General features: G+C 65.2%; 104 protein-coding genes and 2 pseudogenes (1 of these 106 running past the window's edge). 56 read left to right on the top strand and 50 right to left on the bottom strand.

The window, feature by feature from the left end:
• On the top strand, positions 1-1,274 hold the 3' portion of the coding sequence (locus CH276_RS03880; RefSeq protein WP_441344221.1) for a hypothetical protein. 463 nt of this gene lie to the left of the window's left edge; 1,274 of the gene's 1,737 nt are visible here — the last part of the coding sequence; its start codon lies off the left edge, out of view; the stop codon is at positions 1,272-1,274.
• Here the strand turns inward: CH276_RS03880 and CH276_RS03875 are convergent.
• Positions 1,221-2,441 (bottom strand): glycosyltransferase family 4 protein, encoded by a 1,221-nt coding sequence (locus CH276_RS03875; RefSeq protein ID WP_094630674.1) that lies wholly within the window; start codon positions 2,439-2,441, stop codon positions 1,221-1,223. The two genes, CH276_RS03880 and CH276_RS03875, sit on opposite strands and share 54 nt — an antisense overlap.
• Before the next feature lie 82 nt (positions 2,442-2,523).
• On the opposite strand from CH276_RS03875, the gene CH276_RS03870 reads away from it, so the two are divergent.
• Together CH276_RS03870 and CH276_RS03865 are read left to right on the top strand one after the other, a co-directional pair.
• The gene (locus CH276_RS03870) at positions 2,524-3,294 is read left to right on the top strand and encodes a class I SAM-dependent methyltransferase (RefSeq protein ID WP_254924204.1); all 771 of its coding nucleotides are present in this window, start codon (positions 2,524-2,526) and stop codon (positions 3,292-3,294) included.
• A gap of 9 nt (positions 3,295-3,303) precedes the next feature.
• Positions 3,304-4,182: an ROK family protein gene (locus tag CH276_RS03865; protein WP_094630549.1), complete on the top strand. Its 879-nt coding sequence runs from the start codon at positions 3,304-3,306 to the stop codon at positions 4,180-4,182.
• Positions 4,183-4,248: 66 nt separating this feature from the next.
• On the opposite strand, the gene CH276_RS03860 is transcribed toward CH276_RS03865, so the two are convergent.
• The 4 genes from CH276_RS03860 to CH276_RS03845 form a co-directional block, all read right to left on the bottom strand.
• Positions 4,249-6,078 (bottom strand): phosphoenolpyruvate carboxykinase (GTP), encoded by a 1,830-nt coding sequence (locus tag CH276_RS03860; RefSeq protein WP_032396654.1) that lies wholly within the window; start codon positions 6,076-6,078, stop codon positions 4,249-4,251.
• A gap of 310 nt (positions 6,079-6,388) precedes the next feature.
• Complete coding sequence (locus CH276_RS03855; RefSeq protein ID WP_045197272.1) at positions 6,389-6,694, bottom strand: DUF6802 family protein; 306 nt, start codon at positions 6,692-6,694, stop codon at positions 6,389-6,391.
• 38 nt (positions 6,695-6,732) lie between these two features.
• Positions 6,733-8,268, bottom strand: coding sequence for a hypothetical protein (locus tag CH276_RS03850; protein ID WP_094630550.1), 1,536 nt, complete (start codon positions 8,266-8,268; stop codon positions 6,733-6,735).
• Positions 8,265-9,293 (bottom strand): hypothetical protein, encoded by a 1,029-nt coding sequence (locus CH276_RS03845; protein WP_094630551.1) that lies wholly within the window; start codon positions 9,291-9,293, stop codon positions 8,265-8,267. Before CH276_RS03845 ends, CH276_RS03850 begins: the two co-directional genes overlap by 4 nt.
• Before the next feature lie 211 nt (positions 9,294-9,504).
• Here CH276_RS03845 and trmB point away from each other — a divergent pair, with 211 nt between their 5' ends.
• From trmB to CH276_RS03825, 4 genes are all read left to right on the top strand, one after another.
• On the top strand, positions 9,505-10,263 hold the full coding sequence (trmB, locus tag CH276_RS03840) for a tRNA (guanosine(46)-N7)-methyltransferase TrmB (RefSeq protein ID WP_094630552.1): 759 nt from the start codon (positions 9,505-9,507) through the stop codon (positions 10,261-10,263).
• Between the two features lie 14 nt (positions 10,264-10,277).
• Positions 10,278-10,964 (top strand): NYN domain-containing protein, encoded by a 687-nt coding sequence (locus CH276_RS03835; protein WP_230596976.1) that lies wholly within the window; start codon positions 10,278-10,280, stop codon positions 10,962-10,964.
• Entirely contained in the window at positions 10,965-14,120 is a 3,156-nt protein-coding gene (locus CH276_RS03830; RefSeq protein WP_094630553.1) for an MMPL family transporter, read from the top strand.
• Positions 14,121-14,204: 84 nt separating this feature from the next.
• Positions 14,205-16,358 (top strand): MMPL family transporter, encoded by a 2,154-nt coding sequence (locus tag CH276_RS03825; protein WP_094630554.1) that lies wholly within the window; start codon positions 14,205-14,207, stop codon positions 16,356-16,358.
• A gap of 158 nt (positions 16,359-16,516) precedes the next feature.
• On the opposite strand, the gene CH276_RS03820 is transcribed toward CH276_RS03825, so the two are convergent.
• The 3 genes from CH276_RS03820 to CH276_RS03810 form a co-directional block, all read right to left on the bottom strand.
• Positions 16,517-18,418 carry a DUF2339 domain-containing protein gene (locus tag CH276_RS03820; protein WP_176459092.1) on the bottom strand — a complete coding sequence of 634 codons (1,902 nt, stop codon included), beginning with the start codon at positions 18,416-18,418 and terminating at the stop codon, positions 16,517-16,519.
• A gap of 75 nt (positions 18,419-18,493) precedes the next feature.
• Positions 18,494-19,144, bottom strand: a complete 651-nt coding sequence (locus CH276_RS03815; RefSeq protein ID WP_094630555.1) for a DUF1707 SHOCT-like domain-containing protein — start codon at positions 19,142-19,144, stop codon at positions 18,494-18,496.
• A 21-nt stretch (positions 19,145-19,165) separates the two neighbouring features.
• Positions 19,166-20,278, bottom strand: coding sequence for a glycosyltransferase (locus CH276_RS03810; RefSeq protein WP_094630556.1), 1,113 nt, complete (start codon positions 20,276-20,278; stop codon positions 19,166-19,168).
• Positions 20,279-20,387: 109 nt separating this feature from the next.
• Between CH276_RS03810 and CH276_RS03805 the strand changes: the two genes are divergently transcribed.
• Positions 20,388-20,777 carry a hypothetical protein gene (locus CH276_RS03805; protein ID WP_032396662.1) on the top strand — a complete coding sequence of 130 codons (390 nt, stop codon included), beginning with the start codon at positions 20,388-20,390 and terminating at the stop codon, positions 20,775-20,777.
• 2 nt (positions 20,778-20,779) lie between these two features.
• Here the strand turns inward: CH276_RS03805 and CH276_RS03800 are convergent, their stop codons facing one another.
• Genes CH276_RS03800 through CH276_RS03785 form a run of 4 tightly spaced genes read right to left on the bottom strand, consistent with a single transcriptional unit; the run spans position 20,780 to position 24,059 of the window.
• Positions 20,780-21,001: a hypothetical protein gene (locus tag CH276_RS03800; protein WP_032396663.1), complete on the bottom strand. Its 222-nt coding sequence runs from the start codon at positions 20,999-21,001 to the stop codon at positions 20,780-20,782.
• Between the two features lie 37 nt (positions 21,002-21,038).
• Positions 21,039-21,698 carry a response regulator gene (locus tag CH276_RS03795; protein WP_032397249.1) on the bottom strand — a complete coding sequence of 220 codons (660 nt, stop codon included), beginning with the start codon at positions 21,696-21,698 and terminating at the stop codon, positions 21,039-21,041.
• Positions 21,695-22,864 (bottom strand): MacS family sensor histidine kinase, encoded by a 1,170-nt coding sequence (gene macS, locus CH276_RS03790; protein ID WP_094630557.1) that lies wholly within the window; start codon positions 22,862-22,864, stop codon positions 21,695-21,697. The genes CH276_RS03795 and macS overlap by 4 nt, the downstream gene beginning before the upstream one ends.
• Positions 22,851-24,059: an AI-2E family transporter gene (locus CH276_RS03785; protein WP_052683830.1), complete on the bottom strand. Its 1,209-nt coding sequence runs from the start codon at positions 24,057-24,059 to the stop codon at positions 22,851-22,853. The genes macS and CH276_RS03785 overlap by 14 nt, the downstream gene beginning before the upstream one ends.
• A 142-nt stretch (positions 24,060-24,201) precedes the next feature.
• Between CH276_RS03785 and CH276_RS03780 the strand changes: the two genes are divergently transcribed.
• From CH276_RS03780 to CH276_RS03720, 13 genes are all read left to right on the top strand, one after another.
• A complete protein-coding gene (locus CH276_RS03780; RefSeq protein WP_045200526.1) occupies positions 24,202-25,677 on the top strand; it encodes an adenylate/guanylate cyclase domain-containing protein in 1,476 nt (491 codons plus the stop codon).
• A gap of 9 nt (positions 25,678-25,686) precedes the next feature.
• Complete coding sequence (locus tag CH276_RS03775) at positions 25,687-26,817, top strand: lysylphosphatidylglycerol synthase transmembrane domain-containing protein (protein ID WP_094630558.1); 1,131 nt, start codon at positions 25,687-25,689, stop codon at positions 26,815-26,817.
• Between the two features lie 106 nt (positions 26,818-26,923).
• Entirely contained in the window at positions 26,924-27,475 is a 552-nt protein-coding gene (locus tag CH276_RS03770; protein WP_094630559.1) for a YceI family protein, read from the top strand.
• A 147-nt stretch (positions 27,476-27,622) separates the two neighbouring features.
• Complete coding sequence (locus CH276_RS03765) at positions 27,623-28,006, top strand: DUF3054 domain-containing protein (RefSeq protein ID WP_176459091.1); 384 nt, start codon at positions 27,623-27,625, stop codon at positions 28,004-28,006.
• A gap of 150 nt (positions 28,007-28,156) precedes the next feature.
• On the top strand, positions 28,157-29,473 hold the full coding sequence (gene nhaA / locus CH276_RS03760; protein ID WP_094630560.1) for a Na+/H+ antiporter NhaA: 1,317 nt from the start codon (positions 28,157-28,159) through the stop codon (positions 29,471-29,473).
• Between the two features lie 43 nt (positions 29,474-29,516).
• Entirely contained in the window at positions 29,517-30,614 is a 1,098-nt protein-coding gene (locus CH276_RS03755; protein WP_217901389.1) for a serine hydrolase domain-containing protein, read from the top strand.
• Between the two features lie 115 nt (positions 30,615-30,729).
• A complete protein-coding gene (locus tag CH276_RS03750; RefSeq protein WP_094630676.1) occupies positions 30,730-31,914 on the top strand; it encodes an APC family permease in 1,185 nt (394 codons plus the stop codon).
• Positions 31,915-31,945: 31 nt separating this feature from the next.
• On the top strand, positions 31,946-32,308 hold the full coding sequence (locus CH276_RS03745) for an ArsR/SmtB family transcription factor (protein WP_094630562.1): 363 nt from the start codon (positions 31,946-31,948) through the stop codon (positions 32,306-32,308).
• Entirely contained in the window at positions 32,305-33,393 is a 1,089-nt protein-coding gene (gene arsB, locus CH276_RS03740; RefSeq protein WP_094630563.1) for an ACR3 family arsenite efflux transporter, read from the top strand. The genes CH276_RS03745 and arsB overlap by 4 nt, the downstream gene beginning before the upstream one ends.
• Positions 33,393-33,815, top strand: a complete 423-nt coding sequence (locus CH276_RS03735; RefSeq protein ID WP_032396673.1) for an arsenate reductase ArsC — start codon at positions 33,393-33,395, stop codon at positions 33,813-33,815. Before arsB ends, CH276_RS03735 begins: the two co-directional genes overlap by 1 nt.
• Positions 33,812-34,228, top strand: coding sequence for an arsenate-mycothiol transferase ArsC (locus tag CH276_RS03730; protein ID WP_094630564.1), 417 nt, complete (start codon positions 33,812-33,814; stop codon positions 34,226-34,228). Before CH276_RS03735 ends, CH276_RS03730 begins: the two co-directional genes overlap by 4 nt.
• A gap of 5 nt (positions 34,229-34,233) precedes the next feature.
• The gene (locus tag CH276_RS03725; RefSeq protein WP_094630565.1) at positions 34,234-35,289 is read left to right on the top strand and encodes an ArsO family NAD(P)H-dependent flavin-containing monooxygenase; all 1,056 of its coding nucleotides are present in this window, start codon (positions 34,234-34,236) and stop codon (positions 35,287-35,289) included.
• A complete protein-coding gene (locus CH276_RS03720) occupies positions 35,286-36,602 on the top strand; it encodes an FAD-dependent oxidoreductase (protein ID WP_094630566.1) in 1,317 nt (438 codons plus the stop codon). Before CH276_RS03725 ends, CH276_RS03720 begins: the two co-directional genes overlap by 4 nt.
• 75 nt (positions 36,603-36,677) lie before the next feature.
• On the opposite strand, the gene CH276_RS03715 is transcribed toward CH276_RS03720, so the two are convergent.
• The 3 genes from CH276_RS03715 to CH276_RS03705 form a co-directional block, all read right to left on the bottom strand.
• Positions 36,678-37,424 carry a sulfite exporter TauE/SafE family protein gene (locus CH276_RS03715; RefSeq protein WP_032396677.1) on the bottom strand — a complete coding sequence of 249 codons (747 nt, stop codon included), beginning with the start codon at positions 37,422-37,424 and terminating at the stop codon, positions 36,678-36,680.
• A gap of 44 nt (positions 37,425-37,468) precedes the next feature.
• Positions 37,469-39,130 carry an NTF2-like N-terminal transpeptidase domain-containing protein gene (locus CH276_RS03710; protein ID WP_176459137.1) on the bottom strand — a complete coding sequence of 554 codons (1,662 nt, stop codon included), beginning with the start codon at positions 39,128-39,130 and terminating at the stop codon, positions 37,469-37,471.
• Positions 39,131-39,225: 95 nt separating this feature from the next.
• Complete coding sequence (locus tag CH276_RS03705; RefSeq protein WP_094630567.1) at positions 39,226-41,055, bottom strand: penicillin-binding transpeptidase domain-containing protein; 1,830 nt, start codon at positions 41,053-41,055, stop codon at positions 39,226-39,228.
• 91 nt (positions 41,056-41,146) lie between these two features.
• Between CH276_RS03705 and CH276_RS03700 the strand changes: the two genes are divergently transcribed.
• From CH276_RS03700 to CH276_RS03690, 3 genes are all read left to right on the top strand, one after another.
• On the top strand, positions 41,147-41,692 hold the full coding sequence (locus CH276_RS03700; protein WP_094630568.1) for a hypothetical protein: 546 nt from the start codon (positions 41,147-41,149) through the stop codon (positions 41,690-41,692).
• A gap of 133 nt (positions 41,693-41,825) precedes the next feature.
• On the top strand, positions 41,826-43,427 hold the full coding sequence (locus CH276_RS03695; protein WP_094689100.1) for an ABC-F family ATP-binding cassette domain-containing protein: 1,602 nt from the start codon (positions 41,826-41,828) through the stop codon (positions 43,425-43,427).
• Between the two features lie 95 nt (positions 43,428-43,522).
• Positions 43,523-44,308: an alpha/beta fold hydrolase gene (locus tag CH276_RS03690; RefSeq protein ID WP_094630678.1), complete on the top strand. Its 786-nt coding sequence runs from the start codon at positions 43,523-43,525 to the stop codon at positions 44,306-44,308.
• A gap of 68 nt (positions 44,309-44,376) precedes the next feature.
• Here CH276_RS03690 and CH276_RS03685 read toward each other — a convergent pair whose 3' ends face one another.
• Complete coding sequence (locus tag CH276_RS03685) at positions 44,377-46,092, bottom strand: AMP-binding protein (RefSeq protein WP_371828379.1); 1,716 nt, start codon at positions 46,090-46,092, stop codon at positions 44,377-44,379.
• Positions 46,093-46,142: 50 nt separating this feature from the next.
• Here CH276_RS03685 and CH276_RS03680 point away from each other — a divergent pair, with 50 nt between their 5' ends.
• Positions 46,143-46,643 carry a DUF3995 domain-containing protein gene (locus CH276_RS03680; protein WP_217901390.1) on the top strand — a complete coding sequence of 167 codons (501 nt, stop codon included), beginning with the start codon at positions 46,143-46,145 and terminating at the stop codon, positions 46,641-46,643.
• Here CH276_RS03680 and CH276_RS03675 read toward each other — a convergent pair.
• The 5 genes from CH276_RS03675 to CH276_RS03655 are packed head-to-tail and all read right to left on the bottom strand — an operon-like array spanning position 46,640 to position 51,969.
• Positions 46,640-47,746: an ABC transporter ATP-binding protein gene (locus tag CH276_RS03675; protein ID WP_094630570.1), complete on the bottom strand. Its 1,107-nt coding sequence runs from the start codon at positions 47,744-47,746 to the stop codon at positions 46,640-46,642. The two genes, CH276_RS03680 and CH276_RS03675, sit on opposite strands and share 4 nt — an antisense overlap.
• 11 nt (positions 47,747-47,757) lie before the next feature.
• Positions 47,758-48,642, bottom strand: a complete 885-nt coding sequence (locus CH276_RS03670; protein WP_094630571.1) for a carbohydrate ABC transporter permease — start codon at positions 48,640-48,642, stop codon at positions 47,758-47,760.
• Positions 48,642-49,592 (bottom strand): carbohydrate ABC transporter permease, encoded by a 951-nt coding sequence (locus tag CH276_RS03665; RefSeq protein WP_045197339.1) that lies wholly within the window; start codon positions 49,590-49,592, stop codon positions 48,642-48,644. The genes CH276_RS03670 and CH276_RS03665 overlap by 1 nt, the downstream gene beginning before the upstream one ends.
• The gene (locus CH276_RS03660; protein ID WP_441344222.1) at positions 49,589-50,941 is read right to left on the bottom strand and encodes an ABC transporter substrate-binding protein; all 1,353 of its coding nucleotides are present in this window, start codon (positions 50,939-50,941) and stop codon (positions 49,589-49,591) included. Before CH276_RS03660 ends, CH276_RS03665 begins: the two co-directional genes overlap by 4 nt.
• Positions 50,938-51,969, bottom strand: coding sequence for a sugar-binding transcriptional regulator (locus CH276_RS03655; RefSeq protein ID WP_045197341.1), 1,032 nt, complete (start codon positions 51,967-51,969; stop codon positions 50,938-50,940). Before CH276_RS03655 ends, CH276_RS03660 begins: the two co-directional genes overlap by 4 nt.
• A gap of 117 nt (positions 51,970-52,086) precedes the next feature.
• Between CH276_RS03655 and CH276_RS03650 the strand changes: the two genes are divergently transcribed.
• A complete protein-coding gene (locus CH276_RS03650) occupies positions 52,087-53,109 on the top strand; it encodes an NAD(P)-dependent alcohol dehydrogenase (RefSeq protein ID WP_094630573.1) in 1,023 nt (340 codons plus the stop codon).
• The gene (locus tag CH276_RS03645) at positions 53,106-54,569 is read left to right on the top strand and encodes a mannitol dehydrogenase family protein (RefSeq protein WP_094630574.1); all 1,464 of its coding nucleotides are present in this window, start codon (positions 53,106-53,108) and stop codon (positions 54,567-54,569) included. Before CH276_RS03650 ends, CH276_RS03645 begins: the two co-directional genes overlap by 4 nt.
• Here the strand turns inward: CH276_RS03645 and CH276_RS03640 are convergent.
• From CH276_RS03640 to CH276_RS03630, 3 genes and pseudogenes are all read right to left on the bottom strand, one after another.
• Positions 54,556-55,218, bottom strand: a pseudogene (locus tag CH276_RS03640) (potassium channel family protein); the annotation flags it as partial. The gene CH276_RS03645 and the pseudogene CH276_RS03640 overlap by 14 nt on opposite strands.
• Positions 55,211-56,524 carry a TrkH family potassium uptake protein gene (locus CH276_RS03635; protein WP_094630680.1) on the bottom strand — a complete coding sequence of 438 codons (1,314 nt, stop codon included), beginning with the start codon at positions 56,522-56,524 and terminating at the stop codon, positions 55,211-55,213. The gene CH276_RS03635 and the pseudogene CH276_RS03640, both read right to left, overlap by 8 nt.
• 175 nt (positions 56,525-56,699) lie before the next feature.
• The gene (locus CH276_RS03630; protein WP_094630681.1) at positions 56,700-57,779 is read right to left on the bottom strand and encodes an ABC transporter ATP-binding protein; all 1,080 of its coding nucleotides are present in this window, start codon (positions 57,777-57,779) and stop codon (positions 56,700-56,702) included.
• A gap of 148 nt (positions 57,780-57,927) precedes the next feature.
• Here CH276_RS03630 and CH276_RS03625 point away from each other — a divergent pair, with 148 nt between their 5' ends.
• Positions 57,928-58,752 (top strand): NAD-dependent epimerase/dehydratase family protein, encoded by an 825-nt coding sequence (locus CH276_RS03625; RefSeq protein WP_094630575.1) that lies wholly within the window; start codon positions 57,928-57,930, stop codon positions 58,750-58,752.
• Between the two features lie 81 nt (positions 58,753-58,833).
• Here the strand turns inward: CH276_RS03625 and CH276_RS03620 are convergent, their stop codons facing one another.
• Positions 58,834-60,003, bottom strand: a complete 1,170-nt coding sequence (locus CH276_RS03620; protein ID WP_254924206.1) for a hypothetical protein — start codon at positions 60,001-60,003, stop codon at positions 58,834-58,836.
• A 53-nt stretch (positions 60,004-60,056) separates the two neighbouring features.
• Between CH276_RS03620 and CH276_RS03615 the strand changes: the two genes are divergently transcribed.
• From CH276_RS03615 to CH276_RS03590, 6 genes are all read left to right on the top strand, one after another.
• Entirely contained in the window at positions 60,057-61,073 is a 1,017-nt protein-coding gene (locus CH276_RS03615; RefSeq protein ID WP_094630577.1) for a hypothetical protein, read from the top strand.
• Between the two features lie 180 nt (positions 61,074-61,253).
• Positions 61,254-62,204: a carbohydrate ABC transporter permease gene (locus CH276_RS03610; protein ID WP_094630578.1), complete on the top strand. Its 951-nt coding sequence runs from the start codon at positions 61,254-61,256 to the stop codon at positions 62,202-62,204.
• Between the two features lie 5 nt (positions 62,205-62,209).
• On the top strand, positions 62,210-63,091 hold the full coding sequence (locus CH276_RS03605) for a carbohydrate ABC transporter permease (RefSeq protein ID WP_094630579.1): 882 nt from the start codon (positions 62,210-62,212) through the stop codon (positions 63,089-63,091).
• 26 nt (positions 63,092-63,117) lie between these two features.
• Entirely contained in the window at positions 63,118-64,440 is a 1,323-nt protein-coding gene (locus CH276_RS03600) for an ABC transporter substrate-binding protein (protein ID WP_254924207.1), read from the top strand.
• 13 nt (positions 64,441-64,453) lie between these two features.
• Positions 64,454-65,614 carry an enolase C-terminal domain-like protein gene (locus CH276_RS03595; RefSeq protein WP_094630581.1) on the top strand — a complete coding sequence of 387 codons (1,161 nt, stop codon included), beginning with the start codon at positions 64,454-64,456 and terminating at the stop codon, positions 65,612-65,614.
• A 108-nt stretch (positions 65,615-65,722) separates the two neighbouring features.
• Entirely contained in the window at positions 65,723-66,475 is a 753-nt protein-coding gene (locus tag CH276_RS03590; RefSeq protein WP_254924208.1) for an IclR family transcriptional regulator, read from the top strand.
• 78 nt (positions 66,476-66,553) lie between these two features.
• Here the strand turns inward: CH276_RS03590 and CH276_RS03585 are convergent, their stop codons facing one another.
• The 4 genes from CH276_RS03585 to CH276_RS03570 all read right to left on the bottom strand — a co-directional run bounded on the left by CH276_RS03585 (position 66,554) and on the right by CH276_RS03570 (position 71,498).
• Positions 66,554-67,753, bottom strand: a complete 1,200-nt coding sequence (locus CH276_RS03585) for an L-talarate/galactarate dehydratase (RefSeq protein ID WP_094630583.1) — start codon at positions 67,751-67,753, stop codon at positions 66,554-66,556.
• Positions 67,754-67,825: 72 nt separating this feature from the next.
• Positions 67,826-68,779 (bottom strand): 2-hydroxyacid dehydrogenase, encoded by a 954-nt coding sequence (locus CH276_RS03580; protein ID WP_094630584.1) that lies wholly within the window; start codon positions 68,777-68,779, stop codon positions 67,826-67,828.
• Positions 68,776-70,122: an enolase C-terminal domain-like protein gene (locus tag CH276_RS03575; RefSeq protein ID WP_094630585.1), complete on the bottom strand. Its 1,347-nt coding sequence runs from the start codon at positions 70,120-70,122 to the stop codon at positions 68,776-68,778. Before CH276_RS03575 ends, CH276_RS03580 begins: the two co-directional genes overlap by 4 nt.
• A gap of 32 nt (positions 70,123-70,154) precedes the next feature.
• Positions 70,155-71,498 carry an MFS transporter gene (locus CH276_RS03570; protein WP_094630682.1) on the bottom strand — a complete coding sequence of 448 codons (1,344 nt, stop codon included), beginning with the start codon at positions 71,496-71,498 and terminating at the stop codon, positions 70,155-70,157.
• Positions 71,499-71,840: 342 nt separating this feature from the next.
• Between CH276_RS03570 and CH276_RS03565 the strand changes: the two genes are divergently transcribed.
• From CH276_RS03565 to CH276_RS03550, 4 genes are all read left to right on the top strand, one after another.
• Positions 71,841-73,439, top strand: coding sequence for an aldehyde dehydrogenase (NADP(+)) (locus tag CH276_RS03565; RefSeq protein ID WP_094630586.1), 1,599 nt, complete (start codon positions 71,841-71,843; stop codon positions 73,437-73,439).
• A 32-nt stretch (positions 73,440-73,471) separates the two neighbouring features.
• Entirely contained in the window at positions 73,472-74,398 is a 927-nt protein-coding gene (locus CH276_RS03560) for a 5-dehydro-4-deoxyglucarate dehydratase (RefSeq protein WP_032396701.1), read from the top strand.
• Entirely contained in the window at positions 74,398-75,666 is a 1,269-nt protein-coding gene (locus CH276_RS03555) for a glucarate dehydratase family protein (RefSeq protein WP_094630587.1), read from the top strand. The genes CH276_RS03560 and CH276_RS03555 overlap by 1 nt, the downstream gene beginning before the upstream one ends.
• Positions 75,667-75,770: 104 nt before the next feature.
• Entirely contained in the window at positions 75,771-76,685 is a 915-nt protein-coding gene (locus tag CH276_RS03550) for a GGDEF domain-containing protein (RefSeq protein ID WP_141214659.1), read from the top strand.
• Between the two features lies 1 nt (position 76,686).
• Here CH276_RS03550 and CH276_RS03545 read toward each other — a convergent pair whose 3' ends face one another.
• Complete coding sequence (locus CH276_RS03545) at positions 76,687-77,235, bottom strand: TetR/AcrR family transcriptional regulator (RefSeq protein WP_094630589.1); 549 nt, start codon at positions 77,233-77,235, stop codon at positions 76,687-76,689.
• Positions 77,236-77,318: 83 nt separating this feature from the next.
• Between CH276_RS03545 and CH276_RS03540 the strand changes: the two genes are divergently transcribed.
• The gene (locus CH276_RS03540) at positions 77,319-78,245 is read left to right on the top strand and encodes an alpha/beta hydrolase (protein WP_094630590.1); all 927 of its coding nucleotides are present in this window, start codon (positions 77,319-77,321) and stop codon (positions 78,243-78,245) included.
• Between the two features lie 2 nt (positions 78,246-78,247).
• Here the strand turns inward: CH276_RS03540 and CH276_RS03535 are convergent, their stop codons facing one another.
• The 4 genes from CH276_RS03535 to CH276_RS03520 all read right to left on the bottom strand — a co-directional run bounded on the left by CH276_RS03535 (position 78,248) and on the right by CH276_RS03520 (position 81,894).
• Complete coding sequence (locus CH276_RS03535) at positions 78,248-78,913, bottom strand: TetR/AcrR family transcriptional regulator (protein WP_094630591.1); 666 nt, start codon at positions 78,911-78,913, stop codon at positions 78,248-78,250.
• Complete coding sequence (locus CH276_RS03530; protein WP_094630592.1) at positions 78,910-79,755, bottom strand: SDR family NAD(P)-dependent oxidoreductase; 846 nt, start codon at positions 79,753-79,755, stop codon at positions 78,910-78,912. The genes CH276_RS03535 and CH276_RS03530 overlap by 4 nt, the downstream gene beginning before the upstream one ends.
• Positions 79,752-81,242 carry a flavin-containing monooxygenase gene (locus tag CH276_RS03525; protein WP_094630593.1) on the bottom strand — a complete coding sequence of 497 codons (1,491 nt, stop codon included), beginning with the start codon at positions 81,240-81,242 and terminating at the stop codon, positions 79,752-79,754. The genes CH276_RS03530 and CH276_RS03525 overlap by 4 nt, the downstream gene beginning before the upstream one ends.
• A gap of 103 nt (positions 81,243-81,345) precedes the next feature.
• Entirely contained in the window at positions 81,346-81,894 is a 549-nt protein-coding gene (locus CH276_RS03520; protein WP_032396707.1) for a dihydrofolate reductase family protein, read from the bottom strand.
• Positions 81,895-82,035: 141 nt separating this feature from the next.
• Between CH276_RS03520 and CH276_RS03515 the strand changes: the two genes are divergently transcribed.
• Positions 82,036-83,745, top strand: a complete 1,710-nt coding sequence (locus CH276_RS03515) for a ribonuclease J (RefSeq protein WP_045197367.1) — start codon at positions 82,036-82,038, stop codon at positions 83,743-83,745.
• A gap of 214 nt (positions 83,746-83,959) precedes the next feature.
• The gene (locus tag CH276_RS03510; protein ID WP_094630594.1) at positions 83,960-85,216 is read left to right on the top strand and encodes a lipase family protein; all 1,257 of its coding nucleotides are present in this window, start codon (positions 83,960-83,962) and stop codon (positions 85,214-85,216) included.
• 8 nt (positions 85,217-85,224) lie between these two features.
• Here the strand turns inward: CH276_RS03510 and CH276_RS03505 are convergent, their stop codons facing one another.
• Complete coding sequence (locus tag CH276_RS03505) at positions 85,225-85,632, bottom strand: MerR family transcriptional regulator (RefSeq protein WP_032396710.1); 408 nt, start codon at positions 85,630-85,632, stop codon at positions 85,225-85,227.
• Positions 85,633-85,666: 34 nt separating this feature from the next.
• On the bottom strand, positions 85,667-87,175 hold the full coding sequence (locus tag CH276_RS03500) for a SulP family inorganic anion transporter (protein WP_094657531.1): 1,509 nt from the start codon (positions 87,173-87,175) through the stop codon (positions 85,667-85,669).
• A gap of 172 nt (positions 87,176-87,347) precedes the next feature.
• Between CH276_RS03500 and CH276_RS03495 the strand changes: the two genes are divergently transcribed.
• A complete protein-coding gene (locus tag CH276_RS03495; RefSeq protein ID WP_032396712.1) occupies positions 87,348-88,241 on the top strand; it encodes a LysR substrate-binding domain-containing protein in 894 nt (297 codons plus the stop codon).
• A gap of 176 nt (positions 88,242-88,417) precedes the next feature.
• Here the strand turns inward: CH276_RS03495 and CH276_RS03490 are convergent, their stop codons facing one another.
• A complete protein-coding gene (locus CH276_RS03490; protein WP_094630595.1) occupies positions 88,418-88,813 on the bottom strand; it encodes a universal stress protein in 396 nt (131 codons plus the stop codon).
• Positions 88,810-89,805 (bottom strand): 2-hydroxyacid dehydrogenase, encoded by a 996-nt coding sequence (locus CH276_RS03485; RefSeq protein ID WP_094689099.1) that lies wholly within the window; start codon positions 89,803-89,805, stop codon positions 88,810-88,812. Before CH276_RS03485 ends, CH276_RS03490 begins: the two co-directional genes overlap by 4 nt.
• Before the next feature lie 339 nt (positions 89,806-90,144).
• On the opposite strand from CH276_RS03485, the gene CH276_RS03480 reads away from it, so the two are divergent.
• From CH276_RS03480 to CH276_RS03450, 7 genes are read left to right on the top strand one after another with little or no spacing between them, the layout of a single operon-like run.
• On the top strand, positions 90,145-91,722 hold the full coding sequence (locus tag CH276_RS03480) for an ABC transporter substrate-binding protein (RefSeq protein ID WP_094630685.1): 1,578 nt from the start codon (positions 90,145-90,147) through the stop codon (positions 91,720-91,722).
• Position 91,723: 1 nt separating this feature from the next.
• Positions 91,724-92,653 carry an ABC transporter permease gene (locus CH276_RS03475; protein ID WP_032396714.1) on the top strand — a complete coding sequence of 310 codons (930 nt, stop codon included), beginning with the start codon at positions 91,724-91,726 and terminating at the stop codon, positions 92,651-92,653.
• A gap of 9 nt (positions 92,654-92,662) precedes the next feature.
• On the top strand, positions 92,663-93,649 hold the full coding sequence (locus CH276_RS03470) for an ABC transporter permease (protein WP_094630596.1): 987 nt from the start codon (positions 92,663-92,665) through the stop codon (positions 93,647-93,649).
• On the top strand, positions 93,646-94,665 hold the full coding sequence (locus CH276_RS03465) for an ABC transporter ATP-binding protein (RefSeq protein WP_032396716.1): 1,020 nt from the start codon (positions 93,646-93,648) through the stop codon (positions 94,663-94,665). The genes CH276_RS03470 and CH276_RS03465 overlap by 4 nt, the downstream gene beginning before the upstream one ends.
• Positions 94,658-95,653 (top strand): ABC transporter ATP-binding protein, encoded by a 996-nt coding sequence (locus CH276_RS03460; RefSeq protein WP_094630597.1) that lies wholly within the window; start codon positions 94,658-94,660, stop codon positions 95,651-95,653. The genes CH276_RS03465 and CH276_RS03460 overlap by 8 nt, the downstream gene beginning before the upstream one ends.
• Complete coding sequence (locus tag CH276_RS03455; RefSeq protein WP_094630598.1) at positions 95,653-96,390, top strand: sulfite exporter TauE/SafE family protein; 738 nt, start codon at positions 95,653-95,655, stop codon at positions 96,388-96,390. The genes CH276_RS03460 and CH276_RS03455 overlap by 1 nt, the downstream gene beginning before the upstream one ends.
• A gap of 46 nt (positions 96,391-96,436) precedes the next feature.
• Entirely contained in the window at positions 96,437-97,510 is a 1,074-nt protein-coding gene (locus CH276_RS03450; RefSeq protein WP_094630599.1) for an SDR family oxidoreductase, read from the top strand.
• A gap of 62 nt (positions 97,511-97,572) precedes the next feature.
• Here the strand turns inward: CH276_RS03450 and CH276_RS03445 are convergent, their stop codons facing one another.
• The 3 genes from CH276_RS03445 to CH276_RS03435 all read right to left on the bottom strand — a co-directional run bounded on the left by CH276_RS03445 (position 97,573) and on the right by CH276_RS03435 (position 101,180).
• On the bottom strand, positions 97,573-98,991 hold the full coding sequence (locus CH276_RS03445) for a xylulokinase (RefSeq protein WP_094630600.1): 1,419 nt from the start codon (positions 98,989-98,991) through the stop codon (positions 97,573-97,575).
• A 38-nt stretch (positions 98,992-99,029) separates the two neighbouring features.
• Positions 99,030-100,727, bottom strand: a complete 1,698-nt coding sequence (locus CH276_RS03440) for a SulP family inorganic anion transporter (protein WP_094630601.1) — start codon at positions 100,725-100,727, stop codon at positions 99,030-99,032.
• 108 nt (positions 100,728-100,835) lie between these two features.
• Positions 100,836-101,180 (bottom strand): ArsR/SmtB family transcription factor, encoded by a 345-nt coding sequence (locus CH276_RS03435; RefSeq protein WP_032397267.1) that lies wholly within the window; start codon positions 101,178-101,180, stop codon positions 100,836-100,838.
• Between the two features lie 116 nt (positions 101,181-101,296).
• Between CH276_RS03435 and CH276_RS03430 the strand changes: the two genes are divergently transcribed.
• From CH276_RS03430 to CH276_RS03410, 5 genes are all read left to right on the top strand, one after another.
• On the top strand, positions 101,297-101,944 hold the full coding sequence (locus CH276_RS03430; RefSeq protein ID WP_032396721.1) for a TetR family transcriptional regulator: 648 nt from the start codon (positions 101,297-101,299) through the stop codon (positions 101,942-101,944).
• 149 nt (positions 101,945-102,093) lie between these two features.
• Positions 102,094-103,251 (top strand): acyl-CoA dehydrogenase, encoded by a 1,158-nt coding sequence (locus CH276_RS03425; RefSeq protein WP_032396722.1) that lies wholly within the window; start codon positions 102,094-102,096, stop codon positions 103,249-103,251.
• Between the two features lie 5 nt (positions 103,252-103,256).
• A complete protein-coding gene (locus CH276_RS03420) occupies positions 103,257-104,105 on the top strand; it encodes a 3-hydroxybutyryl-CoA dehydrogenase (protein WP_303396052.1) in 849 nt (282 codons plus the stop codon).
• 115 nt (positions 104,106-104,220) lie between these two features.
• Positions 104,221-105,015 carry an SDR family NAD(P)-dependent oxidoreductase gene (locus CH276_RS03415; RefSeq protein WP_094630603.1) on the top strand — a complete coding sequence of 265 codons (795 nt, stop codon included), beginning with the start codon at positions 104,221-104,223 and terminating at the stop codon, positions 105,013-105,015.
• Between the two features lie 137 nt (positions 105,016-105,152).
• The gene (locus CH276_RS03410) at positions 105,153-106,046 is read left to right on the top strand and encodes a glucose 1-dehydrogenase (protein WP_032397268.1); all 894 of its coding nucleotides are present in this window, start codon (positions 105,153-105,155) and stop codon (positions 106,044-106,046) included.
• A 77-nt stretch (positions 106,047-106,123) separates the two neighbouring features.
• Here CH276_RS03410 and CH276_RS03405 read toward each other — a convergent pair whose 3' ends face one another.
• The 5 genes from CH276_RS03405 to CH276_RS03385 form a co-directional block, all read right to left on the bottom strand.
• Positions 106,124-106,882, bottom strand: coding sequence for an SDR family oxidoreductase (locus tag CH276_RS03405; RefSeq protein ID WP_032396725.1), 759 nt, complete (start codon positions 106,880-106,882; stop codon positions 106,124-106,126).
• A 68-nt stretch (positions 106,883-106,950) separates the two neighbouring features.
• A complete protein-coding gene (locus CH276_RS03400; protein WP_032396726.1) occupies positions 106,951-107,688 on the bottom strand; it encodes a lysophospholipid acyltransferase family protein in 738 nt (245 codons plus the stop codon).
• Positions 107,689-107,703: 15 nt separating this feature from the next.
• Positions 107,704-108,459 (bottom strand): ABC transporter permease, encoded by a 756-nt coding sequence (locus CH276_RS03395; protein ID WP_094630604.1) that lies wholly within the window; start codon positions 108,457-108,459, stop codon positions 107,704-107,706.
• Positions 108,456-109,451 (bottom strand): ATP-binding cassette domain-containing protein, encoded by a 996-nt coding sequence (locus CH276_RS03390; RefSeq protein ID WP_094630605.1) that lies wholly within the window; start codon positions 109,449-109,451, stop codon positions 108,456-108,458. The genes CH276_RS03395 and CH276_RS03390 overlap by 4 nt, the downstream gene beginning before the upstream one ends.
• Before the next feature lie 96 nt (positions 109,452-109,547).
• The gene (locus tag CH276_RS03385) at positions 109,548-110,414 is read right to left on the bottom strand and encodes a lysophospholipid acyltransferase family protein (RefSeq protein ID WP_230596977.1); all 867 of its coding nucleotides are present in this window, start codon (positions 110,412-110,414) and stop codon (positions 109,548-109,550) included.
• Positions 110,415-110,642: 228 nt separating this feature from the next.
• Between CH276_RS03385 and CH276_RS03380 the strand changes: the two genes are divergently transcribed.
• Positions 110,643-112,046: a GntP family permease gene (locus CH276_RS03380; protein WP_032396729.1), complete on the top strand. Its 1,404-nt coding sequence runs from the start codon at positions 110,643-110,645 to the stop codon at positions 112,044-112,046.
• Positions 112,047-112,104: 58 nt separating this feature from the next.
• Here the strand turns inward: CH276_RS03380 and CH276_RS29250 are convergent.
• Positions 112,105-112,245: pseudogene (locus CH276_RS29250) on the bottom strand (YdeI/OmpD-associated family protein); the annotation flags it as partial.
• 15 nt (positions 112,246-112,260) lie between these two features.
• Complete coding sequence (locus CH276_RS03375) at positions 112,261-112,707, bottom strand: YdeI/OmpD-associated family protein (RefSeq protein ID WP_217901391.1); 447 nt, start codon at positions 112,705-112,707, stop codon at positions 112,261-112,263.
• Between the two features lie 119 nt (positions 112,708-112,826).
• Between CH276_RS03375 and CH276_RS03370 the strand changes: the two genes are divergently transcribed.
• Complete coding sequence (locus CH276_RS03370; RefSeq protein WP_176459088.1) at positions 112,827-113,297, top strand: YdeI/OmpD-associated family protein; 471 nt, start codon at positions 112,827-112,829, stop codon at positions 113,295-113,297.
• A 149-nt stretch (positions 113,298-113,446) separates the two neighbouring features.
• On the opposite strand, the gene CH276_RS03365 is transcribed toward CH276_RS03370, so the two are convergent.
• Positions 113,447-114,409: an SMI1/KNR4 family protein gene (locus CH276_RS03365; RefSeq protein WP_094630607.1), complete on the bottom strand. Its 963-nt coding sequence runs from the start codon at positions 114,407-114,409 to the stop codon at positions 113,447-113,449.
• Between the two features lie 20 nt (positions 114,410-114,429).
• Positions 114,430-115,134 (bottom strand): M50 family metallopeptidase, encoded by a 705-nt coding sequence (locus tag CH276_RS03360; RefSeq protein WP_094630608.1) that lies wholly within the window; start codon positions 115,132-115,134, stop codon positions 114,430-114,432.
• Positions 115,135-115,343 lie beyond the last annotated feature (209 nt).

Here is a 115,343-nt window from a genome sequence, read left to right as displayed (position 1 = left end):
CCTGGTGGGCGCTCGCAGCCTGTCTCGCCGCGGCCGGGCTCACCCCCACCGGCGCGTTGCTCGCCGCAACCATCGCCCTGGTGGTCCTCGCCCTCCCCGGGGGTGCCCGACGCGGCCTGCGCGTGGTCGGTGCCGTCGGGCTGGCGGCGGTGGCGTCGGCGCCGTGGCTGGTGGCGACGGCGGTGTCCGGCGGTGGCGTCGAGCAGGCGGATCCGGCGGGTTGGGCGGCGTTCGCAGCGCGGGCGGAGCCGGGTCTGGGCACCCTCGGCAGCCTCGCCGGTCTCGGTGGAATCTGGAACTCCGATGCTGTACCCGCTTCTCGCACAAGCCTTTTCGCGTTCGTGGGTACGGCGCTACTGCTGACCGTTGTCGCGTTCGGTGTGCGTCCGTTGCTCAGGCGTCGAAGAAATCCGGTGATCGTAGGGCTCGGTGTTGTTGCCGTGCTTGCCATCGCAGCCCCTGCGCTGGCAGCGACGGGACCCGGTCTGGCAGCGGCCAGGGCGCTCGGCGAGACGGTGCCCGGTGCCGGCCTGCTCCGCGACTCCCAGAAATGGGTGGCGCTGGCCGTGCCGATCTACGTGTTGGCCGCGGCGGCCGCATTCACTCCTCGGTATCGACCGAATCCGGTGCAACCAACCGCGCTGACCGCGGTCCAGCGCACCCGATTCGGCAGCGCCGTTGCAATCTCGGCCCTGCTGATCGCATTGCCCGACCTGGGCTGGGGCGTCGGGAACTCGATGCGACCCGTGGCGTATCCGGCGTCCTGGCAGGCGGTCGCAGCCGAATTGCAGGGCAGCGACGGCGATGTCGCGGTACTACCCGCCGGGATGTTCCGCCGCTTTCCCTACAGCGGGAGTGCACCCGTTCTCGATCCCGCGCCGCGCATGCTGCCACTGGACGTACTGCAGACCGGCGAGCTCATCGTCGCGGGCGGCACGGTGCGGGGCGAGGGGGCGCGCGCGACGGAGGTCCAGAATACCCTGCTCGCAGGTGAACCCACGAACGTGATCGCAGCGCTGGGCGTCGGCTGGGTACTGGTGGAGAACACCACCCCCGGCGAACTCGGCCGGTCCGAGCAAACACTGGATGCACTGGACGTCGTGTATTCCGACGACCAACTCACGCTCTATCGGGTACCCGATCCCGTGCCGACCGAGAGCCGGCAGGCAGCGGCCGTCGTCGTTGCCCACCTCGCCTGGGCAGTGCTGCTTCTCGGGGGCCTAGCGGTAGGACTGCTGCGCCGAATCCGAGTGCTGCGCACCCACCAGACCTGACGACCACGCCCCGCGCGTCGTCGCGTCGAGCACCGAGTAGACACCTTGCGCGCACTGCTCCCAGGAGAATTCGGCCGCGCGCACTCGGGCCTTCTCGCCCAGGCGAGTTCGGGCTTCGGTGTCCTGCAGCAGCTCCGACACGGCAGCGGTCAGGCCGGAGACGTCCCGGTCCCCCTCGGCATCGGAAAGCCCGCCCACCAGAACACCGGTGACGCCGTCGATGATGGAATCGGTGAGCCCCTTGGAACTTCGGTAGCCGACGGTCGGCACGCCGTGCTGGGCTGCCTCGACGACCGCGAGGCCCCAGCCCTCCTTGCGGGAGGGCATGACGTGCACCCAGGAGCGACCGAGCAGGGCGTGCTTGCGGTCCTCGTCGACGTGTCCGTGGAAGGTGACGTACTGCTCGATGCCCAGTTCTCCGACGTAGTCGCGGAGGTTCTGTTCCCACCAGCCGCCACCGATGACGTCGAGGTGGATGTCGGGGATGCGACCGCGCAGCGCGGCGACGACGTCGAGTGCGTCCTCGATCTGCTTGTGCGGAACCAAGCGGGACAGGACGGTCAGCGACGGATGTGCGGTGCGGGTGCTCTCGTCACCCTCGGGCACCGACTGCGGAATCTCGTCGGCTCCGTTGCGCACCACGGCGATGCGCTCGCGGTCGACGCCCAGTGCGACCAGTTCGTCCGCGGACGGCAACGACACCGTCAGGTACTGATTGCGGCGGTGGACCCTCGGCGACACCGTCGATTCGAGCCACCAGCCGAGCTTGGCCATCATCGGCCCCGCGACCGGCCACTGCTCGCGGTGGCAGTGGTGCACCAGCAACGTCACCGGAACGCCGAGCGCCGCCCGTGAGAAGAAGGGAATGCCGTTCTGGGTGTCGATCACCGCGTCGGGTGCGATGCCCTTGAGCGGGCCGAAACCGAGCCGTCCGGCTGCGATGGCGGCCAGTGCGCGGGGATACACCGACAGGCGTCCACCGCCGCGACTGATGCGGATGCCGTCGACGATTTCCTCGGCGGGAGCTCCGGGGTACGACGCAGTCCTCAGCGTGACGCGGACGCCGCGTCGAGCCAGACCCGCGCCCACCTGCTCGAGGTAACGCTCGCTGCCGCCGCCCTGCGGGTGCCCGGTATCGCGCCAGCACAGCAACAGAACCTCGCGCACAGCTCGCTTCACCCAATTTCCGCATGCTCGTCTCGACCGCAGTCGATTACCGCTGCCACAGTAACCGCTAGGGTTCGTTTTCGTGACTTCCGCCGTGACACGTCTGTTCGCCTCTCGCGCGACACTGCGCCGCTCGGTGAGTCTGCTGAAGGACTTCGGGCACGAGCAGAGTGCTCCCGACATCTTCTACGGCGCGCTCGCTCGCGATTCCGTGGAGCTGATCGGCGATCTGTATCGGGGCCTGACCGGCACCGACATGTCCGCGGCGACCGTACTGGACGTGGGCGGTGGACCCGGATACTTCGCCGAGGTCTTCGGTGCGAGCTGCGCGCGCTACCTGCCCGTCGAGCCCGACGCGTCCGAGATGCACGCAGCGGGACTGCAGATACCCGGCTCGGTACGCGGCTCCGGGATGGCGCTGCCGTTTCGTGACGACAGCGTCGACATCTGCTTCTCGTCCAACGTCGCCGAACACGTCCCCGAGCCGTGGACCATGGCCGAGGAAATGCTGCGAGTCACCAAGCCCGGCGGGTTGACCGTGCTCTCGTACACCATCTGGTTCGGTCCGTTCGGCGGCCACGAGACCCGACCCTGGCACTACCTCGGCGGCGAATACGCAGCCCGCCGCTATGCCCGCACCACCGGTCACGAACCGAAGAATCGATTCGGCGAATCACTGTTCGACATCAGTGCGGCAGACGGATTACGTTGGGCGCGAAGCACACCCAACGCAACACTGCTGGCCGCATTCCCGCGCTACCATCCCCGCTGGGCCTGGTGGATGATGCGAGTACCCGTACTCCGAGAGTTCCTGGGCAGCAACCTCGTCCTCGTCCTGACACCGAACACATAATCTGGACCGATGACGGCACTCGCGCTCGACATCGGCGGCACCAAGATGACAGCGGCACTCGTCGGCGACGACGGGCGGCCACAGAATCCGGTGACGGTGCCGACTCCCGAGTCCGGGGTGTGGAAGGCGTGCGCGTCGTTGCTTCGGAAGATGGCTCCCGGACAGCACATCGACCGCATCGGCGTCGCCTGCTCCGGTCCGGTGAACCTCGAGACCGGGTCGGTCGCACCGATCAACATCGACGAGTGGAAGAACGGTTTCGGTCTGCGCGATCACATCGCCGTGGTCTTCCCCGAGTCCGACATCCGCCTCGCGATGGACGGCAGCGCAGCGGCACTCGGCGAGCACCGCTACGGTGCGGCCGTAGGTGTGCCGGATGTGCTGAGTCTGGTGGTGTCGACCGGGATCGGCGGTGGGTTGGTGCTGGGCGGGAAGATCGTCGCCGGTGCCAGCGGCAACGCGGGCCACATCGGCCACATCGTCGTTCCCGGTTCGACGACGCCCTGCGCGTGCGGCGGAATCGGCTGCGTGGAAACCGTCGCGAGTGGGCCTTCGGCGGTGCGGTGGGCGCGTGAGCTGGGTTGGACCGGCAGCAGCGGAACCGAATTGGCCGCCGATGCCGCCGCCGGGGAGCCGATCGCCATCACCTCGTTGCAGCGCGCTGGGGTGGCGCTGGGCCAGGCGATCGCGTCGGCCGTCGCCCTGGTGGACGTTCGCATGGTGGTGATCGGTGGTGGCTTCGCCCAAGCCGGCCCGCCGCTGTGGAATCCGATTCAGGAGTCGATCGCGCTGCACGCACGCCTGAAGTTCCTCGATGGCCTGCAGGTGGTGCCTGCTGCGTTGGGTGGACTAGGCACCCTGGGCGGGGCGGCCGCGCTCACTGCCTGAGCGTCCATATCCACACAGCCAGAACGGGACCCACCCCTCGGTGAGTCCCGTTCTGTGTCGTGAATACTACGCGCCCAGGCGCTGCTTGAGGGCGTCGAATTCGTCCTGAATTCCGGTGGGCAGTTTCTCGCCGACGAAGTCGAACCACTCCTGGATCAGTGGGATTTCGGCCTTCCACTCGTCGGAGTTCACCGCGAGTGCCTCGGCCACGTCCTCGACGGTGGTGTCGAGTCCGTCGATGTCGAGTGCCTCGGCGGTGGGGACGACACCGATCGGCGTCTCGATTCCTGCGGCCTTGTGCTCGATGCGCTCGACGATCCACTTGAGCACGCGCGAGTTCTCACCGAATCCGGGCCACAGGAAGCGCTTGTCCTCGCCGCGGCGGAACCAGTTGACGTAGAACACCTTCGGCAGCTTGGACTCGTCGGCATTCTTGCCCAGGTCGATCCAGTGCTGGAAGTAGTCGCCCACGTTGTAGCCGAGGAACGGCAGCATGGCCATCGGGTCGCGGCGGACGGTTCCGACGGTGCCCTCGGCGGCAGCGGTCTGCTCGGAGCCGACGGTGGCTCCCATGAACACGCCGTGCTGCCAGTCGCGAGCCTCGGTCACCAACGGAACGGTGGTCTTGCGGCGTCCACCGAACAGGATCGCCGAGATCGGGACACCCTTGGGGTCGTCCCACTCGGGAGCCATCGACGGGCACTGCGCCATCGGCACGCAGTAGCGCGAGTTCGGGTGCGCGGCATCGGTTCCGGACTCGGGGGTCCAGTCGTTGCCCTTCCAGTCGATCAGGTGATCGGGCTTGCCTTCGAGGCCCTCCCACCACACGTCGCCGTCGTCGGTCATGCCGACGTTGGTGAACACCGAGTTGCCCTGATCGATGGTCTTCATCGCGTTGGGGTTGGAATCCCAGTTGGTACCCGGTGCCACACCGAAGAAGCCGTATTCGGGATTGACGGCGTAGAGGCGGCCGTCCTCACCGAAACGCATCCACGCGATGTCGTCACCGATGGTCTCGGCACGCCAGCCCGGGATGGTGGGCTGAATCATCGCCAGGTTGGTCTTGCCGCACGCGGACGGGAACGCCGCTGCGATGTAGTACGCCTTGTCCTCAGGGGAGATCAGCTTGAGGATCAGCATGTGCTCGGCGAGCCAGCCCTCGTCGTGGGCCATGGCCGAAGCGATGCGCAGCGAGTAGCACTTCTTGCCGAGCAGGGCGTTGCCGCCGTAGCCGGATCCGTAGCTCCAGATCTCGCGATCCTCGGGGAAATGCGTGATGTATTTGGTGTCGTTGCACGGCCACGGCACATCCGCCTGGCCCTCGGCGAGCGGAGCGCCGAGCGAGTGCAGCGCCTTGACGTAGAACCCGTCGTCACCGATCTTGTCGAGTGCGGCCTGGCCCATGCGGGTCATCACGCGCATCGAGACGACAACGTACTCCGAGTCGGTGAGCTCGACGCCCAGCTTGGGGTCGGCCGCGTCGAGAGGGCCCATGCAGAACGGCACCACGTACATGGTGCGTCCGCGCATGCAGCCGCGGTAGAGATCGGACATCAGCGTCCGCATCTCGGCGGGGTCCATCCAGTTGTTGGTGGGACCGGCGTCGATCTCCTCCTTGGAACAGATGTACGTACGCGACTCGACGCGAGCGACGTCCGACGGATCGGAGTTGCCGAGGAACGAGTTGGGCTTCTTCTCGTCGTTGAGACGAGTGAAGGTGCCTGCCTCGACCAGCTTGGTGGTCAGGCGCTCCCATTCGGCGTCGGATCCGTCAGCGAACACCACGGATTCCGGTTCGGTCAGTTCGGCTACCTGGGCAACCCAGGCGAGCAGTTCTTTGTGTCGAGTCGGCACGTTGTCGGTGCCGCTCAAACCGGGAATGGTGGCTGAGGTCATCTAACTCTCCTGGGGTGAGCCGGAACCGGGAAGTACTCGCACGATCACTGTTGGGCAAACATGCGCGAGCAGATCTCGGTTTTCCCCTCTCGGCGGGGCGCTGCTCGACCGTTCGAGCCGCAGTACACCATCGTAACGGGTACAGCAAGCCGAGCGTCGAGCGCCGGGTGTCCTGGTACTCAGGTTAACGCCGAGCGACGTAAATCCGGAAACAGGGTGTTGTCCGATTAGTCACAGGACCGATTCAGATAGGGAAAGATCCGCGCAAGAAGGCGTCTACCAGCACCGACGTCCGCTCGGGACGGACCGGCTACAGCTCGCCCGATTCGGTCATTTCGCCCCGGCCGATACCGTTCGCTTCTCGAAAAATTTCCCAGGATCGGTACTGCCCGTCACGTCCGAACGATGTGAACTTGTCGGTCACACCATCGCCGTCCACGTCGGTCGCCACGGTCATCCCGGCGTCGGTACGGCGTACGGTGGTCTCGAAGTGACCGTCTCCGTCGAGATCGAACAGGTCCGTCGAGACCGTGGGCTCACCCGAATCCCCGACGTCGTGAGGTTCGGCCTCCTCCGCGAGGAACCCACCTGCTGCGAAGCCATCCACCGCGATCATCGACGCTCCTCACCTCGCTCAACGAACCGACACTGCACCTACTGACTCCGACGCACCGGCTCGTCGAACGGTTCCACCTGCTTCGAAGAAAAATGGACGGGTTCACGGGCTAAGAACACACCGCGATCGAGTCCGCGGAATCGCTCCAGCCCCCGCTCGAGTGCGGACAGATCGCGATCGCAGGCAGACAGCAGTGCCGATCGGTGGTCGGCTAGCCGACGAAGCTCGGCGTCCACCTCGGCGAGTGCGACATCGATGCGGGCCACAGCACCGCGATCCGCAGTCGCGACGGCGGACGCGAGCATCGACTCGGCATCGAGAATCCGCGAGAGCACGTGCTGCTCCACCGACGATCTCACCCGGGCCAGGCTTTCCTGTGTCCAGCCGCGCAGTCGGGCCCGATCGGCCACCAGCGCCCGTGACCGCGTGATCCACCAGGCGAGCGCACCTCCGAGGACGAGTGCGATCACGGTGTTGGCGACTGCCCAGGCGGGCACCAGCGCCATCGGCGACACCACCAGCCGCCCGAGTCCTACCCCCGCCGACGCACCGACGACGATCATGACCGCATCCTCGATCCCCCGCCGCCGGGACGGCTCCCCGATGTCGAGCGGGGAGTCCTCGACATTCGATTCCGCCTGCGCCGGCGTGAGCCCGAGATCGGTCTCCACTGCCCGCAATCGCGCTGTGACCGCCGCGTCGGCCCGATTGCGGGCTTCGCGCGCGGACTCGGCGACATGTACGGGAAGGTGAGTGAGTTCGGCACGCCCCGACCCGTCTATCGTGCGCTTGAACTCGGCGAGCAGGGCGCGAAAATCTTCGGCGGCAGCATGGAGGGACTCCACCCGCACCCGTTGAATTCGATTGTGCAGCAATGCCCGTCGGTCGCCACCGAGATTGTCCCGTTCGCCGACGAGCTCGGCTCGCCGCGCACGGAGTTCGGCCGTGTCACCTCCCCCGGTCACCGCGCGCGCTCTCGCCACGATCGACGATTTGGCTCCGGCTGCGCAGTCCTGCACTGCCGCAACGTATTTGCGCTGGGATCCGATAGCTGCGGCCTGCAGCAGCAGCGCGCCGAGCCGGTCCGCCACCGCTCCGAGACCCGACTCCGCGGACATCGCGGCGTCACCGCTGTCTCGGCCCGTCCGCGCCGACCGAACCGAGATCGGGTGGAACGTGCACTCCACCGCCCGTGGGACACACTCGGCCACGACATCGCTGTCGGCGGAGACCACCTCACGCCAGTCTCGATGCACGTCGATCTTGTTCACCAGGAACAGGACCGGCGTGGATTCGAGGGCTGCTCGCCATTGCTCGACCTCGACGCGGCCCACCGGAGCCGACGCGTCGACGACGACCATCACGACCGCGGCATCGGACATCGAGTCCGTGAAGCCGACGGTGGAACCACCGAGTCGGGACAGCTCCCGGCGGAGTTCGGACTTGCCCGATCCGGGGGTCCCGGTGAGATGAACCCCGGCGGGTCGACTGACCCTTGCCCGTTCGATCTCGTCGAGTGCACCCGAATTCCAGCGTCGGAGAACGCTTTTCATGTCTTCCGACAGGGGCGTCATCGGCGCAGCATTCGTACGTGTCCTCGGCACAGCGCGAGTGCCGCGCGACGCACGTCGGGGTCCCCGGCAGCAGCCGCACGCTGTTTCCACAGCACCGCCTGTTCCAGCGCGACCTCCTCCGAACCGGTCTCGATCGGCACCCCGAGACGTAGAGCCGCGTGGCGCATCTCGGCAGCTACCGCCTCGTCCGAGGCCAGGTACGACTCGACGGCGGCACGAGCCCGCCGGTTCCGGGCGGAGATCCGGTGCAGTCTGCGATGCAGCTCGACGTCTCGAGCCGCCGCGGCCGCCGAGACGGCGGTGGAGACCGCGGCGATGACGGCGTCGGCACCGGTGGCATCGGCGAGCATCCGTACGGCATCACCGTCGGACACAGCCGTTGGTTGCCGCAGCAGGTCGACGAGCAGGGCGAGACCTCGAAGTTCGATGCATTCGATCAGCGCTTCTCTTCGAGACGTCGACACCGCGAGATCGGCGGCGCGAAACCGATCGACGGTCATCAGGTCGGTCGGACGCAGATCGGCCGCTGCGACGGCGCGCACGTCGGACATGTCCAGAGGCGCGCCGACTCGGCCCACTCCCCGCAATCCCGCCGCGGTGGTTCCCATCAACGGCAGAACCGTCCGCCCCAGCTGCTCCGCTGCCGCTGCGGCCGCGGCTGCGGGATCGTCGAGTGTGTCCGCCTTGGTCAGCACGACGACGGTCCCGTCCGGAGGATCGCTCGGCCGAGAACTCAGCAGTGCAGTGTCGACCGGCGACACCGCACCCGCGATCACGTGGACGAGCACCTCGCCCTCGCTGCTGTCCGCTCTGCCCTCGCGCCATCGGACATCGAGGCCGTCGACATCGAGCGGCGCCGCGTCGAGAACCGCGAGCACCGCGGATTTCCCGACGCCGGAGCGGCCGGTCACCCGTGCGGTCATCGGCCGTAGGCGATCGTGGACGGCGGTGTCGACGGACTCGCGTGCGTCGCTCGACGCAACGCGGTCACGCAACAGGCCAAGACCGACCTCGGCGACATCCATGATCGATTCCCCCACCGACGACCCGCCGCCCACGTCGAGAGGCGACGCACAGCCCCCTGCTGCGGCACCGATTCTGGCACATGTGGGCGCTCACGAGCCGACCGTCGGGAATTGCATCGTTGTAATTAGCCGGGCTCGTCCCACCGCTGATCAGCGGTGGGACGGTAAGTCTCAACTTCAACTCGAGACCCACCTGTCACACGCCCCGTCGATGCGCGACAATGGACCGGTGAACGAGCCCCAGGACCCCTCTGTCGACACCGAGGACAATGCCGTGAAGACCCAGGAACGGGGCTCACGGCTGTACCCCCGCGTGACGAGTTTCCGCTCTCGGCGCGGAGCGCTGACCGAAGCGCAGCAGACCACCTGGGACAACCTGTGGCCGCGCATCGGCCGCGACGTCGCCGACGAGCAGATCGACATCGACGCCTGGTTCGGCCGCAGCGGTCCGGCGATTCTCGAGATCGGCTCGGGTACAGGCACCGCGACCACGGCGATGGCCTCGGCCGAGCCGCACGTCAACCTGATGGCCGTCGAGGTCTACCGGCCCGGCCTGGCCCAGACACTGCAGCAGATCGAACGCGAAGGCATCGAGAACGTTCGGTTGCTGCGCGGTGACGCGATGGACGTGCTCGAGAACATGCTGACCTCGGAATCGTTGACCGGCGTGCGCGTCTTCTTCCCCGACCCGTGGCCCAAGGTTCGACACCACAAGCGTCGCCTGCTGCAGGGTCCGACGTTCGCGATGATCGCGGATCGGTTGAAGCCCGGCGGCGTTCTGCACGTGGCAACCGATCATGCCGAATACGCTGAGTGGATTGCCGAGGCCGGGAACGCCGAGCCCGGTCTGACCGTTCTCGATTGGGAGTCGCCCATGACACACGAGCGACCGGTGACCAAGTTCGAGGGCAAGGCACAGCTGGTCGGTAGCTCGGTGACGGAATTGATCTGGGGAAAGAAGACAGCATGAGCGTCAGTACGGACATGCCCGACACCGTGGTCGACCCCTCAGAACTCGGCGCACTCGGTGAATCGCGCCACAGCAAACGCGTCCTGCTGGTGTGGGACGCCCCGAACCTGGACATGGGACTCGGCGCAATTCTCGGTGGCCGACCCACCGCTGCGTACCGTCCGCGCTTCGATGCCCTGGGCCGATGGCTGCTCAGCCGCACTGCCGAGCTCTCCACCTCCGGCACCGCGACGCTCGAACCCGAGGCCACGGTGTTCACCAACATCGCCCCCGGCAGCGCAGATGTCGTCCGACCCTGGGTCGAAGCATTGCGTAACGTGGGTTTCGCGGTGTTCGCCAAGCCCAAGGTCGACGAAGACAGTGACGTCGACGCAGACATGCTCGACCACATCGACTTCCGCAACCGTGACGGCGGCCTCGCCGGTGTCATGGTCGCGTCCGCCGACGGTCAGGCGTTCAAGGGTCCACTGGAGGCCATCGCAGCAACCGGAGTGCCCGTGCAGGTGCTGGGCTTCCGGGAGCACGCAAGCTGGGCTGTCACGTCGGACATCCTGGAGTTCCTCGACCTCGAGGACATTCCGGGCGTCTTCCGTGAGCCACTGCCACGGGTGAGTCTCGATTCGCTTCCCGACGAAGGTGCGTGGCTGCAGCCCTTCCGACCGCTGTCCGCCCTGCTCGTCGGGCGCCAAGGAGTTTCTTAAGTGTTCGCCAGATGGGGAGACATCGTCTACCGCCTGCGGTACACCGTTATCGGTGTCATGGTGGCCGGACTGCTGGGCTTCGCTGCCTACGGTCTCGATCTCAACAGCCATCTCAGTCAGAGCGGTTGGGACGATCCGACGTCGGAATCGGCCCAGGCTGCCCGTCTGGCGGACACGACGTTCGGTCGCGACAAGCAGGGTGACGTCATCGTCCTCTACACCGCACCCGAGGGCTCGACGATCGACGATCCCGAGTTCCAATCCAAGATCGTCGCCAACCTCGATTCGCTCGCCGCCGACCACCCGAACGAGATCGAGAAGGTCAACGGCAGCTACTTCCGCACGGCAACTGCCCCGAACCTCGCCGCCCTCGGTACCACCGACAAGCAACACGCAATCGCCAGCATTGCGATCGCCGGTGCCAACGACACCGAGCTGACCAACAACTTCCAGGCCGTCAAGGACGTCTTCTACATCGACGGTGTGAACGTGCAGGTGACCGGCTTGCAGGCCGTCGCAGGCGCGTTGCAGTCGACGATGGCAGGCGACATCCACCGGATGGAATTGCTGGCCATCCCGGCAGTGGCCGTACTGCTGTTCTTCATCTTCGGTGGCGTCGTCGCGGCTGCCCTCCCGCTGATCATCGGTGGCCTGACGGTCGTCGGCGCCAACGGCATCGTGAAGGTGTTCACCAACTTCACCGAGGTCAACTCATTCGTCGCACCCGTAGTCTCACTCGTCGGCCTCGGGCTGGCCATCGACTACGGATTGTTCATCGTCTCGAGATTCCGAGAAGAACTGGGCGACGGCTACTCGACGCCACAGGCCGTGCGCCGCACCGTCATGACGGCCGGTCGCACCGTGGTGTTCTCCGCAACGATGATCGTCGCGTCCCTCGGTGGTCTGCTGCTGTTCCCGCAGGGCTTCCTCAAGTCGGTGGCCTACGGCTCCATCGCAACAGTGGCTCTCGCAGCTCTGACGGCCATCACGATCCTGCCCGCGATGCTCGCCATCCTGGGACCCCGCGTCGACGCCCTCGGCCTCAAGTTCATGCGCAAGACCAAGTCCAGCGAGGAGATCGAGAACGGCATGTGGGGCCGTCTCACTCGTTGGGTGATGCGCAACCCCGTCAAGGTCACCGTCCCGATCGTGCTCGGCCTGGTGCTCCTGACGCTGCCGGTCGGCAACATCAAGTTCGGCGGCATCAACGAGACCTACCTACCGCCCGACAACGTCACCCGCGAAGCGCAGGGCGAGTTCGATTCGCTCTTCCCCGGCCAACGGACCGAACCCATCAAGCTGGTGATCAGCAACGCGCAGGGTGCCAACCTCGCCGCGATCACCAACCAAGCGAACAATGCTCCCGGCCTGGTCGAGCAGTTCTCTCCGGTCGGTGCCAGCAAGGACGGGATCATCGTCTTCAAGGCAGGACTGGTCGATCGCAACGACTCCAAGCCCGCCATCGACTTCCTGCGCAGCATCGACGTGCCGGACGGAGCGTCGGTTCTCGTCGGCGGCACCCCTGCCATCGAGCAGGACTCCATCAGTGCGCTCATCGACAAACTTCCGCTGATGGCCGTGCTCGTGGTGTTCATCGTGACCCTGCTGATGTTCCTGACGTTCGGATCGTTGGTGCTGCCGATCAAGGCGGTGCTCATGACCGTCCTCGGTCTCGGAGCAACCATGGGCATCCTGACGTGGATATTCATCGACGGCAACGGTGCGGGGCTGATGAACTTCACTCCCGGGCCGATCATGGCTCCGGTTCTGGTGCTGATCATCTCGATCGTGTTCGGCTTGTCCACGGACTACGAGGTGTTCCTGCTCTCTCGTATGGTCGAAGCGCGCGAGAAGGGCGCGAGCACAAGCGAAGCCATCCGTATCGGAACCTCGCATACCGGACGCATCATCACCGCAGCGGCCCTGATCCTCATCGTCGTGACCGGGGCGTTCGCGTTCTCCGATCTGGTGATGATGAAGTACATCGCCTACGGCATGATCGCGGCCCTCATCATCGACGCCACCCTCATCCGCATGTTCCTCGTGCCCGCCACGATGAAACTGCTCGGCGACGACTGCTGGTGGGCCCCGCAGTGGATGAAGCGGATTCAGCAGAAGCTCGGACTCGGCGAGACCATCCTCGAGGACGAACTGCTTCCCATGGCGGACGTGCCCGAGCTCGCTCTCGCGGGCGGTGCACCGTCGAGTACGGTCGCGCCGCCGATGCGTCCGGCACCGCGCCGCAGCGAGCCGCTCACCGAACCCATTCCCGTGGTCGCACCGCACGGCGGGGGCCCGATCCGAGCGACCCACGCGGCGAAGGAAGAATCCCGACGCAGTGTGACGGGGCGTCCGGCAACCCCACCCGAGCCGACCCGTGCGGCTCCCGCCACGCCTGCGGCACCGGCTGCTCGACCTACCCCGACTCCCCCTCGGACCCAGGCCGCTCCGCAGGAACGACCGGCTCCCAGGCCTGCCCCGAGCCGGCCGGTTGCGCCGCGGCCGACCGTCGAACCGGAACCGACCCAGGCAGCGGAGGTCGTCCGGCCCGCACCGCCGGTCAACCCGGTGGCAGCTCCCCCGTCGGCGGAGCCGCCCCGCGCACCGAGCGCACCGCGTCCACCCGCAGCGCCGCCGAGCCGAACCCGGGCCGCACGCGCGCCTCGCGCCGAGGAACCGGATTCCCGTTCCATCGAGAGCTGGCTCGCCGACCTGCGAGCACCCAGCGCATCACCACCCCCGAGCACACCGCGCAACGGTTCGACCGCCAACGGGTCCGATCACAACGGATCGAACCACAGCGGTGCGAACCACGGCGCTTCGAACCACAGCGCTACGAACCACGGCGGTCGCGACGAGACCGGCTCCCCGCAGAACGGTTCCGATCGCAACGGCCACAGCAACGGGTCCGAACGAAACGGCACCGACCGAAACGGCACCAACGGGACGGATCGCAACGGCACCGAGCAGACCGGTACCGAACGCAACGGCAGCAACGGATCCGTGTCGAGCGAGCCACGGTCCGAGAAGCCGTCGGGCCGCCGATCCGCACCGACCACCGAGGGTGGCGACAGCGGTCGTCATCGCGGCGGCGAGAACGGACAGGTGCTCAGCGTCAGCGAATTGCTCGCACGCGAGCGCAACCGTTCACGTTGACGCTCGTGTGATCGGCTAACCTCCCTGAGCCGAGGTTCACTCACGTGGCGGCGGTAGTCGCGTGCATCCAGGGGGAGTACACACGTGTTCGTTCGATGGGGAAAGTTCGTCCACCGACTCCGGTACACCGTTCTCGGTGTCATGGTGGCCGGGCTGTCGCTCCTGGCCGCGTACGGCTGGGATCTCACCGACCACTTGAGCCAGAGCGGCTTCGACGATCCGACGTCGCAATCCGCGGCTGCGAACAACCTTGCCGAGGCGACGTTCGGCCGTAACACCGAGGGCGATGTGATCGTCCTGTACACCGCTCCGGAGGGGTCGACCATCGACGACCCGGCGTTCGACGCTGCGGTCGTCGGCAGTCTCGATTCGCTGGTGGCCGATCACCCGGACCGCATCGCGAAGATCAACGCCAGCTACTTCCGAACTGCCGAGGCCCCGGTGCTGGCGGCGCTCGGAACCACCGACAAGCAGCACGCCATCGCGAGCATCGCCATCGTCGGTACCGACGACACCGAGCTGACCGAGAACTTCCAGGCCGTCCAGAACGCGTTCTACATCGACGGCGTCGACGTACAGGTCGCCGGCCAACAGGCCGTGGCGGCCGCCCTGCAGTCGACGATGACCGACGACATCCATCGAATGGAAATCCTTGCCATCCCGGCGGTGGCAGTGCTGCTGTTCTTCGTGTTCGGCGGCGTCGTGGCCGCTGCGCTGCCGCTCATCGTCGGCGCGCTGACCGTCGTCGGCGCCAACGGCATCGTGAAGCTGTTCACCCACGTCACCGACGTGAACACCTTCGTTGCACCGGTGGTGTCGCTGGTCGGACTCGGCTTGGCGATCGATTACGGACTGTTCATCGTGTCGCGTTTCCGAGAGGAACTGGGCGACGGCCGGTCGACGCCTGATGCCGTCCGTCGATCGGTCATGACGGCCGGTCGGACGGTGGCGTTCTCGGCGACCATCATCGTCGCGTGCCTCGGTGGTCTGTTGCTGTTTCCGCACGGGTTCCTGCGGTCGGTCGCCCTGGGTTCGATCGCGACGGTCGCTCTCGCGGCACTGAACGCGATCACCATCCTGCCGGCCATTCTGTCGATTCTCGGCCCACGCGTCGATGCCCTCGGCCTGGCGTTCATGCGCAAGACCAAGTCGTCGGAGGAAATCGAGAACGGGATGTGGGGCAAGCTCACCACCTGGGTGATGCGCAACCCCATCAAGGTGGTCGTCACCATCGTGCTCGGGCTGCTGGCGTTGACGCTTCCGATCGGGAACCTCGCGTTCGGCGGCATCAACGAGACGTATCTGCCACCGGACAATCCGACGCGGGTGGCGCAGGAACGGTTCGACGAACTGTTCCCCGGCCAGCGCACCGAGCCGATCGAATTGGTCATCCAGAACGCCCAGGGGTCGAACCTGGCCGCCATCACCACCCAGGCGAACAACGCACCGGGCCTGGTCGAGCAGTTCACCCCGGTCGGTGCCAGCAAGGACGGGATCATCGTCTTCAAGGCCGGACTCGTCGATCGCAACGACGCAGCGCCCGCCATCGAGTTCCTGCGCAGCATCGACACTCCCGAGGGCACCTCGATGGAGGTGACGGGAACGCCTGCGATCGAACGGGATTCGATCGATGCGCTGGTCGATCGTCTACCCCTGATGGCGGTGCTGGTCGTCATCGTCGTGACCGTACTGATGTTCCTGACGTTCGGATCCTTGGTGTTGCCGATCAAGGCGGTGCTGATGACGACCCTCGGGCTCGGTGCCACGATGGGCATTCTGACGTGGATCTTCATCGACGGCCACGGCGCGGCGTGGCTGAATTTCACGCCCGGGCCGATCATGGCGATGATTCTGCTGTTGATCGCAGCCATCGTGTTCGGGCTGTCCACCGACTACGAGGTGTTCCTACTCTCTCGTATGGTCGAGGCACGTGAAAATGGTTCCAGCACAAGCGAAGCCATCCATATCGGCACTTCGCACACCGGCCGCATCATCACCGCGGCAGCATTGATCCTCATCGTCGTCACCGGAGCGTTCGCGTTCTCGGATCTGGTGATGATGAAGTACATCGCGTACGGCATGATCGCTGCCCTCATCATCGACGCCACCGTCATTCGCATGTTCCTGGTGCCCGCGACGATGAAATTGCTCGGCGACGCAAGCTGGTGGGCACCGGCGGGCATGAAGCGCATGCAACGCAGACTCGGACTGGGCGAAACGGCTCCGAAAGACGACTGACGCGCCGCCGCCCCCACAACGCGTCAATGGACCACTGCACCGCCGAGACGTATGCAATGGTCCATTGATGCGGTGTGGCCGGGCTCGGGTCGGACGCGTGAATGGACCACTGCACTCCTCAGACGTATGCAATGGTCCATTCACGCGGTGTGGGGAGGTCAGGAAGACACTGCCGCACTCTCTCGGTCCGCGAAAACCTTCGCGTAACGGGTGCCCGCGATCAGCAGCAGTAGTCCCACTGCGATGAAGGCGATGACTCGGAACAGTCCGTCCAGGGCGACGAGGTCGAACAGGAACAGTTTTGCGATGGCCGCCGCGGTCAAGGACAGTCCGGCCAGCAGTGCCAGATGCGCGTGGGTGACACTGCGCAGCCCGAATGCCAGGAGTGCGAAGGCTGCGATCATCCACTCGATGGTCGCCGCGGTGTGGCCTGCAGTGAATCCCGTTGTTTCGCCACCGATTCCGATGCCGAGGGTCACCGTTGCCGCCGTCAGGCCGTACAGCGCGAGTACGCCGGAGACGATGGCAAGGGTCCGCAGCCCGTCGTCGACCGGTTTCAGTTCGGCCAGCACGTACGCGAAGGCGAATGCCGTTGCAGCGAGCAGGATTCCGCCCAGGGCGATACCGACGCTGCCCACTGCGTGATCGGAGTCCAGCAGCGCCTGCGGCGGACTGACCGAGACGAACATCAGTGCGCCGATCACGCCGAATCCGCTGCCGATCGAGTATGCGAGTGTCGAGCGGGTGCTGTGGGCCACCGCGATCAGTGCCGACGCGACGGCGAACAGCACCACCGGGCGAATCTCGAGGGTCGTCGACTCGACTGCGGCCTGCAGCGTCGCCAGCGCTCCGATCACCGCGACGGCGATGCGAGCGTGCCCTGGCAACCACCTCACCAGAATTACGATCGCCACGGCTGCAGCAGCAAGAACCAGTTGGACAGAGACGGTCGCGGCGCGATCGAAAACGTCGGCAGAGACCAGCACCGGCACAGACGCGAGAGCGATCATGACGGTGGCGACCACATCGGAGACGTTGCGGCGCAGCAACTCCAGTGAGGTTCCGATCCCGAAGACGGCCACCGACACGACGGCCAGGAGCAGCCAGAGGTCGCCGGTGGATCCGGACAGATCGACACTCGCGATGGCAGCCAGCACCGCACCGACGAGGGGTACGGTCCGAACGACCTGCAGGAGTGGCCAATTGCGGCCGATCTGAGCCGGAAAGCTGGCGACGTACGTGGCGATGAGGAATGCGATCAGGGTCAGGGTGAGGCCGTCGGTCAGCACCGGTCCACACACCGCGACACCGGCGAGAATCAGCACCGCCATCGGCTGCGACGTCCACTGCACTGCGAGTGCCGTTCCGGCTGCGGCAATTCCGAATGCGGTGATCAGCCCGAGTACGGGATCGAGCCAGCCGTACAGGACGGACGTCGCGAGTACATCGAGGTACAGGCCCGCGATGCCGGTGGCGGCGAGGGCTATTCCGCCGATGCGTCCGCCGGAGCGGCCGAACACTCGGACACCTGCACCGATCAGCGCGAGTGAGAACACTGCGCCCGCGGCGACCCGCAGCGTAGGGCCGAACCACCCGGCCTGTGCGGCGAGGACGAGCAGCATCACGACACCGACGAGGGTGACGCCTGCGCCTGCGACAGCCAGCAGACGACTGATGACACCGTCACGCTGCCACCACGGTTCGCGCGGCGGAGCCGGCGGGCGAGGCGCGACGACCGGTCCACTGGGTGGTGCGGGGTAGGTCATGGTGGGCTGGGGCCGAGCTGCCTGCTGCCCCACCGGCTGACGGACGATGTGGCCGAACGGCTGACCGTAGGGCTGCGGAGGCAGCGGTGGTGACGCCACCGGAGGCGCAACGGCAGGAGCTGCCGGTGCCGACGCCTGCCGCGTGGGAGCGGGAGCCGTTGTGGCACCGAGCTGGGACTGCAGGTTCTGCAGGTCGACGGCCACCTGGCGCATGTGGTCGCCCAATGAATCGAAGCGGCTGGACAGTCGCGCGACGAGTTGCGGATCCAGCCCGGAGCTCTGGGGAGAAGTCATGGGTTAGATCCTGCGACCGTGGCGGCCGGAAAGCGTGAGTAGTGCTACTCGGATTGCTCGAGTAGAAGCGCCTCGCTAGCCGAACATACGACGGATCGAGCTACCGAAGGGATGCTTGGCGGTCACCGAACCCAAGCGAACCTTGCCCGAGACCACGAGATGCAGCGGCCCGTACGGAGGCCCGGTGCGGACCTTGTTGGTGGCGCTACCCGCCACCGTCTCGACGCGGTTGAGATCGACTGTCGCTTCGGTGGGCACGATCAGTGTCACGGTGCTGCAGTAGTCGTCGACGTGAATCTCGACCACCTGCGTGGACATGACCGCCTGGGTGAAGTCGAGTGTCACCGTCGACATGCGGGTGGAGACGCGCATGCTCGGCGGCACGTTCCACGGTCCCTTGCGGGTGATGGTGGACATGGTGCCGCGCAGTGTGTCCGACGCGCCGCTGCCGTGTCCCCAATGCTCGTGAACGACGCGGCGCGTCGTCGGTTGCGGGGTGGGCGCGGGAAAGGGCTTCGGTGCCGGGCGATGTTCCTCGGCGATCTGCATTCCGGGCAGGTCGGCGAGTACCGAGTTCAGTTCACCGCGGGTCTTCGACGCCAATGCGGTGTCCATTCGCTCGGTGAACTCACCGAGCGACAACATGCCCTGGCCCACCGCGCGCTGCAGCAGCTGCCCGACGTGTTCGCGTTCGGCATCGGACACTCTCAGATCCCTCGCCTCCATGGGTTCAGGGTAGCGAAGATCTCAGGCTGCGCGACCGCCGAGAACGGAGAGCATTCCGGACACCGACGCCGGCCATCCGAACTGTTCGGCGCGCAACCTGGCGGCGATGCGGCGGCCGTCGACCGGTAGTTCGAGTACTCGTTCGATCTCGGCGGCGAATCCGTCTGCGGTGTTCTCGGAGGATCCGCCGCAGTGTGGGGTGACGATCTGCGCCAACGCCGAGGTCTCGGAGACGACGACGGGGGTGCCTGCGGCGAGCGATTCCAAGGCAGCGAGGCCGAACGTCTCGTGTGGTCCCGGTGCGAGAGCGATGTCCGCAGAGGCCAGCAGGGCTGCGACGGCCGCTCTGCCGTCGACGAAGCCGAGGAAGTCGACGGGTAGGCCGCGGGCACGTCGTTCGAGGCCGGCTCGACGGGGGCCGTCGCCGGCGATGATCAGCCGCGCCCGCATTCCCGAATCACACAGCGCAGCAAGCGAATCGATACTTCTCTCGACGTGCTTCTCCACCGACAGCCGGCCGCAGTGCACCAGCAGGCGATCGGCGTCGCCCAACCAAGCCGACCGGTTGCCCACGTGCCGACGCCGCGGATGGAACAGGTCGAGGTCCACGCCGAGCGGCACTCGGTGCACGTTGCGCACTCCGATGCGCTCGAATTCCTGCTGCGCGAACTCCGTGGTGCACACGACGGCGTCGTACTGCTCGGCCGTACGCCGATTGGCCAGGTCCGCGATGGGGCGAGCACAGCGCATCGGCATCGTCTGCGCGAGCAGACGGTCCAGACGTTCGTGAGAGATCATCACGCTGCGCACGTCTCGGCGCGCGGCCCAGGCACCCATGCCGCGCAGTGTCAGTCGGTCCGATACCTCGATCACGTCGGGCCGCAATCCGGCCGCCACCGAGGACACTCGGCGCGGGTCGGCCACCCGATACCCACCGGTGAGCGGAATCCGCGGTGCCGGCACCTCGATGCGCACCACTCCCGACGGGAGCAGCGTCTCACTCCGTCGCTCGCCCGGCACGATCAGAGTCACCTCGTGGCCGCCGGCCACGTACCCCGATCCGAGCTGGTCGACGGCCGTCCGCAAGCCGCCGGACCTCGGTCCGTAGAAGTTGGCCACCTGCACGACGCGCACCCGACCAGTCTCCCCAGCCGAGAGTCCGCCCGACGGCGCGGTGATGGACAGTGGCCGAACCCTCACGTAATTCTGTGTGGGGATCGCTACCAACGGGTAGGTGAGGCAGATGCGAGTGACTCTGCAATCGACCGGTAACGCCCCCGCCCCCGAGGTCTGGGAACGCTACATGGAACCGACGGCCTGGAAGACCTGGGCTCCACAGATCATCGGCGTCGAGTACCGCGGTGAGCGCCTGGACGCCGACACCACCGGCCGAGTGCTGGGGCCGCTCGGGCTGCCGATCGACTTCCGGGTGCATTCGGTCGACGAGCGATCGTGGACGTGGGCATGGTCGGCCTGGTTCCAGAATCAGGCCATCGGGGTCGACCTGACGCACGGCGTCGTCTCACGACCCAACGGGACCAGGGCGTGGCTGACGATCGACGGCCCACTGCCACTGGTTCTGCCGTACGTGCCGATCGCCAAGTTCGCGCTCGGCAGGTTGTGCAGTCCGTAGCGCTACTCGGACCGTGTGACGGTCTTCTCCTCGGACTTGTCGGCCACGTCGGTCGGCTCGGGCGTCGGTAGCGAGGACTCCTCGCCCGACCCGTCCAGGTGGCCGTCGAACTCGTCGATCGCCTCGTCGCGCTCGGCACCGGTCTGATCGAGATCGGCGTCGACCCCCTTCGAGTGCTTCGCCGGGTCGACGGTGGTGTCCACTGCATTTTCGTTGTCGGTCATGGAATGCAGAGTGCCCCTCGGCTACCGACGCAAACCCTCACAGCCCTTTTTCGATGACGTATCGGGTCAGTTCGACGCGGTTGGCCAGCTGCAGTTTTCGCAAGGTCGCCTGGACGTGATTCTCGACGGTGCGATGGCTGAGCGTCAGTCGGGTCGCAATCTGCTTGGCGCTCAATCCTTTTGCGACCAGGCGCAGTACTTCGGTCTCGCGGTCGGTCAGCGTCGGGCGAGTGTCGGATGCAGGCTCGGGCGAGGACGACATCCGCCGGAACTCTCCGAGTACCAGGCCCGCGAGGCCGGGAGTGAACACCGCCTGCCCGGCCGACGTGGCACGGACCGCGTCGAACAGTTCTTCGGCCGATGCGCTCTTGACCAGGTAACCGGTCGCACCCGCCTTGATCGCGTCGAGCACGTCGCTGCGTTCGGCGGAGGCCGAGAGCACCAGGATCTTGGTCTCGGGCGAGGCGTCCAGGACGGCGACGGTGGCATCGGCTCCGTTGCCGTCGGGCAGATGCATGTCCATCAGCACCACATCGGGTGTGGTCGCTCGGGCGCGGCGCCCCGCAGCGGCAACGCCGTCCGCGGTGGCGACTACCCGGAATCCGGCGGCCTCGAGATCCCGGGCGACACCGTCGCGCCACATCGGGTGGTCGTCGACGACCATCACCGCGATGTCGGCATTCGCTTCCTCTGTCATTCCGGTCCCTTCGCTCGCGGAATGCGGATCTCCCATTCGGTTCCCTCACCCTCGTCGGTGTCGAGTATCGCAGTACCGCCGAGAGATTCGACGCGGCCGAGGATCGATTTCGAGACGCCCATCCGACCTTCGGCCTCGGCGGCGGCGAGCCGTCCGGCAGGGATTCCGCGGCCGTCGTCGCGGATACTGACGATCAATTCCCCGTCGACGTCCTCGAGCAACACGTAGGCCTTCGCATCGGCTCCCGCGTGGAGTTCGACGTTGGACAGTGCGGTGGCCACGACGGCGGCGAGTTCCTCGGCGACGTCGGATTCGACCAGCACGGGATCGGCGGGCGTCGAGACCGAGATCGATGTGCCCGCCTGAGTTCGCAGCAGCGCCCTGACGTCGACGATCGAGCCGGTATGGTCGTCCCGAGGAGCTGCCTGTTCCGAGATCAGCACACGCAGAGCCACTTCCTGCTCGCCGGCCAGCTCGGCGAGTTCGGCTGCCGGCCCGCCTATTTCGAGACCACGCCGTCGTACCAGGGCCAGGACCTGCAGCACTCCGTCGTGCACCTGCCGGGCCAGCCGCTCTCGCTCCTCGGTGATCGCGGCCGATAGTGCTGCGCGGCGCAATTCTTCGTGGGCGCGCCTGGCGGTGTTCGACGCCAGTCCCAGTGCCAGTCCGGCCGAGAGCAGGACCGGGGCGGTGGCATCGGACCAGAGATCGGAGTCGAAGCGGTCGCGGACGAGTGCGCTGACCACCGACATCGCCACCCCCGATGCAATTCCGCCCTTGGGGCCCAACAAGATTGCGGCAGAGATGACGGCGTTGGTGGCCCACAGCGTGGTCGGCAGAGTTTGGCGGGTGCTGTACCAATCGTAATCGGCCACCAACCTCGTCGACGCCATCAGCGCGATGACGATGACCTGATCGGCGAGCACCACCTGCCAGCGTGGCAGTGATGCGCGTGCGAGCATCAGCGCCGATGCCCCGGACCACACGGCCATCAGAGCGACGAGGAACCAGCTCAGCCGCGGGTTGGTGTAATTGTCCACGGTCGCGGCCTGATAACTGATCGCGTAGACCAGTGTGATCAGCCGGAAAGCCTGCGAGGCCCGCCAGAGCGGGGTGTCGGGATCGGACGAGGTGAGCGTGGTCCGTACCCGGTCAGCCGTCCGCATCGGTCTTCGGACCTGCTGTCTCGGTATCGGCAGCCTCGGTATCCGGGGTCGTCAACTCTCCCTTGGCAAGCCGCTCAGGCACGTCGCTTCCGGGCGGAGTGTCCGGATTGCTCGGCTCGGCGGAATACAGCGGGTCGGGCACCTCGAGTTCCTCGTAGACCTCGTCCGGGTCGTCGGCGAGCAGCGACCGCACGGCGGTGTTGAGGACGGCGACGATCGGCACCGCCAGCAGGCCTCCGACGATGCCCGCGAGCAGAATGCCGACGGTGATGGACAGGACCACCGCCAACGGGTGCAGTCGCACGGCGCGGCCCAGCAGGAGTGGTTGCAGCACATGGCCTTCGAGCTGCATGACGGCCACCACTATGCCGAGGGTGATCACCGCGGTGATCAGGCCCTTGGTGACCAGTGCGATGAACACCGCGACGAATCCGGTCAGCACCGCACCGATGATGGGGATGAATGCTCCGATGAACACCAACGAGGCCAATGGAAGCGCCAGTGGCACACCGAGAATGGCCAGACCGGCACCGATCCCGACGGCATCGGCGGCTGCGACGGCAACCGTCGCCCTGACGTATCCCACCAGGGACCCGAAGCCCTGGATGCCGGCGGTGCGGATTCTTCTGCGGGCCGCGGTCGGCGCCAGTCGGGTGACGAACTGCCAGATCTGATCGCCGCCGTACAGGAAGAAGATGAGGGTGAACAGTGTCAGCAGTGCGCCGGTGAGAATTTCACCGATCACCGCTGCGGTCGTCAGGGCTCCGCTCGTAACGGCTTCCTGATTGTCCTGAATGACCTTGACGAGGCTGTCGGTGGCCTGCCTGATCTGATCCTCGCTGATGTGCAAGGGACCGTTGCTGAGCCATTCTTCGATGCCGTTGATGGACTGGGTGAACTGGTCACCCACCTGCGGCAGGCCTTCGATGAACTGCTCGACGATGAAGGTCATGATCCCGGCGACTACGCCGATGCTGGCGATGATCACGACGATCACCGCGACGGCACGTGGCACTCCGCGTCGGTGCATCCAATCGACGACGGGAACGAGCATCGCCGACGCCAGGAGCGCCAGGCCCAACGGAATGACGACGGTGCTGAGCTTGGCCACCACCAGGCAGAACGTGATGAATCCGGCAAACAGGACAAGCAGTCGCCACGTCCATTCCGCGCCGACCCGCACCAGCGGATGCACCGAATCCGCAGCCGAAGTGGGGCCCGGGGACGCCCCCGTACCTTGCGCCCGCAACTCGTCGGTGCTCACCCGCTAAATTTAACCCGTGCTGGCATCTTTCCGAGCGGTCTCGCTCACCCTGAAGAGTCGCTGGCCGCTCTATATGCTCTCGATGCTCATCGCCAACGTCTTCGGCGCGGTCCTCGTGTTCGCCTTCGTGCGATACGGCCTGCCCATCCCCGAATCGCAATCGATCGTCGCCGACCGCGTGCGCAACGTGTACATCTTCGGGGCGTACCTACTGGTGGCCCTGGTCGTCAGCCTGATCTATGCGTACTTCCTCCTGCGGTCGGTGATCAGGTGGCAGCTCCGCGGCGGCCCACCCACCCGCAAGGAACAGATGACGACGCTGCACGCGCCGTTGCGTCAGGCGATCGTGCACCTCATCCTCTGGATCATCGGCGGCATCATCTTCGTGCTGCTGACCATCGCGGAGATGCCGTCGCTGTCCATCGCCGTCATCGTTACCGTCGGTATGGCCGCCACCGTGACGTTCGGATTCACGTACATGCTCGGCGAACGGATCCTGCGACCGGTCGCAGCACTGGCGTTGAGCGAGGGCCGATTCGACCGCACCATGACGCCCGGCGTCGGCACCCGCATGGCCATGACGTGGGGACTGGGCACCTTGATGCCCGTCATCGGCATCATCCTGCTGTGCGCCACGCAGATCACCACCGATCTGGTGTTCTCTCCCAACGCGCTCGCGGTGGCCATAATCCTGCTCAGCGTGCTGGCGATCGTGCAGGCGTTCGTGCTCTCGATGCTCACCGCGAGCCAGATCTCCGACCCGATCAGCCAGCTGCACCGCGCTATCGAGCGCGTTCAGCGCGGCGAGACCGACGTCGAGGTCGACGTGTTCGACGGCTCCGAGATCGGACGCCTACAGGTGGGCTTCAACCGAATGATGGAGGAATCGGCCGAACGACGCGTCCTGCGAGAGCTGTTCGGCCAACACGTCGGTGAGGACGTGGCGCGTCGGGCATTGCAGTTCGGAACCGAACTCGGCGGTGAGACACGATTCGTCGCAGTGCTGTTCGTCGACATGGTCGGCTCCACGGCCACCGCCTCCGAGCGCCCACCGGGCGAGGTCGTGGTGCTGCTCAACGAGTTCTTCCGAGTGGTCGTAGACGTCGTGGGACGTCATCACGGCTTCGTCAACAAATTCATGGGCGACGCGGCCCTCGCGATCTTCGGTGCCCCACTCGATCGTCCCGACGCCCCGACCGCCGCGCTCGCCGCCGCGCGCGAACTGAGATTCGCGCTCGACGAGATCACCGGCCTCGACATCGGCATCGGTGTATCCGCGGGTCTGGCCGTCGCCGGAAACATCGGTGCGTCGGAGCGCTTCGAGTACACGGTCATCGGAGACCCGGTCAACGAGGCCTCGCGACTCACCGAGCTCGCCAAACTGCGTCCCGGACGCGTCCTGGCGTCGACCTCGGCCCTGTACTTCGCCGACGACGAGGAACAGGAACAGTGGGAGCTGGGAGACCAGGTGCAACTGCGTGGTCGACGACGGGCCACCCACCTGGCCTGGCCGGTGGACTATCCCGATTCCTCCTCGCGCGACAGTTAGTCTGACAGGGTGCCCGACCCCAGCTCCACCCGCGGACCCGCAGTGCGGCGTCCGCGAAACCGACTGCGGTGGGTCAAGTGGATCGCCGGAATCGCCCTGGTGGCGCTCCTGGTCGGCGAGGCGATCTACCTGTGGCCGCGGCTGCACGAATCCTGGACAGCCGTCCGCGAGATCCACTGGGGTTGGCTGGCAGCCTGCATAGTCGCCCAAGCGGTGTCGCTGAGCGCTTTCGGCAGGGTGCAGAAGCAGTTGCTCGACGCAGGCGGAGTGAAGGTGCGTCAGCGCAAATCCGTGGCGGTCATCTACGGCAGTACCGCGATGGCGCTCACCCTGCCCGCAGGCCAGGTGTTCTCCACGGCGTTCACCTATCGCGAGACACGCCGCTGGGGAGCGAGCCCGGTCGTTGCGTCCTGGCAGTTGGCGATCTCCGGCGTCATCGCCGCGGCAGGACTGGCCGTGCTCGGCGTTGCGGGCGGACTGGTGGTCGGCAGCTCGTTCAACACGTTCACCGTGGTGCTTCCGATCGCAGGCGTCATCGCCATCGTCGCCGCCGTTCGCTACATCTCCGATCACCCCGAGTCGATCAAGACCGTCGCGCGCTGGGGACTGCGGAGATACAACGCGGTCCGCAACCACGAACTCGACGCGGGTGCCGAGGGGATCGACAAGATCATCGGCCAGATCCAGTCCGTTCAGCTCGGCAAACGCGACGGGGCGCTCACCCTCTCGTGGTCGGCCGTGCATCGACTCGGCGACGTCGCCTGCCTGGCGTTCGCGTGCTTCGCCGTCGGCGCAGATCCGCGACTGTCCGGTTTGCTCATCGCTTTCGCCGCGGGCAAAGCCGTCGGATCCGTTCCCCTCGCACCCGGTGGCCTCGTCGTCGTCGACGCCACCCTCATCGCGTTCCTCACCAGCGCTGCCTCGATCAGCGCATCGCAGGCCGTCGCCTCGGCCCTGGTGTACCGCGGCGTGAGTTTCATCCTCGTCGCCATCGTCGGGTGGATCGTGTTTCTCGTGCTGTTCCGCAAGCACCAGCACGCCGATCTCGAGTTCGACATCGCACTCGAGCAGCAGGAGACCGCCGAGCTGCGACGTACCGAGGACATCCGCGACGCCAAGGGCGATCCGGAGACCGCGTAGCGTCACGAGCTGTGTTGTCCGTCACCTTCTGTTCACTCGGAATATATACGGACCCTGGTCCGCTTGTGTACTATCAGCATTGAAACTTCAACCCCTAGGAGTCCCCATGACCACCGCGATCGCACTTCCCGAGCTCACCGCAGGCACCTGGGTCATCGACCCGGCGCACTCCACCGTCGGATTCACCGTCCGCCACCTGGTGGTCAGCAAGGTCCGTGGCCGTTTCCAGAACTTCAGCGGCACCATCACCGTTGCCGAGGACGGCACGCCGTCGGTCGACGCCGAAATCGACGTCGCGTCCATCACCACCGACAACGAGCAGCGCGACGGCCACCTCAAGACCGCCGACTTCTTCGAGGTCGAGAAGTTCCCCAACGCGACGTTCAAGTCCACCTCGGTCAAGGCCGACGGCGGAGACTTCGTCGTCACGGGCGACTTCACCCTCCACGGCGTCACCAACTCCATCGATCTCAAGCTCGAGTTCAACGGCGTCAACGCAGGCATGGGCAACGGACCGGTCGCCGGCTTCGAGGCCAGCACCGTCATCAACCGCAAGGACTTCGGCATCAGCATCGACATGCCCCTCGAAGGCGGTGGCGCTGTCGTCGGCGACAAGATCACGCTGAACCTCGAAATCGAGGCCGGACTGCAGGCGTAAGTCCGCCTCGCTTCGCAGCCTCTTCCGGATCAATGCGACTTCGTTGCAGTCCACGCGACTGACACCCACATCGATCCGCACCGAGTGGTCCCCCGAACGGCCCGCACCGCATTCGTCGGTGCGGGCCGTTCGCTGTCGGTGTCTACAGTGGTGCGCGTGAAGTTTCGTTCCCCAGTAGTTGCTGCCGTCATCGACCTGCTCATGGTCGTGCTGTTCGCCGCGATCGGTCGGCGCAGTCACGCCGAAGCCACCGCACTGTCCGGCCTGTTCCACACCGCCTGGCCGTTCGTCGTCGGTGCCGCCATCGGCTGGATCATCGCGTTCGCCTTGTACCGCAACAAGTTCGACGCTTTCCTCATCGTCCCGACGGGCATCGTCGTGTGGGTGATGACGGTCGCGGTGGGCATGGTGCTGCGTGCGGTGACCGGGCAGGGAACAGCCGGATCGTTCATCGTCGTCGCAACGCTGTCCACCGCAGTTCTGCTGCTGGGTTGGCGAGCGCTGGCGAAGTTCGTGCCGAGCGTTCGTTGACTGCAGAGTTCGTCGAGAACGGCCTCGGCGCGATAGGATGATCCACGGTGCGCCGGGAAGTCTGGTCGGCAACAACTCTGTGCTGCGTACCCACTGCCTGACATTCGGTCGGTTCGCAGCTCAACGAAGCTACCGAAAGGCGTTCTCACCGTGACAGATTCGTCGACTCCACCCACACGATTGCCGCTGTTCTCCCGCGGCTCCTGGTCCGAGGCCGACCGCGTCGCGCAGATCCTTCGCAAGGAGACCGTCGGTGGAGCACTGCTTCTCGTCGCCACCCTCGTCGCACTGATCTGGGCCAACTCACCCTGGTCCGCGGCATACGACTCGCTGATGAGCACCCGGGTCGGCCCCTCGGCGCTCCATCTCGATCTGACGCTCTCGACGTGGGCCGCGGACGGGCTGCTGGCCATCTTCTTCTTCGTCGTCGGACTCGAGCTCAAGCGAGAATTCGTCGCGGGTGACCTGCGTGATCCGGCACGCGCCGCGTTACCGGTGGCCGCGGCGGTCGGCGGAATGGCAGTTCCTGCAGTCATTTTCGTCCTGATCAACCTCGGCACCGGAGACGGAGCTCTGCTCGGCTGGGCCATCCCGACGGCAACCGACATCGCGTTCGCCGTCGCCGTTCTCGCCGTGATCAGCACCCACCTGCCGACTGCATTGCGAACCTTTCTGCTGACTCTGGCCGTGGTCGACGACCTGCTGGCCGTCAGCGTCATCGCAATCTTCTACACCGACGACATCAACTTCGTCGCGCTCGGCCTGACACTGATTCCGCTCGCGCTGTTCGCCGTGGCCGTACAGATGCGCGTTCGCTCCTGGTGGATCCTGATCCCACTGGCTGTCGTGACCTGGGTTCTGATGCACGAGTCCGGCGTTCACGCCACCGTCGCGGGCGTCCTCCTCGGCTTCGCCGTTCCGGTCATGCGCAGCAAGGCCAACGGCGGCCCCGAAGCAGGCCCCGGCCTCGCCGAACACTTCGAGCACAAGATCCGGCCCATCTCCGCGGGCATCGCGGTTCCCCTGTTCGCATTCTGTGCGGCCGGTGTGACCGTCGGCGGATTCTCCGGCCTGGCCAGCGCGCTGACCGATCCGATCGCCATCGGCATCATCGCCGGCCTCGTCATCGGCAAGGCCATCGGCATCTTCGGCACCACGTACCTCGTCTCTCGGTTCACTCGGGCCACGTTGGACGCCGGACTGAAGTGGCTCGACGTTCTCGGTGTCGCGATGCTCGCGGGTATCGGATTCACCGTCTCGCTGCTCATCGGCGACCTCGCGTTCGGCGAAGGAACCGAGCGCGACGACCACGTCAAGGTCGGCGTCCTGACCGGTTCGATCATCGCGGCATCGTTGGCCGCCATCATCCTGCGCAGCCGCAACAAGGCCTACCGGGACTTCCACATCGAAGAAACCCGCGACGACGACCACGACGGCATCCCGGACGTGTACCAGAACCGGAAGTAGCGACCGTTGGAATCCCGACCGCTCCGGTGACACGATGAGTTCCGTGAGCGGAACCGTGCGAGAGCTGTTGACCCGGCACATCGAGGACGGGCTGATGCCGGGGGCAACAGCGTTACTGGGTGGCCCTGATGCAGAACCCGTCGCGGTCGGGTCATCGGCGGTCGGCGGCCCACCGATGGCAGTCGACGCCATCGTCCGGATCCAGTCGATGACCAAGATCGTCACCAGCGTGGCCGCCCTGCGCCTCGTGGAGGCGGGCCGACTGACGCTGGACGACGATGTCGTGCCCTGGCTTCCCGAACTCGCCGGCCTGCCGGTGCTCACCCGCCCCGACGCTGCACTCGACGACACCGTCGCTCGAGAGGGACCGATCACGTTGCGGCACTTGCTGACCAACACCAGTGGGTACGGAATTCAGATGGGAGACACCCCGCTGGCCCGTGCCATGAGGGACAACGACACCGAAGCAGGCCCCGCGCCGTCTCCGCTCGGCGCGGACGAGTGGTTGGCACGCATGACCGAACTTCCTCTGGCGTTCCAGCCCGGTACCGGGTGGCGCTACCACCACGGCTTCGCGATCCTCGGCATCCTCGTCTCTCGCATCGTCGGCCGGTCTCTGCAGGACCACCTCCGCGACGACCTGTTCACGCCACTCGGGATGCCCGACACCGGGCTGTGGGTACCGACCGACCGATGCCACCGCCTGACGGCGGCCTACCGGTTGGAGAACGGGTCGTTGATCGAAACCGAACCCATCGCAGGCGGGCCCTACGCGGGACCGCCCCCTGTCGACGTCAGTCACGGCGAGCTGGTGTCGACGGCGACCGATTTTCACCGCTTCCTTCGTGCGATCGAGACGTCGGTGTCGACCGAGCACCTGGAGCTCATGACACACGACCAGGTGCCTGCGTCGATCAAGACCGACGAGAGTTTCTACCCCGGCTTCTGGCCGGGAACGGGGTGGGGATTCGGCGTCTCGGTCGTCACCGACGGTGACCATCTCGGTCGGTACGGCTGGTCCGGCGGGCAGGGCACCGACTTCTTCGTCGACCCGGACGGGACCATCGGCATCCTGCTGACGCAGACCGAATTGTGCGAGGCCTCCTTCGCGCTGCTGTCGGAGTTCCAGGAACTGCGCTGAGTCGATTCGCAGCGCCTACAGTTGTCGCCGTGAGCGAGAACCGGCTTCGGGCGTGACACGGCCGCTGGCCCGTCGCCTCGGTCTTGTCGACGCCGTCGTCATCGGTGTCGGTTCGATGGTCGGGGCCGGGGTGTTCGCGTCGTTCGCTCCCGCATCGGCTGTCGCAGGGGCGGGCCTGCTCATCGGTTTGGCCGTCGCTGCGGTCGTCGCATTCTGCAACGCCACCTCCTCGGCCCAGCTGGCCGCGCAGTATCCGACGTCGGGCGGCACGTACGTTTACGGCCGTGAGCGGCTCGGCGAGTGGCCGGGCTTTGCGGCCGGGTGGACGTTCGTGATCGGTAAGACCGCGAGTTCGGCGGCCATGGCTTTGGTATTCGCAGCCTATGTCGCACCTGCCGGTTACACCGAACTCGTTGCGATACTTGCCATCACAGCGCTCACCACGGTGAACTGCTTCGGCATCACCCGCACGGCCGTGCTGACGAAGATCTTGGTCACCGCCGTCCTCACCGTCCTCGTCATCGCAGTGGTCCTCGGCCTCACCGGCTCGTCCGTTCCCGCCGTCGACGGACTCGGGTCGCTCACCGAGAACGGGTGGTACGGCATTCTGCAGTCGGCGGGACTGCTGTTCTTCGCCTTCGCGGGCTATGCGCGCATCGCGACCCTCGGCGAGGAGGTCGTCCGACCCGAACGGACCATCCCACGCGCCATCGTCTCCGCGCTCGGTATCGCATTGCTGGTCTACACGCTCGTTGCGGTGACGTTGTTGACGGTTCTCGGCCCCGAACTCCTGGCCTCGTCGTCTGCCCCATTGGTCGATCTCGCGGTGGCGTCGGGACATTCGTGGGCGTCGCCGGTGATGCGGATCGGTGCCGGCCTGGCTGCGCTGGGGGCATTGCTCGCGTTGATCGCCGGCATCGGACGCACCTCCCTGGCGATGGCCCGCCACCGCGACCTGCCGTCGTATCTGGCCGCAGTCCACCCGCGGTACTCGGTGCCGCATCGCGCCGAGATCACCCTGGCTGTGATCGTCTGCGTGCTGGTCCTGACAGTGGATCTGCGTGACGCCATCGGCTTCTCGTCGTTCGGGGTCTTGCTCTACTACCTGGTGGCCAATCTGAGCGCGTTCACCCAGGATGCCGAGCATCGACGCTACCCACGCGCCCTCCAGGTCATCGGCAGCATCGGATGCGTGGTGCTGATCGCCACGTTGCCGATGCCGTCCATCGTCGTCGGAACCGTCGTGGTCGCGCTCGGTGTCGGGTACCGCCTTCTTCGGGTTCGGCAACTGTTCACTTGACGCCTGATTCGGTAGACGTCAATATAGACGGATGTCGAATCAAGACCGTCCCGTCGACGGCGAATGCTGCTCGCCGCTGATCCGTGAGCCCCTCACCGCGGACTGGGCAGGAGATCTCGCCCGCATGTTCAAAGCACTGGGAGATCCCGTGCGGCTTCGCCTGCTCAGCCTCGTCGCCAGCCATGCAGGCGGCGAAGCATGTGTCTGCGACATCTCCCCCGCATTCGACCTCTCCCAACCCACCATCTCGCACCACCTCAAGGTGTTGCGCGAAGCCGGGCTGCTCGACTGCGAACGCCGCGGCACCTGGGTCTACTACTCGGTGATTCCCGCTGCGCTGCAGCAACTTTCCGCCGTGCTGAACGCTGCAGAGTCCACGGAGGTCATGGCATGAGTACGAAAACCGATACTGCCGTGGTCGGCAAGCTCTCCACCCTCGACCGGTTCCTGCCCGTGTGGATCGGCGTGGCCATGGTCGTGGGTCTGCTCCTGGGACGCATGATCCCCGGGCTGAACGACACGCTGTCGGCCATCTCCATCGACGGAGTGTCACTTCCGATTGCCATCGGACTGCTGATCATGATGTACCCGGTACTGGCCAAGGTTCGCTACGACCGCCTCGATACCGTCACCGGAGACAAGCGCCTGCTGATCGGCTCGTTGGTGCTCAACTGGGTCCTCGGTCCGGCCCTGATGTTCGCTCTCGCATGGCTTTTCCTCCCCGATCTGCCCGAGTACCGAACCGGCCTGATCATCGTCGGCCTCGCTCGATGCATCGCGATGGTCATCATCTGGAACGACCTCGCCTGCGGCGACCGAGAAGCCGCCGCGGTTCTGGTCGCGATCAACTCGGTGTTCCAGGTGTTCATGTTCGCGGTCCTCGGATGGTTCTACCTCTCGGTTCTGCCCGGCTGGCTGGGCCTGGACCAGACGACCATCGAGGCGTCGCCGTGGCAGATCGCCAATTCGGTCCTCATCTTCCTCGGAATCCCGTTGATAGCGGGATTCGCGTCTCGCTTCTTCGGCGAACGCGCCAAGGGCCGCGAATGGTACGAGGAGAAGTTCATCCCCAGGATCGCCCCGTGGGCGCTCTACGGCCTGCTGTTCACCATCGTCGTTCTCTTTGCGCTGCAGGGTGATCGGATCACGTCACAGCCGTTCGACGTGGTGCGTATCGCGCTGCCACTGCTCGTGTACTTCGCGGTGATGTGGGGCGGCGGCTACGCTCTCGGTGCCGCGATGGGTCTGGGCTACGAACGCACCACCACCCTCGCGTTCACCGCGGCAGGCAACAACTTCGAGCTCGCGATCGCCGTCGCCATCGCCACCTACGGGGCGACATCCGGGCAAGCCCTCGCCGGAGTCGTGGGACCACTCATCGAGGTGCCCGTACTGGTCGGCCTCGTCTACGTCTCGCTCGCACTGCGCAAACGCTTCTCCCCCGCCGAGTCCACGACCACGTCCCCGAAGGAATTCTGATGTCCGCCACCCCCAGCGTTCTGTTCGTCTGTGTTCACAACGCCGGCCGATCTCAGATGGCCGCCGGATTTCTGACTCATCTCGCCGGTGACACCGTCGAAGTGCGTTCCGCCGGAAGCGCTCCCGCGGACACCGTCAACTCCGCGGCAGTCGAAGCCATGGCCGAGGTCGGCATCGACATCTCGTCCCAGTCCCCGAAAATTCTGACCCCCGAGGCCGTCGAGACATCCGACGTCGTCATCACCATGGGCTGTGGTGACGCGTGCCCGGTGTTCCCCGGAGTGAGCTACCGCGATTGGGCACTGGCCGACCCGGCAGGCAAAGGCGTCGAGGCGGTCCGGCCGATTCGCGACGAGATCAGGAGCCGCATCGAAGACCTGATCGCCGAACTGGTTCCGGCCAAGCAGAGTTCGGTGTCATGACGACACCGAGCGTGCTGTTCGTCTGCGTCAAGAACGGCGGCAAGTCTCAGATGGCGGCCGGTCTGATGCGCAAGGCCGTCGGCGATGCGGTGGAGGTGCACTCGGCGGGAACGAAGCCGAGCGGAACGGTCAATGCACTCTCGGCCGAGGCCCTCCTCGAAGTCGGCGTCGACCTGGCCGGTGAACAGCCGAAACCGATCGACCCGAAGTTGTTGTCTCGCATCGACTACGCGATCACCCTCGGGAGCGAGGCGAGGGTCGATCCCGTCGACGGTCCGACGTTCGAGAACTGGAACACCGACGAGCCGTCCGAACGCGGTATCGACGGAATCGAACGGATGCGTCTGGTGCGCGACGACATCGCCGCTCGAGTCGAGGAACTCGTGTCCCGATTGCGCGACACCGACGGTTGACTCGAATGAACTCGGAGGTGGTGGTGATCGGCGGCGGTCAGGCAGGACTGGCCGCCGGTTACTACCTGCGACGAGCCGGGCTGGACTTCGTCATCCTCGACGACCAGACGCATGCGGGAGGCTCCTGGCAGGACTACTGGCCGTCGCTGCACCTGTTCTCGCCTGCCGAGTACTCGAGACTCCCCGGTTGGCCGATGCCACGCTGGCCGAGCGGGTTCCCTCCGGCATCGCACGTCGTGGACTACCTGCGGGCATACGAGAACAAGTACGAGTTGCCGGTGCGCAGGCCCGTCGAGGTGAAGTCGGTGCATCGTACGACCGACGACTATCGAGTCGATACCGACGGTGACTCCTTCTGCGCCACAACGATCGTCAATGCCACCGGGACGTGGTCACGACCGTTCTGGCCGAGCTACCCGGGCATGCGCGAGTTCGGCGGGACCCAGCTGCATGCCGCTGACTACCGCGTGCCCGATTCCTTCGCAGGCAAGCGCGTGGGCATCGTCGGTGGAGGGAACTCGGCTGCGCAGATTCTGGCCGAGATCTCCACTGTCGCCGACACCACGTGGTTCACCAACCGCGAGCCGAGGTTTCTCCCCGACGATGTGGACGGCCGAGTGTTGTTCGATGTCGCCAGCGATCGAGCTCGCGCTCTTGCCGAGGGCGCAGCGGATTCCGGCGGGGTCGCCGGTCTGGGAGACATCGTGATGGTCCCGCCGGTGCGAGAGGCTCGCGATCGTGGAGTTCTGCATGCCAGGCCGATGTTCACCGCGCTCACCTCCGACGGTGTCACCGACGGGCACACCACAGAGCGGCTGGATGCGATCGTCTGGTGCACCGGGTTCCGCCCTGCTCTGCATCACCTGCGGCCACTGCACCTGCACGCCGACGGGTCGGGAATCGTGTTGGACGGCAACCATGTTCGAGGTGAACCGAGCCTGATTCTTCTCGGCTACGGCGACTGGACCGGCCCGGCGTCGGCAACGCTCATCGGTGTCGGCCGCACAGCGCGTGCAGCCGTGGACACCATCGTCAACAGCAGAAAGGTGGATCAGTCATGAACACGTACCCCGTAGTGGTGGTCGGCGCAGGGCCCATCGGTCTCGCCGCCGCGGCGCATCTGACCGAAACCGGTTCCCGGGTAGTCGTTCTCGAACGCGGAAAGTTTGCCGGATCGGCAGTGTCCGAGTGGAATCACGTTCGACTGTTCTCCCCGTGGTCCGAGGTCGTCGACCCCGCGGCCGTCCGGCTGCTCGAATCCACCGGCTGGACCGCGCCGGACGGCGACACCTACGCCACCGGACGCGAATGGGTGGAGCGGTATCTCGCGCCCTTGGTCGCCGTTCTCGGCGATGTGGTCCGAACCGACTCCGAGGTGGTCGGCGTAGCTCGCCGCGGACGCGACCGGGTGGTCGACGCCGGCCGCGACACCGAGCCGCTGTCGGTGCACATCCGCCACTCCGACGGTAGCGAGGAACGCATCCTCGCCCGCGCGGTCGTCGACGCGTCCGGCACCTGGGGATCACCCAATCCACTGGGCAGCGAGGGACTTCCGGCCATCGGCGAGAAGACCGCCGCAGACCGGATCGACTACCGTGTTCCCGATCTGACCGACCCGGCCACTCGATCCACGTTCGCAGGCAAGCACATCGTCATCGCCGGCAGCGGCCATTCCGCGCTGACCGCGATCATCACCTTCGCCGAACTCGCCGCGGAAGAGCCCGGTACGACGCTCACCTGGGCCGTGCGTCGAGGCGTGACCGCGGAGGTCTTCGGCGGCGGGGACGCGGACGAACTGGCCGCTCGCGGCGCTCTCGGTCAGCGCGCCAAGAAGGCGGTCGACGACGGATTCCTCACCGTGGTCTCGGGCTTCCGCACCGAAACGGTTGCAGTGGAGGGTGATCGGCTCGCTCTGATCGGTGACACCGGATCGCGCATCGATGACGTCGACCGCGTCGTCGCACTGACCGGGTTCCGCCCGGATCTGTCCTGGCTGTCCGAGGTTCGTCTCGACCTCGACCCCACCCTGCAGGCACCGAAGTTCGTCGCCGAGTTGGTGGATCCGAACCTGCATTCGTGTGGATCGGTGTCACCGCACGGCGTCGAGGAACTCACCCAGCCCGAGCCGGGCCTGTATCTGGTGGGCATGAAGAGCTACGGCCGTGCACCGACATTCCTGGCGATGACCGGATACGAGCAGGTCCGCAGCATCGCAGCCGAACTCGCCGGCGACCACGAGGGCGCGCGGAAAGTGGAGCTGACGCTTCCCGACACCGGAGTCTGCGGCGGCGCGGGCCTGTTCGACGAGCCCGACGCCCCGTCGAGCGGCGGTTGCTGCAGCGTGCCCCGAGAAGCCGAGGCACAACTGACCTGACTGTCCACTGTTTCGCTTCGGAAGCGGGATCGCACCGCCCGGCCGGAATAGTGGACGGTCAGCTCACCTACGGCTTCAGCCGAAGGCCTGATACCCCAGCCACCCGGCGAGACCGAGCCCCAGAATCCCGACCGCAATACGCAGAATGATCGGCGAGATCACCTTGACCGTCGGTGGCCCGCAGGCACCGCCGGCGAAGCAACCGATCGCCAGCGCGAGCGCAGCCCACCAGTTCACCTGACCGGAGAACGAAAAGATGATCGCGGCAATCAGGTTCGCGATACCGAGGAAGAAGCTCTTCAGAACGCTTGCGCGCCAGAACGTATCCGCCGTGCAGATCAATGCCAGCGCGAGGAAGATGACCCCGGCCCCGGCCCCGAAGTAGCCGCCGTAGATCGCGACCGCGAACAGCGCCAGCGGATAGAGCGTCGGAAACTGCCTGCCTCCGGACAGCTTTCGGATACTCGGCTGCAGCAGTAGCGCGATGGCTGCCATAGCGACCAGGAACGGCACGACCACCTCGAACGAACCGTCCGGCGTGTTGAGCAGCAGAATCGCACCCGTGGTGCCGCCCAGCGCCGAGTAGATCGCGTAGCGAACCAACTGCTTACCGTCCTTGGCCAGCTCGGCCGAGGAGCTCACCGTCGCTCCGACACCGGCCGCGACCAACGCAACAGTGTTCGTCACGTTCGCCGATACCGCAGGCAAACCCACTGCGAGCAGAGCAGGGTAGGACACGAGCGATGCGAGCCCGGTGACGAACCCGATGAGCCCGGCGAAGAACCCGGCCACCACCAGAAGTCCGAAATCGAGCACAGTCACCGAATGAAACTACCGCGCCTAACTATCTGGCCTGAACCTCAGGCTCATTCGACGGGGTTCGCCATCTCCTGCAGCAACCGGCTCGTCATCCGCACTGCCTGGTCTCCACCGTCCGCGTCCTCGATGTACACCGCGAATGCGACGTCACCACTGGTGGCGAGGACGAAGCGATCGTCGCCACTGTCCCCGGCGAATCCCTGCACACCGTCGAACGTGTCGAGACCGCTACTGCTCGACGAGTCGGCGAGTATGCCGCGCAACCGGTTTACCGCATCCGACCCCATTGCCTTGGACTCTCGATCGGCGACTGCGGTCTGCCCCGCGACGATCGCCGGAGTCGGAGCGCTGCCCCGAGAGATCGCGGCTGCCATCTGCGCGAGTCCGAACGGAGTCACGGTCGCCTCGTCACCGGAGGCAGTGGACACGGTCCTGATGCCGTCGATCGCACTGCGGCTGGCGGCGGGAGATCCTGTGTGGGCGTCGAGTCCCGGCATCGAGTAGTTGATACCGAGACCCAAGCCGGCAGCTGCGTCTTCGGCACTGTCGTCGCCGCGATCGGACTGCACGGCCCGCACGAGCTCAGACGCGGTGCCTGCTGGGTAGGAGCCCCCGAACACCACGTCGCCCTGCTCATTGGCGTAACTGTTCTGTGCCGCAGCGAGAATCGCGCCGGTCGAGGTGGACACGGCGACGATCGACGCCGACGATCCCGCCATGACGACCGCATTCTCGGCTGCCAACTGGATACGCGGATCGAGTGTCGCGTGCAGGTCCGGCCCACCCGGTCCTTGGAATCCGACGCGGCGTTCGCCCGTTCCGTCGACGGTGTAGGTGTCGACGGCCCAGCCTGCGGTGGCGTCGCGTCCTTCCTGCCATGCGGCGCGCAGCGAATCCAGCACGGGAGAGGTGATCCGACGATCGTCGACGATCAGTTTGGGTTGCGGCGAGACCACGACGCCCGGCACGGCGCGCAGGTCGTCTTCGAGGACGGCGAAGTCGTCGTCACGCAAGGTCACGGCGGTGATCGGTGCGCCGCCGGCCGAATTCAGTTCGGCCAGCATCGATTCGGAGGTGATGAGCGGGGCGACGACGTCGATGACATCCGCTAGTCGCGCCGTGGACGTGGCCGGATCGCTCATCTGCGCCGGGTCGAGGGAGATGGCGTTGATGGTGCGCTCGCTCATCAGCACGTTGTTCGCGGCGTCGAAGATCAGCGGCGGGGCGGCGTCGGTCCGGGTGTAGCGGACCGATCCGCCCGAGGTGAGGTCGGGGACGAGGGTGGCCGGATCCCACGCGATGCGCCAACCCACGCTGAGCTTCTTGGTCGAGCCCTGTGCGCTGTACTTCCAGTCCTTGCCCTCACCGAAGTTCCAGGCGGACGCCAGGGTGAAGAATCCACTCTCGTCCGAGAGGTCCATGTACTGGGTCAGGTCGAAGTCACCGGTGGACGTGCCACCGGCCGACAAGCCGTCGAACATCTGGTTCAGCGCGGCCGTCGCGGCGTTCGGGTAGGTCGTCATCGCGGCAGCGGCCGCGACATCGCGGTTGTCCAGGGCGTCGACGAACTTCGAGACCAGCACCTCGGCCTCGCTCGGCGGGCGATCGACCATCCAGAACACTGCCGAGACCGTCAACGTCGCCGATGCTGCAACGGCGACGAGGTAGCGACCGCGGACCTTGCGCGGGCCACGACGGGCACGACTCATAGAACTCATGAGTCACAATATTCACTATAGTCACACGAGTAACAAGCACGGGATTCATACGAGCCGGTCACGATTGAGACTCGGCCGCAGCCGATTCACCGCAGAAAACGACCCGCAGCCTCGATGGCCGGGCTCGAACTGCCCGCGTCGTTCACGAACACCGCGAACGCGAGATCGCCCGAGATCCCGACGAACCAACCGTGGGCGCCTTCGTTGTTGGCACCGAACTCCGCGGTGCCGGTCTTGCCGAGCAACCCGGGGATGTCATTGAGAGCCGTCGCTGTGCCGCCGGTGATCGTCTCGCGCATCATGGTCTTGATCTGCTCGGTGACCTGCGGGTTCACCGCTGCCGGCTGCATGTTGCCCACGCCCGGCTCTCCGACGACGACCGTCGGCGGCAGCAATCCGTTGTTCGCGATCGACGACGCGACCAGCGCCATTCCGAACGGCGACGCGGTCACCTGTCCCTGACCGATGGCGGACTCCACGCGCTGCGCCGGGGTGTCGGCCGACGGGACCGAGCCGGTGACGGTCGTCAGACCGGGGGTGACGTAGTCGACGCCGAGGCCGTACTGCGCGGCCGCGTCGGTCAGTCCGTTCGGCGGGAGTGCCACACCGAGGCGGCCCATCGTCGTGTTGCAGGACTTGGCGAAGGCGGTGTGGAGCGGCACGTCGCCGAGATCGAAGTTGTCGTCGTTCGGGATCTGCCTGCCTTCGATGTTCTCCGTCGCCGGGCACGGCAGCACGGTATCGGGGGTGACGGCACCGGACTGCAGTGCAGCCGAGGTGGTCACCGTCTTGAACGTCGACCCCGGCGGGTACAGGCCGGTCAGCGCGATCGGGCCCTCGGCATCGGCGGCGGCATTCTGCGCCACTGCCAGAACCGCCCCCGTCGACGGCCGAAGCGCGACGATGGCCGCCTGCTGCGGCAGCGACGCAAGGGCATTCTCGGCTTTGAGTTGCAGTGCCGAATCCAGGGTGGTCGCAATATCGTCGCCGGTTCCGGCATCGCGTCCCGCCAGCGGAGTGACGGTGCCGTCCGCTGCAACAGCCTGTACCGCCCATCCACGATTGGCCGCCTGCTCCTGCTCCCACAGCGTCGTGAGGTCGTTGAGGACCGGCGACACCAGGTTGCGGTCGGTGGCGAGCAGCCGCGTCTGCGGGGCCAGGGTGACTCCGGGGACGGTCGCGAGCTGAGCACCGATGGGGTCGATGTCCGCCTGACGAAGCAATACGATGGTGGCCGAATTACCCTGCGCTGCAGCCACAGTCGAGGTGACGTACTCGGCGGTGATACCCGGGACGACGGATCCGACGAGGTTCGCGACAGCCACGGGATCGGCCGTCGCATCGACGTTGACCAGGGTGACCACCTGCTGCGACATCAGCTCGACGCCGTTGCCGTCGAAGATGCGCGGCGCGACGAGCGCATCGGTCGGAGTGAAGCGCACCGACGAGTCGGCCGTCAGGCCCGGCACCAACATCGCTGGGTCCCAGGTGATCTTCCAGCCCTGCTCGGTCTCCGCCGCGGTCGCAGAGGTCGTGTAGTTCCATTCCTTCGGCTCGCCGTCGGGTTCGGCGGTGCCGTCGGTGGTCGTCGAGAAGCGCCAACCGGCATTCAACGTGAACGTGCCGGTATCGGCGTTGGCGTCGGTGGCCTCGAAATCGGGAGTTGCCGTCACCGTTCCGCCTGCCGAAAGCCCGTCGTACAGCTCGGTGAGGGCTGCCGTCGCGCCGGCCGGATCGGTGGTCAACGCAGCCGCCTGGTCGATGTTCGCACTGTTGACCGCGGCGGCGAACTGCTCGGCGACAGTCTGCGGCTGATCGGGCCCACTCTGACCGCAGGCGGCGAGCACCAATGCCAGTACGGACACGATCGCGGCCAGAGTCGTGGGTCTTCTCGAAGTGCGCACGGGGTCGATCATGCCCCAGTGCGTACGCGAAACACTGGTGGCACGATCTCGAAATGATGTGTAATTATGTAATCAGTCTTACAACACAACCGAAGGAATCCTCATGAAACCCAACGGACGCTCGTTCGGCCGCCCCGGCGGCTGGCACCACGCAGACATTCCGGACGCCACCGACGCCGCCGACTGGTTCGGTGGCCGACTCCCGGACACCTGGTTCGACGGTGCCGCCTCGGTCGAGGTCGACCGAGAGGAGATCGTCGTCGTCGGAACATTGCCTGCAGAGCCGGACAGTTCACCGGCCACCAACGAGGGTCGCATCGCACGGTTCCGAGAAACGACCCGCGGCGACCGCATGCAGATCGCCGCCGAGGCCGAGAAGCGATACGGACGCAAGGTCGCCTGGGGGGTGAGAACCGGATCCGACGTGGTCCTGTTCACCCACCTCGCGGTACCGGTCATGACCCGCCTGCGTCAGCCCGAGCGTCGCGTCCTGGACACCCTCGTCGACGCCGGCGTCGCTCGCTCCCGCGCGGACGCCCTCGCGTGGGCCGTCAAGCTGGTCGGAGAACACACCCAGGAGTGGTTGGACGAGCTCCGCGGCGCCATGGAGACGGTCGACGATCTACGCAAGAAGGGCCCGACGATCTAATTCGATTGCGCGCTCGCGGGGTTCGGGGTTAGCGTGGGTCCTGCCCTGTTGCCCACAGATTCGGAGAGGCCATTGCTCTTCCAAAGGTCCTAGACGCCTGCAGATCGTCCGCATGCACACCTTTGGAGCGCCCATGCCTCATTCATCCTCCCTTTCTGTCTCGAACCTGACGTTCTCCTGGCCCGACGGCGACCCCGTGTTCGACGCCTTGTCGGCCATCTTTACCAGCGGCACAACAGGTCTCGTCGGTTCCAACGGCGCGGGGAAGTCGACCTTACTGAGCTTGCTCGCCGGGGAATTGGTACCGCAACGAGGTTCCATCACGATGCCGGGCGTCTTGGGCTACCTGCGACAGGACATCACACTGGACCCCGATCTACCCGTGGATCGGGTACTGGCCATCGATTCGGTGCGAGAAGCATTGCATCGCATCGAATCCGGTTCCGCCGACGAGGAAGACTTCGCAATCGTCGGGTCGGCCTGGGACATCGAGGAGCGCGCTCTGGCGTTGCTGGACAAGCTCGGCCTCGGCAGCGTCGTCGGGTCCCTCCACGACCTGGATCGCCGAATCGGCACCCTGTCGGGCGGCGAGGCCACGCTGCTCGCTCTCACCGCGGAGCTACTGGCCGAGCCCGACGTACTACTGCTGGACGAACCGACCAACAACCTCGATCGGGTTGCGCGACAACGGTTGTACACAGCGGTCGACGGGTATTCGGGTGTGCTGATCGTGTGCACTCACGACCTCGAACTGCTCGAACGCGTCGACTCCATCGCCGAGGTGCGGGCAGAGCGCAGTGGAGTCTCGCGGCTGCGCATGTTCGGCGGCAACTACCGGCACTATCGCTCGGTGGTCGACGCCGAACAGGAGGCGGCGCGGGCAACGGTCCGCGACGCGAAGAACGACGTCCGCAAGCAGGAACGCGAATTGATCGACACCCGAATCAAACTCGACCGCCGTCTGCGGTACGGCAAGAAGATGGAAGAGCAGAAGCGCGAACCCAAGATCATCATGGGTGCGCGAAAACGCGCCGCACAGGAATCGGCCGGAAAGCTACGCGGTACCCACACCGATCGCGTCGACGACGCCAGATCGTCGCTCTCGGCCGCCGAGGACCTCGTGCGCGACGACCGCGAGATACGCGTCGACCTCCCGGCAACGAAAGTCCATCCCGGACAGGTCGTTCTGACCCACGACGAGCTCACTGTCGTCGGTCCCGAACGCATCGCTCTGGTCGGGCCGAACGGCAGCGGCAAGACCACACTGCTACGGGCTCTGGACGCCACCGGAGCCGAGGTTCCGTGGAAGTACCTACCGCAGCGACTCGACATCTTCGACGAGACTCGCACCGTCGCCGACAACGTCGCAGACGTCGCGCCACAGGCCACCGCCGAACGAATCCGAGGCCAACTCGCGCGCTTCCTGTTCCGCGGATCCGACGCCGACGCCGTCGTCGCGACCCTCTCCGGAGGAGAGCGACTGCGCGCCGCACTGGCACGAATTCTGCTGGCAGAGCCCGCTCCGAAACTACTGATGCTCGACGAGCCAACCAACAACCTCGACATCACCAGCCGACAACACCTCATCGACGCACTCGAGACATTCGAAGGTGCACTGATCGTCGCAAGCCACGATCGACCGTTCCTCGACGCCATCGGCCCGACCCGCACCATCGACCTCACCCCAACCGTCGAGTCGGCCCGAGAAGCGCCCACCCGTGAGGAGTCAATGTGACATTCAGTGGCCTTTTCGGGGGTCAATGTCACGTTGAGTGGACCGGAGTGGAGCCTGCGGAGCGACCCACAGGCGCAGTGGGCAAGAATCGCGGGGTGGAGTACGCCTCGAATGCAGACGATGGGACACGGATTGCGTACACGGTGGTGGGGTCAGGCCCACCGTTGTTGATGGTGCACGGCAGTTTTCTGACGCACACGATCTGGCGGACGTTCGGGTATGTGAAGGCGCTGCGCGGCAGTCGGCAGTTGATTCTGATCGACAGTCGCGGGCACGGCCGCAGCGACAAGCCCCATACTCCCGACGCGTATGCGATGAGCATCATCGTCGGCGATCTGACTGCAGTGCTCGACGCAGTGGGTGTCGACACCGTCGACTATCTCGGCTATTCGTTCGGGGCCCGGGCGGGCTTGGCGTTGACCGCGGCGAGGCCCGAACGAGTGCGATCACTGGCCGTGGGCGGCGGTAGTCACGGCGCTCAGGCCGGAGCGTTCGATCGCCTGTTCTTCCCGGGATGCGCGGATGTGTTGGAGCACAGTGGCATGGACGGGTTCCTCGAGGCGTGGAACAACCACCGCATGTTTCCGATCGATCCCGGTACGCGAGCGGTGTTCTCCGCCAACGACGCTCAGGCAATGGCCGCGTACATCCGAGCCAATGACGCCGATCCCGGACTACCGGACGTGACGTTGCAGCACTTCACCCGGCCGTCGCTGTTCTACGTCGGCTCGCAGGACGGCACCCGGCTCGACGACACGCGCGCTGCCGCAGCGTTGGTCCCGAACTCCGAATTGCATGTCATCCGCGGATTCGATCATGCGACGACGATGGCGGCCTCCGCAGAAGTGCTCGGCGTCCTCGAACGGTTCTGGGGCAGGTGACCTGAGCGTCCACAATTCGCCTCGAGAATCGGGATCCCGTCTCCGCAGGCAAATTGTGGACAGTCACATCACCTCTTCAGCGCAGGAAACTGGTCGTCGCGCCACTCGGTCTCCAGCGGACCCACGGCCGCATCCTCACGAGCGCGCAATTCCACACGGCGGATCTTGCCGGAGATCGTTTTCGGTAGCTCGAAGAATTCGATGCGACGCACGCGCAGGAACGGAGCCAGGTGCTCGCGTGCGTATTTCAAGATCTCGAATGCGGTGTCCTCGTTGGGTTCCCAGCCCGACGCCAATGCCACGTATGCCTTGGGAACGGCCAGTCGCGTCTCGTCGGGGGCGGGCACCACTGCTGCCTCGGCAACGGCGGGGTGTTCGATGAGTACGCTTTCGAGCTCGAACGGGGAGATCTTGTAATCCGAGGCCTTGAACACGTCATCGGTGCGGCCGACGTAGGTGATGTACCCCTCGGAGTCCCGTGATGCGACGTCGCCGGTGTGGTAGTAACCGTCGGCCATGACGGCGGCATTGCGTTCGGGGTCACCGAGGTAGCCGGTCATCAGGTTGAACGGGTGCTGGGCCAGGTCGAGGCAGATCTCGCCCTCGTCGGCGAGTTCGCCGGTGGTGGGGTCGACGATCACCACCGGGACGCCCGGCAACGGCCTACCCATGGAGCCGGACTTGAGTACCGCACCAGGCGTGTTGGCCACCAGTGCAGTGGTTTCCGTCTGCCCGAACCCGTCGCGGATACTCAGGCCCCACTCCTGCTGGACCCGCGAGATCACCTCGGGATTGAGCGGTTCACCGGCTCCGATCGCCTCGCGGAGCGAGCCGCCGCCGCCGGCGAGATCGGCCTGAATCAGCATGCGCCACACGGTCGGTGGTGCGCAGAACGTCGTCACCTCGGCGCGCCGGATCTGCTCGAGCAGTGCTTTCGCGTCGAACTTGCCGTAGTTGTAGATGAAGATGGTCGCCTCGGCGATCCACGGGGCGAAGAAGCAACTCCACGCGTGCTTGGCCCACCCCGGGGAGCTGATGTTCAGGTGCACATCTCCCGGGCGCAGCCCGAGGAAGTACATGGTGCTCAGATGCCCTACGGGATAGGAGATCTGAGTGTGCTCGACGAGTTTGGGCTTGCTGGTGGTGCCGGAGGTGAAGTACATCAACAGTCGGTCGGTGGGAGCGGTCACCGACTCGAACGATCGAGCTTCGACATCACGGGCCCCGGAATAGTCGACCCAACCGTCGGAGGCGGAGGTGGCGATACGCAGGTAGTCGCCGGGGACGTCGTCGAATTTGCCGGTGTCTGAGGGGTTCACGATCACTGCTCGCGCGTTGCCGCGTACCACGCGGTCGGTCAGGTCCGAGGATCCGATGGCCGTGGTGGTCGGCATCAACACAGCGCCCAGCTTCATGACCGCGAGCATCGCTTCCCACAACTCCACCTGATTGCCGAGCATCAGGATCACCGAGTCACCGCGGCCGATTCCCTGCTGTTCGAGCCACCGAGCAACCTGGTCGGAGCGACGAGCGATGTCGTCGAAGCTGTACTTGGCCTCGCTGCCGTCCTCCTCGACTATCCACAGCGCGGTGCCGTCGTTGCCTCGTGCGATCGCGTCGAACCAGTCGATCGCCCAGTTGAACGTCTCACCGAACGACGGCCACTCGAAAGTGTCGACGGCGCGGTCGTACTCGCCGTAGGCGTCGAGCAGTAGATCGCGAGCGTTCCTGAATGCCGTGTATGCCGATTCGGCCATGTTTCCTCCTGCGCGTGTGATGCCCATCACCGTCACGGTAGGTGAGATGAACAATTGCTCGCTACCCCTGAACGGGGGTGGCAACTCGGCTGGCCTCGACCACCGTGGCCATCGGATACTTCGCGATCGCAGGTGCACTGGGGACAGTCCACGCAGCATTTTCCGGCTATTGGGCCGCAGGTGGACGGTGGATGCTCGATACCGTCGGTGCCTTCGCCACGGAGTGGGTCGACAGCGACCCGGCGGCAGCGCGAACGGCACTGCTGGTGCTCGCGTTGGTCAATCTCGGCGCGGCGATTCTTCCGGCCCTGGCGTACATGAACCGGCCGCGCCTGGCAGCACAGAACCGGACCAGGATGCCGTCGTTGATCCTCGGCATCTCCTGGCCCGGCTCGGTGCTGCTGATCCTCTGGGGCGGGGCGTCGTTCGTCGGCGCGGTGATCGGCTTGATCGCATCGGACGAGAATCGAAGTGTCAAGTACGGGCACTTGTTCTTCGACGGCATCTTCCTGCTCTGGGGTGCCGCGCTTCTGACGGCACTGATCCTCGCGCGAAAGACCGCGTACCAGCCGCGTTAGATGCGCTCCCCCGTCTCGGGGTGGAAGAGGTGGATCGCACCGTCGAGGCGTGTCAGGCCGATGCTCTCGCCGATTCTCGCCGGGGCACGTACTGCCGAACGCGCCACCAACGACACCGGTCCCCCGTCGAGCCCCTTGATCTTCGGGTCGTCGAGGTGTGCGTAGACGTAGGACTCGCTGCCCAACTCCTCGATGAGATCGACCTTTCCTTCGAATCCTTCACCGCCACCGTGCACGATGCCGAGATTCTCGGGCCGCATTCCGATGGTGACCTCGTCGATTCCCAGGCTCGCGAGCTTGGTCAGTTCGTCGCGCTCGAACGGGAGCAGGAACTTGCCGATCTGCACGCCGCCCGAGCCGATGGGTACCGTCATCAGGTTCATCGCCGGGGAGCCGATGAATCCTGCGACGAACGCGTTGACGGGGTTGTCGTACAGGTCTGTGGGAGAGGCGAACTGCTGCAGTTTGCCGCCGCGCAGGACGGCGACGCGATCGCCCATCGTCATGGCCTCGACCTGATCGTGGGTGACGTAGACCGTCGTGGTGCCGAGTCTGCGCTGCAGCGCCGCGATCTGCGTACGCGTCTGCACCCGTAGCTTGGCGTCGAGGTTGGACAGCGGCTCGTCCATGCAGAACACCTGCGGTTCGCGAACGATTGCGCGGCCCATGGCAACTCGCTGACGCTGGCCGCCCGAGAGCTTGCCGGGCTTGCGGTCGAGGTACTCAGTGAGATCGAGCAGACGGGCCGCTTCCGCGACGCGTGCCTGACGCTTCTCGAGGCTCACTCCGCGCATCTTGAGCGCGAAGCCCATGTTCTCCCCGACGGTCTTGTTGGGGTAGAGCGCGTAGTTCTGGAAGACCATGGCGATGTCGCGGTCCTTGGACGGAACGCCCACCATGTTCTTGCCGCCGATTTCGATTGCGCCACCGTCGATCTCTTCGAGACCGGCGAGCATGCGCAGGGCGGTGGACTTGCCGGAGCCGGACGGTCCGACCAGGACGACGAACTCGCCGTCCTCGATCTCGAGGTCGAGGGAATCGACGGCGAGCGAATCGGCACCTTCGTAGACGCAGGATGCCTTCTTGTACTTGATTGCAGCCATGAGACTTTCTCCTATTTGATGGCGCCGAAGGACAGACCGCGCACGAGCTTGTTCTGCGCGAACCATCCGGCAAGGACGACGGGGAGTGCTGCGAACGTCGCAGCGGCGGACAGCTGGGCCCAGTACAGGCCCTGGCCGGTGATGAATCCGACGAGGTACACCGGAATCGTCTGGGCCTGAACGGCAGTGAGGTTGACGGCGAAGAAGAACTCGTTCCACGAGAAGATCACGCAGATCAACGACGTCGCCGCGATACCGGGAGAGACGAGCGGCAGGATCACCTCGCGTACCGAGGTCCACAGCGACGCACCGTCCATGCTGGCGGCCTCGAGCAGTTCGGCCGGCACCTCCATGAAGAACGAACGCATCATCCATACGGCGATCGGAAGATTCATCGCGGTGTAGAGGACCACCAGGGCCCAGATGTTGTCGAGCATGCCGATGTCACCGACGATGACGTACAGCGGAACGATGACGGCCACGACGGGCAGCATCTTGGTGGAGATGAAGAAGAACAGCACGTCCTGGGTCTTCTTGACCGGCCGCAGCGACAGCGCAAACGCCGCTGGAACACCCAGCAGCAGAACCAGAATCGTCGACACGATCGTCGCGAACGCCGAGTTCAGCAGGGTGGTGCCGATGCCGCTCTCGAGGACACCTCGGTACTGATCGAGGGTGGGGGTGAAGATCAGCTTCGGCGGGTTGGAGTAGGCGTCGGCCTCCTGCTTGAAGCCGGTGATGACCATCCAGAGCACCGGGAAGAAGAAGGCGATGCCGGCCACCCAGGCGACGAACGACCAGACCGTGCCCGGGCCCCACTTGCTCTTCTTGCGGATCTCCTGGCCGTCGGAGGTCTGTGTGACGGCCTTGTTCTTGCTCGTGGTTGCCGTGCTCATCACGCCGCCTCCTCGTTTGCGCTGAAGCTCTTGAAGATCAGTCTCAGCGCCAGAGTGCTGAGGATGATGGTCGCCACCACGGTGACGACACCCATGGCCGCGGCCTGACCGATGTCGAATCCGAGGAAGGCCCGTTGGTAGATGTAGAACGGCAGGTTGGCCGACGCGACTCCCGGTCCACCGGAGGTCATCATGTAGACGGCGTCGAAGGTGTTGACGAGGTAGATGGCACCGAGAACCGTGCCCAGTTCGATGAACCGGCGCAGGTGCGGCAACGTCAACTCGCGGAAGAGTTTGAACGGGCCCGCCCCGTCGACGCGTGCGGCCTCGGCGATGTCCTTGGGCATGGACTGCAGCCCGGCAAGGATGAGCAGCATCATGAACGGCGTCCACTGCCACACCAGGTTCGTCATGACCGCGGCCAGCGGGAACCGCGAGACCCAGTCGATCTCGCCGACCCCGAACGGGCTCAGCGCGAAATTGATCAGACCGAAGACGGGATCGAACATCGTCGTCTTCCAGATCAGCGCACCGGCGACCGGGGTGACGAGGAACGGGGTGATCAGCAGCGTGCGAATGAGGCTGCGCCCGATGAACTTTCGATCGAGCAGCAACGCCAGGGCCAGACCGAGCACCACCGAGATGATCACCGTTCCGACGATCATGATCACGGTGTTCATCGCGACCTCGCGGAACTGACTGTCGCGGAAGACGTCGATGTAGTTGTTCAGACCGTTGAACTCACGCGAACCGGGACGAACGAGGTTCCAGGACTGCGTCGAGTAGTACAGCGTGAACAGGAACGGAATCTGGGTGACGATGATGGCGAACACCAAGGCGGGCAACAGCGGTCCGCGCCGACGCCACCCCTCGGCCTTGGAGATCGTCCTCGGTCTCGGTACGAACTTCTCCGGTCCGGCCGGAGCCGTCCGTTCTTCGGTGGTGGTCATCCCTGGTCCTCCTGGTAGGTCCTGCCGACCACTTCGGCGTATTGCTGCGCTTGATCGAGAGCGTCGTCGACACTGATCTGCCCGGCGACTGCGGCACTGATCTGTTGACTGACCCGGGTACCGAGGTCCTGGAACTCCGGAATGGTCAGGAATTGGACTCCGGTGTACGGAACCGGATCCACGGTGGGGTTGTTCGGGTCGGCACTGTCGATGGAGTCGAGGGTCAGCTGACCGTAGGCCGCCGACGCCTCCGCGTACTCGGGAATCTCGTAGGTCGACAGGCGACTACCGGGAGGCACCCGCTCCCAACCGAGTTCGTTACCGACCTTGTTCAGGTACTCCTTGCTGGTCATCCACGAGACGAACTTCCACGCGTCGTCGGGAGCCTCGCTGGTCTTGGGGATTCCGAGGGCCCAGGAGTACAACCAACCGTTGTCGCCCTTGGCCGCCGACGGGGCCTTGGCGTAACCGATCTGCCCGACGACATTGCTCGACGACGGGTCCTCGAGTACCGAGACGGCCGAGGTGGAGTCGTACCACATTGCGGTGTTGCCCTGCGAGAGTTGCGTTCCGCACTCGCTGAAGCCACTGGTGGCCGCGCCGGCCTGACCGTGCTCACGCACGGTGTCGACGTAGAACTGCACGGCTTCTCGTACCTCGGGACTGTTCAACTGAGCGTTCCAGTTCTCGTCGTACCAGCGGCCGCCGAACGCGTTGATGACGGTGTTGAGCGGCGCGAGCACCTCACCCCAACCGGGCTTGCCGCGCAGGCAGATTCCGGAGAGGCCGGGGCTGTCGAGTGCCGCGGCGGCATCGGCCACCTGCTGCCACGTCGGCTCCTCCGGCATCGTGATGCCTGCGGCCTCCATGAGATCCTTGCGGTACATCAGGAACGACGACTCACCGTAGAACGGCACGGAGTACATGCTGCCCTCGTACGACAGCGACTCCTTCAACGTCGGGATGAAGTCGTCCTCGTCGTACCCCGGCGTGGCGTCCGCGTACTCGGAAAGGTTGGTCAGCCAACCGTTCTCGGCCCACTGCGGGGTCTCGAAGTTGCTGATCATCACCACGTCGAACTCGCCGCCACCGGTCGCGACCGAGGCCGTGATCTTGGCACGGGCCTCGTTCTCCGACAGCGACACGAACTTCAGGTTGATGCCAGGGTTTTCCGCCTCGAACTCCGGAGCAAGCGAGATGGCGTCGGACATCTGCGAATTCGAGACGATCGCAACGGTGATCGTCGTACCGTCACCGTCACCACCGAACGAGCCGGCACCGGCACATCCGGACAGAACCAAGGTCGTCGCGAGCGAGCCCGCGACAACCACTTTCGGTAATACCCTCACTGAAATACCTTTCCATTGGAGGTCGCCGTTGCTGGAGCTTGCGCAACGAGCCAACGTGCACTTTCGATATCGGTGACCAGGATCGAGGCCAGGCCACCCCGCAGAGCACCGAGCAACGCTTCGTGTTTGCGCTGTCCGCCGGTGACGAGCACAGCCCGATCGCAGGCCCTGATGGCGTCGAGTCCCACCGAGACGGTTCGGCCGGGAAGCGATCCTCCGGTGTCGTTGCCTTCGGCGTCGTAGAACCGGCCGCCGATCTCACCGACCGCACCGAGTCGACGCAGTTCGTCGAGCACCTCGAGGTCGATGAAGCTGCCCTCGAACAACGTGGTGGACGTGGAAACGGGACCGATGCCGTACATCATCACATCGGCATCGGTCCCGGCCTTGAGGGCGCGTGAGATCACCGAATCCTGCTCCAACGCAACAACCGTCGCCTGATCTGCGTACAGCGGCGCATTGAGCCTGATGGGTGTCGCCTGCAGGTACGCAGCACACCGCCCGAGCGTGTATTCGACGCCGGTCTGGTAGTCGGCCGAGGTGATGGAACCGTCGAGTTGCACCACCGCAGCACATTTAGTGGATCGCGTCTTCAAAGAGCTCGCAACCGCCACCGTCTCGGGTCCCCAGGTGAAGCCGAGAACGTCCTGATCCTTGAGGCGACGCGAGAGCAAGGTTGCAGCCGCGCGACCCAGGGACCCGTAGCCGGCATCGGTGCCGTCGATGACGTCCGATACGACGAGCACCTCGGTCAACCCGAACTGCGCCTCGAGTTCCCGTTCGAGTTCGGCGTGGACGGTGCCCTGGAGATCGTCGGGAACGTTGATCTCGATCGTCACCAGACCCTGGGTGCGAGCCCGTGCAACGAGCCGGCCTGCTGTCGGGCGCGAGACGCCGAGCTTGACGGCGATCTCGGCCTGAGTCGCGCCTTCGAGGTGGTACATGGTTGCGGCGCGCAGAGCCAGGCGTAGATCCTCTCCGGACCGCGAAGGCTTCGCTCCCCCGGTGCCGGACGTCGATCCGTCCATGTCCGCCTCCCTGAAATGTGAGCAGATGCTCAACTCGTGTTCATCTGCTCACTAAGCTAACATTAAGGTGTGATCTACACAACACCCCCTCGCCACCAGCGACCCGTGCCACAATCCATGCAGGCCAGCGTCCTGACCGGAGTGCAGGAGATACGACTCGAAGAACGGCCCGTCCCCACGCCCGCGCACGACGAGGTCCTCGTGCAGGTCACGGCAGTCGGAGTGTGCGGTTCCGACGCGCACTACTACCGCGAAGGACACATCGGCGACTACGTCGTCGACGGTCCGCTCGTACTCGGGCACGAAGCAGCGGGCGTCATCGTGGCCGTGGGCTCCGAGGTCTCCGACACCCGCGTCGGGCAGCGCGTGTCCATCGAGCCGCAGCGCCCCAATCCCACCAGCGCACCGTCCCGGGCAGGCCGCTACAACCTGTGCCCGGCCATGGAGTTCTTCGCGACGCCGCCCATCGACGGTGCGCTCGCGGAGTACGTGCTGATCCAATCGACCTTCGCCCACGACGTCCCCGACGACATCTCCGACGAGGCCGCAGCTCTCTTCGAGCCACTGTCGGTCGGCATCGCGTCGGCCCAGAAGGCACGCATCTCCGCGGGCTCGAGCGTGCTCATCGCGGGCGCAGGTCCCGTCGGGCTCGTCACCGCGCAGGTCGCGCGCGCATTCGGTGCCACCGAGGTCATCGTCACCGACATCGACGCTTCGCGCCGCGCCAACGCGGAGAGGTTCGGCGCGACGCGCGTACTCGACCCCGCCGCCGAGGACGTGCGCGCACTGACGGTCGACGCTTTCATCGACGCATCCGGTGCGGCCCGAGCCGTGGTCGACGGCATCCACGCCGTACGACCCGCAGGCACGGTCGTCCTCGTCGGCATGGGCGGGTCGGACTACCCGCTGCCGATCTCGCGGATCCAGAACCGAGAACTGCTGCTCACCGGCGTCTTTCGCTACGCCAACACATGGCCGATCGCACGAGCGCTGGTGGCGTCGGGCATGGTGGATCTCGACGCGATGGTGACGGCGAGGTTCGGACTCGATGGCGTCGAGGATGCATTGAACGCCGACAGGCAACCCGGAAGCATCAAAGCCGTAGTGATTCCAGGACTTTCGAAGGAGACCAACGCATGAAGTTGAACTCGCAGAACCTCGCCGACTTCATCGAGGACGTCGCTGTCCCGACGTACGACCGATCCGAGGTGACGGTGGGCATCGTGCATTTCGGTGTCGGTGGCTTCCATCGAGCGCACCAGGCGATGTACGTCGACCGCCTGCTGCAGCAGGGACAGGCGCTGGACTGGGGAATCTGCGGCGTCGGGGTACTGCCCGGTGACCGACGAATGAACGACGTCATGCACGCACAGGACTGCCTGTACACGTTGGCGCTCAAGCATTCCGACGGCACGTGGGATACCCGTGTCATCGGTTCCATCGTCGAGTATCTCTTCGCGCCGGACGACGCCGAGGCCGTGATCGAGAAGATGGCCGCCGACACGACGAAGATCGTCTCGCTCACCATCACCGAGGGTGGCTACAACTTCTCCGCGACGACGGGCGAGTTCGACGCGGACAATCCCGCAATCGTTGCCGACCTTGCCGACGGCGCTGTTCCCGCAACGACATTCGGTCTCGTCACCGAGGCGTTGGCGCGACGCAAGGACCGCGGCATGGCCCCGTTCACCATCATGTCCTGCGACAACATCGAGGGCAACGGCCATATGGCGCAGTCGACGTTCACGACGTTCGCGCGCCTGAAGGATCCGGCGTTGGCCGACTGGATCCAGGCAGAAGGCGCGTTCCCCAATTCGATGGTCGATCGCATCACGCCGGTCACGACACCGGAAGTGACCGAACAGCTTTCGCTGCGCTATGCCATCGACGATCAGTGGCCCGTCGCGGGCGAGCCGTTCACGCAGTGGGTGCTCGAGGACAACTTCACCCTCGGCCGTCCGCCGCTGGAAGACGTGGGCGTGCAGGTGGTCGAGGACGTCACCCCCTACGAGCTGATGAAGCTGCGGTTGCTCAATGCCAGTCACCAGGCGCTCGCGTACTTCGGTTACCTCAGTGGCTATCGGCTCGTCCACGAGGTGTGCCAGGATTCGCTGTTCTCGGAGTTCCTGCTTGCCTACATGGACGAGGAGGCAACCCCGACGCTGCAGCCGGTCCCCGGCATCGATCTGACCGACTACAAGCGAACGCTGATCGAGCGGTTCTCCAATCCCGAGATCCGCGATACCGTCGCCCGCCTGTGTGCCGAGTCCTCGGACCGAATTCCCAAGTGGCTCTTGCCTGTCATCCGCAAGAACCTCGAGACCGGCGGTGAGATCGCCCGCTCCACCGCAGTGGTGGCCAGCTGGGCTCGCTACGCCGAGGCCGTCGACGAGTCCGGTGAGCCCATCGAAATCGTCGACCAGCTGAAGGACTCACTGGTGCCGATCGCGCAGAGTCAGCGCGAGAATCCAACGGCGTTCATCGCGAACCGCGCGGTGTTCGGGGATCTGATCGACAACGAATGCTTCGTCGCCGAGTACACGAAACAACTGGCGTCTCTGCAGGAGCAGGGCGCGCGAGCGACACTGTCGACTCACTGAATCGTTCGGCGTCTCGAACCTGACCGGAGACGATGACGGTATCGCCTGCCCCGATCACCGTGTCTGCCGTGGCGTAGGTGAATCCCTCGCCCTGACGCTTGACCGCGACGACGGTGACACGGTGCTTGGTGCGTATTGCGCTTTCGCCCAATTTCTTTCCGATGATGGAGGCGGGCGGAGAGGTTTTGATCATGGCGAAACCGTCGTCGAATTCGATGTAGTCCATCATCCGGCCGCGGACCAGGTGGGCGACACGCTTGCCCATGTCGTGCTCGGGCCTGACCACATGGTGCACGCCGATCTGGGTGAGAATCTTGGCGTGCGCGTTGCTGAGCGCTTTGGCCCAGATGGTCGGCAGCGACAGATTCACCAGTGCCGATGCGGTGAGCAGGCTGGCTTCGAGATTGGACCCGATGCCCACGACGGCACGGTCGTACTCGTGCACCGACAACTGCCGAAGAGACTCCTCGTCGGTGGTATCGGCCACCACAGCGTGAGTCAAACGGTCTGCCACGCGTTGTACAACGGCGTCGTCACTGTCGACGCCGAGGACCTCGACGCCCTGGCCCATCAGTTCCAGTGCCAGGGACTTGCCGAAGCGGCCGAGACCGAGGACGACGACGACATCGGAGGACGGTTTCCTAGCCAATGAACGGCCTTTCCGTGGGGAGCGTGTATCGCCGGCCGCGGTCGCGGGCGGCAAGGGCGCTGACCAGAGTGATGGAACCGATGCGACCCAGGTACATCAGGACGATCAGAATCACCTGACCCCAGCCGGGCAACTGTGCGGTGATTCCGGTGGACAGGCCTACCGTCGCGAACGCCGACACGACCTCGAACAACAGGACGTCGAGGTCGAAGTCCGTGCCGGCCAGGAGTGCCACGACCGGGAGCATGACCAGCGCGACCCCGATCAGCGCGACGGTCAATGCCTGCCGCTGCACTCGCGCGTCGATCCGACGGTCGAACACCGTCACCTCACGATCACCGCGGATCTCGGCCAGGATGACGAACAGCAGCAGGGCGAACGTGGTGACCTTGATGCCACCTGCGGTGCCGCCGCTGCCACCGCCGATGAACATCAGGACGTCGGTGACGAGCAAGGTCGCGTTGTCGACGTCGGCGTAGTCGACACTGTTGAACCCTGCGGTGCGAGGCATGACGCCCTGGAAAGTCGCGACCAGCATCTTGTCCCAGAGCCCGAATTCGCCCAGGGTTCTGGACCACTCGAACAGCAGCACGACCGTCGGGCCGAGAACCAACAGAATTCCGGTGACGGTCAGCGTCAGGCGAGTGTGCAACGACCAACGCTGAGGCGACCGACGCCCCTTGGCGCGAGACCGAACTCGACGGGCGATCTCGAAGAGAACCGGAAATCCGATGCCGCCCAACACCACCGCAATCAACAGTGGGATACAGATCCACGGATCGGTGGCGAACCCGATCATGTTGTCGCTGAACAGGGCGAAGCCGGCGTTGTTGAACGCGGAGACCGCATGGAAGGTCCCCAGCCAGAGGGCGCGACCGAAGGGCTCGTCGTATCCGAGAAAGAAGCGCGCCGCCAGGGCGATCGCGACGACACTCTCGATGATCAGACTGGTACGGAACACCCCGATGACGACGCTTCGAACGTCGCCCAGCCCTGATGTCCGAACTTCTGCTGCGGCATTGAGCCTGCCGCGAAGCCCTATTCGGTCGGCCAGGAACAATCCGACCAGGGACGCGATCGTCATGATCCCGAACCCGCCGATCTGAATCAGGGCGAGGATCGCGCCCTGACCGAAACCCGTCCAGTACACCGGGGTGTCCACCACGATCAGACCCGTCAGGCTGACGGCGGAGGTGGAGGTGAACAACGCCTGCAGAAACCCGGTCTCGCTGCCGGGCACAGTGGCCACCGGTAGCGCCAGCACGCCTGCACCTATCACGATGGCGAGCACGAATCCCGTGGCCATGACCCGGACCGGGGTGAGCCGGAAGATCGCGGACCAACGCGATGCCTGGTGAGCGTCTGTCACTCGAGAGACAGTACCGGTGGGACGAGCCGCTGCGCGGCACGTGCACGAAACTTCGTAGCAGGGGTCGAGTTTCCGCTCACCTGCGCGTCAGCGCACCACTGCCGATCGGCCGCTAGTCGACCAAACGCTCGCCGGTCACCGTGGAGAACAGATGGGTGCGCTCGGCGGCGTAGGAGAGCGTGATTTTCGATCCGCGCTGCGGTGGGATCCTGCCGTCGGCGCGGACGACGATGGCCTGACGCGTGCCGTTGATATCTGCCTGGCCGTAGACGTACGCGTCGGCTCCGAGTTCTTCGACGACGTCGATGCTCACTTCGAGGCCCGCCCCGGTGGTGATCTGCAGGTCCTCGGGACGCACGCCGAGTGTCACTGTGTTCTCGCCTATTCCAGCGATGGCGGAGCGGGGAACCGGTACCACCTCACCGCCGAAGCGAACGCCGCCGTCGACGAGGGGCAGCTCGAGTAGGTTCATTGCAGGCGATCCGATGAAGCCGGCGACGAACACGTTGTTCGGGTGTTCGTACATGCGCCTCGGCGAGTCACACTGTTGCAGTACACCGTCTTTGAGGACGGCCACGCGATCGCCCATGGTCATGGCCTCGACCTGATCGTGGGTGACATAGACTGTCGTCGTGGCGAGTCGACGCTGCAGCGCGGAGATCTGCGCGCGGGTCTGCACCCGAAGTTTGGCGTCGAGGTTGGACAGCGGCTCGTCCATCAGGAACACCTGGGGTTTGCGAACGATGGCGCGTCCCATGGCAACTCGCTGACGCTGGCCACCGGAGAGTGCCTTGGGCTTGCGGTCGAGGAATTTGGTGAGGTCGAGGATCTTGGCGGCATCCTCGACGCGACGCTTGATCTCGGCCTTGTCCTCACCCGCGATACGCAGGCCGAATCCCATGTTCTCGCCGACTGTCATGTGCGGGTAGAGAGCGTAGTTCTGAAAGACCATCGCGATGTCGCGATCCTTGGGCTGATGGTCGGTGACGTCCTTGCCGCCGATGGTGATGGCTCCCTTGTCGACTTCTTCGAGACCGGCCAGCATCCGCAGCGATGTCGACTTTCCGCAGCCGGACGGGCCGACGAGGACAAGGAATTCACCGTCCTGGATGTCGAGATCGAGTTGGTCGACGGCAGCTTTGTCGCCGCCGGGAAAGAGTTTGGTGACGCCCTGGAATGCCACGGTGGCCATGATGGTGGTCCCTTCACCGGCAGGAACGTGCCGGACGATCCGAGTGGGGTTCACATATATGAATGAATGCCAGAATGCTGACTTCGTTTAGAAGTATGTACTACTGTGATGCCCATTACAAGGTTTCCATCGAAGGAGTTCGAGAAGAATGACCGACACCGTTTCGCGAGTGCTCATCACCGGGGCCGCAGGCAACATGGGTGCGATGCTCCGGCCTCTACTGGCAGCTCCCGGCCGCATGCTGCGCCTGTTCGATATCGCGGAGATCAGCGACATCGATTCTGCTACAGAGGAATTCGTGCAAGGATCGGTCACCGATCGCGCCGCCGTGGCTGCTGCAGTGGACGGTGTCGACGCGATTGTGCACCTCGGCGGATTGAGCACCGAGGACTCGTGGGCAAACATCCTGTCGGTCAACGTCGACGGCACGCAGGCCGTGTTCGAGGCCGCGGTGACGCACGGAGTCACCCGCGTGGTGGTGGCGTCGAGCAATCACGCGGTCGGCTTCTGGACTCACGACGAGGCAGGCGGCGAACCGCTTCCCGGGGACGCCGCTCCGCGACCCGACGGCTTCTACGGCTGGAGCAAGGCAGCGGTCGAAGCCCTGGGCCGGATGTACCACGATCGCTTCGGCATCGACGTCGTCAATCTGCGTATCGGCTCGAGCTTCGACGCGCCGCCGAACTACCGTGGCCTTGCCACCTGGATGTCGCCTGCCGACACAGCCCGCCTGATCGAGGCGTCACTGTCGGACAGCGCCAAGGGTTTTCACACAGTGTGGGGCATCTCGAAGAACTCGCGCGCGTGGTGGTCCGGCAACGAGGGTACGGAGATCGGATACCTGCCTCGCGACGACGCGGAACAGTTCGCCGAGCAGTTCCTGGCCGAGCACGAGTGGACGTTCTCCGACCCGATCCTGCAGCGGGTCGGCGGCGCGTTCTGCGATCACCCGCTCGGTCAACGGATGCGGTGACGCACGTTGTGCTCCACTCGACCACCGCGACTGCGGAATTCCGCGCCCAGGCCGGTCGAGTGGAGCACCCGTTGCAGACCCTTACGAATACGTTGCGACGATCGACCCCAAAGCATCGAGCTGTGGTCGATTGACGAGACCGAGGTGGTAGAGGTGCAGCTCGTTCGCCCCGGCGTCGACCGTCGCAGCCACGTGCGCGGCCACCTCGTCGAGCTTCTTCGGCGGCAGCACCGATACATAGGCACCCACATCCACCCCGTCGCCGACGGCAGCGCGGGTGGCTTCGACCACCGACACCGTCTCGGCCGTCGCAGGCCAGGCCGACACCAGTACCGCGTCGACATCGGCCGGTGCGGCAGCGGTCAGCGCAGGCGAGGGGCCCGTCTTCCACGGATCGGGGTGACCGTGCAACGTCACGCGTGTCGACGGTGCTTGTTCACGCACGGCGGCAAGCACTTCCGTGCGAAGGTGATCGGCGTCGGCGTGACGGACCGCCACCACCGCGTCGATCTCATCGGCGTCCAACACGTCCGTGATCGCCGCACCTGCAGGCAAGGTTCCGGCCGCCAGGGCGTCGACGCCGTCGCGCAGCTTCTGCGTCACCTTCGCCGAGTCGACGCCTCGCTCGCCCCACGCGTCGAGCTCGCGCTGCGTGCAGCTGATGGACATCAGCGTGTCGCCGATGCCAGGGAACGCGCCGTCCGTCTTCTCGTGTGGTCCGACGTGTGCGAAACCGAGCTGCCCGCAGGCCTCCACGGACACGCCGTGTACCTCGACGCCGCGTATCGCTTCGGCGGTGAGCGTGGCGCAGTAACGAACGATATCTGGATGCCCCGGAGCGAGCGCATAGCGATAGGCGTCTCCGAAACAGTCGACGACGGTCGCGTCGGGATGGGCGTGGCCGAGAATTGTGCTGTGCGTCAGCACGATCCAGGCGTTCACCAGGAATCCGGCGTCGATCAGGATTGCCGCCGCCTCGCCGAACGCGTCCTCGGCCCCGCCCCAGTCGGCCGTGCGCGCGGTGATCGCGTGCCCGGCCCAGGCCTCGGAACGCACCGGGCGATACAGCGCGGCATGGTGAGCGTCGACCACCTTGTGCTGCGGGTGCAGCGGAGTTGCCGCCCTGGTGGAGTGATACGTCGCGGCGAGCGAGACCTCGCCCACCCCGAGCCTGCGGGCGCGCTCGACGAAGTGTGGGTCACCGAGTACGTCCCAGGGGTAGGCGTGCGCGACGATGCGGTCGACGGTCATAGGGGTCATCCTTCGATGGCTGAATTGTTCGGTAGAGAGAACTGAGTTCACACATGGGAACACAATTCGAGCCCGGCTGTCCACGATTCGCCCGCCGCGCGGCAATCGGGAAGGCCCTCGGAGTCGCCGAAATTCCACCGCCCCGGCAGGTGACACGCGGCCGCAGGTGGATACGTGACGGCGTCCGCGGAGTGGAACTGACCTGGAACGACACTTCCGCGTGGCTGCTGACGCCCCAGGATGCAATACACCCACTGCCGGCGATCCTGCTCATGCACGGCCACGACGGCGTGAAGTTCTACGGCAAGGAGAAAGTGGCCGACGGCCCCGACGGGGTCGCGCCCGGCATCGCCGCACTGCGCGAGCACGGGTACGACGGCATCGCGCCCGCAGCGGGCCTGGTGGCAGCAGGTTTCGCAGTACTGGTCCACGACGTGTTCCCATGGGGCTCCCGCCGAGTGCCGTGGGAGCAGCTTCCCGAGCGGGCTCGCCGGGCCGGTGCGCACCTGGAAGGACTCCAGCAATACGAGGCGGCCGCCCGCGAGCACGAGCACGGTCTCGCGAAAGTGGCTGCGCTGCGGGGTACTTCGCTAGCCGGCCGGATACTGACCGAAGACCTGACGGCACTGCACGTGCTGAGCGCCTGCGCCGAGGTGGACCCCGATCGCATCGCCACCGCCGGATTCTCCGGCGGCGGAGCCCGTGTCGCACACCTACTGGCCAGCAGCGACCGACTGCGAGCCGGGGTGATCACCGCTTCCATGAGCACGTACGCCGACATCGCCGACGGTCATGCGGACGACACGAGCTGGCTGATGATCACCGCCGGCCTGCCCGCGGTCTGCGACTGGCCGGAGATCGCAGGCTCGGCCGCCCCGACTCCGCTGCTGGTCCAATTCGCCGAGCAGGACTCGCATTTCGGCCCGACAGGCATGCGCGACGCCGAGGCATCGTTGCGTCGCGACTACGGAAACTCCACAATGCTTCTCACTCAATGGTTTTCGGAGCCGCACCGTTTCACGGCGGCGATGCAGGACGCCGCAGCGAACTGGCTGAGCCTGCACGTGTGACCGGTCATGCTTGACAGCGCTTGTGACTGCCGTCATAGTTGGTCCAGAAATTCACATAGCAGACGTCAGTTCATATATGTGAACACAGACTTTCCTCAGCCCGGCTCGTCGGAGCCGGAAGAACCGCAAGACCCACTCGCCGGCTCCCCGATCCGGCCCCGAACGCTTCGGAGCGTCCCCATGGTCACCACCACACCACCCCGGTCGGGAGGCACCCGTGCGCAGAGCTCGGCCGTCCCTCCCGTCCGGCCGAAACGCAAGCGCCGCATCTCGGCCCCGTACATCCTGATCGCACCGGTCGTCATCCTGCTCGCCGTGTTCATCTTCTACCCGGTCGGCAGCGTCTTCTACTACAGCCTGCAGTTCTACAACCCGACGACGCCGTGGGACAACGGCTTCGCCGGCCTCGAGAACTTCAAGCTGATGTTCGCCGACGACCTGTTCTGGAACAGCCTGCTCGTAACCGCGAAGTGGGTCGGCGTTCAGGTCGTCTTCCAGCTGATCCTCGGCCTCGGACTGGCCCTGCTGGTCAACGAGGTCTTCCGTGGACGCGGCCTGGCCCGAGCACTGGTGTTCTCCCCCTGGGCCGTCTCCGGTGTGCTCACCACCGGAATATGGCTGCTGATCTACAACCCGTCGACCGGGTTGTTCAAACTACTCGGCGACATGGGCATCGGCGACGGCACCGCCGCACCGATCGCAGATCCGGACACCGCGTTCTGGGCCACCAGCGTCGCCGAGCTCTGGCGCGGTGTTCCGTTCTTCGCCATTCTGATCCTCGCCGAACTGCAGAGTGCACCCAAGGACCTGTACGAGGCTGCGAACGTGGACGGTGCGAACCGTTGGCAGCGCTTCCGATTCGTGACACTGCCGCACCTGAAGGCCGTGATCATCCTGTCGACCCTGCTGCGCGGGGTCTGGGAGTTCAACAACGTCGATCTTCTGTACACCCTCACCGCAGGCGGCCCGGCCGACGTCACGACGACGTTGCCGCTCTACGTCTCTCAGCTCGCCACCACCGCGCAGGACTTCGGATACGGATCGGCCCTGACCACCGTGGCCTTCGTCATCCTGCTGTTCTGCTCGATCCTCTACTTGCGCCTCAGCAAATTCAACAGCGATAAGGCCTGACGCCCATGACCACTACCGCAGACCGTCCCGTCGTGACCACTCCGCCGCAGGACCACCCCGAGAAGGTGCGCGTGCATCGCACCAAGCCCCGCGTGTTCAGCGTCGGACTCCCGTTGGCCGTCTACCTGCTCTTCACCCTCGTCCCGTTCTACTGGATGATCGTCTTCGCATTCCGACCCGCCGGTTCCGATTCGATGCTCCCCTGGCCCATCACGCTCGACCATTTCGACACCGTCTGGAACACCCTCGGTTTCAGCTTCTTCTTCAAGAACAGCCTCATCGTGGCCGGCCTGTCTCTCGTGCTGACCACCTTCGTCGCACTGGCGACCGGCTATGCGTTGGCACGCTTCAAGTTCCGCGCCAAGATTCCCTTGGTGATGGCCCTGCTGTGCAGCCAGTTCGTGCCCGGCGCAATGCTGCTCATCCCGCTGTTCCAGGTGTTCCGCGAGATGGGACTGGTGAACAACCTGTTCGGCCTCATCGTCGCCGACACTGTCTTCCAACTGCCGCTGGCGGCAATGTTGATGGCCGGCTTTATCTCTCAGATTCCCGTGGAACTCGAGGAAGCCGCGATGGTCGACGGTTGCTCACGCCTGAAGGCCTTCCGCATCATCATGCTGCCGCTGCTGCGCCCCGGCCTGATCGCCGTCGGTTCCTTCGCGTTCATCGGCAGTTGGAACAACTTCCTGTTCGGCCTGATGTTCATCAGCAGCCAGGACAAGTTCACCCTCCCAGTCGGATTGAGCTACACGATCGGTTCCTACAACGTCGACTTCGGCGTCCTCGCGGCCGGCGGACTGATCGCCGCGGTACCGGTGGTCGCTGTCTTCGCCGTCATCCAGAAGTACCTCGTCCAGGGGCTCAGCGCCGGCGCGGTCAAGGGCTGATCATGACGTACGGAAAGAGAATCGACATGAATCGACGCACCCTGCTGCGCACCACCCTCGTGGGCGCGGTCGCGACGCTCGTACTGGCCTCCTGCAGTTCCGAGACCGCACTGCCCGACGGTGAACTCGGAGATCCGAACAGCGGCACCCTGACCTTCTGGGACAACAATGCCGGACCGGACCGAACCCCGTTGTACGAGGAATTGATTCGACGCTTCGAGGAAGTCAATCCCGGCATCGACATCCAGTACGTCGGGCTGCCCTCGGACAGTGCCCAGCAGAAGTATCAGACGGCTCTCGCCGGTGGGTCGGCTCCCGATCTGGGGATCGTCTCCACCGCATATCTGGCACCCCTCGTCGCGCAGAATGCTGTCATTCCGCTCGACGACTTCGTGGCATCCTCGCCACAGAAGGACGAGTACGACCCGAAGATCATCGAGTCGGCGATGGAGTCCGGTGGCGGTGAGAACCTGTACGGTCTGCCGTTCACCAGCAACAACGCCACTCTGTGGTACCGGGCGGATTGGTTCGACGAGGCCGGCATCGAGCCGCCCGAGACGTGGGACGAGTTCTACGACGCCGCAGACGAACTGACCGACAAGTCCGAGGGCCGCTACGGGTTCACCATCCGAGGCGGTGCCGGTTCGATCTACCCGTTGCTGCAACACATGTTCGCCACCACCGGCATCGACAACTTCTTCGACGGCAGCGAATCCACCGTCAACCGACCCGAGATGGTGCAGGCCATCGAACGTTTCGCCGCCCTGTACGACGTGGACACCCCCACCGCCGACGTCAACAACGGCTTCCCACAGATGGTCGCCAGCTTCGGTGGTGGCTCGGTGGCGATGATGCAGCACAACCTCGGATCGTTGAGCAATCACCGTAAGGCCCTCGGCGACAACGTCGGTGCCGTCGCACTGCCCCGCGCGGACAACGGCGTCCGTACGGTGATGACGGACCCGTTCCCGTCCTACACGGTGTTCAAGAGCAGCAAGCATCAAGCTGCGGCCTGGAAGTTCCTCGAGTTCATGACCTCGGCGGAATCGCAGGCGTACTGGAACGAGAACGTGGGGCAGATTCCGGTCAACGCCGCCGCTCGCTCCGCTCCCGCCTTCCAGGCGATGCCGTCGGTGCAAGCTGCGCAGGCCGCCCTCGACGATCCGGAGACGGTGCTGGTCACCCCACCGGACTATCTGCCGGATTTCGGCAAGATCGTCCAGGTTCAGATGCTGGGCCAGTGGCAGAAGGTCCTCATCGGGCAGCTCAGCGCTCAGGACTTCGCCGACGACTTCGCCGAGAAGCTAGACCGCTCCAAGGCCAAATACGATGCCCGACAGGGCAAATAGGGGATTCATCGCCATGTCCAGCGTCATCACCGAGGTTGCCGTCCAGGTCTTCAAGACCGAGGCTCGCACCGCCGTCGATTCCTACGGTCATCGACACCCGGGACCGTCCGTCCCGACCACCCAGGCACTGCTACGCATCACCGATTCCGACGGCGTCAGCGGCTACGTCCTGGGCAAGACCAACTACCTGCGCGAAGACCAAGTGGAGCAACACTTCCGGCCGGTCATGATCGGTACCGACCCGTTGCACCGCGAGGAGATGGACCGCAAGTTCGCGATCCGGCAGCGCACCAGAGCCGTCGAACTCCCCGAGCACACCTGCAGCTACCTCGATCAGGCACTGTGGGATCTGGCGGGCAACCGGTTCGACACCCCGGTGTGGAAGCTGCTCGGCGGGGCTCGCAGCGAGGTCAAGGCGTACGCGAGCACCATGTGTGGAGACACCATCGAGGGCGGACTGTCGAGCCCGCAGGAGTACGCGGACTTCGCTGTAGCGCTGAAGAATCAGGGCTACCAGGGAATCAAGCTGCACACCTGGATGCCACCGCTCGAAGGGGCACCGAGCCTCACACGAGACATCGAGGCCTGCGCCGCGGTGCGAGATGCCGTCGGACCCGGGTTTTCGTTGATGCTCGACGGCTACCACTGGTACTCACGTACCGACGCCCTCGAGCTCGGCCGGGAACTCGACGCTCTGAAGTTCGACTGGTTCGAAGAACCCATGGACGAGTTCTCGATGCGCTCGTACAAATGGCTGGCGAATCAGATCGACACTCCGGTGATCGGCCCGGAGACCACTCCCGGTCGGCATCGCTCGCGGGCGGATTGGATCGCCGACGAGGCGTGCGACATCCTGCGCGTCGGTGCGATGAACGGTGGCGGCATCACGCCTGCCTTGAAGACCGTGCACATGGCCGACGGCTTCGGGCTCGAGTGCGAGATCCACGGCAACGGCGCACCCAATCTGGCGCTCGTCGGCGGTGCCCCGAACATTCAGTGGTACGAGCGGGGCCTGCTGCATCCGCTGGTGGACTACGACTGGGTGCCCCCACACCTCAAGTCCATCGTCGACCCGATCGACGCGAACGGAATGGTGCAGATGCCGACCCGTCCGGGCCTGGGCGAGGACATCGACCTCGAGTACATCTCGAACAATCTGATCGCCGAATACTAGTGGCTGTCGACGATATCGGTGTCCGCGTATGAAACATCGTTCATCATGAGGGACACTGTCTCCATGGTGAACGATGTCACTGCCACAGCTGGGCCGGATAGTCAGCCGGTGAAGTCGGCCGAACGCACGATCCACATCCTCGAGACGCTGGCCGCGTCCCCCACGCGCATGAGTCTCGGCGAACTCCAGGAGGCCTGTGGGTACCCACGGTCGAGTCTGCACGCCCTGCTCCGGACGCTCAAGGACCTGCGCTGGATCGAGGCCGACGAGTCCGGCTCGCGGTACGGCATCGGCACCCACGCCCTGCTCACCGGCACGTCCTACCTCGACAAGGACTCCGTCGTCGGGCGAGCCGCAGCTGTGCTCGAAACTCTGCGCTCGGATGTGCGGCACACCGTGCACTTCGCCAGGCGCGACGAGGACTGCGTCATCTACCTCGCCAGCCGCGGTTCCAAGCTCGAGGTGCGCCGCATGCACCGCGTCGGACGCAAGCTGCCGTGCCACGTCACCGCCCTCGGGCAGGCACTGCTCGCCGAGCTTACGACCGATGAGGTGACGCAGCTGCTTCCGAAAAAGCTCGAGCGGTACACCGAGAACACCATCGTCGATCGTGATGCTCTCATCGCCGAACTCGCGCATGTGCGCAGGCGCGGTTGGTCGCTCGAGCAGGAGCAGGGCACCGTGGGTGTGGTCTGCATCGCGACCGTCGTGCCGTATCGGATCCCCGCTACCGATGCGCTGAGCGTTTCGATGCCCGCCGAGGTCGCCTCCTACCCCGGTGAACTGGAACGCATCGCGGGGGTGCTCACCGAACACGCCGCTGCGTGGGCCCGAGAATTGCGGGCCGAGGGAGTTCGTTAGAGCCGCTTCGCGCCATGTGAGTGAAACTTCGTAGCAGGCTACGAATTTCCGCTCACCTGCGCGTCAGCGCTCCACGCGTCAGCGAACCACAGCCTTCCCGACGGTCCACGCCCGTCCCTGATCGCTGAGCGTGAAGCCCAGACCCGGGCGTGCGGACAGATGCATGCGTCCGTCCCGGGTCTCGAGGTGCTCATCGAACAGTGGGTCGAGCCAATCGAAGTGCTCCACCCAGGTCTGCAGGGGGTACACCGCCGCGAGGTGCAGGTGGATCTCCATCGCGAAGTGCGGTGCCAGTTGCAGGTTGTGGTGCTCGGCCAGCGAGGCCAATTTCAGGAACTGAGTGATTCCGCCGATGCGGGGTGCGTCGGGCTGCAGGATGTCCACCGAACCGGCCTCGATGAGGCGGACGTGCTCGCCGACGCTGGCCAGCATCTCGCCCGTCGCGATCGAGGTGTCGAGACTACGGGCGAGCTGCGCATGCCCCTCGGCGTCGTAGGCATCGAGGGGCTCCTCGATCCAGACGAGGTCGAACTGCTCCAGGATTCGCCCCATACGTTGCGCCGTCGGCCGATCCCACTGCTGGTTGGCGTCGACCATCAGCGGAACATCGTCGCCGAGAAACTCACGCACCGCAGTGACGCGGGCGATGTCGGTACGCCAATCCGGCTGTCCCACCTTCAGTTTGATACCCCCGATGCCGTTCGCCAGCGACATGGCAGCGTTCTCCATGACCTCCTCGATCGGCGTGTGCAGGAACCCGCCCGAGGTGTTGTACGTCTGCACCGAATCTCGTGACGACCCGATCAGCTTGGCCAGCGGCAACCCGGCGCGCTTGGCCTTGAGATCCCACAGCGCGATGTCGATCGCGGCAATCGCCTGCGTGGCAACGCCACTGCGGCCCACCGAGGCACCGGCCCACACCAACTTGGTCCAGATCTTGCCGATGTCGTTCGGATCTTCTCCGATGAGAACCGGGGCGATCTCCTGGGCATGTGCGAACTGGGCGGGTCCGCCGGCGCGCTTGGAGTAGCCGAAACCGATTCCCTCATGGCCCTGTTCGGTACGAATCTCGGCGAACAGGAAGACCACCTCGGTCATCGCCTTCTGCCGACCGGTGAGCACCTTGGCGTCGCTGATCGGATTCTTCAGCGGTAGCACGATCGAGGACAGCGTCACCTCCGCGATGCGGTCGATGCTCGCGGCCCCGGGGGCCAGCGCCGTGATCGCTGCATTCGGGGCAGAGAGTCCGCTGGTGGGCTTGTCGACGTCTACGGTCATCTGCAACTCCTGAAATCGTCGATTACTTTGCTTCACAGCCTATTTCGACCCGCAATACACGTCCAACACCGTTTACCGGCGGATCGATGCCGCCAGTGCATCGATGTTCGACGCGATATCTCCGACCCGGCCGACGAACGTGTGATGCGTGACGCCCGACGAGTGGGGTGTCATCAGCACGTTGTCGAGATCGCGGAAGGGCAACGAGCTCGGCTCTCCCAACCCGTCGGGACCCGGGTAGCGGTACCAGACGTCGATCGCGGCCGCGGCAATCCGTTTGCGTGACAACGCGTCGAACAGCGGTTGTTCCTGCACCAGGGGACCGCGACCGACATTGACGAGCACCCCGTCGGTGCCGAGCCTTCCCAGTTCGTCGGCACCGATCATGCCGCGGGTGTGCTCGTTCAGCGGTGCAGAGACCACGAGGACATCGGCGAAGTCGGCCAGCTTCCCCAGATCATCTGTCGTGGAGTGCCATTCGAGACCCTCGTCCGGTGCGTGTCCACTACCGGTGACCGCTGCCCCCACCGCCCCGTAGGTCCGGAACAACTGCCACGTCCGCCTACCGATGTGCCCGAAACCGACGAATCCGATACGAGCACCGCTCAGCGAGAGTGGTTGCGCGATTCTCGGGTCGTAGACCGAGGTGGCGAACACTCCCGAGCGGAGTGCGCGGTCCTGCTGCAGGAACTGTCGCCGCAGCATCACCGTCGCCGACACGACGTACTCGGCGATCGACTGCTCGTGGTGGAAGGTGTTGCACACCTGCACATCACGCCTCAATCCGGAGCGGTCGACATTGTCCGTTCCCGCACCGGCAACGTGCACCATCCGCAGCCTCGGCGCAGCGGCACCCATGGCCGCACTGAACTTGCCGCCGACGTACACGTCCGCATCGGCAAGCTCCTCGACGACGCGACTCTCGTCGAACGGAACACACCAGACGACCTCGGTGCCGACGGGTAGCCCGGCCTCGAGCTGCTCACGATGCGGCAGAACGTTGCGATCGCCGACGACGATCTTCATCGCACCAGAGCCGGTCGCTTGCTGTCGAACGTCCATCCCTCGATCAGGTACTGCATGCCGATGGCGTCGTCGCGGGCACCGAGCCCCTCCTTCTGGTACAGCTCGTGTGCCGCGTCGATCCGTTCGAAGTCGAGTTCCACTCCGAGGCCGGGCTTGTCGGGGACGGTGAGGTAGCCGTCCTCGATGGTGAACGGCTCCTTGGTGACTCGTTGCCCGTCCTGCCAGATCCAGTGCGTATCGATGGCGGTGATCGTGCCAGGAGCGGCTGCGGCGACATGGGTGAACATGGCCAGTGAGACGTCGAAGTGATTGTTGGAGTGCGAACCCCACGTCAGGCCCCAGGCGTCACACAGCTGCGCTACGCGCACCGAACCGGCCATCGTCCAGAAGTGCGGGTCGGCCAACGGAATGTCCACGGCACCGGACCGGATGGTGTGGCCCATCTCGCGCCAGTCGGTGGCGATCATGTTGGTCGCTGTCTGTAGCCCGGTGGCGCGCTTGAACTCCGTCATCACCTCACGTCCGGAGAAGCCGCCCTCGGGTCCCACGGGATCCTCGGCGTAGGCGAGCACATCGCGCAGTCCGCGGCAGGTCTCGATCGCATCCTTCAGCAACCACCCGCCGTTGGGATCCAACGTGATTCGCGCCTCCGGGAACCGTTCGGCAAGGGCACGTACCGCAGCGGCTTCCTCGGCCGCCGGCAGCGCTCCACCCTTGAGCTTGAAGTCCTGGAATCCGTACCGCGCCTGCGCGGCCTCGGCAAGGCGCACGATCGACTCGGGATCCATGGCCTCCTCGTGCCTGATGCGCATCCAGTCGTCGGCTCCGGCGGCCTCGTCGGCGTCGCCGCGGTAGGCGAGGTCGGTCTTGTTCCGGTCGGCGACGAAGAACAGGTAGCCCAGAGCCTGCACCTTCTCGCGCTGCTGCCCGTCCCCCAACAGTGCTGCGACACTGACGCCGAGGTGTTGGCCGAGCAGATCCAACAATGCCGATTCCACTGCGGTCACCGCATGGATCGCGATCCGCAGATCGAACGTCTGCGCCCCGCGACCTCCGGAATCGCGGTCGCCGAACGCGCGACGCATCTCGGCGAGAATCGCGTTGTATCGGCCGACCCCCTGGCCCTCGACGAGTACGCGCGCATCCTCGAGAGTCTGCCGAATCGCCTCTCCTCCCGGCACTTCGCCGACGCCGGTGCGCCCGTCCGAGTCGGTGAGCACCACCAGATTGCGAGTGAAGTACGGTGCATGCGCACCGCTGAGATTGAGCAGCATGTCGTCGTGACCCGCGATGGGTACCACGCGCATCTCGCTCACGACGGGGGTGCTGTTCTTGGAGTTCATGATCGGACCCTCTCGGCCGGTGATGTCGAATGCTATTTGGTCAGGGTGACGGGCGCGTCCCGGCCCTCGGTCTCGGCCACCACCCCGCGCGGCTTCTTGATGAGCAGAACGGACAGCGCGGCGAGAGCAGACGCGCCGGCCAGCGCATAGAGACCCCAGGTCACCGAACCTGTTGCTTCCTGGATCAATCCGAAGCCGAACGGTGCGACGAAGCCGCCGAGGTTGCCTACCGAGTTGATGACGGCGATAGCGGCCGCGAGCACCATCGGATGCAGAGTCGACTGCGGGAACGACCAGAACAGTGGGCTGGCGCTCTTGAATCCCATGGCTGCGATGCACAGGAAGATCAGCGCAATCCACGGTGACGCCACTGCGGCCGCCAACGTACCCACAGCCGCGGTGAGCAGCGCGATGATCAACAGTGGTCGACGGTTTCCGGTGCGGTCGCCGATCTTGGACGTGTAGTACATGGCGAACACGGCGCAGATCCACGGCAGCGACGACAGTAGGCCGACGGTGATGTCGTTGGTTCCGTCGATGCGCCGGACGATGGATGGGAGCCAGAAAGTGTTGGCGTAGATCGACAGCTGGATCGCGAAGTAGATCCAGATGAAGAGCAGCAGCTTGGGATCGAGCAACATCTTCCAGCGCGACCGGCCGTCGCCCATGCCGGAGGTACGCGCCTTCTCTGCTTCCTCGACGGCGATGGCAGCGTTCAGATCGTGCTTCTCTTCATCGGTCAGCCACTTCGCGTCCTTGACGTGCGAGTCGATGAGGAAATAGGCGATGATGCCGACCACCACGGACAGCAGACCTTCGATGCCGAACAGGTACTGCCAGCCGCGGGCTCCGAAGAGGCCGTCGAGCGAGAGCAGCGGACCCGACAGTGGGCCGGAGATCGCAGCGGCAACCGAGGATCCGGCGACGAACAGTGCTGTGGCACGGCCGCGGTGGCTGTTGGGCAACCACTTGGCGAAGTAGAAGATGATGGCCGGGAAGAATCCGGCCTCGGCCGCGCCGAGCAGGAACCGCAGGATGTAGAACATCTCGGGACCGTTGACGAAGGCCATGGCGAACGAGATGGTGCCCCAACTGACCATGATGCGGGTCAGCCAGATCTTGGCACCGAACTTCTCCATCATCACGTTGCTCGGAAGCTCGAAGAGCGCGTACGCGATGAAGAAGACGCCTGCTCCGAATCCGTATGCCGCAGCACCAATACCGACGTCGGCTTCCAGGTACTCACGGGCGTATCCGATATTCGATCGGTTCAGCTGATTGCAGATCAGCATGATGATGAACAACGGGACGACTCGACGAAATATCTTCGCAACGGCAGAGTCGACGGCCGGTGTCGGCGGGAGAGTGATCGGCATCGATCGCTCCGTTCTGTAGCTCGAGCGGTTTCCCGCGACCAGTGCGCGAGTGTGACCGGCACAGGCATGGATCGGCCCAGTGATTGGGCTCACATGAAACAGTAGGACCGAGGATCGATGCATGTCCAAGACCATCTGCGCATCGACCGATGCAGTAGAGGTATCGGCAACTCCAGCCGGTGCTCATCGGGCCTGGCAGCAACATCGATACCGAGACTGAATCAAATGCGACTTTTTTCGACTTGGACATGTATCGATCAGCCTTCTAGCGTGGTGATCTATGAGCCAGGTCACGCCCTGGTGTCAGCGCACGTACCGCACCACAGCCCTAGGAGTCACCCCATGACAGCGTCGACGACACAGTCCACCCACCTCACCGGCCGGATGATCATCGCCGGCGTCCCGGTCTTCGGTGCCGGCACGCAGATTCACGGAGTCGACCCCAGCACCGGCGAGGATCTCGAACCCGCCTACGGTCACGGCAACGACGCCGACGTCGAGAAGGCCTGTGCCGCAGCAGCTGAGGCGTTCGCCGACTACCGCGCCACGTCCTCGGAGACCCGCGCTCAGTTCCTCGAGACCATCGCCGACAACATCGCCGCCCTCGGCGACACTCTGATCGAGCGCACGGTCGCCGAGTCAGGGCTCCCGCTGGCGCGCATCACCGGCGAGGTCGGCCGCACCACCGGACAACTGCGCCTGTTCGCTTCGGTTCTGCGCGAGGGCAGTTGGAACGGTGCCCGCATCGATCCCGCTCAGCCCGAGCGCACTCCGCTTCCCCGTGCCGACATCCGCCAGCGGCAGATTCCGTTGGGACCGGTTGCGGTGTTCGGGGCCAGCAACTTCCCGCTCGCCTTCTCCGTCGCCGGCGGCGACACCGCTTCTGCGCTCGCGGCAGGCTGCCCCGTGGTGGTCAAGGCCCACGATGCCCATCCCGGAACGTCCGAGCTGGTCGGTCGAGCAATCGCCGACGCTGTTGCCTCCACCGGAATGCCCTCGGGCACATTCTCACTCCTGTTCGGCTCCGGCCGCGGACTCGGTACCGCTCTGGTGACCGATCCGCGCATCAAGGCCGTCGGATTCACCGGATCCCGTTCGGGTGGAACGGCCCTCGTGGCTGCGGCGGCCGGTCGTCGCGAGCCCATCCCGGTGTACGCGGAGATGAGTTCCATCAACCCGGTGTTCGTCATGGACGGCGCACTCGCCTCCCGCGGGGCCGAACTCGGCCGCGCCTTCGTCGCATCGCTCACGATGGGCTCGGGGCAGTTCTGCACCAACCCCGGCCTCGTGATCGCCGTCGACGGCCCAGGCCTGCAGTCCTTCACCGACGCGGCCACCACAGCGGTGCAGGAATCGACTCCCACCACGATGTTGACCCCGAACATCGCGTCGAGTTACGCGGACGGTGTCGCCACACTGTCCGGTTCGGTCACCGAGATCGCCCGTGGTACCGAAACGGACGCGCCGAATGCCTGCCGCGCAGCACTGTTCGACACCGACGCCGACACGTTCCTCACCTCCGAGGCCGCGCAGGCCGAGGTCTTCGGCGCGTCGAGCCTCATCGTTCGCTGCACCGATGCACAGCAGGTCCGGGATGTCGCCGCGCTGCTCGAAGGCCAGCTGACCGCGACCGTGCACGGCGACGAGTCCGATCATGCCGAGGCAGGCAAGCTCCTCTCGGTTCTCGAACTCAAGGCCGGGCGCATCCTGTTCGACGGATGGCCCACCGGCGTCGAGGTCGGCCACGCGATGGTGCACGGCGGCCCCTTCCCCGCCACGTCCAACTCCCGCACGACATCGGTCGGATCGCTCGCCATCGAACGCTTCCTGCGTCCTGTTTCCTACCAGGACGTGCCGACTTCCCTGCTGCCCAGCGCAATTGCCGACGGCAATCCCGACGGGATCTTCCGCCGCATCGACGGCCGGCTCACCCAAGACTGATCCACCCCACCCACATTCTCGAGGAGATCCCCATGCTCGACGGCGTCCTGTTCTTCCCCGTCACCCCGTTCACCGCTTCCGGTGAAGTCGATTACGACCTGCTGGCCGCTCATATCGCGAAGGGTGTCGACGCCGGACCCGGTGGAGTGTTCATCGCCTGCGGCACCGGCGAATTCCACGCCCTCGAAACCGAGGAGTTCGGCAAGATCGTGCGCACCGCAGTCGACGTCGTCGCGGGTCGCGTGCCGGTCTACGCCGGTGCAGGCGGATCCGTCGCCCAGGCAAAGGCATTCGCGGCGAGCGCGAAGTCGAACGGTGCTGACGGCATCCTGCTGCTCCCGCCCTACCTGGTGACGATGCCGCAGGCCGGCCTGGTCAACTACACCAAGGCCGTTGCCGCCGCGTCGGATCTGCCGTTGATCGTCTACAACCGCGGCAATGCCCGCTTCACCGAGGACTCGGCAGTCGAGGTGGCGCAGTTGCCCACCGTCGTCGGATTCAAGGACGGCACAGGAGATCTCGACCAGGTCGGCCGCATCGTCCGCGCGGTGTTGGACGCCCTGGAACCGTCGGGCAAGTCTTTCCAGTTCTTCAACGGTCTGCCCACCGCGGAGGTCTCGCAGCAGGCATACCGCGCGATCGGGGTCACGCTGTACTCGTCTGCGACGTTCGCGTTCGCACCCGAACTGGCCCTGGCGTTCTATCGTTCGCTCGACAGCGGCAACGACGAGCTCACTGCCGCACTGCTTCGCGAGTTCTTCCACCCGCTGGTTCGCCTGCGCGACAAGGTTCCCGGCTACGCCGTCTCTCTCATCAAGGCGGGCGTGACGATGGAAGGGATCGAGGCAGGCCCGGTTCGTCCGCCACTGGTGGACATCAGTGCCCCGCACCTCGAGGAACTGACCGCGATCGTCGCCGCCGGCCGGGCCGTGTTGGCCGACGAGCTCGCGGTGCACTGATGCAGGATCCGGTCCTGATCACCGGCGCTCGGATCACCCCGATCGCCTTCGTCGATCCTCCGTTGCTCAACACCGTCGGCGTGCACCAGCCCTACGCACTGCGCGCGATCATTCAGCTCGACACCGATGCCGGTGTCGTCGGCCTCGGTGAGACCTACGCCGACACTGCGCATCTCGCCCGACTCGACGCGGCCGCGCAGGCCATCACCGGCCTGGATGTGTTCGCACTCAACGCCGTTCGAGACGCTGTCGACACCGTACTGGGGACGCTGTCGATCACCGGCGGAGACGGCGTGGCAGGAATGATCACCACTGCCAGCACCACCGACCGAGTTTTCTCACCGTTCGAGATCGCCTGCCTGGACGTGCAGGGGAAAGTGCTCGGTCGGCCGGTGTCGGATCTGCTCGGCGGGAAGGTTCGCGATTCGGTTCCGTTCAGTGCGTATCTGTTCTACAAGTGGGCAGCGCATCCCGGTGGACGACCGGATTCGTGGGGTGAGGCCGTCGACCCTGCCGGTCTGGTTCGGCAAGCGCGAAAGATGATCGACGAGTACGGCTTCGAGGCCATCAAGGTCAAGGGTGGTGTCTTTCCGCCCGACGAAGAGATAGCCGGAATCAGGGCGCTCCGGGAAGCGTTCCCCGAGCTGCCGCTTCGGCTCGACCCCAACGCGGCGTGGACGGTCGACACGTCCATCCGCGTGGCGGCCGAACTCGACGGCATCGTCCAATATCTGGAAGACCCGACTCCGGGGCTGGAGGGTATGGCAGAAGTCGCGCGGGAGGCGAAGATGCCACTGGCGACCAACATGTGCGTCGTCGCCTTCGATCACCTGAAGCCGGCCGTACAGAAGGACTCGGTTCAGGTGGTGCTGTCCGACCACCACTACTGGGGAGGTCTGCAGCGTTCGAGGCTGCTCGCCGGAATCTGCGAGACCTTCGAGATGGGTTTGTCGATGCACTCCAACAGCCACCTCGGCATCAGCCTGGCCGCGATGGTGCACCTCGCTGCGGCAACGCCCAACCTCACCTACGCCTGCGACACTCACTGGCCGTGGAAGGACGAGGATGTCATCGTTCCGGGTGTCCTGAACTTCGTCGACGGGGCAGTGGCCGTTCCCACGGCCCCGGGTCTGGGCGTCGAGATCGACGAGGATGCTCTGGCGGCGCTGCATCAGCAGTACCTCGATTGCGGGATCCGGGATCGCGACGACACCGGATACATGCAGAGCATCGATCCGAGCTTCCAGAACACCTGCCCGCGCTGGTAAAGCGAGTCCCTGCACCCGCACAGCGCTAAACTCGCCCGAGGTCGTGGGGATCTGTGCGAGAGGTTCGTCCTGTGAACAGTGGCTGGCAGTATTCCCCTGCCTCGGTGGCTCGTACGTCCGGCGTCAACTGTCTGGTCAGCGGCCTTGTCGGTGTCACCTCGATCGCGACAGAAGGTCCTCGGGCCGCTCCGATCCTGCTCGCACTTGCGGTGTCGTGGTGCGGACTGGGCGTGTACATGATCGCCGCGGCACCGGTGCTCTCCCGTCGCCTGTATCTGATGATGCACCTGTCGGGACTGACCAGTATCGCGCTGTTCTGCACCGCAGCGGGCGGGCACACCGTCGCACTGTCCGGAATCTTTCTGCAACTGCTGCTGGTGACGCCCGCCTTCATCGTGCTTCCTCATCGCGTCGCACGTCGGACGACCGTGCTCAATGCGCTCTACATCGCATATCTGGGCATCGTGGTGGGAGAGATCGATCCTGCGCTGGTGATCAACGCCGAGCTCGTGTTGATCGCGATCGCCATTTCTGCGGCGTGGGTACAGAGCGTGGCGTCGAACTCCGAGATCGACCACCTCACCGGGCTCTCGAATCAGCGACGGCTCAGCCGTGAACTGGATGCGCGGCCCGGCACCAGAGGCAGTTCGAGAATCGATGCGATCGCTGTCGTGGACATCGATCGGTTCAAGGTGATCAACGACGACTTCGGGCACGCGGCAGGCGATCACGCACTCGAGCTCGTCTCGTCCGCTCTCCGCACGTGCCTGCCTCGGCAGTACCTGCTCAGCCGCTCCGGCGGCGACGAGTTCACGGTGCTGTGCACGTCGGGCTCGGTCGCCGAGTTGAGCACCGCCGTCGACTGCGTCCGGGCCGAGCTGCCGTCGGATCTGACGATCTCGGTGGGAGTGGCGGGTAGGCAGGGCACCGAGTCCGCCCGCACCACTCTCGGCCGAGCCGATCGGGCGCTGTACGAATCGAAGAACCTCGGCCGAAATCGCACGACCGTCCACGACTAGGTCAGCTCGAAGCACCGACCTTGCGGAACAGCAGATCGATCATCGTCCGTTTCGATGCCTCGTCCTGCGGGTGTGTCAACATGGCCTCGATGACGAAGACGATCATGCGGGTCGCCGGCTCGATGTCGGTGTCGGCGACCCCGTCGTTGCGCAGTTCGACGGCGATCCACTGCTCCCACAGCGCATGGAAGTCGTTGTGCCACTTGTCTATACAGGCCGATACCGAGGTGCGCGAGTGGACCGTGTCGACCAGTCGGTGATATTTCTCCAGCTCGTCCACGACCCAGAGAACCTGCTCGGTCACCGACTTGTCGGCGAGGGCAACGAACCGGCTCAGCGCGTCGGCATGGATCTGGTCCAGCACGCCGACCAGTAGCTCGTCCTTGTCACCGAAGTACCAATAGATCGTATTGGTCGTCACTCCGGCAGCGGTGGCGATCCGCCCCATCGGGGTGTGCTCGTAACCGTCGTCGACGAACAGCGACCGAGCTGCGTTCACGATCTCGGAACGTTTCTCGGCGCGATCGACGGGTCGACGGTTGCGCGGCATTCCGCGATCCTATCTTGATCGGCATTCAAGAGGCTGCTAGCTTCTTGAATGCCGATCAAGAATCCGAAAAAGGGACGACCGACATGAGTGCCGACAACCAGACCGGATACACCCGAACCGACGAATGGTTCGACTCGGAAGGGGTCCGTTGCGCCGTCGCGGTGTACCGACCCGCCGAATCCAGCGGGGATACCCCTGCCGTCGTCATGGCCCACGGCTTCGGCACCCCACGCGTCATTCGCCTCTTCGCCTACGCAGAGGTCTTCGCCCGCGCCGGTTACACCGTTCTCGTCTTCGACTACCGGCACTTCGGTGACAGCGACGGGGAGCCGCGACAGCTGCTCGACATCGGCAAGCAACTCGTCGACTGGCGCAACGCCGTCGCCTACGCACGAACACTCGAGGGCGTCGACTCGGATCGCATCGTCGGTTGGGGTACTTCCTTCGCAGGCGGACACGTGCTCACTCGGGCCGGCGCAGGCGAGAACTTCGCGGCCGTCATCGCCCAGATCCCACACGTGGACGGAATCGCGGCCGTGCGCGCGACCGGGCTTCGGCGCACTCTCCAGCTGGCCCCGTCAGCGGTGATCGACCGGATCCGCGCACTGCGCGGACGATCACCCCGATACGTGGACTCGGTCGGCAATCCCGGTGATCTGGCTGTCATGACCTCACCCGACGCCGTTCCCGGACGCGACCGACTCATCCTCGAATCCGGCCTGAGCGAGGGCGACTACCCGGAAAACGTTGCCGCACGGATACTCCTGCGCATCGGGCTGTACTCACCCGGCCGCACCGCGTCGTCCATCCGATGCCCGGTGCTGTTGCAGATCATGTCCGACGACGTGGTCACACCGGCGTACGTCACCGTGAAGGTCGCAGCGAGAATTCCCGACGCCACCGTGCACATCCACAAGGGCGGACACTTCGATCCCTATGTGCAACCGCTGTTTCCGGTCATCGTCGACGAGCAGCTCGCGTTCCTGAAAAGGGTTGTGCCGGCGCAGTAGAGCTACTGCTCGGCAGGGTCGGCGTTCGTCAACGGCGCGACGATGTTGGCGAGCATGGTCGCGATGGTGGCGACGACGATGCGCCGTTCCGCGGCGTAACCGCTCTGGTACCAGGTCATCGCGGTGTGGCTGATTCCGCCGATCGCGGCGGTGGCGAGCAGGTCGATATCCACATCGGGCCCCGACTCCACGTCGCCCGCGAACGTGCGGAGGTAACCGAGCAGCAGCGTCCCGAATTGCTGCATCACCGTCAGATACGTCTGCTCCACACGAGGACTGACCCCGAGCACCTCCATCCACACCACCCGGGCCAGGTGTGGGTCCTCGACGACCCGAAAGAAGGGATCGAGCAACTGTTCGGCGGCGGCCCTGAGGTCGCCGTCGGAATCGATCTCCGCCATCGTGTCGGACACCGAGTCGGTCAGGTGTGCAATGCATTCCGCGTACACCGCGAGCAGGAGATCCTCGGTCCTGTCGAAGTATTGATAGAAGTGCCGGTCGGCGATCTTGGCCTCGCGGCACAGTCCGCGCACGGTGGCCGCTCGGTATCCGACGCTGCCGAACACCCGCAGTCCGGCATCCAGCAGTTGCCGCCGCCTTCGGTCGTCGCGGTCGGCGGCACTCTCGCCGCCGTAGGCCCGACCGGCCGCTTCGGACACCGAGCTCATGACCGTCGGGCATCCAGTTCGGCAGTCAGACGGATCAATTCGGCGTCCCGCTCCATCGTGGCGTCCATGATCGGGTTCACGATGCCGCGCAGTATCGAGATCGGAATCCAGCGACCGGGTACGGCAATGCGCGCAGCTCTTCGTCCGATCCCTCGAACGGCCACCCGGGCGAGCTTGTCCGGGGTGATCGGGTGGAGTAGCGGCGTGGGGAAGGCGCGGTCGATCATGGCTGTCGCGACGTCGTCGCCGCCGAATGCGACCTCGGCGATCGGCGTCGCGACCCATCCCGGATACAGCACTCCCGCTGTCGCTTTCGTGCCCGCAAGTTCCGCGCGGAGAGCACGCCCGAGCTGTTCGACCGCTGCCTTCGATGCCGCGTACGGTGCATTCGCCAGGCCGTTGAGGTACGCGTACGTGGACGAGGTGATCAACACGTAGCCGCCGGACTCGACGATGTGTGGGAGGGCGGCACGCACCGTGTTCCACACGCCGATCAGGTTGACGCCGATGACGCGCTCGAAAACTCCGTCTTCGACGGACCGTATGGTCGATGCCTGTGCACCGCTGGAGATTCCGGCGTTGGCCATAACGATGTCGAGCGTGCCGAAGGTCTCGATCGCGGTGGCGACGGCCGCGTCGAGCTGCTCCCGCACGGTGACGTCGGCGTAGGCGATCGCCACGCGCTGGTTGCCAAGTTTCGCCGCCGCCGATTCGAGGTCGGTCGATTTCATGTCGACGAGGACGATCGACGCACCGCGTCGATGCAGCGCCGACGCAACGGCGGAACCGATGCCGCCTGCTGCTCCCGTGATCAGCGCTACCTGGCCCGAGTGATCCTTCATGCCGACACCTCGTTTTTCGCGGTCGCCTCGGTGGGCGAGAAGTGAATGTGGTGTTCCTGCGGACGAAATCGCTTGGCCCACCGGCGGAAGGTGAAGCTGAAGCCGGGGAACATCGCCACGACGTGCCCGGATTTGGATTGATACCAGCTGTGGCAGCCGCCGTCCTTCCAGACGGTGCCCTCCATCTCGCGGTGAATCTTGTCGGTGTAGGCCTGTTCTGCATCTGCAGTGACCTCGATCGCCAGTGCCCCACTGTGCCTGACGGCGTCGATCGCCCGCACGATGTACTCCATCTGCGCCTCGATGAGGAAGATGGCGGAGGTGTGGCCGATACCGGTGTTCGGTCCGGTGACGACGAAGAGATTGGGAAAGCCGGGAATCGTGGTGCCGAGGTAGGCGCGCGGGTACGGATCCCAGACCTCGGACAGGGCCCGGCCGTCGCGGCCGATCACCGGGTACGAGATGACGCCGTCGGTGGCGTCGTATCCGGTGGACCACACGAGGAGATCGACGTCGACGTGTTCGCCGGTGGTGGTGACGATTCCGGTTTCGGTGATCTCGGCGATACCGTCGTTCCTGTCGTGCAGAGTGACGTTCGATTTCCCGAGTGCCGGATAGAGCGTGTTGGACAGCAGCACTCGTTTGCAACCGATGGTGAAGTCCGGGGTGACCTTGGCCCGAAGCTCGGTGTCCGGAACCTGAGACTCGATGTGTTTCAGAGCAGTTCGCTGGGCTACGGCTTTGAGCATTCGCCGCGAGTACTTGAACCCGATGATTCGGGTCTCGAGCGTCCAGTAGATGCCGGCGCGAACCGCCCTTCGAATCGGTTCGATGCGCAACAGCTTTCGCTGGATCGCCGTGAATTCACGATCGTGGCGCGGCATCACCCAATGCGGGGTGCGCTGAAAGACGTGCAGCTGCTCCACGTCGGGTTGGATCGCGGGGATCACCTGTGCGGCGCTGGCACCGCTGCCTACGATCGCCACTCTCTTGCCGGCGTGGTCGTACTCGGTGTGCCAGTCGTTGGTGTGGAACTGGGTGCCCTGGAACTTCTCTCTCCCGGGGAACGGCGGTACGACGGGTGTACTGAGTGGTCCCGACGCGTTGACGACGAACTTCGCCGCGTAGTCACCCCGCGAGGTGATGATGGTCCAGTGGTCTCCCGCCCATTCGATCTTCCTGACGTCGGTGTCGACATGCGTACGAGCCGGCAGACCGTTCGATTCGAGCACGTGGTCGGTGTATCGCTCCAGTTCCTCGCGTTCGGCGAACATGCGCGACCACTCGAACGGCTCGGAGGCGATCGAGTACAGCGGACTCTGCACGTCGACGGCTGCGCCCGGGTAGCGGTTCTGCTTCCACGTGCCGCCGAGGAAAGGACGCCTCTCGAGAATGACGAAGTCGTCGATCCCGCGGTCGAGCAAGGCCTTGGCGGCGCACTGGCCACCGAAGCCGCTGCCGATGATGACCACACTGTGCATCTGCATATCGACTGACCCCTCCCACGGGCGCGGCATCCGATGACGCGCGTCATCACTTTAAAGTGATGACGCGTGATTCCGCAATGGAATCGAGTCGACCCGCCAGAGGTCAACGACGGGCCGCGTACCGCACCAGGGACGCCCCCGACGGAAATGCTCTGCACTCCAGGAGGCGCAACCACTGCGACGGAGTTCCGTCGAACAATCGTTCGCCGTGCCCGCGCACGTAAGGGAACTGGAACAACCGGTATTCGTCCACGAGGTCCAACGCGATCAACTCCCGACACAGGGTGATACTCCCCGTGCAGACGATGTCCGATCCGCTCGAATTCTTGATCCTCGTGACCTCGTCGATCAGTCGGCCGGACAGCACGGTCGAGTTCACCCACCCGGGGTCTGTCAGCGTCGAGGACACGACGTACTTCGCGACGCGGTTCAGGTGATCGGTCACACCGGTTGTGTCATCGGTTTTCGGACCCCAGTAGTCGCGCATACTCTCGAAGGTCGAGCGCCCCACCAAGAATCCATCCGACTCGTCTCTCTGCGCGGCCAGCGCCGCGTCGAGCTCGGGGTCCCCGCCTGCCCGAGCGAACCAGTCGTCGGTCGCCTCGATGACTCCGTCGACAGTGATGTTCTGTGTGATCACCAGTGAGCGCATGCTCGACGTCTACCACCCCAACCGCACGTCCGAATCACGATCGCCCGAAAATGGTCGAAGACTGCGCCTCCGCGCGTGCGCAACCGTTGGTGTGCGGACCGGGGTCGACGCAGGTCGAGACCCACCCGTAGCGTTGGACGCATGTCGCGATCACCACGTAACCGGAAATCCCCCGCCGCTCCGAGAAAGCGAGCCTCTTCCGCACTCCAGGCCGGGCACCTTCGCGTGATCGCAACCGGCGGTCTGGGCGAGATCGGCCGGAACATGACCGTGTTCGAGTTCGACGGAAAACTGCTCATCGTCGACTGTGGTGTGTTGTTCCCCGAGGAGCACCAGCCCGGCGTCGACGTCATCCTGCCCGACTGGAGTTGCATCCGCGATCGCCTCGACGACGTCGTGGCGATCGTCCTGACGCACGGGCACGAGGACCACATCGGCGGCGTCCCCTACCTGCTGCGCGAGCGCGGTGACATTCCCGTCATCGCGTCGCGGCTGACGCTGCATTTCCTGGCCGCCAAGTTCGACGAGTTCAAGGTCTCGACGACGCTGATCGAGGTCGAAGCGGGGCAGACGCGTCAGGAAGGTCCGTTCGAGCTCGAGTTCGTCGCCGTCAACCATTCGATCCCCGACGGCCTCGCCATCGCCATCCGTACCGACGCAGGCCTGGTGCTGCACACCGGCGATTTCAAGATGGATCAGTTCCCGCTCGACGGTCGCATCACCGACCTCCGTAGCTTCGCGCGCCTCGGCGAGGAAGGGCTCGATCTTCTCCTCGTCGACTCCACCAACGCCGAGGTTCCCGGGTTCATGGTCTCGGAACGCGATCTGGTCCCGGCCATCGAGAAGGTGTTCCGCGAAACGTCGGGACGCGTGATCGTCTCGAGCTTCGCCAGTCACGTCCACCGCATTCAGCAGGTACTCGACGCCGCGCATGCGCAGGGCCGCAAGGTCGCGTTCGTGGGGCGATCGATGGTGCGCAACATGAAGATCGCGACCGATCTGAGCTACCTCGACGTACCCGACGGGCTCGTGGTCGATCTGCCGAAGCTCAACCGGCTTCCGGCGCACAAGATCACGCTGATCTGCACCGGATCGCAGGGCGAGCCCCTCGCCGCGCTCTCGCGGATGGCGTCGGGCGAACACCAGATCAAGGTGGGCGACGGCGACACCGTACTGATGGCCAGCAGCTTGATCCCCGGTAACGAGAACGCGATCTACCGCGTCATCAACGGTCTCGTCGAGAAGGGTGCACGCGTGGTGCACAAGGGAAATGCCAAGGTGCACGTCTCCGGCCACGCCAGCGCGGGCGAGCTCGTCTACTGCTACAACATCCTCGAACCCGCCAATGTGCTTCCCGTCCACGGTGAAGCGCGACACCTGCGCGCCAATGCCGATCTCGCGATCAGGACCGGCGTACCGCGTGATCGTGTGCTGATCGCCGAGAACGGAAGCGTCATCGACCTGTTCGACGGCGTCGCACAGATCACCGGAAGTGTCCCCATCGAACTGATCTACGTCGACGGCAGTGCCGTCGGTGGGGTGACCGAGGATTCGTTGGCCGAGCGCCGGCTGCTCGCCAACGAGGGCGTCCTGACCGTCATCGCCATCGTCGATCCCGATACCGGCCTGCTGGTCGACGACGTCGACTTCATCGGACGCGGATTCGCGCACGAGGCCAACGCTTTCGACTCGTTGGCCAAGGCGATCGGCAAGACCCTCACCCGCGAGAGCGACGTGAACGTGGCCTCCCGCGAGCACATCGAAAAGCGCATCGTGCAGGAGTCGGCGCGCTGGGCCAAGCAGACCCTGGGCCGTCAGCCCCTCATCGTTCCGGTCGTCGTCGACGGCTAGAGCACGTCTTCTCGGTGACGAGGTGAGTGACCACAAGAAGCCGCGCGTGGAACGGCTTCTGCCCGGTACGCCAGGGTCGGCCTGTCGTGCCGGGTCGCCGGTCCCCTCGCCCGATCCGAGCAAATTGTGCGTTCGGCCCCTGTGGATGGTTCCTGCCCCTAGAGTCGTGTGAATAGCTCCGGTAACGATCCGGAACGTCGACCGGGGGGTCTCGATGGGGAAGTACGCGAAGTTCGGCCGTCGGTATGCGGCGGTGGTCGCTGCGGTGTCACTGGTGGTGTCGGGCGGGCAATGGTCGGCGGCTGCCGATCCACTCGGCGATTTCCAGAATCCACCGCGCACCGCCGAATCGATCGCCGCGACACCGCTCGACGATCCGTGGGTCGTTCCGCCGCCCGGATACGAAACAGCTACTCCCGGAACAGTTCTACGGACCCGCAGCGTCACCGTCGGACCACTTGCCACCCCGGTCACCACCACTCAACTGCTGGTCGCCTCGACCGACGCGAAGGACCGCCCCGCTGCCATCGTCACCAGCGTCATCGTCCCGACCGCGCCCTGGACCTCGCCCGGTCCGCGCCCTGTTGTCGCCTACAACATGGCCATCGATTCGCTCGGTGCCACGTGCGAGCCATCGTGGACCATGCAACGCGGCATCGCTCCGGAATTGGCACCCGTGCAACTGCTTCTGGCGCGGGGCTACGCCGTCGTCGTCACCGACCATCAGGGGCCGCGCCATGCATACGCCGTCGGACCGATGGCGGCACATGCCGTACTCGACGGTCTGCGCGGAGCGGTCACGACCGCCGCGATCGGCCTCGATCCGACTGCGCCCCTGGGTATTACGGGCTACTCGGGCGGGGCGATCGCATCGGGCTGGGCCGTGCAGGAGGCTCCGGCCTACGCCCCCGAACTGAACATCGTCGGCGCAGCGTTCGGCGGAACGCCCACCGACTTCGCGCTGCTCCGTCAGTCCATGAACGGCAACGCAGCGTCTGCGGTGTTCCTCGCGGCAGCGATGGGCGTTGCGCGCGAGTACCCCGAGATGCTCTCGCTCTACAACGACGACGGGTGGCGGCTCGCACAGGCGTCGAAGGACCTGTGCATCGTCGGGATCGCTCCGTTCGGAATCGTTGCTCCGATCCGTATCGAGTCACTGTCCATCACTCCCGATGCGTTCAATTCACCGCTGGCGCTCGCGGTTGCTGATCAAAATCGATTGGGAGACGGCGGAACTCCGACGGCACCGGTGTTCATATATCACGGACAGCAGGAGTTCTGGATTCCGAAGGAAGGTCCGGAGGCCGTGTTCGACAAGTGGTGTTCACGCGGAGCCGACGTCCGCCTCGAGGAATACCTGGGTGAACACAGCATCGTGGCCGGCACCGGAGCTCCCGCTGCGTTCGCGTGGTTGGACGACCGCCTCGCGGGAATTCCGGTTCGACCCGGATGCAGTAGCTTCGGCCGCTAGAGCCGAACCTACTCGCTCCGGACTGCTGCTCCGCGAGTCGACAGCACCTCGGTCAGCTCCTCGGCGTAGGCGAGCTGCCGCCGCAGCGTGCGGCAGCTGTCCTCGGCCTTGGTATGACATTCACGAACGAAGGCCGCGGCCGACGACCTCGCGTCGTCGGCCGCGTTCTCGTCTCCGAGGATGTCGAGGGATTCCAAAAGCTGTTTCATCTCGGCCAGGGTGAAGTCGAGCGGCTTCATCCGGCGGATGACGAGCAGACGCTCGACGTCGGTCTCGGTGTACAGCCGAAAACCACCGGCCGAGCGGGCAGAGGGGGTGACCAGGCCGACGTCGTCGTAATGACGAACCGTGCGGATGGACAGCTCGGTGCGTTGAGCCACCTGTCCGATCTGCATGTGTGTGCCGTCGTCTGCCATGTGCCGCCTCTCCTCGCCCGAGCGTCCACCCTAGTCAGTGCTCGCCGCCCAGGTTTCCACTGAGACGATCGTGCCGCTCGACCGACGGCGCGTTCATACCGACGATCTCCACCGTCTTGCCCTTCGCCGCGTACTTGGTGGTGATGGCGTCGAGAGTCGCCACGGTCGAGGCGTCCCAGATGTGCGACTCGGACATGTCGATGACGACGTTCTTCGGATCTCCGACGTAGTCGAACTGATAGATCAGATCGTTGCTCGACGCGAAGAACAGCTCGCCCTTCACCGCGTAGACGCGCGTGTCCTCGTCCGGATGAGCCACATCGACCACCTCGGTCAGGTGCGCAACCCTCCTGGCGAACAGCACCATCGCGGTGACGACACCGACGACGACGCCGTAGGCCAGGTTGTGGGTGACCACGGTGACAGCGACCGTGACAACCATGACGAGAGTTTCGCTCTTGGGCATGCGCCGCAACGTCTTCGGGTGAATGCTGTGCCAGTCGAAGGTGCCGACCGACACCATGATCATCACGGCGACCAGCGCGGCCATCGGAATGAGCGCGACGATGTCACCGAGCCCGACCACCAGGATCAGCAGGAAGGCGCCGGCGAGGAACGTCGAGATACGGGTTCGAGCACCGGAGACCTTGACGTTGATCATGGTCTGGCCGATCATCGCGCAGCCGCCCATACCGCCGGTGAACCCGGTGACCAGATTCGCCACACCCTGACCCCATCCCTCACGAGTCTTGTCGGAGTGCGAATCGGTGATGTCGTCGACGAGCTTGGCCGTCATCAGTGATTCGAGCAGACCGACCAAAGCGATCGCGAGCGCGAACGGCGCGATGATCGACAGCGTGTCGAACGTGAAGGGCACGTCCGGTATCAGGAACGACGGCAGCGAGGACGGCAGCTCACCCTCGTCGCCCACGTCCGGGACGGCCAGCGCGAAGACGAGAGTGACGGCGGTGAGTATCACGATCGCGATCAGAGGTGCAGGCACGACGGAGGTGAGCTTCGGTAGGAAGAACATGACGAGCAGTCCGGCCGCGACCATCGGGTACACCAACCACGGCACCCCGATCAGGTACGGCACCTGCGAGGTGAAGATCAGGATCGCCAGCGCGTTGACGAATCCGACCATGACGCTGCGCGGGATGAACCGCATGAGTTTGGCGACACCGAGGACGCTCAACACGATCTGCAGGACGCCGCCGAGAATCACCGCGGCGATGAGGTAGTCGAGGCCGTATTCACGGGCCAACGGGGCGACAACCAGGGCGATCGCCCCGGTGGCCGCAGAGATCATCGCCGGTCGGCCACCGACGATGGAGATGGTGACGGCCATCGTGAACGACGCGAACAGCCCGACGCGCGGATCGACACCGGCGATGATCGAGAACGAAATGGCTTCCGGGATCAACGCCAGCGCCACCACCAGCCCAGCGAGAACCTCGGTTTTCAGTCGCCTCGGTGAGCGCAACGCACCCAGCACCGAGACGTCTTCGACGGCGGTGGCAGGCACCTGGGCAGCTCGAGACACGACAACTCCGTTCGATGGATGCGAGGGACTGCGACAGGTTCGGCGTCCGCTCCGCCGGCAACTCTACTCTTACCGGAGAGAAGGTTGTCAATCGTCGAGGTTTCGACGAGGTGCGCTAGATTCATACGAGAAACACGCCGAAACTCCCCAGCGCGATGCAAGGAATGAATGGATGTTTTCGCTCAACAGGCTGTCCTGCTTCATCGCTGTCGCCGAGGAGCTGCACTTCGGCCGGGCTGCCGAGCGGCTGCACATGACACAACCGCCGCTGAGCAGGCAGATTCAACAGCTCGAGAGCGAAGTGGGAGTGCAGCTCATCGACCGCACGAGCCGGTCGGTCACCCTGACCGCCGCGGGCCTGGCGTTCCTTCCCGAGGCTCGACGCATCCTCGACCTCGCCGAGGGCGCATTGCTGACGGTGCGACGTGTGCCCACCGGAGACCTGGGGACCGTGGTCGTCGGATTCACCGGCGCATCGGCGCACGCGGTGCTGCCGCAGTTGCTCGACGCCGCACGCGACAAACTTCCCGACGTGAAACTTGTCCTGCGCGAGATGGTCTCGTCGGTGCAGATGGAATCCTTGGCCGTCGGCGATCTGGATCTCGGATTGGCCAGGCCACCACTCAAGCGGCCGGGTATCGCATCGCGGCCGGTGCTGCACGAGTCGTTGATCGCCGCCATGCCCCACGACCACCCTCTGGCCGAGAAGGCCGAACTGACGGTGGAGGACTTCGACGAGCAGCCGATCATCATGTACTCACCCGTCGATGCGCGGTACTTCCACGAACTGCTGATCAGCACGTTCACCATCGTCGGCGTCACCCCGCGCTACGTGCAGTACGTGACCCAGGTCCACACCATGCTGGTCCTCGTCCGCTCAGGCATCGGATTGGCACTGGTGCCGGAGTCCGCGTCGACCATGCGTCCGAAAGGTGTTGTGTTTCGGCCGGTTCGGACCGTCAAGGAACGGCCTGTCGAGCTCGATGCAGCCTGGCGGCCGGACAACGACAACCCGGCGCTGCACCGTTTCATGACCGATGTGCTGCCGACGCGGGAGTGGTCGTGATGCGCCGCTGATCGAGTTGCCGAGCGTGCCCGAAACCGCAAGTGAGCGCCCTTTTTACCGACTGCGCGCCCCCGATCAGGTCATAGCGGGGGCGCGCAGTCGATAAAAGCGGTGTGAGGTCCCCGTTTGCGTGATCGATGTGATTCGACACGGCAGGACCCGCCGATGACGCGCACTCAGCGCGGCAACCCCACCGGCGGCTTGACGGCCGTCACCGGGCAGTGTGCCTCGAGGAGGACACGCTGAGAGATGCTGCCCATGAACAATTTTCCGACGGGTGATCGACGCCGGATGCCGATGACGACGAGCTGAGCCTGCTCGTCGAACGAGAGGTCGATCAGATTGTCGGCATGCGAGCGGCCTGCTTCGTTGTCGTGGATCTTCGTCGTGACACCGAGCGCCGACGCCTCCTCGCGAGCCGATTCGACGGTGGCAGCGAAGTCCGCCTCGCCTGCGCTGTCGTTCTCGGCCACGATGAGCAAGTCCGTTTCGCGCATGAGTGCCTCACGAAATGCGAAGGGCAGTGCGCCTTTTCCTTCGATGGTCGGCGAGTAGCCGACGACGACGGTCACTTCGTCACCGGTGTGACGAGGGTGCCGTCGGCCAGGAAGCGATCGAGGTTCTCGAGCGTGAGCGCTTCCATTGCGGCGCGGGTCTCCACCGTTGCGCTACCCACGTGCGGCAGCAGCACCACGTTGTCCATCGCCACCAGAGCGTCGGGCACGTTCGGTTCGTGGGCAAAGACGTCCAGGCCGGCACCGGCGAGCTGCCCCGCTGCAAGCAACTCGATCAGCGCTTCCTCGTCGACGACGCTTCCGCGCGCCACGTTGATCAAATAACCCTGCGGCCCCAGCGCTTCGAGCACAGCTCGGTCGACCAGATGCGCAGTTCCCGAGCCGCCGGACGCGGCGATGATCAGCACGTCGACGTTCTCTGCGAGCGCTCTCGGGCCGGCAGCGTAGACATACGGCGAACCGTCGATCTCGTTACGATTGTGGTACGAGATCTCGCAGCGAAACCCTCTGAGCCGATCGGCAATTGCCGAACCGATGCGGCCGAGTCCGATGATTCCGACGCGCGTGCCGGTGACCTGACGCGTCAGTGGCGTGTTGCCCTCGGCGGGCCAGCGGCCGGCACGCACGAATCGCTCGGCGGACGAGAGCCCGCGCACGGTATCGATCAGCAAGCCGACAGCCAGGTCCGCCACGCAATCGGTCAGCACGTCGGGGGTGTTGCTCACGCTGATTCCGCGTTCGGCTGCGGCGTCGACGTCGGTGGTGTCGTAGCCGACACCGAAGTTGACGACGGCTCCGAGCTGGGGCAACCGGTCCATCAGCGCAGCATCGACTCCGGTCCGGCCGGAGGTGACGACCGCGGTGATCGAACTGCCGTGTGCGGCCAGAAAGTCCTCGCGCTCGTCGCCCTCGGGAAGAACCAGCGCGTCGTACTCGGAAACCAAGGTGTCCATCAACGACGGTTTGAGTGGTCCCACTCGGAGCACTCGACCGCCCTGTTGCGAATCCTGCTGCGACACAGAGGTTTTCTCTGAGCTGACGGTGACCATTGTTCTCCTCGCGAGATGGTGGAACGTGCGCGTTTCCTGTACGGTATGCCGCTTCTCGAATACCTGTCCAACACGGAAATAACATGGACCGATACCCAAACGGCATGAACGACGCATTGCCGATGCCGCCTCGACCACCCCGACCTGCATCGGGCCTGGTCAGTCCCCCATGCCTGTGACCCAAACCCCATCGAAGCGTCCGGTGTGACCCACGAAACTGCTCGAAAACCGGTTTTCGTCCGGTTGACGATGAAGATCGCACGCTCCTACCGTGTGTCTACCGTCACAGATTCGGCTGCGACATGCAGACGCGGATCCTTTTTCCCACTGGAGGCCACCATGAGCCCTGCACTCTTCGTGCAGCAGGGACGGAACCATCGCGTCATCGCATCAGCCGTTGGCGCACTGTCACTTTCGTTGATCGTGAGCGGCTGCACAGTCGCCAACTCCAACAACGGTGGAGCCGCTCGCGCCGACACCCTGCGCATCGTTCTGCCGCAGGAACCGCCGACCCTCGAGGCGTGCGATGTCTCGCTCACGTCGGTCGGGGTCGTCACCCGCTCGAACATCACCGAGCCCCTCATGGAACGCAACCCCAGCACCGGCGATCTCGAGCCCAAGCTCGCCGACTCGTGGGAACAGACCTCCGACACGGAGTGGACGTTCGCGATCCACCCCGGCGTGACCTTCAGCGACGGCAGTCCCTTCGAAGCCGAGGACGCCGCGTTCTCCATCGACCGCACGGTCAATTCGGAACTGGGCTGCAACGTCGAAGGTTATGTGTTCGGTGACGCGAACCTGGTGGTGAACGCGGTCGATCCGATGACACTGACTGTGCAGTCCCCGGAACCCGACCCCATCCTGCCGCTACGTCTGTCGTTCGTCGAGATGGTCCCACGCACAGCCAGCTACACCGAGCGCGTGCGTGAACCGATCGGAACGGGACCGTTCGCGATCGAACGCTGGGACTACGGACAGAAGCTCTCGCTCGTACGCAACGAGACCTACTGGGGTCCGAAGCCCGAATACGCCAGGGCCGAATATCAATGGCGCAGCGAGGGAAGCGTCCGCGCCTCGATGGTGACCAACGGCGAGGCCGAGATCGCGACATCGGTCGGCCCGGAGGACGGGGCAGGTGACCTGGGAGTCGCTTACCCCAACAACGAGACCACGGCGCTCCGCATCCAGGCAGCGCAGCCGCCGCTGGACGACATGCGGGTGCGGCAGGCGATCAACTACGCGATCAACCGCGGCGGCATCGTCAAAGCACTGTTCCGCGGACTCGGCTCGCCTGCAGCACAACTCATCTCCGAGGGCGTCGTGGGATTCAACGAGGACTTGACGCCGTGGCCCTACGACATGGACCGGGCCCGCACGCTGATCGACGAGGCCCGCGCCGACGGCGTACCCGTGGACACCGAGATTCGACTCATCGGGCGCACCGGACAGTTCCCCAAGATCAACGAAACAGTCGAGGTGATCCAGAACTCGCTGTCCAAGATCGGCATGAACGTCAAGATCGAAATGATGGATGCCGCCGGCACTGCCGAATACCAGGAACGTCCGTTTCCGGACGTCGGGCCCTACCTGCTGGTCATTCAGCACGGTAACCAGGCCGGCGACTCGGCCTTCACCGTCGACCAGTACTTCACCAGCGACGGATTCCAGAGCGCCTACGGCACAGCTGAATTCGACAAAGAGATCGCCGCGGCGGGCGCACTGACCGGAGAAGACAGGCAGGACGCGTACGCGCAGGTGTTCGCCGACGAACCGAAGGACATCATGCAGATGGCCTACATCGCGCACATGAACGGTGTGCTCGCCAAGGCGTCCTCGGTCGACTACACCCCCAACTCGGCCACGGTCGACGAAATGCATCTCGCCGCGATGACTCGCGCCGATACCGAGAGGCCCTGACATGTTCAGATTTCTCCGCAGACGGATCTACACCAGCCTCGTTCCGCTGTTCGTCGTCCTGCTCGGCGTGTTCTTCCTCGCTCGGCTCACCGGCGACCCCACCAGCCTGTACCTACCCGAGTCGGCAACTCAGGCCCAGCGCGAGGCGTTCCGCGCCACCAACGGCTTCGATCAGCCGGTGCTGACGCAGCTGCTGGACTACTTCAAGGGCGTCGTGCAACTCGACTTCGGGCAGTCGCTCCGTACCGGCGAGGACGCGTCGGCGATGGCACTGCGCGCATTCCCGGCGACACTGCAGCTGGCGTTCGCGACGATGTTCCTCGCGATCCTCGGCGCCGTGATCATCGGCTGCTGGGCCGCGTACCGGCCCAACTCGCTGGCCGATCGCATCTCGAGCCTGCTGTCGATGACCGCAGCCAGCATTCCCGATTTCTGGTTCGCCATCATGGGCGTCTACGTCTTCGCCATCCTGTTCGGCTGGCTGCCCACCTCCGGTGTCGACAACGGAATGCTCTCCTGGATACTGCCGATCGCAACTCTGCTCATTCGTCCCCTCGGAGTCCTCACCCAGGTGGTGCGCGGCGCAATGGTCTCGGCACTGTCGGCACCGTACGTGCGACTCGCGAGAAGCAAAGGGGCAGGCGATCTCCGGGTCGTCACCCACCACGCCCTGCGTAACGCAGCCGCACCGGCGCTCACGGTCGCAGGCGACCTGATGGTGGGCCTCGTCAACGGAGCGGTGGTCGTCGAGGCCATCTTCGGCTGGCCGGGCATCGGAAAACTGATGATCGACGCCATCCTGCAGCGCGACTTCGCGGTTCTCCAGGCGGCCGTGCTGTTGACGGCGGTGTCCATCTTCGTGCTCAACATCGTTATCGACGCCTGCTACGCACTGCTCGACGCCCGGGTTCGCGACAAGGTGAAGGTCTAGGAGAAACTGATGTCACTCGACTTCGAAGCACCGAAAACGTCCGATCCCGAGGATGTTCCACCCCAGAGTCCGGTGGAAGCCCGCAAGGCGTCGGCCCCGCTGTGGAAGCTGCTGCTACGCGACAGGGTCGCCACCGTCGCCGCCGCGATCCTGGTGCTGGTCTTCCTCACCGCGGTCTTCGGCCCGATGCTGGTCGGCGACTCGGCAACCGATCAGGACCTCGACCGCTCCAACCTGCCACCGTTCACCCTCGACACCGGGTGGATGAACATCCTCGGCACCGATCCATTGGGCCGCAGCATGCTCGCCCGGTTGATCGTGGCCAGTAGAACCACACTCTCGGTTGCCGTTCCGGCCGTCATCCTCTCGGCGATCATCGGATCGTTCATCGGTATGTGGGCCGGCTTCCATCGAGGCTGGCGCGAGACCGCAGCGATGCGCGTTGCCGACGTGATCCTGAGCTTCCCGTCCCTGCTGATGGCGGTCGTCGTGCTCTACGTGTTCTCCCCCAGCGCCGCCAACATCGTTCTGGTCCTGACGGTCACCCGCATCCCGATCTACCTGCGCACCGCCCGCGCGGAGTCGGCCGAGCTGCAGAGTCGGTTGTTCGTCGATGCCGCACGAACATTCGGCGCGAAGAGCGGATCGGTGATCAGACGCCACGTGGCCCCCATCCTGCTACCGACCCTGCTCACCGTCGCGACCCTGGACTTCTGCTTCGTCATTCTCGCCGAATCGTCACTGAGCTTCCTGGGCATCGGCATTCAGCCACCCGACGTCTCGTGGGGCCTGATGGTCTCGCAGGGCCGTACCTACCTGCAGACCGCGTGGTGGCTCTCCTTCTTCCCCGGCCTGGCCATCGTGTTGACCACCGTCTCGGCCACCGTGCTCGCCGCCTGGGCGCGCATCGCCACCGATCCAGCGCAGCGCTGGCGACTCAATGTGCCCCGCTCCAAGCGATCTCGCCTGCTCCCCGTACGAAAGGTCGTCTCATGAGCGCACCGGCAACCGCACCTCGACGCGCCGATACCGGCAGCGTGGCCCTGGACGTGCGTGGACTGACCGTCGATCTGCGGACCCCGTCCGGCGTCATCCGCGCCGTGGACGACGTCACCTTCACCGCCCGCCGCGGCGAAACCCTGGCCCTGCTGGGTGAATCCGGCTGCGGCAAGTCCATGACGGCACAGGCCATCGTCGGGTTGCTCGAACCGATCGCAGACATCACCGGCGGTTCGGTCGAGATGGGCGAGATCGACCTGGTGACGGCCAAGACCAAGGTGCGACGCACGGTCGCGGCCACCGAACTGGCCATCGTCTTCCAGGACGCACTGACCGCCCTCAATCCGGTCTACACCGTGGGAACCCAACTGGCCGAACCGTTTCGGATCCATCGCGGTATGTCCGGCAAGCAGGCACGAGCGGAGGCCATCGCGCTGATGGCCCGCGTGGGTATTCCCGAGCCCGAATCCCGTGCCGACTCCTATCCCCACCAGTTCTCCGGCGGCATGCGCCAACGCCTGCTGATCGCGATGGCCGTCGCCCTGAGTCCGTCGGTACTGCTCGCCGACGAACCGACCACCGCCCTCGACGTGACGGTGCAGGCACAGATCATGGCGCTGCTCAAGGAACTACGCACCGAACACGACATGGCCGTCGTACTCATCACCCACGATCTCGCCCTGGTGGCCGAGGAGGCCGACCGAGTCGCGATCATGTACGCGGGCAACGTCGTCGAGACCGGACCGGTGTCCGAGGTGTTCGGCGCACCGCGACACCCGTACACCAAAGGCCTGTTGGATTCGGTACCCGTCCACGCAGTCCGCGGTGAGGATCTGAAGTCGATCGGCGGCACCCCACCGGACCTGCACTCCATTCCCGACGGGTGCGTCTATCAGGCCCGCTGCCCGTTGGCCCGCGAGATCTGCATCAGTACTCGTCCCCCGCTCGAATCCGTCGGCAGCGGCCGGATGTCGGCATGCCACTTCCCGAACGAGGTATCCAGCCATGTCTGAGCAACTGTTGACCGTCCGCGGCCTGAACAAGACCTTCGACGTCGGCCGCGGCAAGCTCCGCGCCCTCGACGCCATCGACCTGGACCTGCGACGCGGTGAAACCCTCGGCCTCGTCGGCGAATCCGGCTGCGGCAAGTCCACTCTCGCGCGCACCCTGATGATGCTCGAACGACCCGACTCGGGCACCGTCGCGTTCGACGGCACGGATCCGTTCGCGCTGCGCGGCAAGGAACTGCTCGCGTGGCGTCGGCGGGTACAGATGGTCTTCCAGGACCCGTACGGTTCGCTCAACTCACGAATGACCGCCGGGGACATCATCGGCGAGCCGTGGCGAACCCACAAGAGCCTGTACAGGACTCGACGCGACCGCTCCGCGCGCGTACGTGAGCTGCTGCATCTGGTGGGTCTTCGGCCGAGCGACGAGAACCGCTTCCCGCAGGAATTCTCCGGCGGTCAACGCCAACGCCTCGGCATCGCGCGCGCTCTGGCACTGAACCCCGACGTGATCATCTGCGACGAGCCGGTCTCCGCACTCGACCTCTCGGTACAGGCGCAGGTGCTCAACCTGCTCAACGACCTGCAGAAGCAACTCGGCATCTCGTACGTGTTCATCTCGCACGATCTGTCGGTTGTCCGACACGTCGCCGACCGCGTCGCGGTGATGTACCTCGGCCGCATCGTCGAATCCGGGGCCACCGAAGCAGTGTTCGACCGTCCGGCTCACCCGTACACAGCGGCATTGATGTCGGCCGCACCCACACTCGACGCGTCGACGCGCGGGACGAAGATCCTGCTGAAGGGCGAGGTACCGTCGCCGCTGAACCCGCCGTCGGGATGCCGATTCCGCACGCGCTGCTGGAAGGCGACCGACTTGTGCGCCAGTGAGGCACCCCCGGTGGCGCTCGACACCGACGAGGCCGATCACATCGCCGAATGCCATTACCCGCTCGCAGCAGGCAATCTCGGCCTCGTCGCTGCCGGGACGTGATGTCGACGCAGCTGAGCATCACCGGCTTCGTCGTCGTCGCGCTGGCGATCTTTTTCGCATCGGCGATGCAGGCGTCGATCGGATTCGGCATGGGCATGCTCGCCGCGCCGATCGTGGCGATCGTCGACCCCGGCCTCATCCCGGCAACGCTGATCATGCTCGCCGTCGTCGTCAGTGTGCTCGTTCTGGTTCGCGATCGCACCTCCCTCGACCTCTCGGGTGCCGGGTGGGCGCTCGCCGGTCGCCTCCCCGGTTCGGCGGTGGGCGCATTGTTGCTCGTCCTGCTGCCCGAACGCGGACTGGCGATTCTGCTGGCACTGGTGGTGCTGGGCGGTGTCGCACTGACGTCGTTCGGCTGGGTCCCCCTGCCGCACAGACGAAATCTGATGGTGGCCGGGGCCGCGTCGGGAATTCTGGGAACGGCCACCTCCATCGGCGGGCCGCCGATGGCGCTGGTGTGGCAACGCAACACCGGGGCCGAACTGCGCAGCACCATGAGCTGCTTCTTCCTCGTCGGCTCGCTCATCTCGCTGGCGGTGCTGGCAGTGGCCGGAGCAGTGGATGTCCACACTGCGACGCTGTTCGTGTTCCTGGCCCCGGCGACTGTTCTCGGCTTTCTGCTGTCGCGGGTGGTCAATCGAGTTCTCGATCGCCGACGCCTGCGGATCGTCGCGATCACTGTCTCCGCCGTCGGGGCGCTCGTGCTCGTCGTTCAACAGGTACTCGCCCTGATGTGAGTGCCGTGTCACGTGTCGCTCCGGTTCCATTGGGTAGACAGCACGGATGACTACGAACAACACGCGCGCGCTGATAGTCGGTGCCACCGGTATTTCCGGGCAGGCCCTGTGCCGCGCCGCACTCGATGCAGGCTGGACCACCTACGGACTGAGCCGCAGCGGCAGTGTCCCCATCGACGGCGTCGTCCCCGTGGCGGCCGATCTGCTCGACCCGGCCTCGCTCGAGGAAGCACTGAAGGACGTCCGCCCCGAGGTCGTGTTCTTCACCGCCTGGATGAAGAAGGACTCGGAGCAGGAGAACATCGAGGTCAACTCGGCAACTCTGCGCAATGTGCTGAACGTGCTCGGCCCCCTCCACTCGGTGAAGCACGTCGCGTTGATGACCGGACTCAAGCACTACCTCGGACCGTTCGACGCCTACGGCGAGTCCGTGATGGCCGAGACCCCGTTCCACGAGACCGAGGATCGACTCGACACCCCCAACTTCTACTACGCGCAGGAGGACGAACTGTTCGCCGGTGCCGAGAAGTTCGGATTCGGCTGGAGTGTGCACCGCGCCCACACCATCTCCGGCTTCGCCGTTGGCAACGCGATGAACATGATGCTCACACTGTCCGTGTACGCGTCGATCTGCAAGGAACTCGGCGAGAAGTTCATCTTCCCCGGCTCCGAGACACAGTGGAACGGGCTGACCGACCTCACCGATGCCGACCTGCTCGCCGAGCAGATGGTGTGGGCCGCAACCGACGACAACGGACACAACGAGGCGTTCAACATCGCCAACGGTGACGTCTTCCGCTGGCGCTGGCTGTGGCCGCAGTTCGCCGCGCACTTCGGCGTCGAGCCCGAGGGCTTCGACACCGAGCCGCGCCCCCTCGAACCCCGCATGTCCGACGCGGCCGCCGCGTGGAAGCGCATCGCCGACAAGCACGATCTGGCCGAAAGCGACGTCACCCGGTTGGCGTCGTGGTGGCACACCGACGGTGACCTCGGCCGCGACATGGAATGCCTGACCGACATGAACAAGTCCAAGAAGGCAGGGTTCCTGGGCTTCCGATCCACCCCGGATGCCATCGCCTCGGTGATCCAGCGCTACCGCGACGCGCGCCTGATTCCCTAGAGAGCGCCAGAGCGGCTCCGCCGCACGTGTGTGGAACTTCGTAGTGGGCTACGAAGTTTCGCTCACATGGGGGTGGTGCCCTCGGTCAGATCCCGCACCTCGGCGTAGCGCTCCCGCACCGCCGGGGTCGGGTCGGCCTCGTAGGTCTGCGACGGTGCCTGGGCCCAGGTCGGCGGCTCAGTGGTGCCGGCCAACGTCCACGCGGCCTGACGCGCGGCACCATCGGCGACGTATTCACCCGGCTCGGGCACGGTCACCGGAACTCCGAGAATCGCCGGAGCCAATGCCCGCAACGCGGCGGACTTCGCGCCGCCGCCGATGAGTAGCACCCGTTTCGTCTCCACACCCTGCGCACGCAGGTGGTCGATACCGTCGGCCAAACCGCACAGCAGTCCCTCGATTGCTGCGCGCGCCAGGTGGCCGGGCGTCGAATTGTTCAGTCGCAGGCCGTGAATCGCGCCGGATGCATCGGGACGGTTGGGGGTGCGCTCACCCTCGAGGTACGGCACCAACACCAGGCCATCGCTGGTCGTCGACAGCGCCAACCGAGACAGTTCGTCGTGGTCGACGCCCAGTAGACGCGCCGTCGCATCGAGCACCCGGGCAGCGTTGAGGGTGCACACCAACGGCAACTGCCGGCCGGTGGCGTCGGCGAATCCCGCGACCAGACCCGAACCATCGGCTGCCGCAATCGATGTCACGGCCGATACGACACCGGAAGTGCCCACCGAGACCACCACGTCACCGGGCTGGGCATCGAGGGCGAGGGCCGCGGCGGCGTTGTCTCCGGTACCCGGTCCGATCAGTGCACCGCTGCGGAGTCGGCCGATGGTCTCGTTCGGTGCCGCGACCCGCGGAAGCTGCGGGTTGCGCCCACGAAAACCCAACTGCAACAGATCGGTTCGATACTCGTTCGAGGCGGCGGAGAAGTACCCGGTGCCGCTGGCGTCGCCCCGATCCGTGGCCAGGGAATCGAGCCCGGATGCGCCGCCGAGCTGCCAGCTGAGCCAATCGTGCGGAAGACATACGGCCGCAGTGCGATCGGCGTTCTCCGGCTCGTGGTCGGCGAGCCATCGCAGCTTGGCGACGGTGATCGAGGCCAACGGAACCACTCCGACGGCGTCGGCCCACGCCTGCCCGCCGTCGACGCCGGTCTCCTTCCCCAACTCCGACACCAAGTCGGTTGCGGCCTGCGCCGACCGAGTGTCGTTCCACAGCAGAGCGTTACGGACCACAGTTCCCGTCTCGTCGAGACACACCATGCCGTGTTGCTGCGCACCGACCGATACTGCGTCCACATCGTCGAGTCCGCCTGCTGCCGCCACTGCCTCGTCGAGCGCATCCTTCCAGCGCTGCGGGTCGATCTCGGTGCCGTCGGGATGGGAGGCTCGCCCCTGGCGCACCAACTCTCCCGATTCGGCATCACGAACGAATACTTTGCACGATTGGGTGGAGGAGTCGATTCCTGCAACGAGAGCCACGATGAGCGGTCCTTTCCTACGCAAGTGTGACTTGGACCCTACCCGCGGTGTTCGGCTGCCTCGGTCACGACGGTGCGTGCATAGGCGATGGCCTGCGGAGTGGTCTCGAAAACACGGCGCGCCTCGTCGTCCTTGGTGGTGAACACACCCAGCGCAGTCAGCGGTCGCAGGTGTTCGGGTTTGGCCGCGGAGATCAGGACGGTGATGTGGCGGTGTTCGAGTTCGGTGATCGTGTCCTTGAGCACGATGGCTCCGGTGGCATCGATCGTGGTCACTCGTGACATGCGCAGGATCACCACTTTCACGTCCGACACGTCGGCGAGCTCGAGCAGAAAGCTGTGCGCGGCTCCGAAGAACAACGCGCCGTCGATTCGGTAGGCGACGATGTGTTCGCGAAGCAGATTGCCTTCTTCCTCCGAGACCGCGTCGAGTGCATCCAGAGGCACCTGCTCGACCGTGGCCGATCGCGCGACCGCGCGCAGTGCGAGCACCGCAGCGAACCCGACGCCGACCGCCACGGCCGTCACCAGGTCGAAGACGACCGTGACGAGAAAGGTCGACGCCATCACCACGGTGTCCCCACGACCGGCGCGGGAAATTGCTCGGATGGAGGCAGTTTCGACCATGCGTACCGTCGTCGCCAGGAGCACCCCGGCCAGAGCCGCGAGTGGAATGTCGGCCACCAATCCCGCGGCGGAGTACATGATCGCGGCGAGAATCACGGCGTGAGTGAGTGCGGCGAGCCTGGTGCGCGCTCCGGATCGGACGTTGACGGCGGTGCGGGCGATGGCACCGGTGGCCGGGATCCCGCCGAACAACGGCGCGGCGATGTTCGCCAGGCCTTGCCCGAACAGTTCACGGTCCGGGTTGTGCCGGGCACCGACGCCCATCGAGTCCGCCGCGGTCGCGGACAGCAGCGATTCCAGGGCCGCCAGCGCTGCGACGGCCAGCGCCGGAGCCAACAACGCCGTCACGTCGCCGAGGTGGAAGAAGCTCAGGTTCGGAGCGGACAGCGACGACGGGATGGTGCCGATGCGGGCGATGTCGAGGTCGAACAATCGGGTGACGACCGTTGCTCCGGCGACCGCGACCAGAGAGAACGGGACCTTCGGAGCCAGTCGGCCGCCGACGAGCATGACGATCGCGACGGTGACGGCCACGGCGGGTGTCAGGACGCTCGCGTGCGAGACGAACGAGCGCACCGCGTCGAACGCGGATTGCCACACCTTCTCACCCTCGGCGTCGGTGATACCGAGGGCCGACGGAACCTGTTGCAGCGCAATGACGACGGCGATGCCTGCGGTGAACCCTTCGATGACGGGTGCCGGCATGTACCGGACGGCTCGACCGACGCCGGCCGCGGCGAGCACGAGCAGGATGACCCCGGCCATCAGCCCGACGGCGAGTACGCCGGTCGGACCGTACTCGGCGACGATCGGGACGAGCACCACCGTCATGGCACCGGTCGGTCCGGACACCTGGAACCGGGATCCGCCGAACACCGCGGCGACGACTCCCGCGATGATCGCCGTGGTCAGGCCGGCCGCGGCCCCCAGCCCGGTACTGACGCCGAAGCCGAGCGCCAAAGGCAGCGCGACCAGGGCCACGATCAGACCCGCCAGCAGATCCGCACCGGGCGCGCGGAAGGCGGGTTTCCACTCGCTCCATCTGGGCAAGAGGGCCGTCAGAGCCCTGGAGGCGTCGGTCTTACGGTCGGATTTCGTCGGTTCGGACATGTGACGCTCTCTGAGAACTCATCGATCCTGGTCCAATTGATTGCTAAGTTTAGCAAGTAATGAATCAGGTGAACAGCAACGTGAGCCAGACCATCCGAGACCGTCGAGTCAGGTGCGTGCTCCGGACTCGCCCTCCAGCAACTCGGCCTGATTGGCCACCACTCCCGTGAGTATCTCCCGCGCAACGAGCAACAGGTCGGCCACTTTGGGCGACGTCAGCGTGTAGGACACCGACAGGCCTTCCCGAGTGCCTTCGATGAGACCGGCGCGCCGCAGGATGGACAACTGCTGAGACAGATTGGCCGGCTCGATGCCGATTTCCGGAAGCAGCTCGGAGACGGCATGCTCGCGCTCGCTCAGCAACTCCAGTACCCGAATGCGCGCAGGATGCGCCAATGTCTTGAAGAAGTCGGCTTTCATTCTGTACAGCGGCCGGCTCGATTCCGTGGCCATGAAGTCCTCCCGTGGCACCCGCCGCCGCGCAGCAGGCTACTTGCGAACACTAGCAACCAACGCACGGAAGACAACGTCCTCCCTGCTCGTCCCGAAACTCGGCTACCTTCTCTCCCATGAGCGGAGAACCCGAAGAATCCACCGACTTCAGGCTCACCGTGGCCACCGCGGCCCTCGACCTGTTCTCCGTCAAGGGCTACGAGTCGACGACGGTGGACGACATAGCCGGTGCCGCCGGAATCTCGCGTCGGACATTCTTTCGCCAGTTCCGCGCCAAGGAAGACGTCGTCTTCGCCGATCACGAAATTCTGCTCGAGCAGGCCGGTGCGTTTCTCGAATCGAACGAGGGCGATCCGTGGCGGGCCGTGTGCGATGCCGCGCAGTTGGTGTACGAGCGGTTTTCCGAGTGGCGGGACATGTCGCGCCTGCGTTACCAGGTGGTCCACAAGATCCCCGCTCTGCGTGACCGAGAAATCGTCACCGTGTTTCGCTACGACAGACTCTTCGTCGAATATCTGCAGCGCGTTCTGCCCGATCACCCGCACCTGGAAATCCTGCAGTTCTCGGCCACGGTGACCGCAACGCACAACTACATCCTTCGTCGGATGATTCGCGACGGCCTGCCGACGTCGGTCGAGGATCTGCGTTCGGCACTCGCGCAGGTACGCGCGCAGTTCTCCGGTGAGATCGTCGTCGCGTCGTTCCCCCGAGGCACGTCCGTCACCAAAGTCGTCGACGCGTTGGCCGATCACACAAGCGCCTGATCGATCCGGACCGAATGGCACTGAGTGCCGGATGCCGAAGACCCGCCCTTGAACAGGTCCGTACTCAGACGTACACTAGGGCAATCCTTGGCACTGAGTGCCCCCTCCGGGCAGTGCTACCCCCCGACACACCGAGGAGCGTGGCCGACATGGCCGGAAATCCCGACTTCGATCTGTATCAATCGCCCGAAGAGCACGACGAACTGCGCGCGGCCATTCGGGCCCTCTCGGAGAAGGAGATCGCTCCGTACGCCAAAGAGGTCGACGAGGACTCCCGCTTCCCCGAGGAAGCACTCAAAGCGCTGAACGCCTCGGGCTTCAACGCCATCCACGTTCCCGAGGAATACGACGGCCAGGGTGCCGATTCCGTCGCCGCCTGCATCGTCATCGAAGAGGTCGCCCGCGTCTGCGGCTCGTCCTCACTGATCCCCGCGGTCAACAAGCTCGGCACGATGGGGCTGATCCTCAAGGGCTCCGAGGAACTCAAGAAGCAGGTTCTGCCGTCCCTGGCCGGCGGCGCGATGGCGTCGTACGCCCTGTCCGAGCGCGAAGCGGGATCCGACGCGGCCAGCATGCGCACCCGCGCCAAGGCCGACGGTGACGACTGGATCCTCAACGGCTCCAAGTGTTGGATCACCAACGGCGGCAAGTCCGAGTGGTACACCGTGATGGCCGTGACCGATCCCGACAAGGGTGCCAACGGCATCTCGTCGTTCATCGTGCACAAGGACGACGAAGGATTCGTCGTCGGACCCAAGGAGAAGAAGCTCGGCATCAAGGGCTCACCCACCGCCGAGCTGTACTTCGAGAACTGCAAGATTCCCGGCGATCGCATCATCGGCGAGCCAGGTACCGGCTTCAAGACCGCGCTGGAAACGCTCGACCACACTCGCCCCACCATCGGCGCGCAGGCCGTCGGCCTGGCACAGGGCGCCCTCGACGCAGCCATCGCATACACCAAGGACCGCAAGCAGTTCGGTACCTCGATCTCGAGCTTCCAGGCAGTGCAGTTCATGCTCGCCGACATGGCGATGAAGGTCGAAGCGGCTCGACTGATGGTCTACAGCTCCGCAGCCCGCGCCGAGCGCGGCGAGAAGAACCTCGGGTTCATCTCCGCGGCAGCGAAGTGCTTTGCCTCGGACGTGGCCATGGAGGTCACCACCGACGCCGTGCAGCTCTTCGGCGGCGCCGGTTACACCACCGACTTCCCGGTCGAGCGCATGATGCGCGACGCCAAGATCACCCAGATCTACGAGGGCACCAACCAGATTCAGCGTGTCGTCATGTCGCGGGCGCTGCTCAAATGAGCGACATCGACCTCGTAGGCGTCATCGGCGGCGGCACCATGGGAGCCGGAATCGCCGAGATGTGCGCTCGCTCCGGCAGTTCGGTACTGATTCTGGAGACGAGCCAGGCGACGGCCGACGCCGCCGAAGCCCGCCTCGACAAGTCCTTCGCCCGCGCCGTCAAATCCGGTCGCATCGAAGCCGACGCAGCCGAGAAGGCCCGGGCCGCAATCACGTTGACACTCGACATGAACGACTTCGCCGACCGCGACCTCGTGGTGGAGGCGGCACCGGAGATCGAATCGCTCAAGCTCGATCTGTTCGGCAAGCTCGATTCCATCGTCAAGCCCGAGGGAATCCTGGCGACCAACACCTCGTCGATCCCGGTCATCAAGATGGCCAACGCGACCAAGCGTCCCGACAAGGTCGTTGGAGTGCACTTCTTCAACCCGGTGCCGGTACTGCCGTTGGTGGAGATCGTCGTCAGCCTGCTCACCAGCGAAGAGACAGTGTCCGCGGTGACGGATTACGCCGGCAACACGCTGGGCAAGAAGACGATTCGCGCAGGCGATCGCGCCGGATTCATCGTCAACGCGTTGCTCATCCCGTACATGGTCTCGGCCATCCGCATGCTCGAGTCCGGCTTCGCCAGTGCCGAGGACATCGACGAGGGCATGGTCAACGGTTGTGCGCACCCCATGGGCCCGTTGCGCCTGACGGACACCGTCGGCCTCGACGTCACCCTCGCGGTCGCCGAGTCGCTCTACGCGGAATTCCGCGAGCCGCACTACGCTCCGCCGCCGCTGCTGCAGCGCATGGTGGACGCCGGAATGCTGGGTCGCAAAACCGGTAAGGGTTTCTACACGTATTCGTAGTAGGCCCCCGCGTCTGCGTGAATGGTCCATTCACCCCCGTCAGGGCCGGTGAATGGACCATTCACGTCTTCCGAAAGGCGCACACTGGAGTCGTTCCACGACACTGGGAGGCTCCATGAACATCGATCTCGACGGCCGGACCGCATTGATCTCCGGCTCCAGCCAAGGCATCGGTCTGGCCATTGCCACCGAATTGGCCCGCGCAGGTGCACGCGTCGTCCTCAACGGCCGCAGCGCGTCGGCGCTCGATTCGGCCGAGGAACAGTTGCTGAAGGACGTGCCCGGTGCGCGGGTGGTCGTCGTGCCCGCCGATCTGGCGACGGCCGACGGGGTGGAGACGCTGGTCGAAAAGGTCCCCGTCGTCGACATTCTGGTGAACAACCTCGGCATCTTCGGAGCCAAACCCGCCCTCGACATCGACGACGACGAATGGCGACGTTATTTCGAGGTCAATGTGCTCTCGGCCATTCGACTCATCCGCACGTATCTGCCTGCGATGACCGAGGCAGGCTGGGGCCGAATTCAGAACATCTGCAGCGATTCCGCGGTCGTCATTCCCGAGGAGATGATCCATTACGGAATGACCAAGACCGCCCTGCTCGCGGTGACCCGTGGATTCGCGAAAGCTGCTGCAGGAACCGGCGTTACGGTCAATTCTGTCATCGTCGGACCCACCCACACCGAGGGTGTCGAGAAGTTCGTCGGCGAACTCGTCGGTGACGAACTGCCCTGGGACGAGGCACAGGCGCAATTCATGAAGGAACACCGGCCCCAATCGCTCATCGGACGCCTGATCGAGCCGAAGGAAATCGGCAACATGATCGTGTATCTGAGCTCGGAACAGGCTTCCGCAACCACAGGCGGCGCACTGCGCGTCGACGGTGGCTACGTCGACTCGATCCTGCCCTGAGACCGGACACGCTCACCCTCCGAACCCTGTCCGGTCGGTCACAGTTTGTGGCCGACCGCATCGGGGCATGCGTCGAGCACACGGAATCGAGCAGAGGTTCCTCACGCAGTACGTTGCACTCGAAGGACGATTCCCCAGTGAGCGATCAGTACACCTTCACCAACCCCGTCACGCAGTACAGTCAGGACGGCTTCCCGGAACAGCACCAGGATCCGCCCGGTCTCGCGGCAGATCTTCGGCCCCTCGCCGACCACGGTGAGCAGACGTACCGTGGATCCGGCCGACTGACCGGCCGCAAGGCCCTGATCACCGGTGCCGATTCCGGAATCGGACGTGCAGCAGCGATTGCCGTCGCACGCGAGGGTGCCGACGTGGTGCTCAACTACCTGCCGTCGGAGGAAAAGGACGCGCAGGAAGTTGCGCAGTCGATCCGCGACGCCGGCCGAACCGCGGTCCTGGCACCGGCAGATATCACCGACGAACAGGCCGCGCGCGGAATCGTGCGCACCACCGTCGACGAGCTCGGTGGGCTCGACCTGCTCATCAACGTGGCCGGTAAGCAGCAGTTCGTCGAAGACCTGGCCGACCTGACGTCCGAGCAATTCGATCAGACGTTCAAAACCAACGTCTACGCACTGTTCTGGATCATCCAAGAAGCGGTGCCGCACATGCCCGCCGGCTCCACCATCGTCAACACCAGTTCGATCCAGGCGTACACACCCTCACCCGGTCTGGTGGATTACGCGACCACGAAGATGGCCATCAACACCATCAGCAAGGCGCTCGCGCAGCAGTTGGCACCCAAGGGAATTCGCGTCAATGTCGTCGCTCCGGGACCGTTCTGGACACCGCTGCAGGCCGCCGGCGGGCAGCCGACCTCGGCACTGCCGGACTTCGGCAAGGAAACACCGCTGGGACGCGCCGGGCAGCCCGCCGAGATCGCCGGTGCCTACGTCTACCTGTCATCGGCCGAATCGGGCTACGTCTCCGGCGAGACATTGAACGTCAACGGTGGCATGCCGACGCCGTAGTCGACATCCGTTCTGCGTGAATGGACCATTCACACCCGTCTGGGCTCGTGAATGGTCCATTCACGCATCTGGAGAGGTCAGTCCTTCGGCCCACCGGCGGCGTAGACGACCTGACCCGAGATGAAGCCGGCGCCCTCGCTGACGAAGAACGATGCCAGGTGCGCGATGTCGTCGGGGTGACCGACGCGATTGACCGGAATCTGTGACGCCGCAGCAGCTTTGAAGTCCTCGAAAGGCATGCCGACACGTTCTGCGGTGGCCGCCGTCATCTCCGTCTCGATGAACCCGGGGGCGATGGCGTTGGCGGTGACACCGAACTTGCCGAGTTCGATGGCGAGGGTCTTGGTGAAGCCCTGCATTCCGGCCTTGGCGGCGGAGTAGTTGGCCTGGCCGCGGTTGCCGAGGGCGGACGTGCTCGACAGGTTGACGATGCGACCCCATTTGGCGTCGATCATGTGCTTCTGGACCGCGCGGGTCATCAGGAACGATCCACGCAGGTGTACGCCGAGAACGGAATCCCAGTCCTGCACCGTCATCTTGAACAGCAGGTTGTCGCGGGTGATGCCTGCGTTGTTGATCAGTACGGTCGGCGCACCGAACTCGCTCGCGATGCGATCGACCGCAGTCTGGACCGATTCTTCGTCGGCGACGTTCGCACCGATGGCCACTGCCTGCCCACCGGCAGCCTGGATCGCGCCGACGGTGTCGCTGCACGCGGCCTCGTCGAGGTCCACCACGGCGACTCCGAAACCATCCTTGGCCAGCCGCTTCGCCACCGCAGCGCCGATTCCACGCGCACTACCGGTGACAATGGCCGTCTTGATCTGATCGCTCACGAATATCTCCTGACACAACGCCGAATCGAATTACCTGTCATCTGTTTCTACCAACCCCGCCGGCGCAGTCAGTACGCAGCCACCGCACCGTCGAGCGCCTTCTGCATTCCTTGCGCCACCACCCGCGTGATGTCGATCGGCTTCTCGGGCAGTTCGGTGATGGGTGAATCGATGTAGACGCTCGCCCGCTTCACTCTCGGCGCACCGGGGCCGTAGCTCAGACCGATGCAGATCAGCACCGGCTCGACCCCGAGCTTGCGCGCCCGCATCGCGATGTGTCCGATACCGCTGCCGACGTGCTGCACCGTCGTCGGATCCTCGAGGTTGCAGGTTCCCTCCGGGAACACTGCGAGGTCGTCGCCCCGCTTCATGCGCTCGGCGCTGACATCCATCATGCGGCTGCCCGCAGCGCTGACCGCGCGCATTCCGTGATTCTTGCCGCGGAAGACAGGGATTCCACCCATCATGTCGATTCGCTTGCGCTGCTTGGGTTCCTGGAACAGCTCGTCCTTGGCCAGTACCCGAGTGCGGCCGATGACCGGACGCAGCGGCGACGACCATGCCGCCGCTGCGAGCGTGTACGGATCGTTCTCGGTCAGATGATTGACCGCGATGAGCAGACGCGTGTTGTCGTAGACGAGACGACGCAGCTCCTCACGGGCACCGTCGGGATACGACACCCGCGGGCGGAAGCGTCGGGCAAGGGTGGCATAGGCCAACCTCGCGACCTGACGATTCTGCTGGTGACGCAGGTAGAAGTCGTACACGGTCACATCGTTTTCGAGAATTACCGCAGGCCGATCCATGACGCGAGCTTAGCCTCACACCCGCTTCGAACCCATAGCCCGGATCCCGACGGCAAGTCCGACCACCGCAGTGGCCGCGGCCGCGACGACACCTGCCGGCACCGTCGAACTCGCGAAGTCGCCGGCGAACAGAGCACGTTCGGCGTCCACGAGATATCCGAGAGGGTTGATGTCGACCAGGAACTGCATCCACCCCGGTGCGGCCGTCAGCGGCAGCATCGTGCCCGACAGTATGAGCAGCGGGAACATCAGTGTCTGCTGGATGGACCAGAACACCCAATCCTGTCCGCGCACAGCCAAAGCCAATGCATAGGACAGTGCGCCGAGTCCGACGCCGAACACACCGAGCAGCACGATTCCGACGGCGGCACCGATCGGATTCACGGACAGGCCGAGCGGCAATGCCACCAGAACGATCAGCACGGCCTGAGCGGCCAGCGGCACCATTTCCTTGAACGCGCGCCCGACCAGCAGCGCCGATCGCGGCAACGGTGTCACCAACATTCGTTCGTGAGACCCCTGCTGCAATTCGGCCAACAGATTCGAGCCCGTCATGGACGTTCCGAAGATGGTGATCATCGCAAGCACACCGGGAACGAACCAGTCCCACACACTTCCGGCCCCGAGACCGGGAACATCGGTGAGCAGCGGGCCGAACAATGCCAGGAGAATCAGCGGTTGGACGAGACTGAAGATGACGGTGAACGGATCGCGAACCATCGGCCGCAGTTCGCGGCCCATCACCAACGTGCTTCCGGAGAGTACGTTCATCGGAGTTCTCCTGCCGTGCCAGCGCTTTCGAGTGAAGGCGTGGCCGCCGCAGCGCTCTCGCGAAGGCTGCGCCCGGTGAGACCGAGGAACACGTCGTCGAGGGTCGGACGCGTCATGTCGGCGGTCAGTACTTCGATACCGTGGGATTGGCTCAGACGCACTATCTGCGGCAGAACCACCTCGGCGCGCTCGACTCGGATGTTCAACCGCGAACCCGCAACCGTCACGTCTCTGACTCCGGCCACACCGCCGATCAACGCAACCAGCGCCGACGCGTCGGACACGGTGAGGACCACGAGGTCGCCTGCCAGTTCGGACTTGAGCGCCGTGGCGGTGTCATCGGCGATGACGGTGCCACGGTCGACGACGATCACCCGCTCGGCCATGGAATCGGCCTCGTCGAGATAGTGCGTGGTGAGCACGATGGTGGTACCCATCTCGCGTCTGAGCCGGAGAATGTGGTCCCACAGGTTCGCTCGGCTCTGCGGATCCATTCCGGTGGTCGGCTCGTCGAGGAACAACAGGGGCGGTCGATGCACCAGCCCCAGTGCGATGTCGAGCCGGCGACGCTGCCCGCCGGAGAGGGTCGAGACCGTACGGGCAGCGAGCTCGCCGAGCTCGAGCGCCTCGATCAATTCGTCTGCGCGACTGCGTGATCGGGGACGTGTCATGCCATAACACAGGCCCTGCACGACGAGCTCGTCGCGGACGCGTTGATTGTGGCCCGCGCCGTTGCCCTGCCCCACGTAGCCGAGGCTGCGCCGGACGCGATCTCGATCCTTCGTCACGTCGAATCCGGCGATTCGCGCCGAGCCCGAAGTCGGTGACAACAGGGTGGTCAGCATGCGCAGCGTGGTCGACTTGCCGGCCCCGTTGGGTCCGAGCAGCGCCACCAGTTCTCCCTCACCGATCGCCAGATCGATGCCGCGCACCGCCTCCACGGTCTTCTTGCCTTGCCGGAAAGTCTTGGTCAATCCCGATGTTTCGATCATGTGTGACGCCCCTCGTCGTAGCGGTGAATCCCTACGACGGAGACGCTAGAAACGATCGCGGTCAGGTTCGGTCCGTGTTGCCGGGCCGACGAGAAATCAACCGAAGACGGGAAACTTTCGCTTGCTGGCGAGGGCGTCCATCCCGGACTGGATGCTCGCACGTACCTCGTCGTACTTGGCGTCGACGTACGCCTCGTCCTCGCATCGAGCCGGGTCGTGGTCCAGTTCCACCGGCGGCATGAAACGCGTACGAATCTTCGCGGGCAACGGAATCTGCGGCAGCGCGGCGGGCGCGATGATCCACGGAAGAGAGATCGCGATCGGGAACACCTTCAACCGTGCGATCTTGTCCAGCTTGAGAACCTTCGCCAGCTTGTCACCGCGGATGAGCACCGGCATCGCGTCGGCCCCACCCACGGTCGCCACCGGCACTATGGGTACACCCGTCCGGATGGCGAGCTTGATGAAGCCGGTTCGGCCGCCCAGCGTCGCCTCGTCTCGCTTGCTCCAGGGCCGCAACGAATCGACCTCACCGCCCGGCCACACGATGACGTCCCGGCCCTCGGCCAACGCCGTCGACATCGAGTCCGGTGCCGCGGGCAGCACGCCCATGGATCGAAAGACTTTGCCGATCAACGGGAACGCCATCAGTGCATCGTGCGCAGTGCCGTGCAGAATCCGCTTCTCGCCGAAGTGTCGCCACCATTGCGCGCCGACCGTCCACGCGTCCCACACGAACGGCGCACCCGAGTGCACCCCCACGACCAGCACCGGCGACTCGGGGATGGTCTCCCAACCGTCGATCTCCATTCGGAAGTACCGATCCATCACCCCGTTCCACAGCCGCTGCTGACGGTCCATCGCGACGGTGTTCTGGTCGTCGAGGTCCCAGCCGCCTGCACGCTCGGCAACAACGGCTCCGAGACCACCGGACGAGTTCGCCCGTCGCTCCTTCATCTTCATCCGCGCGGCGGCGGCGTACCGCTGCGCTTGCTCGCGCAGCTGTTCCTTCGTCGGTTCCCCGGTCGAGTCTCCAGCGCCGTCCCCACCCGTTACGTGATCCCCATCACTCATACTCGCACCGTACTCCACAGCACCCGAGTCGACCGACGACCGGAGCTCGTAACCCCACGCGGCTTGCAGACTGTCCGATATGGTCGAAATTCGAGCCGAACGAACGAGGTAACCCCCATGGATCCGATCGAACCGGCATACGGAACGACTGTCTTGCTGCTGATCGCAGCCGCAGCTGTAGCAATCTTGCTGTTCCTCATCATGAAGGTGAAGCTGCACGCCTTCGTCTCACTCGTCCTGGTCAGCGCGGTCACCGCTGTCGCGGCGGGAATTCCGCTGGCGGACGTGCCGTCGGCCCTGCTCTCGGGCTTCAGTTCCACACTCGGATCTGTTGCCCTACTCGTCGCCTTGGGTGTGATGGTCGGCAGACTGCTCGAAATCACCGGTGGCGCACAGGTATTGGCGGATACCCTGATCAACCGATTCGGGGCCAAGCGCGCCCCGCTCGCCCTGGGTGTCGCCGCACTCATCTTCGGCTTCCCCATCTTCTTCGACGCCGGCCTGGTCGTCTTCCTGCCGATCATCTTCACCGTCGCCAGACGCTTCGGTGGATCGGTGCTGCTGTACGCCCTCCCGACGGCAGGCGCTTTCGCCGCGATGCACGCCATCGTTCCCCCACACCCCGGTCCCGTCGCAGCCACCGAACTTCTCGGCGGCGACATCGGATCGGTACTGCTGGTCGGCGTCCCCGTCGCCGTCGTCTCCTGGTTCGTCGGCTCCTACCTCGTCGGCACGCAGCTCGGTAAGCGGTTCCACACCCTGCCCGCCGACCTCTTCTCCGACGGCGCAGCCGACACCGACGAACACGACAAGGAAATGGCCGGCCTCCGAGACCCCGCGCCGAAGTTCGGTGCGGTGCTGTTCATCCTGCTGACGCCGCTCGTGCTGATCTCGCTCAACACGGTCGTGAACACGTTGACCACCTCGGGTGTGCTGACCGGAGACGAGACCTGGGCGGCAGCGCTGACACTCATCGGCCAGACCCCGATAGCACTGCTCATCACCTTGCTGCTGGCCCTGTTCATCCTCGCGCCGGGACGGTTCCCCGTAGCCGACGGTGCCAAGTACATGGACCAGGCTCTCGGACCCATCTGCTCGATCATCCTGATCACCGGTGCCGGCGGCATGTTCGGTGGAGTACTGCGCGCCAGTGGCATCGGGCAATCCCTCACCGCCTCGTTGTCCGACATCGGGTTGCCGATTCTGCTGCAGGCCTTCCTGATCGCCACCGCACTACGCGTCGCGCAGGGTTCGGCGACCGTGGCACTGACCACCACCGCCGGGCTGATCTCGGTGCAGGTGGCCGAGCTGGATCTGAGCAACTTCAAGATCGCACTGTTGGTGTTCGCACTGGCCGCCGGAGCAACCGTCCTCTCTCACGTCAACGATTCCGGCTTCTGGCTCGTCAGCCGCTTCTTCGGCATGGACGAGAAGACGACCCTCAAGACCTGGACCGTCATGGAAACCACGCTCGGATTGGCGATCTTCGCACTCGCGTCGCTGCTGTGGGTGGTGTTCTAGCGGGGCGAGACGTGACCCGATGATCGACACTCGGCCCAGTCATCGGTGGCGCGCTCCATCACTGTCGATCGCGCTTGGGTTGCCAACGAGCTGCGCGCTCGCCGATCGATGCGAGCCGAGTGGTCTCGTGTACTCGAGCGGCGCGGGTCTCCGGCCGCTTGGCTGTGGCGATCCACTCCAGAATTCCGCGACGCGCGGACGGAGGGAATCGGTTCTAATTGTTCTCCGCATCAACGTATTCGGAGAATGCAGCCGCAAGGTCGTCGGGAACGATCAGATCCTCGACCTCGTCGAGTACGGTCCACGATCCGTTGGCCACGGCAGCCTCGACGGCGCGCTCCCCCGCCGGGAGCATCAAACCTGCTTCACGGAGGGCTTCGACGCGAATCTTGTTCGGACGGGACCACGCGCTCGCGGGTTTCCGGGGCGAGAAATACAACATGGTTCGCTCGTCGTCGAGCTTGCGGGGTCGACTGTCGACCCACCCCACCGCAAGGGCTTCCGACACGGCGTCGTCGTAGCTGATCGCCGGCTTTCCGGTGGCCTTCTTCCACGACACCAGCCACGCAGATTGCACCGTCGCGTGATGTTCGGTCAGCCATGTCCGCCACTGCGCACGTGTCTCGGCATGCACCCTCGGTGCGTCGTCCATGACGGCCATGCGTACCCCTTCCCTCACTGCCTCGAAGGTCCGTCATCGGCTCGAAGACTTTGCACTCGATTATGCTGCGATCGTGGGCGACATTCCCTTCGGTGTTGTGTCGACGGCGCGAGGCATCGGTGAGTGACCGCATCCGGTTCGACGGAGTGCTCGAGCCGATGACGTGGGGTAAGAACACGTACACGATCATTCGTGTACCGACTGGTTTGGTCGAGGCGGCGGAACGGTGGCCGACTCGCCGGATCGACGGTTCGATCGAGGGCTCGAGTCTCAATCTCGGTCTCAACAAGGCAGATTCGAATGTGATGCCCGGGTCCTTCGTCTACATCGGTGCAGGTCTTCAACGCCGGTTGGGCATTCGCCCCGGTGATCTGGTCTCGTGCGAGTTCGAGCCGGCCGACCCCGATCTGGTGCCGGTTCCGAAGGACGTCGCGGAAGCGATGGAGGCGGCGCACTGCACATCCGTGTGGGAGCGGAAGCGGCCGAGCGAGCGACGTCAGTTGTTGATGCCGATCGACAACGCGGCGCGCGAGCAGACCCGAGCGGCCCGAGTCGCCCGACTTGTGAAGCTGCTGACCGACAGTTCGTAGACGGGTCCCAGCGTGGATTCGGGTCCACCGCAGTCGATACAGCAGGCGGATGGTCGAGCACGTGCAACCGCCGTTTCGTGCCGATTGCGGACTCTGACCGTCGTACACAGGTGCGGAGGACGCGCAAGCAAATGCCCGTGCTGTTCAGTTCACTCGTCGGCCTCGAGCACGCATCCCCCTGGCGGAAGCTCCAGGACGATGACGTCGTGTCCCTCTCCAGTGACGATTGCTGTGAAGACCGTTTCCGCTCCATCCATCCACACCCACCAATTCATGTTCGCACCCCGCAGGCGCGGCACCTGACGATAGACCGCTCGGGCGTCCTCGACCACGGCACGCGGGTGCAGCCTCCGAGCGGTATCGATGACGGTGCGGCGCACGTGGTCCAGATCGATCAGATCGTCGTCGTCCGATAGCTGAGATGGCCGAAAATCGATGAGCGGGAAAGGTACTCGAACGACGGGAAGAGTAGTGGCGTAGGCCATCGACCCCTCCGAGAACGCGGGGTCGCCCCATTCGAGCACGCCGTCCACGAACGAGGGCGTCACGTCGTCGTAGATCGCAGATCCCGTCTCGACGCTGCGGTGCAACGCTGCAATGAATTCGGCCAACGAGTCGAACCATGGCGCACCCTGGTCAGCGGAATCGTATGAGAAGCTGCGAATACAACCTCGCCGGGCACCCGGGCGTGTGTCGATGTAAAGTGTTCCGCCCGAACCGTCTTCGGCGAACGGAACATACGCCGGGACGAACATCTCCGCCGTCTCACCTGCCTCCTGGGCAAGGACTTCGGCCGGCCAGTCCTCACCCAGATCGTCGATCGGATGCGGATTTTCGAGACTGAACCTGTGCCGATCCACCGCTCGGTCGAGCGAGTACAGAGTGAAGTCCGGCAATACGGATCCGGCCGGCACATACTCCTCGCCGTAGGTGTCGTGCTGCCCGTCGTGCAACCCGTAGAACTCGCGCAACTCCTCCGTCCACGGCGTCGTCGCGCGTTCAGCGGCCTCGCGCTCACTCACAGACCTTGGCGGCCGAATCGACGCAGCGGTGACGGGTGCGCGTTCACGAAGCGTCGCCATGTATGCCGTCCATACCTCGGTGAGGTTCACGACTCGAACCTAGACGAAGCTCATTGGACCGGCATAAGTATTCGCCACGCGCCCAATGCCAGTGATCCGACCGTGACGAGCATGAACAGCCCGACCCAGACGATGCCGGGTAAGAAGGTCAATCGAGCCAGCTGATCGGCGTCGGAGTCCCGCGCCCGTCCTGCGCTGCGCGACTTCTGCAGTTCGAGCACGGGACGCGGACCGGCGATCAGCAGGAAGAACGTGATGAAGTACGCCGCGGCGACCTGTTGCTCTCCGGTGCCCCACCAGGACACGACGAACAGCGCGGCCCCGACGGTGACCAGGGACAGCAATCCGTAGATGTTGCGAATCATCAACAGCATCAACGCGATCGAGACGATACCGATCCACAGCACCGCGGACGCATGCTGAGTCCCGAGCACGAACGCGGCACCGAGACCGAGTAGCGACGGCCCCACGTAGCCCGCGAAGGTCATGGCGATGACGCCGAGGCCGGTCGGCTTGCCCTTCGAGATCGCGACGCCCGAGGTGTCCGAATGCAAGCGCAGGCCCATCAGCTGACGACCGGTGATCAGTGCGACGAACAGATGCGCGCCCTCGTGCGCGATGGTCACCACGTTGCGCGCGATCCGCCACGTCTGCGGCAACACGACGATGACGAGTGCAATCACAGCAGCAACTTGGACGATCCATACCGGTGGATCAGGACTCACCGCGGAGATGCGGTCCCAGAATTCGTTCACACCACACCCTATGTGAATGGAACTTCGTAGCAGACTACGAAGTTCCGCTCACATCGGACGGTCAGGACGCGCGCGACTCGGCCTTCGCTCGTTCGCGGGCGAAGGAGCGATCGCGCATCTCCTCGAACTTGGTGGCCTGACGCTCGAGGTCTTCGAGGAACGCGGCGAGTTCCTCGCGCTTGTTCTCGCCGCGGCCGGTGAAGTCGTTG

This window comes from Rhodococcus sp. 06-470-2 (assembly GCF_002258235.1).
In the GTDB taxonomy this organism is placed as follows: Bacteria; Actinomycetota; Actinomycetes; order Mycobacteriales; family Mycobacteriaceae; genus Rhodococcoides.
This window is presented reverse-complemented; position numbering and strand designations above follow the sequence as displayed.

Excerpts from the sequence above, each read along its gene's own strand:
- CH276_RS03865 (WP_094630549.1), top strand. The coding sequence starts at position 3,304 with ATGACGGCACTCGCGCTCGACATCGGCGGCACCAAGATGACAGCGGCA.
- CH276_RS03860 (WP_032396654.1), bottom strand. The coding sequence starts at position 6,078 with ATGACCTCAGCCACCATTCCCGGTTTGAGCGGCACCGACAACGTGCCG.
- CH276_RS03855 (WP_045197272.1), bottom strand. The coding sequence starts at position 6,694 with ATGATCGCGGTGGATGGCTTCGCAGCAGGTGGGTTCCTCGCGGAGGAG.
- CH276_RS03850 (WP_094630550.1), bottom strand. The coding sequence starts at position 8,268 with ATGACGCCCCTGTCGGAAGACATGAAAAGCGTTCTCCGACGCTGGAAT.
- CH276_RS03845 (WP_094630551.1), bottom strand. The coding sequence starts at position 9,293 with ATGGATGTCGCCGAGGTCGGTCTTGGCCTGTTGCGTGACCGCGTTGCG.
- trmB (WP_094630552.1), top strand. The coding sequence starts at position 9,505 with ATGCGCGACAATGGACCGGTGAACGAGCCCCAGGACCCCTCTGTCGAC.
- CH276_RS03835 (WP_230596976.1), top strand. The coding sequence starts at position 10,278 with ATGCCCGACACCGTGGTCGACCCCTCAGAACTCGGCGCACTCGGTGAA.
- CH276_RS03820 (WP_176459092.1), bottom strand. The coding sequence starts at position 18,418 with ATGACTTCTCCCCAGAGCTCCGGGCTGGATCCGCAACTCGTCGCGCGA.
- CH276_RS03815 (WP_094630555.1), bottom strand. The coding sequence starts at position 19,144 with ATGGAGGCGAGGGATCTGAGAGTGTCCGATGCCGAACGCGAACACGTC.
- CH276_RS03805 (WP_032396662.1), top strand. The coding sequence starts at position 20,388 with ATGCGAGTGACTCTGCAATCGACCGGTAACGCCCCCGCCCCCGAGGTC.
- CH276_RS03800 (WP_032396663.1), bottom strand. The coding sequence starts at position 21,001 with ATGACCGACAACGAAAATGCAGTGGACACCACCGTCGACCCGGCGAAG.
- CH276_RS03795 (WP_032397249.1), bottom strand. The coding sequence starts at position 21,698 with ATGACAGAGGAAGCGAATGCCGACATCGCGGTGATGGTCGTCGACGAC.
- macS (WP_094630557.1), bottom strand. The coding sequence starts at position 22,864 with ATGCGGACGGCTGACCGGGTACGGACCACGCTCACCTCGTCCGATCCC.
- CH276_RS03780 (WP_045200526.1), top strand. The coding sequence starts at position 24,202 with ATGCTCTCGATGCTCATCGCCAACGTCTTCGGCGCGGTCCTCGTGTTC.
- CH276_RS03770 (WP_094630559.1), top strand. The coding sequence starts at position 26,924 with ATGACCACCGCGATCGCACTTCCCGAGCTCACCGCAGGCACCTGGGTC.
- CH276_RS03750 (WP_094630676.1), top strand. The coding sequence starts at position 30,730 with ATGGTCGGGGCCGGGGTGTTCGCGTCGTTCGCTCCCGCATCGGCTGTC.
- CH276_RS03745 (WP_094630562.1), top strand. The coding sequence starts at position 31,946 with ATGTCGAATCAAGACCGTCCCGTCGACGGCGAATGCTGCTCGCCGCTG.
- arsB (WP_094630563.1), top strand. The coding sequence starts at position 32,305 with ATGAGTACGAAAACCGATACTGCCGTGGTCGGCAAGCTCTCCACCCTC.
- CH276_RS03735 (WP_032396673.1), top strand. The coding sequence starts at position 33,393 with ATGTCCGCCACCCCCAGCGTTCTGTTCGTCTGTGTTCACAACGCCGGC.
- CH276_RS03730 (WP_094630564.1), top strand. The coding sequence starts at position 33,812 with ATGACGACACCGAGCGTGCTGTTCGTCTGCGTCAAGAACGGCGGCAAG.
- CH276_RS03725 (WP_094630565.1), top strand. The coding sequence starts at position 34,234 with ATGAACTCGGAGGTGGTGGTGATCGGCGGCGGTCAGGCAGGACTGGCC.
- CH276_RS03720 (WP_094630566.1), top strand. The coding sequence starts at position 35,286 with ATGAACACGTACCCCGTAGTGGTGGTCGGCGCAGGGCCCATCGGTCTC.
- CH276_RS03710 (WP_176459137.1), bottom strand. The coding sequence starts at position 39,130 with ATGAGTCGTGCCCGTCGTGGCCCGCGCAAGGTCCGCGGTCGCTACCTC.
- CH276_RS03705 (WP_094630567.1), bottom strand. The coding sequence starts at position 41,055 with ATGATCGACCCCGTGCGCACTTCGAGAAGACCCACGACTCTGGCCGCG.
- CH276_RS03700 (WP_094630568.1), top strand. The coding sequence starts at position 41,147 with ATGAAACCCAACGGACGCTCGTTCGGCCGCCCCGGCGGCTGGCACCAC.
- CH276_RS03695 (WP_094689100.1), top strand. The coding sequence starts at position 41,826 with ATGCCTCATTCATCCTCCCTTTCTGTCTCGAACCTGACGTTCTCCTGG.
- CH276_RS03685 (WP_371828379.1), bottom strand. The coding sequence starts at position 46,092 with ATGGGCATCACACGCGCAGGAGGAAACATGGCCGAATCGGCATACACG.
- CH276_RS03675 (WP_094630570.1), bottom strand. The coding sequence starts at position 47,746 with ATGGCTGCAATCAAGTACAAGAAGGCATCCTGCGTCTACGAAGGTGCC.
- CH276_RS03670 (WP_094630571.1), bottom strand. The coding sequence starts at position 48,642 with ATGAGCACGGCAACCACGAGCAAGAACAAGGCCGTCACACAGACCTCC.
- CH276_RS03665 (WP_045197339.1), bottom strand. The coding sequence starts at position 49,592 with ATGACCACCACCGAAGAACGGACGGCTCCGGCCGGACCGGAGAAGTTC.
- CH276_RS03655 (WP_045197341.1), bottom strand. The coding sequence starts at position 51,969 with ATGGACGGATCGACGTCCGGCACCGGGGGAGCGAAGCCTTCGCGGTCC.
- CH276_RS03650 (WP_094630573.1), top strand. The coding sequence starts at position 52,087 with ATGCAGGCCAGCGTCCTGACCGGAGTGCAGGAGATACGACTCGAAGAA.
- CH276_RS03645 (WP_094630574.1), top strand. The coding sequence starts at position 53,106 with ATGAAGTTGAACTCGCAGAACCTCGCCGACTTCATCGAGGACGTCGCT.
- CH276_RS03635 (WP_094630680.1), bottom strand. The coding sequence starts at position 56,524 with ATGGCCACGGGATTCGTGCTCGCCATCGTGATAGGTGCAGGCGTGCTG.
- CH276_RS03630 (WP_094630681.1), bottom strand. The coding sequence starts at position 57,779 with ATGGCCACCGTGGCATTCCAGGGCGTCACCAAACTCTTTCCCGGCGGC.
- CH276_RS03625 (WP_094630575.1), top strand. The coding sequence starts at position 57,928 with ATGACCGACACCGTTTCGCGAGTGCTCATCACCGGGGCCGCAGGCAAC.
- CH276_RS03620 (WP_254924206.1), bottom strand. The coding sequence starts at position 60,003 with ATGACCGTCGACCGCATCGTCGCGCACGCCTACCCCTGGGACGTACTC.
- CH276_RS03615 (WP_094630577.1), top strand. The coding sequence starts at position 60,057 with ATGGGAACACAATTCGAGCCCGGCTGTCCACGATTCGCCCGCCGCGCG.
- CH276_RS03610 (WP_094630578.1), top strand. The coding sequence starts at position 61,254 with ATGGTCACCACCACACCACCCCGGTCGGGAGGCACCCGTGCGCAGAGC.
- CH276_RS03605 (WP_094630579.1), top strand. The coding sequence starts at position 62,210 with ATGACCACTACCGCAGACCGTCCCGTCGTGACCACTCCGCCGCAGGAC.
- CH276_RS03600 (WP_254924207.1), top strand. The coding sequence starts at position 63,118 with ATGAATCGACGCACCCTGCTGCGCACCACCCTCGTGGGCGCGGTCGCG.
- CH276_RS03595 (WP_094630581.1), top strand. The coding sequence starts at position 64,454 with ATGTCCAGCGTCATCACCGAGGTTGCCGTCCAGGTCTTCAAGACCGAG.
- CH276_RS03585 (WP_094630583.1), bottom strand. The coding sequence starts at position 67,753 with ATGACCGTAGACGTCGACAAGCCCACCAGCGGACTCTCTGCCCCGAAT.
- CH276_RS03580 (WP_094630584.1), bottom strand. The coding sequence starts at position 68,779 with ATGAAGATCGTCGTCGGCGATCGCAACGTTCTGCCGCATCGTGAGCAG.
- CH276_RS03575 (WP_094630585.1), bottom strand. The coding sequence starts at position 70,122 with ATGAACTCCAAGAACAGCACCCCCGTCGTGAGCGAGATGCGCGTGGTA.
- CH276_RS03570 (WP_094630682.1), bottom strand. The coding sequence starts at position 71,498 with ATGCCGATCACTCTCCCGCCGACACCGGCCGTCGACTCTGCCGTTGCG.
- CH276_RS03565 (WP_094630586.1), top strand. The coding sequence starts at position 71,841 with ATGACAGCGTCGACGACACAGTCCACCCACCTCACCGGCCGGATGATC.
- CH276_RS03560 (WP_032396701.1), top strand. The coding sequence starts at position 73,472 with ATGCTCGACGGCGTCCTGTTCTTCCCCGTCACCCCGTTCACCGCTTCC.
- CH276_RS03555 (WP_094630587.1), top strand. The coding sequence starts at position 74,398 with ATGCAGGATCCGGTCCTGATCACCGGCGCTCGGATCACCCCGATCGCC.
- CH276_RS03545 (WP_094630589.1), bottom strand. The coding sequence starts at position 77,235 with ATGCCGCGCAACCGTCGACCCGTCGATCGCGCCGAGAAACGTTCCGAG.
- CH276_RS03540 (WP_094630590.1), top strand. The coding sequence starts at position 77,319 with ATGAGTGCCGACAACCAGACCGGATACACCCGAACCGACGAATGGTTC.
- CH276_RS03535 (WP_094630591.1), bottom strand. The coding sequence starts at position 78,913 with ATGAGCTCGGTGTCCGAAGCGGCCGGTCGGGCCTACGGCGGCGAGAGT.
- CH276_RS03530 (WP_094630592.1), bottom strand. The coding sequence starts at position 79,755 with ATGAAGGATCACTCGGGCCAGGTAGCGCTGATCACGGGAGCAGCAGGC.
- CH276_RS03525 (WP_094630593.1), bottom strand. The coding sequence starts at position 81,242 with ATGCAGATGCACAGTGTGGTCATCATCGGCAGCGGCTTCGGTGGCCAG.
- CH276_RS03520 (WP_032396707.1), bottom strand. The coding sequence starts at position 81,894 with ATGCGCTCACTGGTGATCACACAGAACATCACTGTCGACGGAGTCATC.
- CH276_RS03515 (WP_045197367.1), top strand. The coding sequence starts at position 82,036 with ATGTCGCGATCACCACGTAACCGGAAATCCCCCGCCGCTCCGAGAAAG.
- CH276_RS03510 (WP_094630594.1), top strand. The coding sequence starts at position 83,960 with ATGGGGAAGTACGCGAAGTTCGGCCGTCGGTATGCGGCGGTGGTCGCT.
- CH276_RS03505 (WP_032396710.1), bottom strand. The coding sequence starts at position 85,632 with ATGGCAGACGACGGCACACACATGCAGATCGGACAGGTGGCTCAACGC.
- CH276_RS03495 (WP_032396712.1), top strand. The coding sequence starts at position 87,348 with ATGTTTTCGCTCAACAGGCTGTCCTGCTTCATCGCTGTCGCCGAGGAG.
- CH276_RS03485 (WP_094689099.1), bottom strand. The coding sequence starts at position 89,805 with ATGGTCACCGTCAGCTCAGAGAAAACCTCTGTGTCGCAGCAGGATTCG.
- CH276_RS03480 (WP_094630685.1), top strand. The coding sequence starts at position 90,145 with ATGAGCCCTGCACTCTTCGTGCAGCAGGGACGGAACCATCGCGTCATC.
- CH276_RS03475 (WP_032396714.1), top strand. The coding sequence starts at position 91,724 with ATGTTCAGATTTCTCCGCAGACGGATCTACACCAGCCTCGTTCCGCTG.
- CH276_RS03470 (WP_094630596.1), top strand. The coding sequence starts at position 92,663 with ATGTCACTCGACTTCGAAGCACCGAAAACGTCCGATCCCGAGGATGTT.
- CH276_RS03465 (WP_032396716.1), top strand. The coding sequence starts at position 93,646 with ATGAGCGCACCGGCAACCGCACCTCGACGCGCCGATACCGGCAGCGTG.
- CH276_RS03460 (WP_094630597.1), top strand. The coding sequence starts at position 94,658 with ATGTCTGAGCAACTGTTGACCGTCCGCGGCCTGAACAAGACCTTCGAC.
- CH276_RS03455 (WP_094630598.1), top strand. The coding sequence starts at position 95,653 with ATGTCGACGCAGCTGAGCATCACCGGCTTCGTCGTCGTCGCGCTGGCG.
- CH276_RS03450 (WP_094630599.1), top strand. The coding sequence starts at position 96,437 with ATGACTACGAACAACACGCGCGCGCTGATAGTCGGTGCCACCGGTATT.
- CH276_RS03440 (WP_094630601.1), bottom strand. The coding sequence starts at position 100,727 with ATGTCCGAACCGACGAAATCCGACCGTAAGACCGACGCCTCCAGGGCT.
- CH276_RS03435 (WP_032397267.1), bottom strand. The coding sequence starts at position 101,180 with ATGGCCACGGAATCGAGCCGGCCGCTGTACAGAATGAAAGCCGACTTC.
- CH276_RS03430 (WP_032396721.1), top strand. The coding sequence starts at position 101,297 with ATGAGCGGAGAACCCGAAGAATCCACCGACTTCAGGCTCACCGTGGCC.
- CH276_RS03425 (WP_032396722.1), top strand. The coding sequence starts at position 102,094 with ATGGCCGGAAATCCCGACTTCGATCTGTATCAATCGCCCGAAGAGCAC.
- CH276_RS03415 (WP_094630603.1), top strand. The coding sequence starts at position 104,221 with ATGAACATCGATCTCGACGGCCGGACCGCATTGATCTCCGGCTCCAGC.
- CH276_RS03400 (WP_032396726.1), bottom strand. The coding sequence starts at position 107,688 with ATGGATCGGCCTGCGGTAATTCTCGAAAACGATGTGACCGTGTACGAC.
- CH276_RS03395 (WP_094630604.1), bottom strand. The coding sequence starts at position 108,459 with ATGAACGTACTCTCCGGAAGCACGTTGGTGATGGGCCGCGAACTGCGG.
- CH276_RS03390 (WP_094630605.1), bottom strand. The coding sequence starts at position 109,451 with ATGATCGAAACATCGGGATTGACCAAGACTTTCCGGCAAGGCAAGAAG.
- CH276_RS03385 (WP_230596977.1), bottom strand. The coding sequence starts at position 110,414 with ATGAAGATGAAGGAGCGACGGGCGAACTCGTCCGGTGGTCTCGGAGCC.
- CH276_RS03380 (WP_032396729.1), top strand. The coding sequence starts at position 110,643 with ATGGATCCGATCGAACCGGCATACGGAACGACTGTCTTGCTGCTGATC.
- CH276_RS03375 (WP_217901391.1), bottom strand. The coding sequence starts at position 112,707 with ATGGCCGTCATGGACGACGCACCGAGGGTGCATGCCGAGACACGTGCG.